Source organism: Streptomyces daghestanicus (genome assembly GCF_020521275.1).
Classification (GTDB): Bacteria; Actinomycetota; Actinomycetes; order Streptomycetales; family Streptomycetaceae; genus Streptomyces; species Streptomyces griseoviridis.
Genome location: NZ_BNDX01000008.1, coordinates 282944 through 398286, shown reverse-complemented (window position 1 = coordinate 398286; position 115343 = coordinate 282944). Strand labels below are relative to the sequence as shown.

97 protein-coding genes, 5 pseudogenes and 1 riboswitch (2 of these 103 running past the window's edge) are annotated in these 115343 nt (G+C 72.3%); of the genes and pseudogenes, 66 read left to right on the top strand and 36 right to left on the bottom strand.

Annotation, left to right across the window (positions count from 1 at the left end):
• A protein-coding gene (locus tag Sdagh_RS11245; protein WP_190011131.1) for a vitamin B12-dependent ribonucleotide reductase crosses the window boundary here: on the top strand, nt 1–1391 show its end. The gene continues 1501 nt to the left of window position 1, outside the view; only the last 1391 of its 2892 coding nucleotides appear in the window; its start codon lies beyond the left edge, outside the window; the stop codon is at nt 1389–1391.
• A 68-nt stretch (nt 1392–1459) separates the two neighbouring features.
• On the opposite strand, the gene Sdagh_RS11240 is transcribed toward Sdagh_RS11245, so the two are convergent.
• Nucleotides 1460–1993, bottom strand: coding sequence for a TerD family protein (locus Sdagh_RS11240; RefSeq protein ID WP_189420906.1), 534 nt, complete (start codon nt 1991–1993; stop codon nt 1460–1462).
• Nucleotides 1994–2149: 156 nt separating this feature from the next.
• Here Sdagh_RS11240 and Sdagh_RS11235 point away from each other — a divergent pair, with 156 nt between their 5' ends.
• From Sdagh_RS11235 to Sdagh_RS11225, 3 genes are all read left to right on the top strand, one after another.
• On the top strand, nt 2150–2755 hold the full coding sequence (locus Sdagh_RS11235; protein WP_189420908.1) for a YdbC family protein: 606 nt from the start codon (nt 2150–2152) through the stop codon (nt 2753–2755).
• A gap of 82 nt (nt 2756–2837) precedes the next feature.
• A complete protein-coding gene (locus tag Sdagh_RS11230; RefSeq protein WP_189420910.1) occupies nt 2838–3485 on the top strand; it encodes a histidine phosphatase family protein in 648 nt (215 codons plus the stop codon).
• 25 nt (nt 3486–3510) lie between these two features.
• Nucleotides 3511–4428, top strand: coding sequence for an ADP-ribosylglycohydrolase family protein (locus tag Sdagh_RS11225; RefSeq protein WP_190077956.1), 918 nt, complete (start codon nt 3511–3513; stop codon nt 4426–4428).
• 292 nt (nt 4429–4720) lie between these two features.
• On the opposite strand, the gene Sdagh_RS11220 is transcribed toward Sdagh_RS11225, so the two are convergent.
• A complete protein-coding gene (locus Sdagh_RS11220) occupies nt 4721–6268 on the bottom strand; it encodes an MFS transporter (RefSeq protein WP_229868288.1) in 1548 nt (515 codons plus the stop codon).
• Nucleotides 6269–6453: 185 nt separating this feature from the next.
• Between Sdagh_RS11220 and Sdagh_RS11215 the strand changes: the two genes are divergently transcribed.
• The 3 genes from Sdagh_RS11215 (at nt 6454) to Sdagh_RS11205 (ending at nt 8619) form a co-directional block, all read left to right on the top strand.
• A complete protein-coding gene (locus Sdagh_RS11215) occupies nt 6454–7074 on the top strand; it encodes a TetR/AcrR family transcriptional regulator (protein WP_190011134.1) in 621 nt (206 codons plus the stop codon).
• Nucleotides 7075–7234: 160 nt separating this feature from the next.
• Nucleotides 7235–7936, top strand: a complete 702-nt coding sequence (gene rnhB, locus Sdagh_RS11210) for a ribonuclease HII (RefSeq protein WP_190077957.1) — start codon at nt 7235–7237, stop codon at nt 7934–7936.
• A 68-nt stretch (nt 7937–8004) separates the two neighbouring features.
• Nucleotides 8005–8619 (top strand): hypothetical protein, encoded by a 615-nt coding sequence (locus tag Sdagh_RS11205; RefSeq protein ID WP_190077958.1) that lies wholly within the window; start codon nt 8005–8007, stop codon nt 8617–8619.
• A gap of 210 nt (nt 8620–8829) precedes the next feature.
• On the opposite strand, the gene Sdagh_RS11200 is transcribed toward Sdagh_RS11205, so the two are convergent.
• Complete coding sequence (locus Sdagh_RS11200) at nt 8830–9441, bottom strand: hypothetical protein (protein WP_189420922.1); 612 nt, start codon at nt 9439–9441, stop codon at nt 8830–8832.
• Between the two features lie 406 nt (nt 9442–9847).
• Here Sdagh_RS11200 and Sdagh_RS11195 point away from each other — a divergent pair, with 406 nt between their 5' ends.
• The 9 genes from Sdagh_RS11195 (at nt 9848) to Sdagh_RS11155 (ending at nt 25177) form a co-directional block, all read left to right on the top strand.
• Entirely contained in the window at nt 9848–12007 is a 2160-nt protein-coding gene (locus Sdagh_RS11195) for a RecQ family ATP-dependent DNA helicase (protein ID WP_189420925.1), read from the top strand.
• A 244-nt stretch (nt 12008–12251) separates the two neighbouring features.
• Complete coding sequence (locus Sdagh_RS11190) at nt 12252–13490, top strand: MFS transporter (RefSeq protein WP_189420927.1); 1239 nt, start codon at nt 12252–12254, stop codon at nt 13488–13490.
• Nucleotides 13491–13723: 233 nt separating this feature from the next.
• On the top strand, nt 13724–15352 hold the full coding sequence (locus Sdagh_RS11185; RefSeq protein WP_190077959.1) for a DUF4192 domain-containing protein: 1629 nt from the start codon (nt 13724–13726) through the stop codon (nt 15350–15352).
• Between the two features lie 838 nt (nt 15353–16190).
• The gene (locus Sdagh_RS11180; protein ID WP_226535322.1) at nt 16191–18110 is read left to right on the top strand and encodes a glycogen debranching N-terminal domain-containing protein; all 1920 of its coding nucleotides are present in this window, start codon (nt 16191–16193) and stop codon (nt 18108–18110) included.
• Nucleotides 18111–18241: 131 nt separating this feature from the next.
• Nucleotides 18242–19000, top strand: coding sequence for an NUDIX hydrolase (locus Sdagh_RS11175; protein ID WP_189420933.1), 759 nt, complete (start codon nt 18242–18244; stop codon nt 18998–19000).
• Nucleotides 19001–19241: 241 nt separating this feature from the next.
• On the top strand, nt 19242–21110 hold the full coding sequence (locus Sdagh_RS11170; protein WP_190077960.1) for an ABC transporter ATP-binding protein: 1869 nt from the start codon (nt 19242–19244) through the stop codon (nt 21108–21110).
• Nucleotides 21111–21271: 161 nt separating this feature from the next.
• Nucleotides 21272–22159, top strand: a complete 888-nt coding sequence (locus Sdagh_RS11165) for a FadR/GntR family transcriptional regulator (RefSeq protein ID WP_189420937.1) — start codon at nt 21272–21274, stop codon at nt 22157–22159.
• Nucleotides 22160–22580: 421 nt separating this feature from the next.
• Complete coding sequence (locus Sdagh_RS11160; protein ID WP_190077961.1) at nt 22581–24110, top strand: RNA polymerase sigma factor; 1530 nt, start codon at nt 22581–22583, stop codon at nt 24108–24110.
• 155 nt (nt 24111–24265) lie between these two features.
• Nucleotides 24266–25177, top strand: a complete 912-nt coding sequence (locus Sdagh_RS11155; protein WP_189420940.1) for a S1 family peptidase — start codon at nt 24266–24268, stop codon at nt 25175–25177.
• 100 nt (nt 25178–25277) lie between these two features.
• Here the strand turns inward: Sdagh_RS11155 and Sdagh_RS11150 are convergent, their stop codons facing one another.
• Nucleotides 25278–25508: a DUF7455 domain-containing protein gene (locus tag Sdagh_RS11150; protein ID WP_189420941.1), complete on the bottom strand. Its 231-nt coding sequence runs from the start codon at nt 25506–25508 to the stop codon at nt 25278–25280.
• A gap of 441 nt (nt 25509–25949) precedes the next feature.
• Here Sdagh_RS11150 and Sdagh_RS11145 point away from each other — a divergent pair, with 441 nt between their 5' ends.
• On the top strand, nt 25950–28073 hold the full coding sequence (locus tag Sdagh_RS11145) for a DNA gyrase/topoisomerase IV subunit B (protein ID WP_189420942.1): 2124 nt from the start codon (nt 25950–25952) through the stop codon (nt 28071–28073).
• 170 nt (nt 28074–28243) lie between these two features.
• Nucleotides 28244–28630, top strand: a pseudogene (locus Sdagh_RS11140) (sodium:solute symporter family transporter); the annotation flags it as partial.
• Nucleotides 28631–28671: 41 nt separating this feature from the next.
• On the opposite strand, the gene Sdagh_RS11135 reads toward Sdagh_RS11140, so the two are convergent.
• From Sdagh_RS11135 to Sdagh_RS11120, 4 genes are all read right to left on the bottom strand, one after another.
• Nucleotides 28672–29352 (bottom strand): response regulator, encoded by a 681-nt coding sequence (locus Sdagh_RS11135; protein WP_189420943.1) that lies wholly within the window; start codon nt 29350–29352, stop codon nt 28672–28674.
• Nucleotides 29349–31124: an ATP-binding protein gene (locus Sdagh_RS11130; RefSeq protein ID WP_190077962.1), complete on the bottom strand. Its 1776-nt coding sequence runs from the start codon at nt 31122–31124 to the stop codon at nt 29349–29351. The genes Sdagh_RS11135 and Sdagh_RS11130 overlap by 4 nt, the downstream gene beginning before the upstream one ends.
• A gap of 113 nt (nt 31125–31237) precedes the next feature.
• Nucleotides 31238–32182 (bottom strand): ferredoxin family protein, encoded by a 945-nt coding sequence (locus Sdagh_RS11125; protein ID WP_189420945.1) that lies wholly within the window; start codon nt 32180–32182, stop codon nt 31238–31240.
• A gap of 121 nt (nt 32183–32303) precedes the next feature.
• A complete protein-coding gene (locus Sdagh_RS11120; RefSeq protein WP_189420946.1) occupies nt 32304–33560 on the bottom strand; it encodes a citrate/2-methylcitrate synthase in 1257 nt (418 codons plus the stop codon).
• 121 nt (nt 33561–33681) lie between these two features.
• Here Sdagh_RS11120 and Sdagh_RS11115 point away from each other — a divergent pair, with 121 nt between their 5' ends.
• Nucleotides 33682–34866, top strand: a complete 1185-nt coding sequence (locus tag Sdagh_RS11115; protein WP_190077979.1) for a citrate synthase — start codon at nt 33682–33684, stop codon at nt 34864–34866.
• Between the two features lie 230 nt (nt 34867–35096).
• Here the strand turns inward: Sdagh_RS11115 and Sdagh_RS36695 are convergent.
• Together Sdagh_RS36695 and Sdagh_RS11110 are read right to left on the bottom strand one after the other, a co-directional pair.
• Nucleotides 35097–35371: pseudogene (locus Sdagh_RS36695) on the bottom strand (hypothetical protein).
• Nucleotides 35346–36035 (bottom strand): annotated as a pseudogene (locus Sdagh_RS11110) (DUF6082 family protein). The pseudogenes Sdagh_RS36695 and Sdagh_RS11110 overlap by 26 nt, the downstream one beginning before the upstream one ends.
• Nucleotides 36036–36302: 267 nt before the next feature.
• Here Sdagh_RS11110 and Sdagh_RS11105 point away from each other — a divergent pair.
• Nucleotides 36303–37493 carry a CobW family GTP-binding protein gene (locus Sdagh_RS11105; protein ID WP_190077964.1) on the top strand — a complete coding sequence of 397 codons (1191 nt, stop codon included), beginning with the start codon at nt 36303–36305 and terminating at the stop codon, nt 37491–37493.
• On the opposite strand, the gene Sdagh_RS11100 is transcribed toward Sdagh_RS11105, so the two are convergent.
• Nucleotides 37490–39946, bottom strand: a complete 2457-nt coding sequence (locus tag Sdagh_RS11100) for a DNA gyrase/topoisomerase IV subunit A (protein WP_189420951.1) — start codon at nt 39944–39946, stop codon at nt 37490–37492. The two genes, Sdagh_RS11105 and Sdagh_RS11100, sit on opposite strands and share 4 nt — an antisense overlap.
• Before the next feature lie 331 nt (nt 39947–40277).
• On the opposite strand from Sdagh_RS11100, the gene Sdagh_RS11095 reads away from it, so the two are divergent.
• The 4 genes from Sdagh_RS11095 to Sdagh_RS11080 all read left to right on the top strand — a co-directional run bounded on the left by Sdagh_RS11095 (nt 40278) and on the right by Sdagh_RS11080 (nt 45172).
• Nucleotides 40278–41627, top strand: coding sequence for a M16 family metallopeptidase (locus tag Sdagh_RS11095; RefSeq protein WP_189421043.1), 1350 nt, complete (start codon nt 40278–40280; stop codon nt 41625–41627).
• Nucleotides 41624–43012, top strand: coding sequence for a M16 family metallopeptidase (locus tag Sdagh_RS11090; RefSeq protein ID WP_189420953.1), 1389 nt, complete (start codon nt 41624–41626; stop codon nt 43010–43012). The genes Sdagh_RS11095 and Sdagh_RS11090 overlap by 4 nt, the downstream gene beginning before the upstream one ends.
• 201 nt (nt 43013–43213) lie before the next feature.
• A riboswitch (cyclic di-AMP (ydaO/yuaA leader) is annotated at nt 43214–43374 on the top strand.
• Between the two features lie 12 nt (nt 43375–43386).
• Nucleotides 43387–44151, top strand: coding sequence for a M23 family metallopeptidase (locus Sdagh_RS11085; RefSeq protein WP_189420955.1), 765 nt, complete (start codon nt 43387–43389; stop codon nt 44149–44151).
• 325 nt (nt 44152–44476) lie between these two features.
• Nucleotides 44477–45172, top strand: a complete 696-nt coding sequence (locus Sdagh_RS11080) for a GntR family transcriptional regulator (RefSeq protein WP_190077965.1) — start codon at nt 44477–44479, stop codon at nt 45170–45172.
• Nucleotides 45173–45406: 234 nt separating this feature from the next.
• Here the strand turns inward: Sdagh_RS11080 and Sdagh_RS11075 are convergent, their stop codons facing one another.
• A complete protein-coding gene (locus Sdagh_RS11075; RefSeq protein ID WP_189420960.1) occupies nt 45407–45688 on the bottom strand; it encodes an HPr family phosphocarrier protein in 282 nt (93 codons plus the stop codon).
• A 117-nt stretch (nt 45689–45805) separates the two neighbouring features.
• Between Sdagh_RS11075 and Sdagh_RS11070 the strand changes: the two genes are divergently transcribed.
• The 4 genes from Sdagh_RS11070 (at nt 45806) to Sdagh_RS11055 (ending at nt 51201) form a co-directional block, all read left to right on the top strand.
• A complete protein-coding gene (locus Sdagh_RS11070; protein ID WP_190077966.1) occupies nt 45806–48643 on the top strand; it encodes a bifunctional acetate--CoA ligase family protein/GNAT family N-acetyltransferase in 2838 nt (945 codons plus the stop codon).
• Nucleotides 48644–48720: 77 nt separating this feature from the next.
• On the top strand, nt 48721–49317 hold the full coding sequence (locus Sdagh_RS11065) for a DUF5998 family protein (RefSeq protein ID WP_189420964.1): 597 nt from the start codon (nt 48721–48723) through the stop codon (nt 49315–49317).
• Nucleotides 49317–50510, top strand: coding sequence for an alkaline phosphatase family protein (locus tag Sdagh_RS11060; protein ID WP_190077967.1), 1194 nt, complete (start codon nt 49317–49319; stop codon nt 50508–50510). Before Sdagh_RS11065 ends, Sdagh_RS11060 begins: the two co-directional genes overlap by 1 nt.
• A gap of 40 nt (nt 50511–50550) precedes the next feature.
• Nucleotides 50551–51201 (top strand): thymidine kinase, encoded by a 651-nt coding sequence (locus Sdagh_RS11055; RefSeq protein ID WP_189420967.1) that lies wholly within the window; start codon nt 50551–50553, stop codon nt 51199–51201.
• Nucleotides 51202–51214: 13 nt separating this feature from the next.
• Here Sdagh_RS11055 and Sdagh_RS11050 read toward each other — a convergent pair whose 3' ends face one another.
• Nucleotides 51215–52027, bottom strand: coding sequence for a VOC family protein (locus Sdagh_RS11050; protein ID WP_190077968.1), 813 nt, complete (start codon nt 52025–52027; stop codon nt 51215–51217).
• A 311-nt stretch (nt 52028–52338) separates the two neighbouring features.
• Between Sdagh_RS11050 and Sdagh_RS11045 the strand changes: the two genes are divergently transcribed.
• On the top strand, nt 52339–53190 hold the full coding sequence (locus Sdagh_RS11045; protein WP_189420969.1) for a sulfurtransferase: 852 nt from the start codon (nt 52339–52341) through the stop codon (nt 53188–53190).
• 65 nt (nt 53191–53255) lie between these two features.
• On the opposite strand, the gene sepH is transcribed toward Sdagh_RS11045, so the two are convergent.
• Nucleotides 53256–54311, bottom strand: coding sequence for a septation protein SepH (gene sepH / locus Sdagh_RS11040; RefSeq protein ID WP_190011149.1), 1056 nt, complete (start codon nt 54309–54311; stop codon nt 53256–53258).
• A 470-nt stretch (nt 54312–54781) separates the two neighbouring features.
• Between sepH and Sdagh_RS11035 the strand changes: the two genes are divergently transcribed.
• Nucleotides 54782–55666 carry a hypothetical protein gene (locus tag Sdagh_RS11035; RefSeq protein WP_372478436.1) on the top strand — a complete coding sequence of 295 codons (885 nt, stop codon included), beginning with the start codon at nt 54782–54784 and terminating at the stop codon, nt 55664–55666.
• Here the strand turns inward: Sdagh_RS11035 and Sdagh_RS11030 are convergent.
• Entirely contained in the window at nt 55590–56915 is a 1326-nt protein-coding gene (locus Sdagh_RS11030) for a D-arabinono-1,4-lactone oxidase (protein ID WP_190077970.1), read from the bottom strand. The genes Sdagh_RS11035 and Sdagh_RS11030 overlap by 77 nt on opposite strands.
• A complete protein-coding gene (locus tag Sdagh_RS11025) occupies nt 56869–58116 on the bottom strand; it encodes an MFS transporter (protein WP_190077971.1) in 1248 nt (415 codons plus the stop codon). Before Sdagh_RS11025 ends, Sdagh_RS11030 begins: the two co-directional genes overlap by 47 nt.
• Before the next feature lie 223 nt (nt 58117–58339).
• Here Sdagh_RS11025 and Sdagh_RS11020 point away from each other — a divergent pair, with 223 nt between their 5' ends.
• Both Sdagh_RS11020 and Sdagh_RS11015 read left to right on the top strand, forming a co-directional pair.
• The gene (locus tag Sdagh_RS11020; RefSeq protein WP_190077972.1) at nt 58340–59467 is read left to right on the top strand and encodes a ferrochelatase; all 1128 of its coding nucleotides are present in this window, start codon (nt 58340–58342) and stop codon (nt 59465–59467) included.
• Between the two features lie 29 nt (nt 59468–59496).
• The gene (locus Sdagh_RS11015) at nt 59497–60312 is read left to right on the top strand and encodes an inositol monophosphatase family protein (protein ID WP_189421045.1); all 816 of its coding nucleotides are present in this window, start codon (nt 59497–59499) and stop codon (nt 60310–60312) included.
• A gap of 84 nt (nt 60313–60396) precedes the next feature.
• Here Sdagh_RS11015 and Sdagh_RS11010 read toward each other — a convergent pair whose 3' ends face one another.
• Entirely contained in the window at nt 60397–60570 is a 174-nt protein-coding gene (locus Sdagh_RS11010) for a hypothetical protein (RefSeq protein ID WP_189420986.1), read from the bottom strand.
• Nucleotides 60571–61003: 433 nt separating this feature from the next.
• Between Sdagh_RS11010 and Sdagh_RS11005 the strand changes: the two genes are divergently transcribed.
• The 4 genes from Sdagh_RS11005 to Sdagh_RS10990 all read left to right on the top strand — a co-directional run bounded on the left by Sdagh_RS11005 (nt 61004) and on the right by Sdagh_RS10990 (nt 64533).
• The gene (locus tag Sdagh_RS11005) at nt 61004–61657 is read left to right on the top strand and encodes a response regulator transcription factor (RefSeq protein ID WP_003993508.1); all 654 of its coding nucleotides are present in this window, start codon (nt 61004–61006) and stop codon (nt 61655–61657) included.
• Between the two features lie 6 nt (nt 61658–61663).
• Complete coding sequence (locus tag Sdagh_RS11000) at nt 61664–62893, top strand: sensor histidine kinase (RefSeq protein WP_189420987.1); 1230 nt, start codon at nt 61664–61666, stop codon at nt 62891–62893.
• Between the two features lie 424 nt (nt 62894–63317).
• Entirely contained in the window at nt 63318–63614 is a 297-nt protein-coding gene (locus Sdagh_RS10995) for a DUF4193 domain-containing protein (protein WP_003993510.1), read from the top strand.
• A gap of 13 nt (nt 63615–63627) precedes the next feature.
• Nucleotides 63628–64533, top strand: coding sequence for a hypothetical protein (locus Sdagh_RS10990; protein ID WP_189420988.1), 906 nt, complete (start codon nt 63628–63630; stop codon nt 64531–64533).
• An 86-nt stretch (nt 64534–64619) separates the two neighbouring features.
• Here Sdagh_RS10990 and Sdagh_RS10985 read toward each other — a convergent pair whose 3' ends face one another.
• On the bottom strand, nt 64620–65087 hold the full coding sequence (locus tag Sdagh_RS10985; protein ID WP_189420989.1) for a DUF3093 domain-containing protein: 468 nt from the start codon (nt 65085–65087) through the stop codon (nt 64620–64622).
• Nucleotides 65088–65153: 66 nt separating this feature from the next.
• On the opposite strand from Sdagh_RS10985, the gene Sdagh_RS10980 reads away from it, so the two are divergent.
• From Sdagh_RS10980 to Sdagh_RS10945, 8 genes are all read left to right on the top strand, one after another.
• A complete protein-coding gene (locus Sdagh_RS10980; protein ID WP_189420991.1) occupies nt 65154–65738 on the top strand; it encodes a PaaI family thioesterase in 585 nt (194 codons plus the stop codon).
• The gene (gene dut, locus Sdagh_RS10975) at nt 65735–66286 is read left to right on the top strand and encodes a dUTP diphosphatase (protein WP_189420992.1); all 552 of its coding nucleotides are present in this window, start codon (nt 65735–65737) and stop codon (nt 66284–66286) included. Before Sdagh_RS10980 ends, dut begins: the two co-directional genes overlap by 4 nt.
• Before the next feature lies 1 nt (nt 66287).
• Entirely contained in the window at nt 66288–67043 is a 756-nt protein-coding gene (locus Sdagh_RS10970; protein WP_189420993.1) for a DUF3710 domain-containing protein, read from the top strand.
• Between the two features lie 173 nt (nt 67044–67216).
• Nucleotides 67217–68383, top strand: coding sequence for an alginate lyase family protein (locus tag Sdagh_RS10965; RefSeq protein WP_190077973.1), 1167 nt, complete (start codon nt 67217–67219; stop codon nt 68381–68383).
• 126 nt (nt 68384–68509) lie between these two features.
• Nucleotides 68510–71068, top strand: a complete 2559-nt coding sequence (locus Sdagh_RS10960) for an ATP-binding protein (protein ID WP_190077974.1) — start codon at nt 68510–68512, stop codon at nt 71066–71068.
• Complete coding sequence (locus Sdagh_RS10955; protein ID WP_189420996.1) at nt 71065–71748, top strand: response regulator; 684 nt, start codon at nt 71065–71067, stop codon at nt 71746–71748. The genes Sdagh_RS10960 and Sdagh_RS10955 overlap by 4 nt, the downstream gene beginning before the upstream one ends.
• Before the next feature lie 61 nt (nt 71749–71809).
• A complete protein-coding gene (locus Sdagh_RS10950) occupies nt 71810–72208 on the top strand; it encodes an OB-fold nucleic acid binding domain-containing protein (protein ID WP_189420998.1) in 399 nt (132 codons plus the stop codon).
• Between the two features lie 3 nt (nt 72209–72211).
• Complete coding sequence (locus Sdagh_RS10945; RefSeq protein ID WP_189421001.1) at nt 72212–72961, top strand: DUF3159 domain-containing protein; 750 nt, start codon at nt 72212–72214, stop codon at nt 72959–72961.
• Nucleotides 72962–73081: 120 nt separating this feature from the next.
• Here Sdagh_RS10945 and Sdagh_RS10940 read toward each other — a convergent pair whose 3' ends face one another.
• Both Sdagh_RS10940 and Sdagh_RS10935 read right to left on the bottom strand, forming a co-directional pair.
• Entirely contained in the window at nt 73082–73762 is a 681-nt protein-coding gene (locus Sdagh_RS10940; RefSeq protein WP_189421003.1) for a potassium channel family protein, read from the bottom strand.
• Nucleotides 73762–74433 carry a potassium channel family protein gene (locus Sdagh_RS10935; protein WP_189421006.1) on the bottom strand — a complete coding sequence of 224 codons (672 nt, stop codon included), beginning with the start codon at nt 74431–74433 and terminating at the stop codon, nt 73762–73764. Before Sdagh_RS10935 ends, Sdagh_RS10940 begins: the two co-directional genes overlap by 1 nt.
• 524 nt (nt 74434–74957) lie before the next feature.
• Between Sdagh_RS10935 and Sdagh_RS10930 the strand changes: the two genes are divergently transcribed.
• The 5 genes from Sdagh_RS10930 (at nt 74958) to Sdagh_RS36960 (ending at nt 82763) form a co-directional block, all read left to right on the top strand.
• A complete protein-coding gene (locus tag Sdagh_RS10930; RefSeq protein WP_189421008.1) occupies nt 74958–77039 on the top strand; it encodes an APC family permease in 2082 nt (693 codons plus the stop codon).
• Between the two features lie 51 nt (nt 77040–77090).
• On the top strand, nt 77091–78419 hold the full coding sequence (locus Sdagh_RS10925) for a class I SAM-dependent RNA methyltransferase (RefSeq protein WP_190077975.1): 1329 nt from the start codon (nt 77091–77093) through the stop codon (nt 78417–78419).
• Between the two features lie 252 nt (nt 78420–78671).
• Nucleotides 78672–79876 (top strand): IS3 family transposase gene (locus tag Sdagh_RS10920; RefSeq protein ID WP_226535024.1). Its coding sequence is split into 2 segments (ribosomal slippage): nt 78672–78963 and nt 78963–79876, totalling 1206 coding nucleotides; the frame shifts between segments, so codons are not numbered across the junction.
• Between the two features lie 1314 nt (nt 79877–81190).
• Nucleotides 81191–81799: a hypothetical protein gene (locus Sdagh_RS10915; protein WP_190078763.1), complete on the top strand. Its 609-nt coding sequence runs from the start codon at nt 81191–81193 to the stop codon at nt 81797–81799.
• A gap of 568 nt (nt 81800–82367) precedes the next feature.
• Nucleotides 82368–82763 carry a carboxypeptidase-like regulatory domain-containing protein gene (locus Sdagh_RS36960; RefSeq protein ID WP_190078762.1) on the top strand — a complete coding sequence of 132 codons (396 nt, stop codon included), beginning with the start codon at nt 82368–82370 and terminating at the stop codon, nt 82761–82763.
• A 183-nt stretch (nt 82764–82946) separates the two neighbouring features.
• Here the strand turns inward: Sdagh_RS36960 and Sdagh_RS10905 are convergent, their stop codons facing one another.
• Together Sdagh_RS10905 and Sdagh_RS10900 are read right to left on the bottom strand one after the other, a co-directional pair.
• Nucleotides 82947–83231 (bottom strand): LysR family transcriptional regulator, encoded by a 285-nt coding sequence (locus Sdagh_RS10905; protein ID WP_190078761.1) that lies wholly within the window; start codon nt 83229–83231, stop codon nt 82947–82949.
• Between the two features lie 7 nt (nt 83232–83238).
• The gene (locus tag Sdagh_RS10900; protein ID WP_189421034.1) at nt 83239–83922 is read right to left on the bottom strand and encodes a GntR family transcriptional regulator; all 684 of its coding nucleotides are present in this window, start codon (nt 83920–83922) and stop codon (nt 83239–83241) included.
• Nucleotides 83923–84030: 108 nt separating this feature from the next.
• Here Sdagh_RS10900 and Sdagh_RS10895 point away from each other — a divergent pair, with 108 nt between their 5' ends.
• The 4 genes from Sdagh_RS10895 to Sdagh_RS10880 all read left to right on the top strand — a co-directional run bounded on the left by Sdagh_RS10895 (nt 84031) and on the right by Sdagh_RS10880 (nt 89173).
• The gene (locus Sdagh_RS10895; RefSeq protein ID WP_189421036.1) at nt 84031–85197 is read left to right on the top strand and encodes a mandelate racemase/muconate lactonizing enzyme family protein; all 1167 of its coding nucleotides are present in this window, start codon (nt 84031–84033) and stop codon (nt 85195–85197) included.
• Nucleotides 85198–85368: 171 nt separating this feature from the next.
• Nucleotides 85369–86742, top strand: a complete 1374-nt coding sequence (locus Sdagh_RS10890; protein WP_190011161.1) for a cation:dicarboxylate symporter family transporter — start codon at nt 85369–85371, stop codon at nt 86740–86742.
• Nucleotides 86743–86841: 99 nt separating this feature from the next.
• Nucleotides 86842–88296: an NAD-dependent malic enzyme gene (locus Sdagh_RS10885; RefSeq protein WP_226535015.1), complete on the top strand. Its 1455-nt coding sequence runs from the start codon at nt 86842–86844 to the stop codon at nt 88294–88296.
• 25 nt (nt 88297–88321) lie between these two features.
• Nucleotides 88322–89173 (top strand): fumarylacetoacetate hydrolase family protein, encoded by an 852-nt coding sequence (locus Sdagh_RS10880; RefSeq protein ID WP_189423744.1) that lies wholly within the window; start codon nt 88322–88324, stop codon nt 89171–89173.
• Between the two features lie 365 nt (nt 89174–89538).
• On the opposite strand, the gene Sdagh_RS10875 is transcribed toward Sdagh_RS10880, so the two are convergent.
• From Sdagh_RS10875 to Sdagh_RS10865, 3 genes are all read right to left on the bottom strand, one after another.
• Entirely contained in the window at nt 89539–90072 is a 534-nt protein-coding gene (locus Sdagh_RS10875) for an alcohol dehydrogenase catalytic domain-containing protein (protein WP_190078291.1), read from the bottom strand.
• A gap of 204 nt (nt 90073–90276) precedes the next feature.
• Nucleotides 90277–91011, bottom strand: coding sequence for an NADPH-dependent F420 reductase (locus Sdagh_RS10870; protein WP_190011950.1), 735 nt, complete (start codon nt 91009–91011; stop codon nt 90277–90279).
• Between the two features lie 115 nt (nt 91012–91126).
• On the bottom strand, nt 91127–91771 hold the full coding sequence (locus tag Sdagh_RS10865; protein WP_189423750.1) for a TetR family transcriptional regulator: 645 nt from the start codon (nt 91769–91771) through the stop codon (nt 91127–91129).
• Between the two features lie 149 nt (nt 91772–91920).
• Between Sdagh_RS10865 and Sdagh_RS10860 the strand changes: the two genes are divergently transcribed.
• The 3 genes from Sdagh_RS10860 to Sdagh_RS10850 all read left to right on the top strand — a co-directional run bounded on the left by Sdagh_RS10860 (nt 91921) and on the right by Sdagh_RS10850 (nt 94329).
• Nucleotides 91921–92940, top strand: coding sequence for an MsnO8 family LLM class oxidoreductase (locus Sdagh_RS10860; protein WP_189423752.1), 1020 nt, complete (start codon nt 91921–91923; stop codon nt 92938–92940).
• A gap of 84 nt (nt 92941–93024) precedes the next feature.
• Complete coding sequence (locus Sdagh_RS10855; RefSeq protein WP_190078292.1) at nt 93025–93741, top strand: NADPH-dependent F420 reductase; 717 nt, start codon at nt 93025–93027, stop codon at nt 93739–93741.
• A 285-nt stretch (nt 93742–94026) separates the two neighbouring features.
• Nucleotides 94027–94329 (top strand): MerR family transcriptional regulator, encoded by a 303-nt coding sequence (locus Sdagh_RS10850; protein WP_229879931.1) that lies wholly within the window; start codon nt 94027–94029, stop codon nt 94327–94329.
• Nucleotides 94330–94739: 410 nt separating this feature from the next.
• Here Sdagh_RS10850 and Sdagh_RS10845 read toward each other — a convergent pair whose 3' ends face one another.
• The 3 genes from Sdagh_RS10845 to Sdagh_RS10835 are packed head-to-tail and all read right to left on the bottom strand — an operon-like array spanning nt 94740 to nt 97341.
• Nucleotides 94740–95444: an N-acetylmannosamine-6-phosphate 2-epimerase gene (locus Sdagh_RS10845; RefSeq protein ID WP_190078294.1), complete on the bottom strand. Its 705-nt coding sequence runs from the start codon at nt 95442–95444 to the stop codon at nt 94740–94742.
• A complete protein-coding gene (locus tag Sdagh_RS10840) occupies nt 95441–96385 on the bottom strand; it encodes an ROK family protein (protein WP_190078295.1) in 945 nt (314 codons plus the stop codon). The genes Sdagh_RS10845 and Sdagh_RS10840 overlap by 4 nt, the downstream gene beginning before the upstream one ends.
• Nucleotides 96382–97341, bottom strand: a complete 960-nt coding sequence (locus tag Sdagh_RS10835) for a dihydrodipicolinate synthase family protein (protein ID WP_190078296.1) — start codon at nt 97339–97341, stop codon at nt 96382–96384. Before Sdagh_RS10835 ends, Sdagh_RS10840 begins: the two co-directional genes overlap by 4 nt.
• 164 nt (nt 97342–97505) lie before the next feature.
• Here Sdagh_RS10835 and Sdagh_RS10830 point away from each other — a divergent pair, with 164 nt between their 5' ends.
• Entirely contained in the window at nt 97506–98210 is a 705-nt protein-coding gene (locus tag Sdagh_RS10830; protein WP_190078297.1) for a FadR/GntR family transcriptional regulator, read from the top strand.
• 106 nt (nt 98211–98316) lie between these two features.
• Here Sdagh_RS10830 and Sdagh_RS10825 read toward each other — a convergent pair whose 3' ends face one another.
• From Sdagh_RS10825 to Sdagh_RS10810, 4 genes are all read right to left on the bottom strand, one after another.
• A complete protein-coding gene (locus Sdagh_RS10825) occupies nt 98317–99774 on the bottom strand; it encodes a sialidase family protein (protein WP_190078298.1) in 1458 nt (485 codons plus the stop codon).
• Nucleotides 99775–99844: 70 nt separating this feature from the next.
• Nucleotides 99845–101149, bottom strand: a complete 1305-nt coding sequence (locus Sdagh_RS10820) for an SGNH/GDSL hydrolase family protein (protein ID WP_226535013.1) — start codon at nt 101147–101149, stop codon at nt 99845–99847.
• 15 nt (nt 101150–101164) lie between these two features.
• Nucleotides 101165–102169 carry an acetylxylan esterase gene (locus Sdagh_RS10815; protein ID WP_189423766.1) on the bottom strand — a complete coding sequence of 335 codons (1005 nt, stop codon included), beginning with the start codon at nt 102167–102169 and terminating at the stop codon, nt 101165–101167.
• A gap of 155 nt (nt 102170–102324) precedes the next feature.
• Nucleotides 102325–103065 (bottom strand): FadR/GntR family transcriptional regulator, encoded by a 741-nt coding sequence (locus Sdagh_RS10810; protein WP_189423769.1) that lies wholly within the window; start codon nt 103063–103065, stop codon nt 102325–102327.
• 158 nt (nt 103066–103223) lie between these two features.
• Between Sdagh_RS10810 and Sdagh_RS10805 the strand changes: the two genes are divergently transcribed.
• The 5 genes from Sdagh_RS10805 (at nt 103224) to Sdagh_RS10785 (ending at nt 109737) form a co-directional block, all read left to right on the top strand.
• Nucleotides 103224–104825: an ABC transporter substrate-binding protein gene (locus tag Sdagh_RS10805; RefSeq protein ID WP_190078299.1), complete on the top strand. Its 1602-nt coding sequence runs from the start codon at nt 103224–103226 to the stop codon at nt 104823–104825.
• 74 nt (nt 104826–104899) lie between these two features.
• Complete coding sequence (locus tag Sdagh_RS10800) at nt 104900–105850, top strand: ABC transporter permease (protein WP_189423773.1); 951 nt, start codon at nt 104900–104902, stop codon at nt 105848–105850.
• Nucleotide 105851: 1 nt separating this feature from the next.
• Nucleotides 105852–107825 carry a dipeptide/oligopeptide/nickel ABC transporter permease/ATP-binding protein gene (locus Sdagh_RS10795; RefSeq protein ID WP_190078300.1) on the top strand — a complete coding sequence of 658 codons (1974 nt, stop codon included), beginning with the start codon at nt 105852–105854 and terminating at the stop codon, nt 107823–107825.
• Nucleotides 107822–108802, top strand: coding sequence for an oligopeptide/dipeptide ABC transporter ATP-binding protein (locus Sdagh_RS10790; protein ID WP_190078301.1), 981 nt, complete (start codon nt 107822–107824; stop codon nt 108800–108802). The genes Sdagh_RS10795 and Sdagh_RS10790 overlap by 4 nt, the downstream gene beginning before the upstream one ends.
• Nucleotides 108799–109737, top strand: coding sequence for a dihydrodipicolinate synthase family protein (locus Sdagh_RS10785; protein WP_190078302.1), 939 nt, complete (start codon nt 108799–108801; stop codon nt 109735–109737). The genes Sdagh_RS10790 and Sdagh_RS10785 overlap by 4 nt, the downstream gene beginning before the upstream one ends.
• 551 nt (nt 109738–110288) lie before the next feature.
• Here Sdagh_RS10785 and Sdagh_RS10780 read toward each other — a convergent pair.
• On the bottom strand, nt 110289–111272 hold the full coding sequence (locus tag Sdagh_RS10780) for an alpha/beta hydrolase family protein (protein WP_226535011.1): 984 nt from the start codon (nt 111270–111272) through the stop codon (nt 110289–110291).
• A 125-nt stretch (nt 111273–111397) separates the two neighbouring features.
• Here Sdagh_RS10780 and Sdagh_RS10775 point away from each other — a divergent pair, with 125 nt between their 5' ends.
• Nucleotides 111398–112336 carry a helix-turn-helix transcriptional regulator gene (locus tag Sdagh_RS10775; RefSeq protein WP_190078303.1) on the top strand — a complete coding sequence of 313 codons (939 nt, stop codon included), beginning with the start codon at nt 111398–111400 and terminating at the stop codon, nt 112334–112336.
• Between the two features lie 137 nt (nt 112337–112473).
• Here the strand turns inward: Sdagh_RS10775 and Sdagh_RS10770 are convergent, their stop codons facing one another.
• Both Sdagh_RS10770 and Sdagh_RS10765 read right to left on the bottom strand, forming a co-directional pair.
• On the bottom strand, nt 112474–112749 hold the full coding sequence (locus Sdagh_RS10770; protein ID WP_189423778.1) for a helix-turn-helix domain-containing protein: 276 nt from the start codon (nt 112747–112749) through the stop codon (nt 112474–112476).
• On the bottom strand, nt 112746–113516 hold the full coding sequence (locus Sdagh_RS10765; RefSeq protein WP_190011935.1) for a hypothetical protein: 771 nt from the start codon (nt 113514–113516) through the stop codon (nt 112746–112748). Before Sdagh_RS10765 ends, Sdagh_RS10770 begins: the two co-directional genes overlap by 4 nt.
• A gap of 232 nt (nt 113517–113748) precedes the next feature.
• On the opposite strand from Sdagh_RS10765, the pseudogene Sdagh_RS10760 reads away from it, so the two are divergent.
• The 3 genes and pseudogenes from Sdagh_RS10760 to Sdagh_RS36955 all read left to right on the top strand — a co-directional run.
• Nucleotides 113749–114117 (top strand): annotated as a pseudogene (locus tag Sdagh_RS10760) (RNaseH domain-containing protein); the annotation flags it as partial.
• Nucleotides 114114–114413 carry a hypothetical protein gene (locus tag Sdagh_RS10755; protein ID WP_190078304.1) on the top strand — a complete coding sequence of 100 codons (300 nt, stop codon included), beginning with the start codon at nt 114114–114116 and terminating at the stop codon, nt 114411–114413. The pseudogene Sdagh_RS10760 and the gene Sdagh_RS10755, both read left to right, overlap by 4 nt.
• Nucleotides 114414–114495: 82 nt before the next feature.
• A pseudogene (locus Sdagh_RS36955) lies at nt 114496–114660 on the top strand (alpha-L-rhamnosidase C-terminal domain-containing protein); the annotation flags it as partial.
• An 80-nt stretch (nt 114661–114740) separates the two neighbouring features.
• Here the strand turns inward: Sdagh_RS36955 and Sdagh_RS10745 are convergent.
• Nucleotides 114741–115343, bottom strand: partial view of an IclR family transcriptional regulator gene (locus tag Sdagh_RS10745; protein ID WP_189423780.1) — the 3' portion only. It continues 165 nt past the right edge of the window; 603 of the gene's 768 nt are visible here — the last part of the coding sequence; its start codon lies beyond the right edge, outside the window — the gene reads right to left on this strand; its stop codon occupies nt 114741–114743.

The window sequence follows — 115343 nt, the reverse complement described above, 5'->3', positions numbered from 1 at the left end:
AGCGCGTCATGAAGCAGCACTCCGACGCCAACGGCACGGCCGTCCGCATGGACGACCTGGACACCCCGGTGTGGGCCGCGGCCACGGAGGCCTGGCAGGACGTCCTGCACCTCGGCGAGAAGAACGGTTTCCGTAACTCCCAGGCGTCCGTCCTCGCCCCGACCGGCACCATCGGCCTGGCGATGTCCTGCGACACCACCGGTGTCGAGCCCGACCTCGCGCTGGTCAAGTTCAAGAAGCTGGTCGGCGGCGGCTCGATGCAGATCGTCAACGGCACGGTGCCGCAGGCCCTGCGCCGCCTGGGCTACCAGGAGGAGCAGATCGAGGCGATCGTCGCCCACATCGCCGAGCACGGCAATGTGATCGACGCCCCCTCCCTCAAGCCCGAGCACTACGAGGTGTTCGACTGCGCCATGGGCGAGCGGGCCATCTCCCCGATGGGCCACGTCCGCATGATGGCCGCGATCCAGCCGTGGATCTCCGGTGCCATCTCCAAGACGGTCAACATGCCGGAGACGGCGACCGTCGAGGAGGTCGAGGAGATCTACTACGAGGCCTGGAAGCTCGGCGTCAAGGCGCTCGCGATCTACCGCGACAACTGCAAGGTGGGCCAGCCGCTCTCCGCCAAGACCAAGGAGGTCAAGGAGGAGAAGGCCGAGGCCCCCGCGGCCGTCGAGCCCGCCAAGGTCGAGAAGGTCGTCGAGTACCGTCCGGTCCGCAAGCGCCTCCCGAAGGGACGTCCCGGCATCACCACGTCCTTCACCGTCGGCGGCGCCGAGGGCTACATGACCGCCAACTCCTACCCGGACGACGGTCTCGGTGAGGTCTTCCTCAAGATGTCCAAGCAGGGCTCGACCCTCGCGGGCATGATGGACGCCTTCTCCATCGCGGTCTCCGTCGGCCTCCAGTACGGCGTGCCGCTGGAGACGTACGTCTCGAAGTTCACCAATATGCGCTTCGAGCCGGCCGGCATGACGGACGACCCGGACGTGCGGATGGCGCAGTCGATCGTCGACTACATCTTCCGCCGCCTGGCGCTGGACTTCCTGCCCTTCGAGACGCGCTCCGCGCTCGGCATCCACTCCGCCGAGGAGCGCCAGCGTCACCTGGAGACCGGTTCGTACGAGCCGTCCGACGACGAGGTCGACGTGGAGGGCCTGGCCCAGTCGGCGCCGCGCGCCCAGGAACTGAAGGCGGTCGCCACGCCGAAGGCCGAGGTCGAGGCGGCCAAGCCCGCCCCGAAGCAGGCGCACACCAGCGCCGAGCTGGTGGAGATGCAGCTGGGCATCCAGGCCGACGCCCCGCTCTGTTTCTCCTGCGGCACGAAGATGCAGCGGGCCGGCTCCTGCTACATCTGCGAGGGCTGCGGTTCGACCAGCGGCTGCAGCTGACGCGTAGGACCCCATGAGCAGGGGGCGACGGCCCTGGCCGTCGCCCCCTGCTCATGCCCGGTGGCCGCTCAGGGGCGGCGCAGCGTGCCCATGACCCGGGTGAAGTCCGCCGGGTCGTCCTCGTAGCCGTGGACACCGGCCCGGAACTCCCACGCCCCGTCCTCGTCCCGGACGAACTCCGCGACCGTGGCCGCCGTCGCCCCCAGGACGTCCCCGAAGTCGGAGGAGGCGAGGTCGGTGTACCCCTCGCGGATGCGCAGTCCCGGGCTGGTCACGCCGGCGAAGGTCCGCCGGCCGGCGCGCTGCTGGATGACGACACCGACCACCACGCGCGCGTACCGCGCGTCGACCCGCTCCAGCTCCAGGGTCATGACCTCGTCGAAGCCGAAGCCCTTGCCGTCCTGGCTGTCCCGGTTGAGATAGATGGTGCCGTCGGGGGAGCGGCTGTCGAAGTGCGTCACATAGGCGGGATCGCCGTACGGCGCCTCCGCCAGGTAGGTCGCGGCCACCACGTCCAGATCGGCGGGGGGCTCGCCCGACGGGTTCGGGTCCCATCTCAGGGCGACCTCGACCTTCCTGATCCCCTTGCTGAGGCCGTTCACTCACTTCCCCTTCCCGGTAGCCCGCCCTGTCCGTCCACCCCAACTGCCGAACAGTGACGGCCGGTTGTCCATCCTGCCACGCATGGGGGAGCGGCGGTGGACGGCGGGAGCACGCAAGGGCGACCGCGCCGCGGGCCCTGGCCTTACCATGGCGCGGTGCTGGTCAAGTGGATTCGCTGCACCGTGGTGGACCGCCGCGGTTTCGAGCGGGGGCAGCGGAAGTGGGCGGGGCTTCCGGGGGAGCCGGGTTTCCGAGGGCAGGGCGGCGGCTGGAGCCGGATACGCCCCGACGTCGCGCACGTCTTCACCTTCTGGGAGAGCCGTACCTTCTACGACTCGTTCATGGCCCGCTCCCACGACCGGCTGGCCGCCGCGCAGTCGGGCACTTTCAAGAACGCCAGGACCCGCCTCTTCGACCACCGCTTCGACGTGAAGACCGGCTTCGAACCCCGCTTCACCGACGCCGACCTGGTGCGGGTCGCCCTCTGCCGGGTGCACGAGGAGCGCGCCGAGCACTTCGCCCTGATGCAGGAGAAGGTCTGGAACCCGGCGATGGCCGGGTCGCCCGGCATGATCCGGGGCCTGTTCGGCGAAGCGCCGGGGAACGAGTACCTGGTGCTGTCGATGTGGCAGGCCGCCGCCGAGCACGGCAAGTACCGCGAGGAGCGGATCGAGCGGCTCGCCCTGCGGGCCCAGACGGAGGCCGATGTCGAGGCCCTGACCGGGGACGTCGTGGAGCTGGAGCCCTCCTGGACCGTGTGAGCCGGAGCGTGCGTGTGTGACCTACGCCGTATGGAGCCCGCCCGGGTGCTCGGCGCCGGCCGGCGCGATCTAGGGTCTTGGCATGGCACGACCACGGCGCATCGTCCTTGTCCGGCACGGCGAGTCGACGGGCAACCTCGACGATTCCGTGTACGAGCGCGAACCCGACCACGCCCTGGGACTGACCGAGCGGGGCCGGCAGGAGGCCCGGGACACCGGGAAGGAGTTGCGCGAGCTGTTCGGCCGGGAGCGGGTCAGCGTGTACGTGTCCCCCTACCGGCGGACCCACGAGACCCTGCGCGCCTTCCACCTCGACAGCGAGCTGATACGGGTGCGCGAGGAGCCCCGGCTGCGGGAGCAGGACTGGGGCAACTGGCAGGACCGCGAGGACGTACGTCGCCAGAAGGCGTACCGGGACGCCTACGGGCACTTCTTCTACCGCTTCGCCCAGGGCGAGTCCGGTGCCGACGTGTACGACCGGGTGGGCGGCTTCCTGGAGAGCCTCTTCCGCAGCTTCGAGGAGCCCGACCACCCGCCGAACGTGCTGCTGGTGACGCACGGCCTGGCCATGCGGCTGTTCTGCATGCGCTGGTTCCACTGGACGGTCGCGGAGTTCGAGTCGCTGTCCAACCCGGGGAACGGCGAGTACCGGATGCTCGTTCTCGGCGAGGACGGCAGATACCGGCTCGACCGCCCCTTCTCCCACTGGCGGGACCCGGAACCGTACTGAATGATCGAATGAGGGTGGCAGCCGGATGACCGCACATACCGCACATACCCCTGCTGAGGAACGCCTGGGCCGGGCGCTGGCCAGTCTGCGCGGACTGGCGGTGGGTGACGCGCTGGGCTCGCAGTACTTCGTGCCCGTCAACCTTCCCCTGCTGAAGCGGCACGAGGTGCCCGCCGGGGACTGGCAGTGGACGGACGACACGGAGATGGCCTGTTCCGTGGTGGCGGTGCTCGCCGCCCACGGGCGTATCGACCAGGAGGCGCTGGCGCGCTCCTTCGCCGTGCGCCATGACGCCGACCGCGGGTACGGGCCGGCCGTCAACCGGCTCCTGCGGCTGGTCCGGGAGGGCGGTGACTGGCGGGAACTCGCGGCCGCCCTCTTCGACGGGCAGGGCTCGTGGGGCAACGGCGCGGCGATGCGGATCGCCCCGCTGGGCGCCTGGTACGGGGACGATCCCGAGCAGGCCACGCACCAAGCGGAGATCTCCGCCTATCCCACGCACCAGCACCGGGAGGCGGTGGTCGGCGCCATGGCCGTGGCCGCCGCCGCCGCGCTGGCCGCGTCGCCCGACGGCCCGCCGGGAGCCGGGGCGCTGATCGACGGGGTGATCGCCCTGGTGCCGGCGAAGAGCGCGGTCGGCGCGGGGCTGCGCCGGGCCCGGGACCTGCTCGACTACGACGACGCGGCCACGGTGGCGGCGGTCCTGGGGTGCGGGCGGCGTACGTCCGCGCACGACACGGTCCCGTTCGCGCTCTGGTCGGCGGCACGGGCCCTCGGCGCGTACGAGCGCGCGTTCTGGACCACGGCCCAGGTCGGCGGCGACGTCGACACCACCTGCGCCATCGTCGGCGGCGTGGTCGCCGCAGGGGAGGCGGGGGCGCCGCCGGTGGCGTGGGTGGAGCGGACCGAGCGGCTGCCGGAGTGGCTGACGGCGGCGCTCTGACCGTCGGCGGAGGGCGGATCAGGGGCCGCTTGACTACTCGCTGTATATCTCGTTGTGCATTCGGGAACTCTCGGTGACCGCTCGGGCGTTGTCATGACGAGTGCCGCGTGAGGCGTCTGCCGTGTGAGCGGCAGGGCGGCAGCGGGTTGTGGGCGTGCGGTGAGTCGTCAGGAGGGGAAGGGGCATGCGGCGGTGGAGCGCGTACGGGCGCGCGGGCGTGGGCCGGCGGGGCGAGGGCCGGCAGGGCGTGGGAAGACCTGCCGACCGCCCGCGGCCGGGCCGCCCCGGCTCCTCACCCGACGCCGGGTCCGGCGGTTCCGGACAGCGCCTCCAGGTCGCTCTTGCGGACCCGGATCACCAGCCAGGCCGTCGCCAGGGCCAGCAGGGCCATCACGGCGGCCGGGACGAAGGCCGCGGAGATGCCCTGGGCCAGCACGTCATGCCCCCAGGGCGCCGGAAGCCGGTGGGTCCGCGCGAACTCCGCCCGCTGCTCGGCAGAGCCGTCGGCGAGGAAGTCCGGCAGTTGCTTCTCCGTCTCGTTCCTGCTCGCCGTGCCGAACACGGTCGTCAGGATGGACAGTCCGAGCGCCCCGCCGACCTGCTGCGCCGTGTTGAGCAGACCGGAGGCCGCGCCCGCCTCGTGCTGGGCGACCCCGGAGACCGCAGTCAGCGTCAGCGTGACGAAGTTCAGCCCCATCCCAAAGCCGAAGACGAGCATGGGGCCCAGTACGCCGCCCGCGTAGGTGCTGTCCGCGCTGATCAGTGCCTGCCAGGCGAGGCCGGCCGTGGCGAGCGCCGTCCCGGTGAGCATGAACGGCTTGGGGCCGAAGACGGGGAGGAACCGCTGCGAGAGACCGGCGCCGAGCGCGATCACCACGGTGACCGGCAGGAAGGCGAGCCCGGCCTGGATGGGGGTGTAGCCCAGCACGTTCTGGACGAAGAGCACGATGTAGAAGAACATCCCGAACATCGCGGCGGCCAGGCTCAGCATGATCACATACGTGCCGGAGCGGTTGCGGTCGGTGAACATCCGCAGCGGCGTGATCGGCTCCCTGGCCCGGGACTCGATCCGCACGAAGGTGAGCAGCAGGACCACGGCGGCGGCGAAGGAGCCGATGGTCAGGCTGTCCCGCCAGCCCTCGTCCGCCGCCCTGATGAAGCCGTACACCAGGGTGGCCATGCCCGCCGTCGAGGTCGCCGCGCCGGCGATGTCGAAGCGGCCGGAGTGCCGCTCGGACTCGTTGATGAACATCGGGGCGAGTACGGTGATCAGCACACCGATCGGCACGTTGACGAAGAGCACCCAGCGCCAGTCGAGCCACTCGGTGAGCATGCCGCCGGCCAGCAGGCCGATGGCGCCGCCGCCCGCGGAGACGGCGGCGAAGACCCCGAAGGCCCGGTTCCGCTCCGGCCCCTCCGGGAACGTCGTGGTGATGAGCGCGAGCGCCGTGGGGGACGCGATCGCGCCGCCCATTCCCTGGAGCACCCGCGCGGCCAGCAACTGCCAGGGCTCCTGGGCGAACCCGCCGAGCAGCGAGGCGAAGGTGAACAGCAGGATGCCGGTCATGAAGACCCGGCGCCGGCCGAGGATGTCCCCGGCCCGCCCGCCGAGGAGCAGCAGACCGCCGAAGGTGAGGGTGTAGGAGCTGACCACCCAGGTGAGGTCGGTGGTGCTGAAGCTGAGGGCGTCTTGAATGTGCGGGAGCGCGATGTTCACAATCGTCGCGTCGAGCACGACCATGAGTTGGCAGGCCGCGATGACGGCGAGTGCGATGCCGGGCCGCTGGTTCCGGCGGACCGGCTCCGGCTTCTGTTCTCGTATCAACGGAGAGGTGGTCACAGTGAATCCCCCACGAAGTCCATAGTGAACGCTGACGTTCACTGTCACGACGACGGTAGTGACTGCCGGACAGTGAACGCAACCGTTCACTGTGCCCGTGTCGTGTGGCCTGTCCCCCTAGCGGCTCCACGGCACCTCCGCCCACCTGCAGGAATCCCGCTTCCTATGCCCCTGGAGGCAGTTGCATGACTACTTCGCCCTGGGAGCCCGTCTCCGCTCGGACGGCCTCTCGCCGACGCGGCGCGGTGCTGGAGCGCGCGATCCTCGACGCCGCGCTGGACCAGCTCGGCACCGTCGGCTGGAACGGGCTGACCATGGAGGGCGTGGCGGCCGCGGCCCAGACCGGCAAGGCCGCCGTCTACCGGCGATGGCCCTCCAAGGAGGACCTCGTCGCGGACGCCCTGCGCTCCGGACTGCCGGCCTTCGACACCGCGCCGGATCTGGGCAGCGTGCGCGAGGACCTGCTCGCGCTGTGCCGGCGGGCCCGCGACGCGATGTTCTCCCGGCCCGGGCTCGCCCTGCGCTCGGTCATTCACGAGTGCGACACCGTGCAGGCGGAGCGCTTCCACGCGGTGATCATGGACGGCGTCGTCGAGCCCACTCTCACACTGTTGCGTGAGGTCATCGAGCGGGGGATCGAACGGAACGAAGTGCGTTCCGACGCGGCGAACGGCTGCGTCTTCGATGCGGTCCCGGCGATGATGATGTACCGGTCGAAGGTGTGCGGCTGCGAATGGTCGGACCCGGAGATAGAGACGATGATCGACCAGTTGATGGTGCCGCTGCTGCGTCCGCACGGCGCCTGACGGCGCCTGGCGACGGCTGGATGGACCGGCGGGCCGGCCGGGGCCACGCCGGCCGCCGAGAGCACCGGCGGCGACCGGTGAGGGGGCGGCCGAGGGGCGGGAGTCACCGGGGGAACCGGGGTGCCGACGGCGGTCGGGCGCGGCGTAGTCTATGAACGCCATGCCGTACGAACCGCCTACCCACACCGTCGAGCGCTCTCTCCGCGCCACGACCGGAGCCAGGATCGTCGCCGGGGTGGACGAGGTGGGGCGCGGCGCGTGGGCGGGTCCCGTCACCGTCTGCGCCGCGGTCACCGGTCTGCGCCGACCGCCGGAGGGCCTCACCGACTCCAAGCTGCTCACCGTCAAGCGGCGGGGCGAGCTGGCCGAGATACTGCGGGCCTGGGTGACGTCGTACGCCCTGGGGCACGCCTCTCCCGAGGAGATCGACGGCCTCGGGATGACGGCCGCGCTGCGACTCGCGGCGGTCCGCGCCCTGGAGGCCCTGCCGGTGCGGCCGGACGCGGTCATCCTCGACGGCAAGCACGACTACCTGGGCAGGCCCTGGCGGGTCCGTACGGTGATCAAGGGCGACCAGTCGTGCGTGGCGGTCGCGGCGGCTTCGGTGATCGCCAAGGTCCAGCGCGACAAAATGATGGCCGAACTGGGTATCGACCATGCAGACTTCGGTTTTGCGGACAACGCCGGGTATCCGTCGCCCGTGCACAAGGCCGCACTGGCGGAGCGGGGCCCCACCCCGTACCACCGGTTGTCGTGGGCGTATCTTGATGCGCTGCCCCAGTGGCGGCACCTCAAGAAGGTCCGCAGTTCGGCGGAGGGAAGCGGTCCGGAGATCGAGGGTCAGCTCGGCTTCGACTTCTGACGCTGCCGTCCGTGCGTCCGTGCCACCCGCTGACGCGAACCGCACCAACGTTTGATAAAAATCAGCTCATGCCTCTCATTCCCGAGGAGCCTCAGATTCACGAGAGTGCCCAGGGTCCCCGCGCCACTCCGGCCAGTGGCCGCACCGCGCCGACCCCCCGCCCCGTACCCGGTCCCCGCCCCGTGGCCCCGCCGCGTCCCGGGCGTCCCGGTCCGCTCCGTCCCACGCCTCCGGTGCAGCGCGCCCCCCGCGACGCGGCTCCGGCCGGGCCCGCCCCCGCGGCGGCCTCGGCCACTCCGCAGATCCAGCTGATCCCGGCCTCGGTCGAAGGCGCCCTCGACGCCGCCGAAGAGGCCGTGGACCTGCTGCTGGACTCGGGCCGCGCCCCAGGTGACGTGCTGGTGCTCACCACCGGCGACCCCCACCCGTGGGCCACCCACGAACTGTCCTTCGGTGAGGCCGCCTACTGGGCCCAGCACGACGCCGGTGACGACGTCTTCTACGCGGACGCCGCCACCGCCGGCCGTGCCACCTCGCGGCCCGTGGTCGTCGTGGCGGTCAACGGCGGTCCCGAAGCGGCGGCCGCCACCGCGCTGTCGCTGGCCCACGAGCGTGCCGGCGCCCTGCTGATCGTCTGCGGCGACCCGCAGCGCATCAACGGGGTGCTGGGCGCGAAGGCCTGAGCCGGTTCCCTCGCGCCGGGTCCGCGCCGGAGTGGCGAAGGAGCCGCCGTACGGCAGCCGTACGGCGGCGGCTTTCGCGTGCTCCGCGCCGGCGTGCCGCGCGAGGCTGGGGCCGGGGCGTCGGGGCAAGTCGTCCTCGCTTCGCCCGCTCGGCCGGACTGCCGGCCGTCGGGACTGCGGCCGCAGGCGTACGGGACCGTGCCGTGACGGTCAGCGAGCCGCCGCCCGGCGCAGCATCTCGGACGCCGCGCCGCCCGTACGGGGCAGCGGGACGGGCGCTTCCGACGTGGCGAACGGCTCCGGCTCGGAAGCGGAGTCGGGGTGGCGCCCACCCCGGCCCTCGCCGAACACCTGCCAGCCGTCGCGGGTCAGCGTGATGTACGCCCCGCAGCGCAGGCCGTGCAGGGTGCAGGCGTCCCGCAGGCCCCACATCCACGCCCCGTCCTCCTCCGTCCAGCGCGCGTCGCCGTCGCGGCAGCGCAGCAGCACCGCGGTGCGTACCGGCGTGCGGCGGCGGAGGTCGTGCGGGATGACCCGGCGGAGCTGCGCGAGCAGGACATTGCGGTACAGCCAGCCGTCGGCGGCCGGCCGGCTGGTGAACGAGGCGCTGGCACGCAGGCGTTCGTCCGGGTCCAGCACGGCCACGATGGTGGTGGCGGGCCTGGGACGATGGCGCGCGTGCAGTCCGCTGACGATCTCCCGGGGGCTGCGCAGCAGCGGGATGCCGGCGGCGGCCCACTCCGCCGGTTCCAGTACACGGGTGGCGGAAACGGTGGACGGCGACAACGACGCGGCCGAGGACGGAGCGAATCCGAAGGTCACGTTCCTCCCTTCGGCTACGCGCCCACATCGCGGGCAGGGGTCGGATTCGGGGGCGCGCACCGCAGTGAAGCCCTGCCGGATCACGGCCGTGCCGTGCGGGGAGCGGAGTCCAATTCTTCCTGTCGAACCTGGTTGCGGCAACGAGCAATTGGAGCCGTCGACCGTTATCGGGTGATGTGTGTTTTATATCCCTACCCATGGCTTCCGCCCGTGACGCATGGTGTCCACGGAATCGGCACGCGCGCGTGCCGCGGAGCCGGGTGCCCGCGGTCCGGGACGGGCCGTACCGCCGCTCCCCGGTCCTCGCCGCACCGTTGCCGCGGGGCGGCCGTCGCCACGGCTGCCACGGGCGAGCGGGCATCCCGCGGATTCGCCGACTGTCAGTGGGATCGGGTTGCATGGGGGCATGGACAATCCGCAGCTCCGTGCCGAAGCCGACGCCGTCCTCGCCGAGCTGGTCGGCAGCCCCGGTGGCGCCGCGCGGCTCAGAGAGGACCAGTGGCAGGCGGTGTCGGCCCTGGTGGAGGAGCACCGGCGCGCGCTGGTGGTGCAGCGGACCGGCTGGGGGAAGTCGGCGGTGTACTTCGTGGCCACCGCCCTGCTGCGCAGGCGGGGCGCCGGCCCGACCGTGATCGTCTCGCCGCTGCTCGCGCTGATGCGCAACCAGGTCGAGGCGGCGGAGCGGGCCGGGATCAGGGCGCGCACGATCAACTCGGCCAATCCGGAGGAGTGGGAAGCGGTCTACGGGGAGGTGGAGCGAGGGGAGACCGATGTGCTGCTCGTCAGCCCCGAACGCCTGAACTCCGTGGACTTCCGTGATCAGGTACTGCCCGAGCTGGCGGCCACCACCGGCCTGCTCGTGGTCGACGAGGCGCACTGCATCTCCGACTGGGGCCATGACTTCCGGCCCGACTACCGCCGGCTGCGCACCATGCTGGCGGAGCTGCCGCAGGGTGTCCCGGTGCTGGCCACGACGGCGACCGCGAACGCGCGGGTGACCGCCGACGTGGCCGAGCAGCTGGGCACGGGGAGCGGCGACGCCCTGGTCCTGCGCGGACCGCTCGACCGCGAGAGCCTGCGGCTGGGCGTGCTGGAACTGCCGGACGCGGCGCACCGGCTGGCGTGGCTGGGGGAGCGGCTCGGGGACCTGCCGGGTTCCGGGATCGTCTACACGCTGACGGTGGCGGCGGCGGAGGAGGTCGCGGCGTTCCTGCGACAGCGCGGGCACGCGGTGGCGTCCTACACGGGGAAGACGGAGAACGCCGACCGGTTGCAGGCGGAGGAGGACCTGCTGGCCAACCGCGTGAAGGCCCTGGTCGCCACGTCCGCGCTCGGGATGGGCTTCGACAAGCCCGACCTGGGCTTCGTGGTCCACCTGGGGTCGCCCTCGTCGCCGATCGCGTACTACCAGCAGGTGGGGCGAGCGGGGCGGGGAGTCGACCACGCGGACGTACTGCTGCTGCCGGGGCGGGAGGACGAGGCGATCTGGGCGTACTTCGCGTCGGTGGGCTTCCCGCCGGAGGAACAGGTGCGGCGCACGCTGGCGGTGCTGCGCGAGGCGGGTCGCCCGCTGTCGCTGCCGGCACTGGAGCCGCTGGTGGATCTGCGGCGCTCCCGGCTGGAGACGATGCTCAAGGTCCTGGACGTGGACGGGGCGGTCAAGCGCGTCAAGGGCGGCTGGACGGCGACCGGGCAGCCGTGGACGTACGACGCGGAGCGGTACGCGTGGGTCGCGCGGCAGCGCGCGGCGGAGCAGCAGGCCATGCGGGACTACGTGGCGGGCACGGGGTGCCGGATGGAGTTCCTCCAGCGGCAGCTCGACGACGAGAAGGCGGCTCCCTGCGGCCGCTGCGACAACTGCGCCGGACCCTGGATCGACCCCGGCGTCTCCGCCGGTGCCCTCGCGGCGGCCACGGGGGAACTGGACCGCCCCGGTGTCGAGCTCGAACCCCGCAAGATGTGGCCGACGGGGCTGGCCGCGGTGGGCCTGGACCTCAAGGGCCGTATCCCCGCGGGGCAGCAGGCGTCGACCGGCCGCGCGCTGGGCAGGCTGTCGGACATCGGCTGGGGCAACCGGCTGCGGCCGATCCTGGCCGCGCAGGCGCCGGACGGGCCGGTCCCGGACGACGTGCTGGCCGCCGTCGTGACCGTGCTGGCGGACTGGGCACGGTCGCCGGGCGGCTGGGCCGAGGGCTCTCCCGGCCGGGTGCCACGGCCCGTGGGTGTCGTCGCCGTGCCCTCCCGCTCCCGGCCCCGCCTGGTCGCCTCCCTGGCCGAAGGGGTAGCCCGGGTCGGCAGGCTCCCGCTGCTGGGCAGCCTGGCCCGCACCGAGCACGCCGACGAGCACGCCGCGCACCGGAGCAACTCCGCCCAGCGGCTGCGCGCCCTGGCCGCCTCGTTCACCGTGCCCGAGGGACTCGCCGCCGCCCTGGCCGCCACGCCCGGTCCGGTCCTGCTGGTCGACGACTACAGCGACACGGGCTGGACGCTGGCCGTCGGCGCGCGCCTCCTGCGCCAGGCCGGGGCCGGGGACGTGCTCCCCCTCGTCCTGGCCCTGGCCGGATAGGCCGTCATCGCCCCTGCCGGGGAGGCCGTACGCCTTCGTCCACACGGCTCGGCGAGCTGATGCCGCGCCCCTGGGGGGGCGGTGCGGCCCGGCGCCGGGCCGCGACGACACGACGGCGACGGCCTCGCGCGAGCGGTCCCGGCAGGGTGCCCCCTTCCTATGATCTCCTCCGGGATGTACGTTCGTACGTACTCGCCCGGGTGACCCGCATCCGTGGTCGTCTCACGTCTGGATCGAACCCGTAGTGACAGACCTGGCCACGCGTCGCCGCCGCACCGCGCTGTTCCTCTTCTTCCTCATGCCCGGCCTGTCGATCTCCTCATGGGTGACGCGCACACCCGACATCAGGGACCGGCTCGGCGCCTCCACCGCGGAGATGGGGATCGTCCTGTTCGGTCTCTCCGTCGGCTCCATGCTCGGCGTCCTCGGCTCCGGCGCGCTGGTGGCCAGGTTCGGGACCCGGCCCGTGATGGGAGGGGGAACCGCCCTCGTCATCCTCGGCATGGGGGTGATCGGCGGGGGAACGCTGTGGTCGTCCGCGCCGGCCGTCGCGGCAGGGCTTTTCCTGTTCGGCGCGGGCATGGGCGGCAGCGAGGTGGCGGTCAACATCGACGGCGCCGAGGTCGAGCGGATCACCGGCCGTACGGTCCTGCCCACGCTGCACGGTTTCTTCAGCCTCGGAACCGTCGTGGGCGCCTCGATCGGCATCCTGTGCACCGCCGTCGGCTTCCCCGCGCACTGGCACCTGGCGGCCGTCGCCGCCGTGACCGTCGCCGTCTTCGCCCACGCCCTGCGGGCCATCCCGCACGGCGTGGGCCGGGCACCCGCCGGCGGACGCGCCGGCGGTCGGGGCAGGTCCCGCCGGCCCGCGGCCTGGAAGGACCGGCGTCTGCTGCTGATCGGCGGCATCGTGCTCACCATGGCCTTGGCGGAGGGGGCGGCCAACGACTGGCTGCCGCTGCTCATGGTCGACGGGCACGGCATGGACCCGGCCCTGGGGTCCGCCGTCTACGCGGGATTCGCCGCCGCGATGACGATCGGCCGCTTCGGCGGCGGACTCTTCATCGACCGCTTCGGCCGTGCGCCCGTCGTCCGTGCCAGCGCGGTCTCCGCCGCCCTGGGCCTCGCCGTGGTCGTCTTCTCCGACAACGCCGTCCTCGCCGGTGTGGCCGTGCTCCTGTGGGGTCTGGGCGCCTCGCTCGGTTTCCCCTTGGCCCTCTCCGCGGCCGGGGACTCCGGCCCGGACTCGGCCGCCCGTGTCAGCCTCGTGGCGATGATCGGCTACGTCGCCTTCCTCGTGGGACCCCCGGGGCTGGGGTTCCTCGGTGACCACTACGGCCTGCGTACCGCGATGACCGTCGTGCTCGCCTTCGTGGCCGTGGCGGTCTTCCTGGCGCCCGCCGTCGGCACCCGCCGCGAGACACGCGCGGCTTCCGCCCCGGACGCCGCCTCTCCCACGGCGTGCGAGCACCCCAGCCGTTGAGGGCGCTGCCGCCTCCCGGCGTCCGTGCCCTTGGGCGGACACCGGCCCGTGGTTCCGGAGCGGTCGCGGGTACCGGTACGCCCTTGCTCGTCTCCATGCGGTGACGGGACGGGCGGCTGCCCGCGGGAGCGGCCGAGCGCCGCCGGCAGCGCGCTTCCCGTTGATGGCATGTCCGCGATGTGAGTTATCCACAGGGCTGAGCGGAGTCCTGCGTTCCGCGAGATCGTCGGGCCATGACGAACCACAACGGACCGACCGGCCCCTCCGAGAACGGCGACATCAGCGGCCGGGAGCGGTCAGACCACAGCGTCCCGCAGCCGCACGACGACGCGTCCCCGATCACCTTGCGCACCCCGGCCGAGTTGGCCGACGCGCTGCCGTACCTCCTCGGCTACCGACCCGAGGACAGCATCGTCCTGGTCGCCCTGACCGAGCGGGACGGGCGGGGCCGGTTCGGCGGCCGGGCGCGGCTGGGCATCCCCCCGCACGAGGACGACTGGGGCGCGGCGGCCAGGCAACTCGTCCACGGCCTCGTGACCGGCAGTACGCGCAGGGGTGCCCGCCCCGGACAGATGGTGGTCTACCTCTGCCAGGAACCCGGCGACGGAGAGACCGGCCGGCAGGTGATGAACAGGCTGCGCGCTCTGGCCCAGCGGGTGCGGGTCGAAAGCGGCGCTCTCGACGTGCCCGTGGTCGAGGCCCTGTGCATCTCGGACGGACGGTTCTGGTCGTACTGCTGCGACCAGCCCTGCTGCCCGGCCGAGGGCACGCCGATGGGCCTGCCCGGCACATCCGTGCTGGCCGCCGCGGCCACCTACGCGGGCATCCAGGTACGGGGCACCCTGCGCGACCTGCACGCCAGGCTGCGCCCCACGGAGGGCTCCACCGCCCGCGCGCAGGAGGCCGCGCTCGACGCGGCCAGCATGACCCTGGTCTCCCGCATCCTCCACGACGGCAGCCGCGCGGAGGTCGCCGAGGAGACGCTCGGACTGGCGGAGCGGATCATGGAGCGGCTGGCGGGCGCCCCGACGGTGACCGGTGTGGTCCGGGCCGACCTGCGCGACGACGAACTGCTGGCCCCTGACGAGGCCGCCCGGCTGATCCTCGGACTGCAGGACCGGACGACCCGCGACCGCGCGGCCGAGTGGATGGAAGGCGACGCGGCACCTCGGGCGCTGCGGCTGTGGCGTGCCCTGGCCCGCCGCTGCACCGGCTCCTACGGCGAGTACGCCGCCGCGCCCCTCACCCTGGCCGGCTGGGTCGCCTGGTCCACCGGTGATGAACTGGAGGCGCGAGAAGCGCTGGCCATGGCCCTGGCCGCGGACCCCGACTACCTCTTCGCCCGACTCCTCCACCAGGCCTGCAACGAAGGCCTCGACCCGGAGACGATCCGCACCTGCCTGCGCGGTGAACGCACGGGCCGTCAGCCCTCGGGGACGACCGGGACGCCGACCGGAGAGGACGCCGGACAAGGGAGCGACCGCACTCCGGTACGACGGGAAGCGGGGACCGGCCCGGCCGGACACGAGGCCGCCGCCGACGAAACCCACAGTCGCGCGCCGGACCCGCTGCCGGACGAGTCCTCCTCCGTCTCCGTGACGTCGACGACGGCCCGCCGGCCGACGCCCGCCTGTACCACCGGCACGCTGAGCGGCACCCGCCGCCGTCCGCGTACGCGAGGCCGGGAGGCGGGCGCCGCCCGGACGCGTCCCCGCACCCCCGGGGCCGGTACACGTCCGGTGCCTGCCTCGTCGGACCGCACGCGGCGCTCACCCCTCGGCCGGCGGGAGACGGGCACCGGGCCGGACCTTCGGACGGGGGAGCGGGACAGCGGAGGGGGAGAGGCCGCGAATGCGGAGTAGCCGGTGCGTGGAACTCCTTCCCGCCAGGCGCGGAGCGGGGGCGGTGGGCGCGGGTCGGCGCGTCGGCGAGCCCGTCCGAGGGAGGGCCTCGTCGATGACCCGGCTGAGAGGAGCCGCTGTCCGCTTGGCCGTGTGGAGCCGTGAGCGTGACCCGGAGGAGGCCGGTTCCGTTCACTCATGTGGCGGCACACCGGGGCGGGCCACGGGGCCATCGGTCCAGGGCCCCGACCGGTTCCGCAGACGGCACCGTTCCCGCCCGAGCCCTGTCGAGCGCAGAGGAAGTCCCCGTATGCATGAGCCGACTCCGCCCGTCGAGGCCGACGCCACCGGTCCGGCTCCTGGCGGTACCGGGGCGCCTCACGGGCGTGAACCGGTGAGGTCCCCCGGAGGGCCTGGGCGGGGGGAGGAGCGGGATGCCGGACGACCGGGGTGTGCGGGGGAGCGGGTCATCCGGCGACCGGGGCGAGTGGAGGAGCGGGGGGCCGGACGACCGAAGCCGGTCGAGAAGAGCGAAGACGACGTGCCGACGAGCGGTTCCGAAGCCACCCCGGCCGTCCCGACTCCCCCTCCTGCGCCGGCCCGCTCCGCTGCCGCCCCCAACTCCTCTCCCACGCCGGCCCGCTCCGCTGCCGCCCCCAACTCCTCTCCCACGCCGACCAGCCACCCTCCCCTTCCCCTGCCGCCTCCCACGCCGGCCCGCCCGGACGGCCGGACGCCACCGCGGGCAGACGCACGGATGCTCCCGGGGGAGCGGCCGCACAGCCGGCCGGCCGCTCGCGGAGGCGCCGTGCCGAGGGGCGGACGACCTTCCGGTGCCCTGCCGCCCGCCCACGACGTCATGATCTGCGTCGCGCTGCCGGGCCTGGCCGTATCCGGTGATCAAGGCCAGTTGACCGGCCGTGGGCTGGAGGGGTTCTACCGGAACGGCAGACGGCTGCTCTCCCGAAGCCGGCTCCTCGTGGCGGGGCGCGAACCGGTCGCCGTGCAGGCGCGCATGACCGCCGCCGACCGTGCCCGCTTCGTCGGGACGGTCGGTGTCTCCTCGCCGCCCACACCCGACCCGGACGTCGTCGTCGAACGGACCCGGCACGCGGACGGCACGGAGCGGATCACCTTGCGCAACACGGCCACCCGCCCCTTGCGCCTCCCCGTCGAGCTGTCCCTCGGCACGGACCTGGCCGACCTCGGGACCATCGCGGCGGGCGCCGCAGGGCCGGACCTGCCCGCCACCGTGCACGACTCGGGCCTGCGCTGGAGATGCCCCGCCGGGACGTCCTCCGTCACGGCCGACCCGCCACCCGCCGACGCGCTCGCCTCGGCGGGAGTGCTGCGCTGGGAGTTCGACCTCCCGCCGGGCGGCAACGCGAGCCTGGAGCTCAAGGTGCGGGCGGATGGCGCGAACCCGGTCCGGGCGGCCGGTCACCTCGCGACCGGTCCGCTCGCCTCCGCCACCGCGCGAGGCGACGACCCGCAGGTGGCCGCGTTCCTCCGGACGAGCGTCGCCGACCTCCGCGCCCTCCTGCTGCGCGACCGGACCCGCCCCGCCGACCTGTATCCGGCGGCCGGAGCACCCTGGCGCTGCGGCCTCGCCCCGGCCGAGGCACTCGCGGCGGCCCGGATGGCGCTCCCCCTCGGCACCCGGCTCGCGGCAGGGACGCTGCGTGTCCTCGCCCGCACCCAGATCCCCGCCGCCACACCGCGCTCCGGCATGATCCCCGGACCCCGACGCGACGCCGGCCCGCATCTGCCGGCGGTGTGCACCGGCACCGAGGCCACCCTGCTCTTCCCCGTGCTCCTCGCGGAGGCCCGTCGCTGGGGCCTCCCCGAAGCGGAGACGGACGAGCTGCTGCCGGCGGCCGAGCACTGCCTGACCTGGCTGCGGAACACCGTAGGAGACGGCACCTACGTCCCCTCCCCCCAGCCCGGCGGACCGGTCCGCTGCGAGACCCAGGCCCACGCCCACCGGGCGGCCCTGCTCGGCGCCGACCTGCTGGACGCCTGCGGCAGACCGGGCGGCACCGGACTGCGGCAGTGGGCGGAGGACCTGCGCGGCGCGTTCCGCCGGGACTTCTGGATCGAGGACCCCGGCGGCGGCCGGCCCGTGGCGGCCCGCATGCCCGACGGCCGCCCCGTACGGCACCTCGGTTCAGGCGCCGCGCACCTCCTCGACACCGGGCTGCTGGGCGGAGGCGTCCACGCACCGGGCCTGCTGGACGGGGCCCGGACCGGTCAGCTCGCCCGGCTGCTGGGCAGCCCCGCCATGGACTCCGGCTGGGGACTGCGCGGACTCGGCACCAAGGAGGCGGGGTACAACCCGTTCGGTCACCGCGCCGGCGCCGTCCGGGTCCATGAGACGGCGGTCGCGGTGGCGGGCCTGGCCGCCGCAGGGCATGAGAAGGAGGCCGGTGCGCTGCTGCGCGGGGTGCTGTCCGCAGCCGCCGCCTTCGGCCACCGGCTGCCCGAGATGTACGCGGGGGAGCAGCGCACGGAGGGAGGCGTTCCCGTACCGCACCCGGCGGCCTGCCGCCCGGCCGCCACGGCGGCGGCAGCGGGCGTCGCGCTGCTCACCACGCTCGTGGGCATCCGCCCCGACGTGCCCGCCGGGACGGTCGCCCTGCATCCCCTGCGCGGGGCGCCCCTGGGGGAGATCGGCCTGTCCGGGCTCCGGGTCGCCGGGGCACCCTTCTCCGTGCGGGTCGGCAGACTGGGCCTGGCCATGGTCGAGGAGGCGGCTGAAGGGCTGCAACTGGGGGTGTGACCGGGTACGAGACCGGACGGTACGACCACCGGGAGCGCAAGGTGGGCCCGATCCCGTACGCTGCTGGACCAGCGGACGGTACAAGCGGTGAACAACGTGTTTATCGTCAGGAAGACGACTATGATCGCGTCATGCCCTACGACCCGTCAGACTTCCCGCCCTTCGCCGTCACAGTGGACCTGGTCGTACTGACCGTGCGTCGCCACTCCCTGTGCTCGCTGGCGGTACGCAGGGGCGAATCACCGTTCAAGGGGCGCTGGGCGCTGCCCGGCGGTTTCGTCCGGCCGGACGAGGACCTGGCGCAGGCGGCGGCGCGCGAACTGGCGGAGGAGACCGGACTGTGCGTCCACGACCCCGCCGCCCCCGCCCAGGACAACGGCGCCCACCTGGAACAGTTGGCGACGTACGGCGACCCCGGGCGCGACCCCCGGATGCGGGTGGTGAGCGTCGCCCACCTCGCCCTCGCGCCCGACCTGCCCGCACCCCGGGCGGGCGGCGACGCCAGCAACGCCCGCTGGGCGCCGGTCGAGGAACTGCTGGGGCAGAACGGCTACGGCCGCGAGGGCGAGCCCGTCGCCCCACTGGCCTTCGACCACGCCCAGATCCTGGCCGACGGGGTGGAGCGGGCCCGCTCCAAGATCGAGTACTCGTCACTGGCCACGGCGTTCTGCCCGCCCGAGTTCACGGTCGGCGAGCTGCGCCGCGTCTACGAGGCGGTCTGGGGAGTGGCCCTGGACCCGCGCAACTTCCACCGCAAGGTCACCGGCACCCCGGGCTTCCTCGTCCCCACGGGCGGCACGACCACCCGCCAGGGCGGCCGCCCGGCCCAGCTCTTCCGGGCCGGCGGCGCGACACTGCTCAACCCGCCCATGCTCCGGCCCGAGGTGTGACGGCCCGGAGGTGAGCGGAGACAGCGCGCTCGCCCGGCCGCCGTACGGTGATCGCCCGTACGGTGATCGCCCGTACGGTGATCCTTGAGCCGTTGAGCCGTTGAGCCGTTGAGCCGTTGAGCCGTCGAGCCGTCGAGCCGTCGAGCCGTCGAGCCGTCGAGCCGTCGAGCCGGGCGGCCGGTGCTGGGGGCGGGCCGTGCGATGCCCGAAAAACCGGACATACCGCGCTATCTTGCTGCGGGTGATCCAGGCCTTCGGACTGACCAGCACACCACGCAAAGAGCTTCCGCCAGCCGTCGACGATGTCTCCTTCGAGGCGCTCGCGGGGCGCGTCACCGCACTGCTCGGGGCACCGGGCGCCGGTAAGACGACGGCGCTGAGACTCATGCTCGAACTGCAACCGGGGCGCGGCATCACGCACTTCAGAGGCCGCCCCCTGCACCGCATCGCCCACCCGGCACGGGAAGTCGGCGTACTGCTGGGCGAAGTGCCCGGCCATCCGGCCCGTACGGCCCGCGGGCATCTGCGCATGCTCTGCGCGGCGGCCGGCGTTCCGGTCCGCCGCGCCGACGAAGTGCTGGAGGCGGTCGGTCTCGTGAGTCTGCGCGACGAACGCCTCGGCACCCTGTCGCGCGGCATGGACCGTCGCCTCGGCCTCGCCTGCGCCCTGCTGGCCGATCCGCACACCCTGGTCCTCGACGGCCCGGCCGAGGGGCTTTCCACGCGGGAGGGGCACTGGCTGCACGGAGCGCTGCGCACCTACGCGGACCAGGGCGGCACGGTCCTGTACACCACGGCCGACCCCAAGGAGGCCGCGCGCACCGCCGACCACGTCGTCACGCTGGACCGGGGCCGGCTCGTAGCCGACCAGTCCGCGGCGGATTTCTCGCGCACCCGCCTGCGCCCCCGCGTCGCCGTCCGCACCCCGTACGCCGCCCGCCTCGCCACGCTCCTCGCCAAGGAGGCGCGCACCGGCCACCGTTCGATCGAGGTGATCCGCGAAGGCGGCAACCGGCTCTCCGTGTACGGCAGTACGTGCGCGGACGTGGGAGAGACCGCCTTCCGGCACGGCGTCCTCGTCCATCGACTGGCCGACGAAGTGGGCGACATGGGCCCCGGCGCGGACTCCGAAGGGGTCGCCGGAGACGACGGACCGGCCGGTGAGCACCTCACCGGGCTCAACGGGCACGACGGACCGGCCGATGACGACCGCACCGCGCCCGCAGGGCAGGAAACGCGGGACAACACCCCCCGAAGGCCCCCGCAGGGCACGTCCCTCGTCCCCGGGCGGACCGGCGCCGGCAGCGCACCGCTCCCGCCCCCCATCTCCGTACGCTCCGCGCCGAGCCCGCTCCGCCCTCTGCGCTACGAGTGCCGCCGCGTCACCGGTGTCGGCACCGGGCTCGTCACCGGGGCCGCCGTGCTCGTCCTGTCCGCCGTGACCGCCGTGGTCCTCGCCCGGATCGGACACACCCCGCAGTCGCGTCTGCTGGCCGCATGGCCGCGCCAGGTGCCGCTGCCGCCGGCCGCGCTCGGAGCGGGACTGCTGGGCGCCCTCGCCTTCGGTGACGAGTTCCGTCACCCCGCCCTGGCGGCGGACCGCGGCACCGTGCCCCGGCGGCTGGGGCTGCTGAGCGCCAAACTCCTCGTCTCCGCGGTGACCGCGCTGCTGCTGGCCGCGCTCACGGTGGCCTGTGACGCGCAGGTGCTCCACGTGTTCTACGGCCGGGAACTCGCGCGAGTTCCTGCGGATTGGCTCTCCTTGAGCGCGGGATGGGCCGGTCTGGTGATCGGCTGCGCCTGGGCCGGGCTGCTGGCCGCGGGTCTCTTCCGGTCCACCACGGCCGGGCTCGCGGCCGTGGTGGCCGTACCCGTGCTCGTCGTCCCGGTCGTGCAGAGGGTCTGGAACGGGCGGTCCGTTCGCAGCGCGGCGGACTTCCCGATGCGGCTGCGCGAGGTTCTGCTGTCGCAGTGGCCCTTCGGCGGGGAGCGTTACGTGGCGGCGGTGCTGCGCGTGCTCGTCCAACCCGTGGGCAGCGCACTGGCGTTGTCGCTGACCACCCTGCTCTGCGCGTATCTGCTCATGACCCTGCGCGGCCGGGTCCGATGACGACCGACTGACCTCTCGATTCCGGGCGTGCTCGCAACTCCCCGAGGAAAGTCCATTTCTTTCCGATAAGGCGTCAATTGCGAAGGGGTGAGCGATCACCCTTTCGTGTGCTTTTCACCAAAGACCTCAAGGGAGTTGGGAACGGCGCCGACAAAGGATGCGTGAGTACCCTTGCGCACACCATGATGACCGCCGCCCGTAACGCCGACTCCGGCCTCGCGAGTGCGGGCGGACTCGACCGCTACCCCTACGCCGAGGCGCCCGCCGTCGACCGCGTCGGAGCACCCGCCTGGGAAGGGGCGGACCCCGAACTGGGCCGGGTGAGCCGGCGCAGCGCGGGCAACCGTGGCCGCGGGCTGCACGGACAACTGGTTCAGCAGCTCGGTCAGATGATCGTTTCCGGAGATCTGGGTGCCGACCGTCCCCTTGTGCCCGAAGAGATCGGCCAGCGCTTCGAGGTGTCCCGCACCGTGGTCCGGGAGTCCCTGCGCGTCCTGGAGGCCAAAGGACTGGTGAGCGCCCGTCCGAACGTCGGTACGCGCGTGCGCCCCGTCAGCGACTGGAACCTGCTCGACCCGGACATCATCGAATGGCGGGCCTTCGGACCCCAGCGCGACGACCAGCGCCGCGAGCTGAACGAGCTGCGCTGGACGATCGAGCCGCTGGCCGCCCGCCTCGCCGCCGGGCACGGCCGGGAGGAAGTGCAGCAGCGCCTCACCGACATGGTCGGCGTCATGGGACACGCCATGGCGCAGGGCGACGCCCTCACCTTCTCCCGTGCCGACGCCGAATTCCACTCCCTGCTCATCCAGGTCGCGGGCAACCGCATGCTGGAGCACCTCTCCGGCATCGTGTCCGCCGCCCTCCAGGTGTCCGGCGGCCCGGTCACGGGCTGTGACAGACCGAACGACGTGTCGCTGGCCCAGCACGCGCGGATCGTCGACGCCCTCGCGGCCGGTGACGGCATGGGCGCCGAGTCGGCCATGCGCCAACTGCTCACGGTCCACCCCGAGGTGGAGCGCGTGGTGCCCGCCCCCCGCGAGCACTGACAGCGCCCCTCCCAGCGGCAACCGGCCGGGCGTGCCATCCCCTCCTGTGGCGGCGCCCGGCCGGTCGCCGCCGCCGCCGACCCCGCAGCGCCTGGACGGCTCTGCGGGGTCGGCGGTGTGAGGTCATGGTTGTGGCGCGTTCGGATCGGACGGGGGCAGTCAGTGATCCCTTCTGGAGTCATCTGACCGAGTTTGCTCTCTTTCGGGGTGTGACTCGGGCCACGCGGATTGGGCGTAACGCTCGTGGGAACAACGCGATGACCTAAGAGGTGACAGCCGCGGAGGGAATACGGACGCCGTTCACGGCGCTGTGCCTCTCCCGGCCCCGCCCGCGCCGTCGGCCCATCCCCAAGCCGGCGGTCGGCTCCCGTCCTCCCCGGACGGGGCCGGAAGCCGTTTTCAACGTTCCGAGAGGTTGTTCGTGTCGGCCAGCACATCCCGTACGCTCCCGCCGGAGATCGCCGAGTCCGTCTCTGTCATGGCGCTCATTGAGCGGGGAAAGGCTGAGGGGCAGATCGCCGGCGACGACGTGCGTCGGGCCTTCGAAGCTGACCAGATTCCGGCCACTCAGTGGAAGAACGTACTGCGCAGCCTCAACCAGATCCTCGAGGAAGAGGGTGTGACGCTGATGGTCAGTGCCGCGGAGCCCAAGCGCACCCGAAAGAGCGTCGCAGCGAAGAGTCCGGCCAAGCGCACCGCCACCAAGACGGTCGCGGCCAAGACGGTGACCAGCAGGAAGGCCGCCGCCAGCCCGGCGCCCCCCGCGGCAGAGCCCGCCGTCGAGGAAGAGGCGCCCGCCAGGAAGGCGGCGGCCAAGAAGACGACCGCCAAGAAGACGGCGGCCAAGAAGACGACCGCCACCGCGAAGAAGACGGCGGCCAAGAAGACCACGGCCAAGAAGGACGACGCCGAGCTCCTCGAGGACGAGGTGCTCGAGGACACCAAGGTCGAGGCCGAGCCCGAGGGCACCGAGAACGCGGGCTTCGTACTGTCCGACGACGACGAGGACGACGCGCCGGCCCAGCAGGTCGCCGCGGCCGGTGCCACCGCCGACCCGGTCAAGGACTACCTCAAGCAGATCGGCAAGGTCCCCCTGCTCAACGCCGAGCAGGAGGTCGAGCTCGCCAAGCGCATCGAGGCCGGTCTGTTCGCCGAGGACAAGCTCGCCAACGCCGACAAGCTCGCCCCGAAGCTCAAGCGCGAGCTGGAGATCATCGCCGAGGACGGCCGCCGCGCCAAGAACCACCTCCTGGAGGCCAACCTCCGTCTGGTGGTCTCCCTGGCCAAGCGGTACACCGGCCGCGGCATGCTCTTCCTGGACCTCATCCAGGAGGGCAACCTCGGTCTGATCCGCGCGGTGGAGAAGTTCGACTACACCAAGGGCTACAAGTTCTCCACGTACGCCACCTGGTGGATCCGTCAGGCGATCACCCGCGCCATGGCCGACCAGGCCCGCACCATCCGTATCCCGGTGCACATGGTCGAGGTCATCAACAAGCTCGCCCGTGTGCAGCGCCAGATGCTCCAGGACCTGGGCCGCGAGCCCACCCCGGAGGAGCTGGCCAAGGAACTCGACATGACCCCGGAGAAGGTCATCGAGGTCCAGAAGTACGGCCGCGAGCCCATCTCGCTGCACACCCCGCTGGGCGAGGACGGCGACAGCGAGTTCGGTGACCTCATCGAGGACTCCGAGGCGGTCGTCCCGGCCGACGCGGTCAGCTTCACGCTTCTGCAGGAGCAACTGCACTCCGTCCTCGACACGCTCTCCGAGCGCGAGGCGGGCGTCGTCTCCATGCGGTTCGGTCTCACCGACGGTCAGCCGAAGACCCTCGACGAGATCGGCAAGGTCTACGGCGTCACGCGTGAGCGCATCCGCCAGATCGAGTCCAAGACCATGTCCAAGCTGCGCCACCCGTCCCGTTCGCAGGTGCTGCGCGACTACCTCGACTAGGTCACACCGCCACGGTCGTCAGGGCCCGGACCCCGCCTCGGGGGCCGGGCCCTTCGCCGTGCCGGGAGGGCGCGGGTCCGTCTTCGTTGGGGTGCGGGGCGACTCCGGGTGGATCACTCTGGGTGTTTCACGACCACATGGAGTGAGGAGTCCGTATGCGTCGCCCTTACGTCCGGGCGCTGGCCCGGCCGCTGGTCCTGGCGGCCGTCTCGATCGCCATATCACTGGCGGTGCCCCCGGGGCCGTCCCTGGGATCACCGCTGCCGGCCGCGCGCCCGGCGGTGGCCGACAGCGTCGTCGTCGGGGGATTCCCGGTGGAGGTGGCCGACAGCCCCTGGACGGTGGCCCTGTCCAGCCGTGACCGGTTCGGGGGGACGCGGGCGGGGCAGTTCTGCGGGGGAGTGGCCGTCGGGCGGACGACCGTGCTCACGGCCGCCCACTGCCTGGGTCGGGAGGTCCTCGGAACACCGCCGGAGCAGCTGCGCGACCTCAAGGTCGTCACGGGGCGTACGGACCTGCTGGCGGACGGGGGAGCGGAGATCCCGGTGCGGGACGTCCGGGTGAACCCGGACTACGACGATGTCAGCAACACCGGCGACTTCGCCGTGCTCACCCTCTCCGAGCCCCTTCCGGCCGGCTCGGTCCTGACGATGGCGGCCGAGGGCGACCCCGCCTACCGGCCCGGCACGGAAGCGGTGGTCTACGGCTGGGGGGACACCTCGGGCGCCGGTGACTACGCGACCAGCCTGCACGGGGCCCGCGTGCGCGTCCTGGCCGACGCGCTGTGCGAGCAGGCGTATCCGGGGAGCGAGGAAGGGCAGTACCGCGCCGAGACGATGGTCTGCGCCGGTGACCAGGACGGCGGCCGGGACGCCTGCCAGGGCGACAGCGGGGGGCCGCTGGTGGCCCGGGGCAAGCTGATCGGGCTGGTGTCCTGGGGAAGCGGCTGCGGTCGGCCGGACAGCCCAGGGGTGTACACGCGCGTCTCCGCCGTCCTGCGGAGCATGGGACGCGAAGCGGGCGGTGCGGCCCCCGAGGGCGGGACCAGGGCGGCCGACGGGGGATGAGAGGTCTTCGCGAAAGAGCGAGAGCGGGCCGCCTCCGGGTTGGGAGGCGGCCCGCCCTCACCGGCCTGTGCCGGTCTCGCTCGTCGTGGGACGCGAAATATCAGCGCTCGTCTTCGGAGTCGCTTGCCGGGACGGAGGTCAGGCGCTCGGTCTCGTCCTGTATCTCAGCGGCGATCTTCTTGAGCTCCGGCTCGAACTTGCGCCCGTGGTGGGCACAGAAGAGCAGTTCCCCGCCGCTCAGCAGGACTACGCGGAGGTAGGCCTGGGCCCCGCAGCGGTCGCAACGGTCGGCGGCCGTCAGCGGGCTCGCGGAAGTCAGAACAGTAGTCACGTCGCCTCTTCTCTAGCTCGACGAGCTGTCGTACCAGGGTCAACATCCAACCAGCCCCAAAACGTTCCCGCTCGTGGCTTTTCCTCGAAAAAAGTTTCCGAGGAGGCTGGCTGTTGCCGGTTGGCGGCGAATGTGCCGTATCGCGTGTCTGTGTGTGGTACGGGTTCGCGCTGTCGGTCAGTGTCGGTCCCCGCCGGCTGGCTTGCCGGTTGTTCATGAGGACGTGCCCGGAGCCTAAATGGTTCATGCCTCGAAGGGAACGTGATGTGTGCTTCACTCCATCGAGGGATCGAACAGGTATGCGACCGTGGACTAGGCTGACTCCGTGACGAGGGTGGCGTTACAACGGCTCTACCAGGGCTCGGTACCCTCTGAGCGGTGAACGACGCCGCGCCCTTACCCAACAGGGCCCCATCTGAAATTCAGCGAGGAGCGAACCGCGTGACCGCCGAGACGTCCGTGCCGTCCACTGCGCTGCTGGCAGGAGCAGACCGGGACGGTTCCAACTACACCGCGCGGCACCTGCTCGTCCTCGAGGGGCTCGAGGCCGTGCGCAAGCGCCCCGGTATGTACATCGGATCGACCGACAGCCGCGGTCTGATGCACTGCCTGTGGGAGATCATCGACAACTCCGTGGACGAGGCCCTGGGCGGCTACTGCGACCACATCGACGTGATCCTCCACGACGACGGCTCGGTGGAGGTGCGGGACAACGGCCGGGGCATCCCGGTCGACGTCGAGCCCAAGACCGGCCTCTCGGGCGTCGAGGTCGTCATGACCAAGCTGCACGCCGGCGGCAAGTTCGGCGGCGGTTCCTACGCCGCGTCCGGCGGTCTGCACGGCGTCGGCGCATCCGTGGTCAACGCGCTGTCCGCGCGCCTGGACGTCGAGGTGGACCGCGGTGGCCACACCCACGCCATCAGCTTCCGGCGCGGTGTCCCCGGCTCCTTCGCCGGCGGCGGCGCGGACGCCCGGTTCGAGGCCGCGAGCGGGCTGCGCAAGGCCAAGAAGATCCCGAAGTCGCGCAGCGGCACGCGCGTGCGGTACTGGGCGGACCGGCAGATCTTCCTCAAGGACGCCAAGCTCTCCCTGGAGAACCTGCACCAGCGGGCCCGCCAGACCGCTTTCCTGGTGCCCGGCCTGACCATCGTCGTCCGGGACGAGTTCGGTCTCGGCGAGGGCGGCAGCAAGGGCGAGGAGTCCTTCCGCTTCGACGGCGGCATCAGCGAGTTCTGCGAGTACCTGGCCAGCGACCGGGGCATCTGCGACGTCCTCCGCTTCACCGGGCAGGGCACCTTCAAGGAGACGGTGCCCGTCCTCGACGAGCACGGGCAGATGACGCCCACCGAGGTCACCCGCGACCTCGGGGTCGACGTGGCGATGCGCTGGGGCACCGGCTACGACACGACGGTCAAGTCGTTCGTCAACATCATCGCCACGCCCAAGGGCGGCACCCACGTCGCCGGCTTCGAGCAGGCCGTCGCCAAGACGATGAACGAGGTGCTGCGCGCCAAGAAGCTGCTCCGCGTCGCCGAGGACGACATCGTCAAGGACGACGCCCTCGAAGGGCTCACGGCGGTCGTCACCGTACGTCTGGCCGAACCCCAGTTCGAGGGGCAGACCAAGGAGGTGCTCGGTACCTCGGCGGCCCGCCGGATCGTGAACAACGTGATCACCAAGGAACTCAAGGCGTTCCTGACCTCGACCAGGCGTGACGCCGCCCAGCAGGCGCGCGTCGTCATGGAGAAGGCGGTCGCGGCTGCCCGCACCCGTATCGCCGCACGCCAGCACAAGGACGCGCAGCGCCGCAAGACGGCCCTGGAGTCCTCCTCGCTGCCCGCCAAGCTGGCCGACTGCCGCAGCGACGACGTCGACCGCAGCGAGCTGTTCATCGTCGAGGGAGACTCCGCGCTCGGCACGGCGAAGCTCGCCCGCAACTCCGAGTTCCAGGCGCTGCTGCCGATCCGGGGCAAGATCCTCAACGTCCAGAAGTCGTCCGTGTCGGACATGCTGAAGAACGCCGAGTGCGGCGCGATCATCCAGGTCATAGGAGCCGGTTCGGGCCGGACCTTCGACATCGACACCGCCCGCTATGGCAAGATCATCATGATGACCGACGCCGACGTCGACGGCTCGCACATCCGCACGCTGCTGCTGACCCTCTTCCACCGCTACATGCGGCCCATGGTCGAGGCGGGCCGGGTCTTCGCCGCGGTGCCGCCGCTGCACCGCATCGAGATCACGCAGCCGAAGAAGGGCCAGGACAAGTACGTCTACACGTACTCGGACCGCGAGCTGCGCGACAAGCTGATGGAGTTCCAGAGCAAGGGCATCCGGTACAAGGACTCCATCCAGCGGTACAAGGGCCTCGGCGAGATGGACGCCGACCAGCTGGCCGAGACGACCATGGACCCGAGGCGGCGGACCCTGCGCCGGATCAACCTCACCGACCTGGAGGCCGCCGAGCAGGTCTTCGACCTGCTGATGGGCAACGACGTCGCTCCCCGCAAGGAGTTCATCTCCAACTCGGCGGCGACGCTCGACCGGTCCCGGATCGACGCGTAGAGGCCCTCTGCCGCGTCTGCCGGGCCTGCGGGAAGGCGGCCGTGCGGGCCCGTCCAGGGCCCTGCTGCCGCAGGGGCCGCCGCCGTGCGGGGCCGTCCCGCCGTCCCGCCCCAGGACTCCACCCACGGGTGGAGTCCTGGCCGTTTCCGGCTCCACCCGTGATCCACCCGGGCTCCGATCTGCTGGCCCGGGACCTCAACGTCGCCTTCCTGGTGGGCCTCGCCTTCGCCGTGGCCGCCTCCGCCAACCTGTCGGCCTTGATGTACTCCCTGTTCTGGCGCCGCTTCACCACGCGGGGGGCGGTGTGGTCGGTCTACGGCGGCCTGGTCCCGGCGGTGTCGCTGGTGCTGGTGTCACCGGTGGTGTCGGGCAGCCCCGGGGCGCTGTTCCCGGGCGTCGACTTCCAGTACTTCCCGTTGCAGAACCCGGGCGTCGTCTCGATCCCGCTGGGATTCCTCGCGGGCTGGCTCGGCACGGTCACCTCCCCGGAGCCGCCGGACCCGGCCAGGCACGCGGAGACCGAGGTGCGGGCGCTGACGGGAGCCGGGGCCGTGTGACGGAGCGGTCCGGCACCTCGTACCGGCCGGGTGTCCCACCCTCACGCGCGGGTCGCCCACACGTAACGGTGTTCCGGGCGGCCCGCGTCGCCGTATCTGAGGGTCAGCCGGGCCCGGCCCGTGCGCTCCAGCAGTTTCAGATAGCGCTGGGCGGTCTGGCGGCTCACCCCGGTCCGCTCGGCGATCTCCTGGGCCGACAACGACCCCTCGGCCCCCATCAGGCACTGGCGCACCAGCTCGGCGGTGGTGGGGGAGTGCCCTTTGGGCAGCCCCGGCTCCGAGGGCGCGGACAGGGCTCCGAACATCCGGTCCACCTCGGCCTGTTCGGCCTCGCCGCCGCCGTCGAGGGTGCGGCGCAGCTCCGCGTACGCCTCCAGTTTGATCCGCAGGCCCGCGAAGGCGAACGGCTTGACCAGGTACTGCAACGCGCCCTGGCGCATCGCCGCCTGCACGGTCGCCACGTCCCGCGCGGCCGTCACCATGATCACGTCGGTCTGGAGGCCCAGCCGCCGCATCTCCTGGACGACCGTCAGACCGGTCCGGTCCGGCAGGTAGTGGTCCATGAGGACGAGGTCGGGCCGGGGCGGTGCGGCCAGTCGCCGCAGTGCCTCGGCCGCGCTGTGCGCCTCGCCGGCCACGTGGAAGCCCGGCACCTTCTCGACGTAGGCGGCGTTCACCCGTGCCACGCGGGGATCGTCGTCCACGATCAGGACCTCGATCACCGTCCCTCCCCCTCCCCGGCGGCACTTCCGGCAGCGGTTCCGGCGGTGTTCCCGGCGGCGTTCCCGGTATCGGCCGGTCCGGACGAAGACCCGGCGAGCGCAGGCGCAGGCGCAGGCGCAGGCGCAGGCGCAGGCGCAGGCGCAGGCGCAGACGCAGGCGCGGGTGCGGCCAGTGCCTCGGGCAGGACGACGGTGAACTCGGCGCCGCCGCCGGGCGCCTCGCCGGCCGTGACGCTGCCGCCCTGGCGCTCGGCGAACGTACGGACCAGGGAGAGCCCGATGCCGCGCCGCCGGTGGGCCGGCGGCTCCTTGGTGGACCAGCCCTCCGTGAACACCACCTCCCGCCGGTCGGCCGGGATGCCCGGCCCGGTGTCGCGGACCCGCAGCACCGCCGTACGCCCCTCGCCCCGCAGTTCGACCTCCACGCGCGCGTGCCGGGTGCCCGCCGCGGCGTCCACGGCGTTGTCGACCAGGTTCCCGACGACCGTGACCAGTCCCCCCGGGTCGATCAGCCGGCCCGGCAGCCGGGTCCGGTCCGACACCCACAGGGTCACCCCGCGCTCGGCCGCGACCGTCGCCTTGCCGACCAGCAGCGCCGCCAGCAGCGGGTCGGTGACGCGCTCGGTGATCTGCTCGGCGGTGGCCCGCTGGTCACCGACGACCTCGCCGATGAACTCCGCGGCGTCGTCGTACATCTCCAGCTCCAGCAGGCCCAGCAGGGTGTGCATGCGGTTGGCGTGTTCGTGGTCCTGGGCGCGCAGGGCGTCGATCAGGCCGCGGGTGGAGTCCAGTTCCCGGCCGAGCTGCTCCAGTTCGGTGCGGTCGCGCAGGGTGGCCACGGCGCCGCCGTCGTCGGTGGGCATCCGGTTGGCGACCAGGACACGCGGGCCGCGGACGGTGAGCAGGTCGGTGCCGGTGACCCGGCCGGCCAGCACCTCGGCCGTACGGCCCGCGCCGAGCGCCTCGTCGGGGGAGCGGCCCAGGGCCTCGTCGCCGATGTCCAGCAGGCGCCGCGCCTCGTCGTTGAGGAGGCGGACGCGGCCCTCCCGGTCCAGGGCGACGACCCCCTCCCGGATGCCGTGCAGCATCGCCTCGCGCTCCGCGAGCAGCGCCGCGATGTCGGAGAAGGCCAGGTCACGGGTCTGCCGCTGGACCCGGCGCGCGATCAGCCAGGCGGCCAGCGCGCCGACCGCCAGCGCGCCCCCGGCGTACGCGAGGAGACCGGGCACGGCGTGCAGCAGACGGGCCCGGACGCTGTCGTAGGCGATGCCCACGGACACCGCCCCGACGATCTCGCCGGAGCCGTCGCGCAGCGGTACCTTGCCGCGCGCCGAGCGGCCCAGGGTGCCCTCGTCGATCTCCATGACCTCGTGCCCGGCCAGGGCCTCGCCGGGGTCGGTCGACACGGCCGCGCCGATCCGGGCCGGGTCGGTGTGCGACCAGCGCACGCCGCGCCGGTCCATGACCACGACGTACTCGGCCCCGGTGGCCTCGCGGACCAGTTCCGCCTCCCGCTGCACCGGGCCGTCCGCCGTCGCGGGCGTGCTCCGCAGATCCGCCGCGAGTTGCGGCTGCTGCGCGGTGGTCTGCGCGATGGCCAGCGCCCGGCGCATCGCCTGGTCGTCCAGCTGATCGCCGAGCGGCGCCAGGAACAGCCCGGTGGCCAGCACCGCGACCCCCGCGGCGATCGCCACCTGCATCAGCAGCACCTGGGAGAAGACCCGGCGCGGCAGGCCGAGGCGCAGACGGCGCGGGGCGGAAGTGGAGCTCATGGCCCTTGACGGTACGTGGTGCGCGCGGCGGACCGAAGCGGGGCGGGAGGCGGATCTTCCCCGCCCCGGCGCTGCGGCCCCCGCGCGCGGGCGCCCCGGCGCCGGAGCGCGGGTCAGCTCGCGAGGGCCGACGCCAGCGTCAGTTCCCGGACGCCGGTGATCTCCATCCGCGCCGGTGAGCCGAGGACGGAGGCTCCGCAGCTCTCCGGGCGCGGCGGCTGGGACGCGCCCTGGGCCACCGTGACCCGCCAGTGCCGTCCGTCCGTGTGGGCCACGGTCACCTCCCAGTGCGGTGCCGCACCGTCGGTCCGCACCACGTCCAGCACCCCGGCGGCGTCCTCGCCTGCCGCCGCGCGGACGGCCAGCTCGGCGGCCTGTCCGGGCCGTTCCCAGGCCGAGCTGCCACGGCAGCCCGCCGGCACGATCCGCCCCTCCCGCACACCGCGCAGGATCTCCCGGACGGCCCCCGCGTCGACCCGGCCGTAGGCGTACCCGTACGGCAGGACGAGGACGGTGGGGGAGAACCGGTGGCCCCCGAGATGGGTGACCTCCCAGACGCCGTCGGTCCCGGCGGCGGCCAGTTCGGCGGCCAGCGGCCGGCCGAGCAGAGCGCAGCACCGGTCGCGCTTGCCGTTGGTGCAGACGAGGACGAGCGGGTCGCCGGTGTGCGGCGTGCCGGCGAGCACGTCGTCGAAGCCGCGGTGGTCGCCCCGGCCGAGCGCGGCGAAGTCCAGGCCGAGCAGGCGGGCGGGGTCGGTGAGCGCGGCGGTGTGCAGCCAGGTGCTCCTCGGGGCGGTGTGGGCCACGTAGACGCGGCGCTCGGCGGACGTCCCCGCGTCCGCGTGGCGCCCGGGTCGGCGGATCAGCGCGATCCGTACGCCGGTGCCCCGGGCCGCCTTCTCCAGGGCGCGCCCCACCGCGGGGTCCAGGTGGCTGGAGGTGAGCGCCTTGGCGCCCCACGGGCCGGGCTGTTCCAGCAGCAGCCAGGTCCGGGCGGTCGCCGCGGTCCCCGAAACGGGCTCGGCGAGGTCCTGAGAGACGATTGAGCACTGACTCACAGAGGTGAGCCTAACCTGAGTTGGAGGTCCCGGCCTCTCGCCGCACTCGGTCGGCCGCCGGCGGAGTGAACGCCCCGCCCGTCGGCGCCCCCCGCCTGCCGGTGGCGCCGCGCGCGCCCGGTCACTCGGAGAGGGGCACCGGCACCGGCGGCCGGGGGCCGACGTACACGCCGCTCGGCCGCATCCGCAGGGGCCGTTCCGCGTACTCCTCCAGGGCGTGCGCGATCCAGCCCGCCGTACGCGCCACCGCGAAGATCGTCTCGCCGGCGGAGGCGGGCATGCCGCAGGAGACGGTCAGCACCGCGAGCGCCAGGTCGACGTTGGCGTGCAGCGGGGTGCTGCGGGCGGCGGTGGCGGCGACCTCACGGGCCGCCGCCAGCACGGGCGCGGCCCGGGGAATCTCCGCCAGGAGTGCGAACAGCGCCCGCGCGCGCGGGTCCTCGCCGGGGTAGAGACGGTGGCCGAGCCCCGGAACCCGGCGGCCCGCCCGCAGTTCCTCCGCGACCACGGGGGCCGCGCCCCGGTCGAGCACGTCCAGCAGCATCCGGTGGGCGAGGCCGCTGGCCGCGCCGTGCAGCGGACCCTCGATCACGCCCAGCCCCGCGGACACGGCGGCGTACGCGTGCGCGCGGGCCGACGCGGCGACGCGTACGGCCAGCGTCGAGGCGGCCAGGTCGTGGTCGGCGAGCAGGGCGAGGGCCGTCTCCAGCGTCCGCAGCGATCCCCGGTCGGCGGGGAGCCCGGTGAGCCGTGCCCAGAGCCGGCGGGCGAGCGGGCCGTCGCCGCCCTGGTCCTGGCCCACCGGCGGCAGGGCCGCGACCAGGGTGGGGATGAGGACCCGGGCGGTGCCGAGCACGGCCTCCTCGGACAGGTCGAACCGGAGCGGGTCGGCGGTGGCGGCGGCGATCGTGGCGACCCGCAGCCGGTCGGCCGGGCCGGCGTGCTCGGGCAGCGCGCCGACCGCCCGGCGGGCCACGGCGACGGAGGCCTCGGGCGCCGTGAAGACGGCGCCGGGATGCGGCCGTCCCGTCCAGAGCCACTCGGCGACCTCCTCGTAGGAGCACCGCCCGGCCAGTTCCACCGCGTCGACGCCCCGGAAGTAGTACCGGTCGCGGTCGATGAGGGTGAGGCGGGTGCGCACCGCCGGTTCGCCGCCGGGGGAGGCGGTGGAGCCGCCCTCGCGCCGGTTGCGCCGGGCCAGGGCCCGCACCTCCTTGGCGTCGAAGGTGCTCCCGCGTCCGCCCGGGGTGCGCCGGCTGTCGAGCAGGCCCCTGCTGACGTACGCGTACACGGTCTCCGGTTTCACGCCGAGCAGCTCGGCGGCCTCTCTGGTGCTCAGCCGCTCGCCGTCGGCGGGACCGGGCTCTTGATCGCGCATGGACGTCACCGTATCCACCCTCGGTTGCCGCCTGATACATATTGACTGGATCAATATTGACACAGCACTAATCAAGTATGGACAGTCTCATCAATACATGGGGAGTTCCGAGGAGGAGATCATGTCCGTCAACAGGACCGCCCACCGAGCCGCCACCGACCGGGCCGCGGCCGCGCCGGTCGACGTCCCGCGCGGGCTCGCGGGCGTCGTCGTGACCGACACCGAGATCGGCGAGGTACGCGGGGCCGAGGGCTTCTACCACTACCGGCAGTACCCGGCCGTCCAGCTCGCCGAGACCCGCCGCTTCGAGGAGGTCTGGCACCTGCTCGTCGACGGCGAACTGCCGGACGCGCGGCGGGCCGCCGCGTTCACCGCCGAGACCGCCGCCCTGCGCGGGCTCCCCGACGAGGTGAGGTCGGCGCTGCCCGCCGTAGCCGCGGCCGGCGCGCGGTCCGGTCCACTGGCCGGCCTGCGCACGGCCCTCTCCCTGCTGGGCGCGGCGCGCGGCTTCCGCCCGGTCTACGACCTCGACGCCGGCCGCCGCCGCGAGGACACCCTCGCCGCCGTCGCCGCCGTCCCCACGCTGCTCACCGCGCTGTACCGGCTGGGCCAAGGACTGGAGCCCGTCGAGCCGCGCGAGGACCTGCCCTACGCGGCCAACTACCTGTACATGCTCACCGGCACCGTGCCGGACGCGCGGCGGACCCGGGCGGTCGAGCAGTACCTGATCTCCACCGTCGACCACGGCTTCAACGCGTCGACCTTCACCGCCCGGGTCATCGCCTCCACCGGCGCGGACGTCGCGGCCTGCCTCGCCGGAGCGGTGGCCGCGCTGTCCGGGCCGCTGCACGGCGGGGCGCCGAGCCGGGCCCTGGACACGCTGGACGCCATCGGCACGCCCGACCGCATCGACCCCTGGATCCGCGAGCGGGTGCTGGCGGGCGAGCGCATCATGGGCTTCGGTCACGCCGTCTACCGCACCGAGGACCCGCGCTCCCGGATGCTGCGCGAGGTGGCCCGGGGCTTCGGCGGCCCGCGTGTCGAGTTCGCGGTCGAGGTGGAGCGCCGGGTCGAGGCCATCCTCGCGGAGCTGAAACCGGGCCGGGAACTGCACACCAACGTGGAGTTCTACGCGGGAGTGGTCATGGAACTGTGCGGTCTGCCGCGGGAGATGTTCACCCCGACCTTCGCCGCCGGACGGGTCGTGGGCTGGAGCGCGCACATCCTGGAACAGGCCCGGGACTCGAAGATCATCAGGCCGGCGGCGCGGTACACGGGGCCGGAGCCGGTGACGGCCGCCCGGTAGCGGGCCGTGCGGGGGCGTCGTCGTCAGGCCCGGGAACCGGTCGGGTGCCCTGAGGAAACGTGCAGCCGAGCGGCGACCGGGTGTGCTGCTGGGTCGGTCCGGTCCCGGCCCGCAGGCGGCGGGGAACGGGGCGGAAGCGGGGGCCGGACGGAGGAAGGGGTACGGCTCGGGAGCCGGGGGTGTCCGCCTCGGCGCGGCTCGGGAGCCGGGGGTGTCCGCCTCGGCGCGGGTCAGGAGTCGGGGATGTCCGCCTCGGCGCGGATCAGCGTCTCGCGGCCGACGACGACGACGCGTGCGTCGTCCCCGCGGGAGGCGTCGGCCGGCAGCTCGCGCTCCAGCGGTTCGGTGGCTTCGGTGCCGATGACGGCGAAGTCGCCGTCGCTCAGCTCGAAGAGGTCTGGGCAGTCGGCTCCGGAGCTGGAGCCTCGGGCGCCCGGGGCACACCGATGCGGCGCGCGATCTTCGAAGGGACCGGTCCTTCACGTGAGGGGCTTCGTGCTGGCAGAACGGTACGGGTTCCCGCTCAGGCCGGGCCGCCCGTACGGGCGCGGACACCCGCCCGTGTCGGCACGGGCGGGCGGGGGGACGGGAATCGGACGAGGGCCAGGCGGGCGGCGGGGTGCCCACCACCCACCACTCGTCCGTGTCGGCCTCTCCAGCTCCTTGACGAGGGCGTCGGCCATCCGCCCGGTCATCGCCTCCTCGGAGGTCTGCTGCAGCGTCGCCCGTTGCGCCCGGGACGCGTCCCAGTACTCGCGGAAGAGCGGGCTCTGGAAGAACTCGCGCAGATACGTGTACGACTCCTCGCGGGTCAGCAGCCCCGCCAGATACACGCGGAAGAGGTACGCGTACCAGGCGTTGGTGTAGAGGAACGGACGGCGCTTCTCCGCCGGAACGGCCTTGTCTTAGGTGTCGATCACCGCGGCGAGGGACGGATCGTCGATCGACCGGGCCGGCAGGTCCCCGTGCATGCGCCGCTGATGCGCGAGCGCGCTGCGCCGTCCCGCGAGTTCCTCCAGCTCCAGACGTCTCTCCTGGAGCCGTACGGCGTGGCCGCGGCGTCGCAGGGCGGTCAGCGTCAGGGTGGCGACGACTCCCAGACCGAACGCGGCGGCGCCCCCCCTTCCCGGTGCCCGACCTCTTCGTGACCATGTGAACCCCCGATTCACGCGACCGTCGCCGGTCGTCGCGTGCGGGGCGGGTGACCGGGACCGGCGAGCGATGTGCGGCGCTTGCCACCTCCGGAGTGCCGAGCGGCTCTGACCGGCGGGGAGGCGGAGAGGAGGCGCACAGAGGGAAGCGAGGGCCGCCCGCACTGGCGCCTTCCCCGACGTCGGCCCCGCGGATCCTGGTGACGACCGTTCGTTTCGCGGTGATCGCGTGACTCGTATCCTGGGGCGGCACACGCTCCCCGCGGTACGAGAGAGGCAAGCACATTGGGGCAGAGCCCGAGCCCGCAGGTTCCGACGCCGCAGGTCCCGGCCGCGCGGGGCCCGGTCCCGCAGATCCCGGTGGTCATCCTCGCCGGATTCCTCGGTTCCGGTAAGACGACGCTGCTCAACCACCTGCTCCACCGCTCCGGCGGCAGCCGTATCGGCGCGATCGTCAACGACTTCGGCGCCATCGAGATCGACGCCATGGCGGTGGCCGGCGCGCTCGGCGACTCCACCGTCTCCCTCGGCAACGGCTGTCTGTGCTGTGCCGTCGACCCCGGTGAACTCGACGTCTATCTGGCCCGGCTGGCCCGGCCCGAGACCGGGACCGACGTCATCGTCATCGAGGCCAGTGGCCTCGCCGAGCCCCAGGAACTGGTGCGCATGCTGCTCGCCAGCGACCTCACGGGGATCGTGTACGGCGGACTGGTCGAGGTGGTCGACGCCGCCGAGTTCGACGCGACCCGGGCCCGGCACCCCGAGATCGACCGGCACCTCGGCCTGGCCGACCTGGTGGTGGTCAACAAGCTCGACCGGGCGGACGACGCCGAGCGGGTGCTCGCGCTCGTCGGCTCCCTCACCGACCGCGCCGCCGTCGTCCCCGCCACCTACGGCCGCGTCGACCCCGCCTTCCTCTTCGACTGCCGGCCCGCCGAGGAGCGGATCGGGCAGCTCTCCTTCGACGACCTGCACGACCACACGGACGACGGCGGCCCCGACGACACGGACGGCGCCGGTCCTCACGACGGAGGCGGCGCGCACGGCCACGGCCACCCCGGCCATCTGCACGCCGCCTACGACAGCCTGTCCTACGTCTCCGACGTGCCGCTCGACCCCCGGCGCCTGATGCGCTTCCTCGACAGCCGCCCCGAGGGCCTGTACCGGATCAAGGGCTACGTCGACTTCGGCCCGTACGACCCGCGCAACCGCTACCTCGTGCACGCCGTGGGACGCTTCCTGCGCTTCTACCCGGAGCCCTGGCCGCCCGGCGCCGACCGGCTCACCCAACTGGTGCTGATCGGCACGGGCATCGACACCCCCGCCCTCACCGGGGAACTGCGGGAGTGCGCGCACCACGCCCCGCACGCCGACGAGCACGGCATGTGGGGCGTCCTGCGCTACGTGCAGGACCCGGACGAGCCGGACCCCGGCACCGAGACGGCGGAAACCGAGACGGCGGAACCGGAGGCCTAGGCGGGCCCCGCCACCACCGCCACCGTCTTCGGCAGGGACACGCCCGAGCCGTCGCGGCGCGGGTCGATGTCGGGGAGCTGGGCGGGCGTGCCGTTCTTCTGGGCCGCGAGGGCCGGCGCGGTGCCCGCCCAGGCCAGGGCCAGGCAGTCCTCGCCCTTCAGGAACCGCTGGCAGCGCACGCCGCCCGTGGCCCGGCCCTTGCGCGGGTACTGGTCGAACGGCGTCAGCTTGGCCGTGGTCTGCACCGAGTCGTCCAGCGTCCCGCGCGAGCCGGCCACGGTGAAGACCACCGCGTCCCCCGCCGGGTCGACCGCCGTGAAGGAGATGACCTTCGCGCCCTCGGCCAGCTTGATGCCCGTCACCCCGCCCGCCGGACGGCCCTGCGGACGGACCTGCGCCGCCTGGTACCGCAGCAGCTGGGCGTCGTCGGTGATGAAGACCAGGTCCTCCTCACCGGTGCGCAGCTCGACCGCGCCGACGATCCGGTCGCCCTCCCTGAGGGTGATGACCTCCAGCTCGTCCTTGTTGCCCGGGTAGTCCGGCACCACGCGCTTGACGATGCCCTGCGCCGTGCCGAGAGCGAGCCCCGGCGAGGACTCGTCCAGCGTGGTCAGGCAGACCACCGTCTCGTCGTCGTCCAGGGAGACGAACTCGGCGAGCGGAGCGCCGCCCGCCAGGTTCGGGGTGGTCATCTCCTCCGGCAGCTGCGGCAGATCGACCACGTTGATCCGCAGCAGGCGTCCGGCGGACGTCACCACGCCCACCTCGCCGCGCGCCGTGGCGGGCACCGCAGAGACGATCACGTCGTGCTTGACGCGCCTGCCGCCGCCGTCCGAGGCCAACGGCTCGCCGTTCGCCGTACGGGCCAGCAGCCCCGTGGAGGAGAGCAGCACCCGGCACGGGTCGTCCGCCACCTGGAGCGGCACCGCGGCCACCGGGGTCGCCGCCGACTCCAGCAGCACCGTACGGCGGTCGGTGCCGAACTTCTTGGCCACCGCCGCCAGTTCCGCGGAGACCAGCTTGCGCAGCTCCTGGTCGGAGTCGAGGATGCGGGTCAGCTCCTCGATCTCCGCGTTGAGCCGGTCCTTCTCGGCCTCCAGTTCGATGCGGTCGAACTTGGTGAGCCGGCGCAGCGGCGTGTCCAGGATGTACTGCGTCTGCACGTCGCTCAGGCCGAAGCGCTCGATCAGGCGCTCCTTGGCCTGCGCGGAGTTCTCGCTGGAGCGGATGAGGCGGATCACCTCGTCGATGTCGATCAGCGCGGTGAGCAGGCCCTCGACCAGGTGGAGGCGGTCGCGCCGCTTGCCCCGGCGGAACTCGCTGCGCCGCCGCACCACGGTGAACCGGTGGTCGAGGTAGACCTCCAGCAGCTCCTTCAGGCCCAGGGTGAGGGGCTGGCCGTCCACCAGGGCGACGTTGTTGATACCGAAGGACTCCTCCATCGGTGTCAGCTTGTACAGCTGTTCCAGGACCGCCTCCGGCACGAAGCCGTTCTTGATCTCGATGACCAGGCGCAGCCCGTGCTCACGATCGGTGAGGTCCTTGACGTCCGCGATGCCCTGGAGCTTCTTCGCGCCGACCAGGTCCTTGATCTTGGCGATCACCTTCTCCGGGCCGACCGCGAACGGCAGCTCGGTGACGACCAGGCCCTTGCGGCGGGCCGTCACCGTCTCCACGGTCACCGAGGCGCGGATCCTGAAGGTGCCGCGGCCGGTCGCGTACGCGTCGCGGATGCCCGGCAGCCCGACGATCACGCCGCCGGTGGGCAGGTCGGGCCCGGGGACGTGCTTCATCAGGGCTTCGAGATCGGCGTTCGGATACCGGATCAGGTGCCGGGCGGCGGCGATGACCTCGCGCAGATTGTGCGGCGGCATGTTGGTGGCCATGCCGACGGCGATCCCGGAGGCCCCGTTGACCAGCAGGTTGGGGAAGGCGGCGGGCAGCGCCTCGGGTTCCTGCTCCTGGCCGTCGTAGTTGGGGGCGAAGTCGACGGTGTCCTCCTCGATGGACTCCGTCATCAGCCCGGCCGCCTCGGCCATCCGGCACTCGGTGTACCGCATGGCGGCGGGCGGGTCGTCGTTGCCCAGCGAGCCGAAGTTGCCGTGGCCGTCGACCAGGGGGACGCGCATCGAGAACGGCTGGGCCATGCGGACCAGGGCGTCGTAGATCGACGCGTCGCCGTGCGGGTGCAGCTTGCCCATCACCTCGCCGACGACCCGGGCGCACTTCACGTAGCCGCGCTCGGGCCTGAGCCCCATCTCGTTCATCTGGTAGACGATGCGGCGGTGCACCGGCTTCAGTCCGTCGCGCGCGTCCGGCAGGGCACGGGAGTAGATGACCGAGTACGCGTACTCAAGGAATGAGCCCTGCATCTCGTCGACGACGTCGATGTCGAGGATCTTCTCCTCGTACGGGTCGTCGGGCGGCGGGGTCTTCGTACTACGGCGGGCCATCGCTGCCGGCTCCTCGCTGAAGCGTGAACGGTGATCTGACGCGTCCCATTGTGGACCGCGGCACTGACAGCGGCCGACCAGGACCTCCGACGGGCGCCGCGGCCCGCTGCCGCCCGCAGGGTACGCCCTGCCGGGGAGGGCCCCTCGCCGCGTCCGGCGCGTGCTCGCTCTCGGCGTAGCGGAGCCGGGAACTCCACCGGAGGTCCGCACGCTTGCATACAGTGGCAGGATCGGTAGGAATTCCGCAGTTCCGACCAGTGATCCGGTGCGGACCGGTGATGCGGTCCGGTCCGTGATCCCGCCCAAGTTCTCCGCGATCGAAGGGACGTACATGCCCATGGGTCACACGGCCACAGCCGAGGCAGGCTCCGGCGGCCTGACAGCGACCGAGCACCGCCTGGCCAACGGTCTGCGCGTGGTGCTCTCCGAGGACCACCTGACCCCGGTCGCGGCGGTGTGCCTCTGGTACGACGTCGGCTCCCGCCACGAGGTCAAGGGACGTACCGGTCTGGCTCACCTTTTCGAGCACTTGATGTTCCAGGGCTCCGCCCAGGTCAAGGGCAACGGCCACTTCGAACTGGTGCAGGGCGCCGGCGGTTCCCTCAACGGCACCACCAGCTTCGAGCGCACCAATTACTTCGAGACCATGCCCGCCCACCAACTGGAGCTGGCGCTCTGGCTGGAGGCCGACCGCATGGGCTCCCTGCTCGCCGCCCTGGACGACGAGTCGATGGAGAACCAGCGCGACGTCGTCAAGAACGAACGCCGCCAGCGCTACGACAACGTGCCCTACGGCACCGCCTTCGAGAAGCTGACCGCCCTCGCCTACCCGGAGGGCCACCCCTACCACCACACGCCGATCGGCTCCATGGCCGACCTGGACGCGGCCACCCTGGAGGACGCCCGCGCGTTCTTCCGCACCTATTACGCGCCGAACAACGCGGTGCTGTCGGTGGTCGGCGACATCGACCCCGAGCAGACGCTCGCCTGGATCGAGAAGTACTTCGGCTCCATCGCCTCCCACGACGGCAAGCCCGCCCCCCGGGACGGCTCGCTGCCCGAGGTCATGGGCGAGCAGGTGCGCGAGGTCGTCGAGGAGGAGGTACCGGCCCGCGCCCTGATGGCCGCCTACCGCCTGCCGCACGACGGCACCCGCGCGTGCGACGCGGCCGACCTGGCGCTCACCGTCCTCGGCGGCGGCGAGTCCTCCCGCCTCTACAACCGCCTGGTGCGCCGCGACCGCACGGCCGTGGCGGCCGGCTTCGGCCTGCTGCGCCTGGCGGGCGCCCCGTCCCTCGGCTGGCTGGACGTGAAGACCTCCGGCGACGTCGAGGTGCCGGTCATCGAGGCCGCCATCGACGAGGAGCTGGCCCGGTTCGCCGAGGAGGGCCCCACCGCCGAGGAGATGGAGCGCGCCCAGGCCCAGCTGGAGCGCGAGTGGCTGGACCGGCTCGGCACGGTCGCCGGCCGCGCCGACGAACTGTGCCGGTACGCGGTCCTGTTCGGCGACCCGCAGCTCGCCCTCACCGCCGTGCAGCGCGTCCTGGAGGTGACCGCCGAGGAGGTCCAGGAGGTCGCCAAGGCCCGACTGCGCCCCGACAACCGCGCGGTGCTCGTCTACGAGCCCACCGCCCCCGCGGCCGACGACGCCACCGACGAGAACGAGGAGGCGGCCAAGTGACCGAGCTGGCCACCATGGAATTCCACCCTCAGCCGCAGGCGGGCGAGCCCAGGCCCTGGGCCTTCCCCGCCCCGGAGCGCGGCGCGCTCGGCAACGGCCTGACCGTCCTGCGCTGCGACCGCCCCGGCCAGCAGGTCGTCGCCGTCGAGCTGTTCCTGCGGGCGCCCCTGGACGCCGAGCCGGCCGGCCTGGACGGCGTCGCCACCATCATGGCCCGCGCCTTCTCCGAGGGCACCGACAAGCACTCCGCCGAGGAGTTCGCCGCCGAGCTGGAGCGCTGCGGCGCCACCCTGGACGCGCACGCCGACCACCCCGGTGTCCGCCTCAGCCTCGAAGTGCCCGCCTCCCGTCTCGCCAAGGCGCTCGGCCTGGTCGCCGACGCCCTCAGGGCGCCCGCCTTCGCGGACAGCGAGATCGAACGCCTGGTGCGCAACCGGCTCGACGAGATCCCGCACGAGCTGGCCAACCCCTCGCGCCGGGCCGCCAAGGAGCTGTCCAGGGAGCTGTTCCCGGCGGACTCCCGGATGTCCCGCCCGCGCCAGGGCACCGAGGAGACCGTCGCCGGCATCGACTCCGCCGCCGTCCGCGCCTTCTACGAGAAGCACGTGCGGCCCGCCACCGCCACCGCCGTGGTCGTCGGCGACTTCACCGGCGTCGACCTCGACGCCCTGCTCGACGACACCCTCGGCTCGTGGACGGGCTCGGCCGCCGAGCCGCGCCCCGTGCCGCCGGTGACCTCCGACGACACCGGCCGGGTCGTCATCGTGGACCGCCCCGGATCGGTCCAGACGCAGCTGCTGATCGGCCGCACCGGACCCGACCGGCACGACAGCGTCTGGCCCGCCCAGGTGCTCGGCACGTACTGCCTGGGCGGCACCTTGACCTCCCGCCTGGACCGCGTCCTGCGCGAGGAGAAGGGCTACACCTACGGCGTGCGGGCCTTCGGCCAGGTGCTGCGCTCCGCGCCCGACGGCACCGGCGCCGCGATGCTCGCCATCAGCGGCTCCGTCGACACCCCGAACACCGGACCGGCCCTCGACGACCTGTGGAAGGTGCTGCGCACCCTCGCCGAGGGCGGGCTCACCGACGCCGAACGCGACGTCGCCGTGCAGAACCTGGTGGGTGTGGCGCCGCTGAAGTACGAGACCGCGGCGGCCGTCGCGAGCACGCTGGCGGACCAGGTCGAGCAGTACCTGCCCGACGACTACCAGGCGACCCTCTACCAGCGGCTCGTCACCACGGGCACGGTCGAGGCCACCGCGGCGGTCGTGAACGCCTTCCCGGTGGACCGGCTGGTGACCGTCCTGGTGGGTGACGCCGCGCAGATCAAGGGGCCCGTCGAGGCCCTGGGCATCGGCGAAGTCACCGTGGTGAGCGCCGAGTAGCGGCGCACGCGTGGGGGTGGCCCCGGTGACGGTTCTGTCACCGGGGCCGCCCTATGTCCGAATGGGGCGGATTGGCATAGAGGTTGCCTGTCTGCGCTGTGGGATGAGCAACAAAAACCCGGTTCTGTTTGAGTCTTGAACGGGCGCCCGCTTAGCGTCTCCCAGGCTGTTCGTCAGGCAGTGCGCCGCACCCGCGGCACCGGACAGTCATCGCCGAGTCCCCGTACGGCGCGAGCCAGGGGAGCCGGGGACCCATCGTCCCTGGGGTGAATCGGACGCCCGCGCGTGAGCGAGGGGGTCCGTAGGAGACCTTCCTGCTCCGAACCCGTCAGCTAACCCGGTAGGCGAGAGGGAAGGAAAGGACCAGCCCCCACATGGCGTTCACGCGCGCCACCGGCAAGCACCGCCGACCCGGCCGGATGCACCGCACCACCGTCCGCGCGGCGGGTGTCGCGACCCTCACCACCACCGGCGTCCTCGGCACCCTGGCCGCCCCGGCGCTCGCCGCCGAACCGGCCGCCGAGCAGACCGGCCTCACCCCGGTCGTCACCCTCGGCGACTCGGTGGCCGAGGAGGTCGACGCCCAGGCCGCCGCCCAGCGGCAGGCCGCCGAGTTCGCCGCCGCCCGGGAGCAGGCCGAGCGGGCCGCCCGCGAGCGGGCCGCCGAGGCCGCCCAGCAGGCCCGTGAGGACCAGGAGCGCGCCGCCCGCGAGGCCGAGCGCAAGCGCCTGAACACCTACGTGTCGCCCATCAGCGGCTCGTACGTGTCCACCGCCTACCAGGCCAGCAGCGGCCTGTGGTCCTCCGGCACGCACACCGGCATCGACTTCCACGCCGCCTCCGGCACCCCCGTCCACGCCGTGGGCGCCGGCACCGTGGTCGAGGCCGGCTGGGGCGGTGCGTACGGCAACCAGGTCGTGATCAGGATGCACGACGGGACGTACACGCAGTACGGCCACCTGTCGTCCATCGGCGTCTCGGTGGGCCAGGCGGTCACCCCGGGCCAGACGATCGGCCACTCCGGGGCGACCGGCAACACCACCGGGGCGCACCTGCACTTCGAGGCCCGCACCACCGCCGAGTACGGCTCGGACATCGACCCCGTGGCCTACCTCCGCTCCCACGGCGTCACCGTCTGACCCTTCCGCCGCACTCCTGGAAAGCCCCGGCTCACGAGCCGGGGCTTTTCCACGTCGGGGGCGCGCCGAGGGCTCGTCGCAGGCGCCTGGGGCCTCGTTCGGATCACGCCGCGGACGCGGGGCCTGGCACGCGCACCGGCGCGGGGAAGGCGCAGCCGATTCCCCGCGACCTGATCCGAACGACAGGCCCTAGGAGCTGACCAAAAACAACCCAAAATCCGTCCGGTAAAGCGGACCCCCGTCGGAAAGCGCGCCGCATTGCAATAGAGTCACTGAACACGCGTCAATCGTCGACGTTTCACGGGGATTAAGGCGGAGGTCGGTCATGCGTATTCCGGCGCACTCGGTGTGCACGGCGATCAGGGACGACATCGTCGCCGGTGTCCTCGAACGCGGCAGCCGGCTCACCGAGGAACTCCTCGCCCGCCGCTACGGCGTCTCCCGCGTCCCCGTGCGCGAGGCCCTGCGGACCCTGGAGGCCGAGGGCTTCGTGGTGACCCGGCGCCACGCGGGCGCGTGCGTGGCCGAACCGACCGAGCAGGAGGCCGCCGACCTGCTGGAGATGCGGCTGCTGCTGGAGCCGCTCGGCGCCGCGCGGGCCGCCCAGCGGCGCACCGAGGCCCACCTCAAGGTGCTGCGCGGCCTGGTGCGGCTCGGCCAGGAGCGGGCCAGACGGGGCAACAGCGAGGACCTGCGCTCCCTGGGCGGCTGGTTCCACGAGACGCTCGCCCAGGCGGCGGGCAGCGCGGCGCTCACCTCGACGCTGACCCAGCTGCGGCACCGGATCGCCTGGATGTACGCCGTGGAGGCGCCGGCCAGCCCCGTGGACACCTGGGCGGAGCACGGCGCCATCGTCGACGCGGTGGCCCGGGGCGACAGCGAGCGGGCGCGCTCGCTGACCGCGCTGCACACCGAGCGGTCGACCGCCGCGCATCGCCTGCGGCCGGCCCCGGGCGCAGGCCGCGCGGAGCGTGTGAGGAATTCGCAACATGCCGTAAACATGCCGAGCCTGCGGCATTAACACGGCCACCGTATACAAAGAGAAGTTATTCGGCCGATCCTCCGGTCGGGGTCTATTTCCGCTGCCCTTTTTATTGTCGTGCTCCATGTCTCCCCGGCGGACGAGAAATCATCGCGGTGCCGCCCCCGCAAAAACGAGAGTCCGCACCCCGGACCAAGCGGTCGTCCCCGGAAATAGCGGAAGCCGTGCCGGTCCCGAAGGCCCGGCACGGCTCCGCCGTACGCGCACGGTGGTTCAGACGGTCTCCGGGAGCTCCTCCAGCCCCTCGGCGACCAGCTTCGCCAGCCGGTCCAGGGCGGCGTCCGCGCCCTCGGCGTCCGAGGCGAGCACGACCTCCTCGCCACCCTGGGCGCCCAGACCCAGGACGGCCAGCATGGAGGCCGCGTTGACAGGGTCGCCGTCGGCCTTGGCGATCGTCACCGGGACCCCGGTGGCCGTGGCGGCTCGGACGAAGATGGAGGCGGGGCGGGCGTGGAGGCCCTCGGCCCAGCCGACGTTGACGCGGCGCTCAGCCATGTGGTGCTGCCCTTCAGGTGTGCAGAGTTGTCTAGACCAGTCTTCCATACGGTGCGCCCCCGGACTGCCCCACTCGGCCCCGCGCCGTTGTCGTACCCGGGCCGTACTCTGGGCCGCATGGAGAGCGCGTCGGACCGGCACGAGTACCCCGCCCACTGGGAGGCGGACGTGGTGCTGCGCGACGGCGGCACCGCGCGTGTGCGCCCCATCACCGAGGACGACGCCGAGCGCCTGGTCAGCTTCTACGAGCAGGTCTCGGACGAGTCGAAGTACTACCGCTTCTTCGCGCCCTACCCCCGGCTGTCCGCCAAGGACGTCCGCCGCTTCACCCACCACGACTTCGTCGACCGCGTCGGCCTCGCGGCCACGGTGGGCGGCGAGTTCATCGCCACGGTCCGCTACGACCGGATCGCCGCCGACGGCACCCCCGCGCACGCCCCGGCCGACGAGGCCGAGGTCGCCTTCCTCGTCCAGGACGCCCACCAGGGGCGCGGCGTCGCCTCCGCGCTCCTGGAGCACATCGCCGCGGTCGCCCGGGAGCGCGGCATCCGCCGGTTCGCCGCCGAGGTGCTCCCCGCCAACACCAAGATGATCAAGGTGTTCACGGACGCCGGGTACACCCAGAGACGCAGTTTCGAGGACGGCGTCGTCCGCCTGGAGTTCGGCCTCGCGCCCACCGACCGCTCCCTCGCCGTGCAGTACGCGCGCGAGCAGCGCGCCGAGGGCCGCTCGGTACGCCGGCTCCTGGTGCCCGGGTCCGTCGCCGTCATCGGCGCCGGCCGCACCCCCGGCGGCGTCGGCCGCCGCATCCTCGGCAACCTGCGCGACGCCGGCTTCACCGGCCGCCTGTACGCCGTGAACCACGCCTTCGAGCCGGACCGGACCGAACTGGACGGCGTACCGGCCCACCGCTTGGTCGCCGAGATCGACGGTCCCGTCGACCTCGCGGTCGTCGCCGTCCCCGCCGAGCGGGTCACCGACGTCGTCACCCAGTGCGGCCGGCACGGCGTGCAGGGCCTGGTCGTCGTCTCCGCCGGGTACGCCGAGAGCGGCCCCGAGGGACGCGCGCGCCAGCGCGCCCTCGTCCGGCACGCGCGCGCGTACGGCATGCGGCTCGTCGGACCCAACGCCTTCGGAATCGTCAACACCGCGCCCGAGGTCCGGCTCAACGCCTCCCTCGCCCCCGAGATGCCGCGCCCCGGCCGGATCGGCCTCTTCGCCCAGTCCGGCGCCATCGGCGTCGCCCTGCTCTCCCGGCTGCACCGGCGCGGCGGCGGCGTCACGGGCGTGACCGGCGTCTCCACGTTCGTCTCGTCCGGCAACCGGGCCGACGTCTCCGGCAACGACGTCCTGCAGTTCTGGTACGACGACCCCGGCACCGACGTGGTCCTGATGTACCTGGAGTCCATCGGCAACCCGCGCAAGTTCACCCGTCTGGCGCGGCGCACCGCCGCCGTCAAGCCGCTGGTCGTCGTACAGGGCGCCCGGCACGGCGGCGCCGCCCCCCAGGGTCACGCGGTCCGCGCCACCCGCCTGCCGCACGCCACGGTCTCCGCCCTGCTGCGGCAGGCCGGCGTCATCCGCGTCGACACCATCACCGAACTGGTCGACGCGGGCCTGCTGCTCGCCCGCCAGCCCCTGCCCGCCGGCCCCCGGGTGGCGATCCTCGGCAACTCCGAGTCCCTGGGCCTGCTCACCTACGACGCCTGCCTCTCCGAGGGACTGCGCCCGCTGCCCCCGCTGGACCTGACCACCGCCGCCACCCCCGCCGACTTCCGGGCCGCCCTCTCCCGGGCCCTGGCCGACGACGCCTGCGACGCCGTGGTCGTGACCGCCATACCGGCGCTCGGCGAGGGCGCCGAGGGGGACGCGGCGCTCGCCGGGGCCCTCCGCGCGGCCACCGCCGCGGCCCCCGCCAAGCCCGTCCTCGTCGTCCACGTCGAACTGGGCGGCCTCGCCGAGGCCCTCTCGGCCGCGGCCGGCACGGCACCGCCGCCGGACACCGCCTCCGTCACCCCGCCCCCGCCGCCGGACACCGCCTCCCTCATCCCGCCCCCGCCGCCCCCCGCCCCCGAGCAGCCCTCCGAGGACACCCGCCTCATCCCCGCCTACCCGGCCGCCGAACGCGCGGTGCGCGCCCTCGCCCAGGCCGTCGCCTACGCCCAGTGGCGCCACGACACCGCCGAACCGGGCAAGGTGCCGGAGTACCCCGACATCGACGAGAAGGGCGCCGCCGAGCTGATCGACGGCCTTCTCGCACGCGGCGAGGGCCTCACCCTCGGCGACCGGGACGCGTGCGCGCTGCTCGGCCGCTACGGCATCCACGTCCACCGCGCCCTGCCCGCCCCCACCCCCGAGGACGCCGTCGCCGCCGCCCGCCGCCTCGGCGGACCCGTCGCCCTGAAGGCCACCGCCCCCCACCTGCGCCACCGCGCCGACCTCGGCGGCGTCCGCCTCGACCTCGTCGACGAGGAGCAGCTGCGCCGCGCCTACGAGGAGCTGACCGGGCTGTTCGGCACCCCGGCCGAGCTGCGCCCGGTGGTGCAGGCGATGGCCCCGCGCGGCGTCGACACCGTCGTACGCGCCGTCATCGACCCGGCGGCCGGCGCCGTGCTCTCCTTCGGGCTGGCCGGGGCCGCCACCCAGCTGCTCGGCGACACCGCGCACCGGCTGATACCGGTCACCGACCGGGACGCGGCCGCCCTCGTCCGGTCCGTGCGCACCGCCCCGCTGCTCTTCGGCTGGCGCGGCTCGGACCCGGTCGACACCGCCGCCCTGGAGGAGCTGCTCCAGCGCGTCTCCCGCCTCGTCGACGACCACCCGGAGGTCGTCGCCGTCACCCTCGAACCGGTCGTCGTCGCCCCGCGCGGCCTCAGCGTCCTCGGCGCCTCCGTCCGCCTCGCGCCGCCCCCCGCCCGCGACGACCTCGGCCCGCGCACCCTCCCGGCGTACTGAGCCAGGTCCCGGGCGGGGGACCACTGACCGCCCCGGACCTCCCTGGCCGTCCCGGGCAGTCAGTGGTCCCCCGTAGGATGGACGGCATGGCCAAGACCAGTACGACGACCCAGGGGCTGCGTGCGGCGATCGAGCGCAGCGGCTACTACCCGGCCCTCGTGGCCGAGGCGGTGGAGGCCGCCGTGGGCGGCGAGCCCGTGCGGTCGTACCTGGTCCACCAGGAGACCACGTTCGACCAGAACGAGGTGCGGCGGCACGTGACCGTGCTCGTCCTCACCGACAACCGCTTCATCGTCAGCCACACCGACGAGCAGGCCGCGGACGACACCTCCCCGTCGCCCTACGCCACGACGTCCACGGAGTCCGTCAAGATCGGCCGGATCTCCTCCATCGTCGTCAGCCGCGTCGTCGCCGACCCCGAGAAGTACAAGCCGGGCACCCTGCCCCGCGAGATCGTGCTGACCATCGGCTGGGGCGCCGTCTCCCGCATCGACCTGGAGCCCGCCGCCTGCGGCGACCCCAACTGCGAGGCCGACCACGGCTACACGGGCAGCTCCACCGCCGACGACCTCAGCCTGCGCGTCAGCGAGGCCGGCGACGGCCCGGAGACCGTGCGGCAGGCCCTCGCCTTCGCCCAGGCCCTCTCCGAGGCCACCGCGGACAGCGCCCGCTGATGCACCCGTCCACCGCCTGGGACCTCCACCCCGAGCCCCTCCCCGTCGCCTCCGCGCCCGTCCCCGAGTACGGCAGCGGCTCCCTCGCCGACCTGCTGCCCACCCTCGCCGCCGGCATGGAGGTCCCCGGCACCACCGCCACGATCGGAGAACTCGCCCCGGCCGACCGGAACTGCGTCTTCCTGATCGACGGCCTCGGCTGGGAGCAGCTCCGCGCCCACCCCGAGTACGCCCCCTTCCTGACCTCGCTCCTCGGCAGCTCGCGCGGCGGCACCGGGCGCCCGGTCACCGCCGGGTTCCCGGCGACCACCGCGACCTCCCTCGCCTCGGTCGGCACCGGACTGCCGCCCGGCGCCCACGGCCTGCCCGGCTACACCGTCCGCGACCCGGCCACCGGCGCGCTGATGAACCAGCTCCGCTGGCAGCCCTGGACCGACCCGCACGTCTGGCAGCCCCGCCCCACCGTCTTCCAGCTCGCCCACGCGGCGGGCGTGCACGCCGCGCAGGTCTCCGCCCCCACCTTCCAGAACACCCCGCTGACCAAGGTCGCGCTCAGCGGCGGCACCTTCCTCGGCCGCGAGTCCGGCGAGGACCGCATGGACCTGGCGGCCGGGCAGCTCGCCGCCGCCGACCGCGCGCTCGTGTACACGTACTACTCGGAGGTCGACGGCGCCGGACACCGCTTCGGCGTCGACTCCGACGAGTGGCGCGGCCGGCTCTCCCACGTCGACCGGCTCGTCCAGCGCCTCGCCGAGCAACTCCCGCCGCGCACCGTCCTCTACGTCACCGCCGACCACGGCATGGTCGACATCCCCTTCGACGAGGACCACCGCGTCGACTTCGACGCGGACTGGGAGCTGCGGGCCGGTGTCGCCCTGCTCGGCGGCGAGGGCCGCGCCCGGCACGTCTACGCGGTGCCGGGCGCCCAGGACGATGTCCTCGCCTGCTGGCGCGAGGTGCTCGGCGAGCAGTTCTGGGTGGCGTCCCGGGACGAGGCGATCGAGGCCGGCTGGTTCGGTCCGCGGGTGGAGGAGCGGGTGTACGACCGCATCGGCGACGTCCTCGCCGCCGCCCGGGACGACGTCCTGCTCATCGCCTCCGAGCGGGAGCCGAAGGAGTCGGCGATGGTCGGCAACCACGGTTCGATGACCCCCGCCGAGCAGCTCGTCCCCCTCCTCGAAGTACGCTCCTGAACCGTCCCGCAAGCCCTCGCCGAAAGGTGTCAGCCCCACCATGCCCGAGCTGGTCTTCTTCTCCGGAACGATGGACTGCGGGAAGTCGACCCTGGCTCTCCAGATGGAGCACAACCGCTCCGCGCGCGGTCTGACCGGCATGATCTTCACCCGGGACGACCGCGCGGGCGAGGGCAAGCTCTCCTCCCGGCTCGGCCTGGTCACCGACGCGGTCGAGGTCGAGGACGGCACCGACCTCTACGCCTACCTCGTCGACCACCTCTCGCAGGGCGGCCGCGCGGACTACGTGATCGCGGACGAGGCCCAGTTCCTCGCCCCGGACCAGATCGACCAGCTCGCCCGCGTCGTGGACGACCTCGGCCTGGACGTCTACGCCTTCGGCATCACCACCGACTTCCGCTCCAAGCTGTTCCCCGGCTCCCAGCGCCTGGTCGAACTGGCCGACCGGGTCGAGGTGCTCCAGGTCGAGGCCCTGTGCTGGTGCGGGGCCCGCGCCACGCACAACGCCCGCACGGTCGGCGGTGTCATGGTCGTCGAGGGCGCCCAGGTGGTCGTCGGTGACGTGAACCAGTCCCCGGACGAGGTCGGCTACGAGGTGCTGTGCCGGCGCCACCACCGCCGCCGCACCACCGCGGCCACGGCCCGCGCGGCGGCCCTGTCACCGGACGTGCTGCCGGTGGCGGGCCCCTGACCCGGCCCCCGGCTCACCCGGTCGCGCCCCGCACCAGCGCGAACCGCGCCCCCTCCGGATCGGCCACCACCGCCATCCGCCCCCGCTCGCTCTCCCGGGCCGGCTCCAGGACGCGCCCGCCCAGCCCGGCGACCCGCTCCACCGCTGCGTCCACGTCCGCCGTCCCGAAGTACGTCACCCAGTGCGGTCCCCGGTCACGGGGCAGGGCGTCGCCCAGACCGCGCAGGCCCGCCACGGGCCGGCCGTCGATGTGCAGGGTCACCCGGTCGGTGCCGGCGTCGGGCACCGCCTTCGGGGTGTGGCCGAACGCGGTCTCGTAGAAGGCGGCGACGCCGGTCGCGTCGTAGGTGAGCAGCTCGTTCCAGACGGGGGCGCCCGGCGCGCCGCTGAGGGCCGTGCCGAGATGGGCCGACGCCTGCCAGATGCCGAAGACGGCACCGGCCGGGTCGGACGCGATCGCCATCCGCCCGGCCTCGGCCGCGTCCAGCGGCCCCACCCCGACCGTGCCGCCGCACAGCCGGACGGCCTCGGCGGTCCGGTCCACGTCGTCCGAGGCGAAGTACGGCGTCCAGGCCACCGGCAGATGCCGGTCCTGCGGCAGCTGCCCGATGCCCGCCACCTCCCGTCCGCCGAGCAGGGCCCGGACATAGGGGCCGAGCTGCTGCGGGCCCGGCCGGAACTCCCAGCCGAACAGTGCCCCGTAGAACTCCTGGGTCGCCGTCAGGTCGTGCACCATCGCGCTCACCCAGCAGGGCGTGCCGGGCACGCGCAGGGTGGTCCGATCGCCGCCGTGGTCGCCGTCGGTCCGTCCCCGTGATCCGGTCATCGTCGCTCTCTTCTCGGCCCCTCGCGGTGGCCGGGTCGCTTCTCTGCGGACGGACCGCCTGCCGCACCGGTGCCCGCCCCGTCACCCCGTACTCCGGGTCCGCCCCGCGGACGGCTCCCCGCTCGTGAACGGCCGTCGTCGCGCTGCCGTTCCCTGCCCGTTTCCGTGTGCCGATCGGCACATCGCTCGACAGAAATCGATCGGCTGTACAGTCTGTGCCCGAATCCGTACACCTCGTGATCGAGGCTGCCCGGCGGGCAGGTTAACCCGGCGGGGACGCGACGGCCAGCCAGTGCGTCAGGATGGGGACCATGAACGCCATCATCTCCGCACCCGACCTGGCGAGCGCGCTCGCGGGCGGTGACCCGCCGGTCCTGCTCGACATCCGCTGGCAGCTCAGCGCGGCCAAGGCGGCCGGCGCGCCCCCGTTCGACGGCCGGGCGGCGTACGCGGCCGGTCATCTGCCCGGCGCGGTCTATGTCGACCTGGACCGGGAATTGGCCGCCCCGCCCGGGACCGGCGGCCGTCATCCGCTGCCCGATCCGGAGGAGTTCGGCGCGGTGATGCGCCGCGCGGGCGTGTCGGCCGGGCGGCCGGTCGTCGTGTACGACGGCGGGCAGGGCTGGGCGGCGGCCCGCGCCTGGTGGCTGCTGCGCTGGACGGGCCACCCGGACGTGCGGGTCCTCGACGGCGGACTGCCGGCCTGGCAGGGGCCGCTGTCGGCCGACGAACCGCGGCCCGCGCCCGGCGATTTCGCACCGGCACCGGCCGCCGACGGGCTGCTGGACGCGGACGGCGCCGCCGCGCTGGCCCGCTCCGGGCTGCTGCTGGACGCCCGCGCGGGGGAGCGCTACCGGGGCGAGGTCGAGCCGATCGACCCGGTCGGCGGCCACATCCCGGGCGCGGTGTCGGCCCCGACGTCCGAGAACGTCACGGCGGACGGCCGGTTCCGGCCCGCCGCCGAACTCCGCGCCCGCTTCGCCGGACTGGGCGCCACCGGGGACACCGAGGTCGGTGTGTACTGCGGTTCGGGCGTCTCCGCCGCCCACGAGGTACTGGCCCTGGCGGTCGCGGGCATCCCGGCCGCGCTGTACGTGGGCTCCTGGTCGCAGTGGTCGGCGGACCCGGAGCGGCCGGTCGCCGTCGGCCCCGACCCGCGCTGAGGGCACAAGTGAGGGCCGCCCTCCAGGAGGGCGGCCCTCACCGCGATCTCTGGGACGCCGGGGCGCTACTCCTGCTTCTTGCGCCGCGTCCCGAACACGATCTCGTCCCAGCTGGGGACCGCCGCCCGCCGCCCGGGACGGACCCCGTCCGCCTCGGCCTGGCGGTCGGTGGAGCCGACCAGCCGGTCACGGTGGCTGCCCACCGACCGCGGCATGAGCACGTCGGCGTACGCGGAGCCCGCGCCGGCGGACGCGGCGGGGGCCGGCGGCTCCTCGGCCTCCGGGTCCCCCACCGGCTCCTCGCCGGGTTCCGGCGCGACGGCCGGACGCTCGGGCACGACCAGGTCGCCCCGGAAACTGGGCACCGCCTCCAGCAGACTGGTCAGCGAGTCCCGCTCGCTCACGCTCTCCTCGGCGGCGGGCTCGGGCGGCTGCGCCGGCAGGCCCGGCCGCTCGCGCTCCCGGTCGCCGGGCCGGTCCAGCGGCCGGTCGCGCGGCAGCCGGGCGATGCGCGGCACGAAGGGGAAGCTCGGCTCCGGGGCGGCGAGGTCGTCGGACTCGCCGATCAGCGCGCGGGCCTCGTCGTCGACGGCCTGGACGAGCCGCCGGGGCGGGTCGTACGTCCAGCTCGCCGAGTGCGGTTCACCCGCGACCAGATAGACCAGCAGCACTTCCCAGGTGCCGTCGTCGCGGCGCCAGGAGTCCCACTGGACGGTGTCCTTGTCGGCGCCGCGCAGCAGCAGCCGCTCCTGGACGGCCTCGCCCAGTGGCGGGCCGGAGTTCTCGCCGGGGCGGCGGACGGGGGTCTTGCGGGCGCGTTCGGCCATGAAGGCGCGTTCGGCGAGGACGGGGCCCTCGAAGCGGCGGACCCGGTCGACGGGGATGCCGGCCATCTGGGCGACCTCTTCCGCGGTCGCGCCGGCTCGTATACGCGCCTGGATGTCGCGGGGGCGGAGATGGCTCTCCACCTCGATCTCGATCTGGCCGAGGCGGGGCCGGTCACCGCGGACGGCGGCCCGGAGGCGCTCGTCGATCGGAAGCGTGTACTCCGTCGCGTCGGCAGCCTTCAGCACCAGCCGTGTGCCGTCATTCGAGACGGCCACGACACGCAGTTCGGGCATGGGGACCTCCCGGGTGGTGCCTGCCGACGTCACGTGCGTCGCTGCTTCCGCTCTGTCGAGTGTGGCCTGCCCGGGTGCAGCCTGCCACAACCTTGCCGAGTTGCCCGGCGTGTCGGGCGAGGGCCCTGAATCGCCGTTATGGCACGGTTACCTATTCGCAACGCTGAGTGACCGAATCGGTCACCCAGTGCAACTAGCCCCCTCCCGGCGGTCCTTGCGAGCCCTGCGTCCCCTGGGCGGAGACCGGACCCAGGGCTCGCAACAGTACTCCATTCGGGCCACGTGCGTGGATCGGCGCGCCGCCCGACTTCCACCAGGAAGAGTCACCCGGCACCTTCCCGTCCGGTGCCGTGATCATGCACGTGGCCTACTTCACGCAACCGCCAGAAACGGAACTAAAGGTTTCGTCCGTACGTCCCCTTCTCGTGCAGTTGTAGGTTCACGCGAGGAAAGACAGGCAAGGTCCGGTGATGCGGGAAAGGTCCGTTGACGACACGACGGGGAGCGGGCGGGGCGAGGAGGACGCGAAGGGTACGGAAGGCGCGCGGGGCACACGGATCGATCTGAACGTGCCCCAGGTCGCGGGCGGTGCCCTGGCGGCCGTGATCGCGGCCAAGCTCGCCTCCTCGTTCGGCGTGTACGGCACGATCCTCGGCGCCGGGGTGGTCAGCGTCGTCGCCACCTGTGGCGGCACGCTCTTCCAGCACTTCTTCCGGCGCACCGGCGAGCAGTTGAAGGTGCGGCGCACCGCCGAGGAGCCCCGGCCGGCCGAGGTGCCCGCCGCCGCCGGCCCCTCGCTGCCGGGGGAGTTCACCGAGGGCACGGTCTACCGCGCGCGGGTCAGGAGCTGGAAGCGTCCGGTGCTCGCCGCGGCCCTGGTCTTCGGCGTCACCATGGGCGGTATCACCGCTTACGAGCTGATCTCGGGCCACAACCTGAGCGGCGGGAGCAGTACGACCGTGAGCGACGCCGTCTCCGGACACGGCGGCTCCTCCTCGGACTCCGGGGACGACGGCTCCGAGGACCCGGGCGACGACGGCACGGCCACCCCGTCGACCGGCCCGGGACGCTCCGCGGACTCCGGCACGGGCTCCGGATCCACCGGCACCCCGTCGGCCACCCCCTCCGGAACGGCGGGTTCCGCGGACGGCGGCGCCTCCTCCGGCGAGGGCTCCGCGCGGGACGACGGGACGGCCTCCGACCCGACGCCCACGCCGAGCGCCACCGGTGACGGACAGGGCGCGGACGGCACCGCCACCGAGGACCCCGGGGCGTCGGCTACGGCCCCAGCACCCTCCGCAAGTAGTCGTTCCGGAACCGGCGATCAGGATCAAGACGGTCCCGCAGCGCCGTGAACTCGCCGAAGCGGGGATACACCCGGGACAGGTACTCCGCGTCCCGGGTGTGCAGCTTCCCCCAGTGCGGCCGGCCCTCGTGCGCCGTGAAGATCCGCTCGGCGGCGGTGAAGTACGACCGGTAGGGCGTGCCCCGGAACATGTGGACGGCGAGGTAGGCGCTGTCCCGGCCGGAGGCGGTGGAGAGGGTGAGGTCGTCGGCCGGGGCGGTGCGCACCTCCACGGGGAAGCTGATCCGCAGCCGGGAGCGGTCCACCATCGCCTTCAGCTCGCGCACCGTCTCGACCAGGGCCGCGCGCGGAACGGCGTACTCCATCTCCACGAAGCGGACCCGGCGCGGCGAGGTGAAGACCTTGTACGGGATGTCCGTGTAGGTGCGCGCGGACAGCGCCCTGCTGGAGACGCGGGCGATCGCCGGGACGGTGGCCGGGACGGCGCGGCCGATCTCGTTGGCGGCGCGGAAGACGCCGTTGGAGAGGAACTCGTCCTCGTACAGGGCGCGCAGGCGTCCCACCGGGCGGGCCGGGCCCGCGCTGCGGTTGTTGCGCTTGGTGCTGGTGTTGCCGGTGTGCGGGAACCAGTAGAACTCGAAGTGCTCGTTCTCCGTCCACAGTTCCTCGAAGCGGGACAGCACCTCGTCGAGCGGCATCGGCTCCTCGCGCGCGGTGAGCAGGAAGACCGGTTCGATCGCGAAGGTCACGGCGGTGACGACGCCGAGCGCGCCGAGGCCGACGCGGGCGGCGGCGAAGATCTCCGGGTTCCGCTGCGCGGAGCAGGTGAGCAGGGAGCCGTCGGCGGTGACCAGCTCCAGGGCGCGGATCTGCGCGGCGAGCGAACCGGAGTCGCGGCCGGTGCCGTGGGTGCCGGTGGAGGTCGCCCCGGCGACCGTCTGCTCCATGATGTCGCCCATGTTGGCCAGCGACAGGCCCTCGCGCGCGAGGGCCACGTTGAGCCTCTTGAGCGGGGTGCCGGCCTCCACGGTCACGGTCATCGCCTGCCGGTCGATGTGCCGGATTCCGGTCAGCAGGTCGGGACGTATCAGCACCCCGTCGGTGGCCGCTATGGACGTGAACGAGTGCCCGGTGCCCGCCGCCTTGACCGGCAGCCCCTCCTCGGCGGCCCGGCGGACCACGTCGGCCAGCTCGTCGGCCGAGGCCGGGGTCACCTCCCGCGCGGGGCGGAACGTGACGCTGCCGCCCCAGTTACGCCATGTGCCGTTCCTGCCGCTCCCGCTCGCTGTGCTGCTCAACGACGCCTCCCCGCCCCACCGCCGGCCGCTTGAGCCGGCGGAACCCGAGGAAACCGACCGTGACCGCGACGGCCCCGGCCACCGCCGGAACCCCGTACCCGGCGCCCGCCCCCGCCGCGTCGATCACCCAGCCGCCGGCGGCGGAGCCGAGCGCGACGCCGACCGCGAGGCCGGTGCTCACCCAGGTCATCCCCTCGGTGAGCTGTGCGCGTGGTACGTGCTCTTCGATGAGGGACATCGTCGTGATCATCGTCGGAGCGATGGACAGACCCGCCACGAACAGCGCCACGGCCAGAGACGGCAGGTTTCCGACCAGTAGGGGAGGGATCATACTCACGGCCATCGCGCAGACGCCCAGCAGCCAGCGGCGCTCGGGCGCCCCCGCGAAGCGCAGCAGGCCGAAGACCATGCCCGCCACGCACGAGCCGGCCGCGTAGACGGCGAGGACCAGGCTGGCGGCGGACTTGTGGCCCTGTTCCTCGGCGAAGGCCACGGTGACGACGTCGACCGATCCGAAGATCGCGCCGGTGGCGACGAAGGTGCCGACGAAGACCTGGAGACCCTTGGCGCGCAGCGCGCTGCCGCCGCCGCTGCCGCGCTGCCGGGGGTGCGGCACCGGCTCGGTGGCGCGCTGCGAAGTCAGCCAGAAGACGCCGACCGCCAGGAAGCCGGCGGCCAGCAGGGGACCGGCCTCCGGGAACCAGGCGGTGGACAGGCCGATGGAGATGATCGGCCCGAAGATGAAGCAGACCTCGTCGACCACGGACTCGAAGCTGTACGCGGTGTGCAGCTTCGGCGTGCCCCGGTACAGGGCCGCCCAGCGGGCCCGCACCATGGCACCGAGACTGGGCACGCAGCCGATGCCGACGCACCACACGAACAGCAGCCACTCGGGCCACCGGAAGTGCGCGGTCAGCAGCAGTCCGGCCGCCGCCGCCAGCGAGACCAGCGTGGCGGGCCGCAGCACCCGCCGCTGCCCGTACTGGTCGACCAGCCGGGAGACCTGGGGACCGCAGACCGCTGCGGCCAGCGCGATGGTGGCGGAGAGCGCCCCGGCCAGCCCGTACCGCCCGGTCAGCTGCGACACCATGGTCACCACGCCGATGCCCATCATCGACAGCGGCATCCGGCCGAGGAAGCCCGCGGCGGAGAAGCCCCTGGAGCCGGGGGCGGCGAACAGGTCGCGGTAGGGGCTGGGCAACGGGATCTCCGGTACGGCTCGGCCCGGTGGTGACGGGTGCGGTGGCTCGGTGGGGTGCGAGGCGGGGCGCGGTGCGGCCGCGCCGGGTGCGCGGTAAGGCGTGTACGCCGTCGGTACAGCTTACCGGCGGTCCGTGATCCCGTGCACCCGTCCGGACCAGCCGGGAGCCCGGGGACGCACCCGCCGTGTCCCCGCTGTCGGTGGGGGGTGGCAGGATCGACCCATGCCAGACGTGCTCGATGCCACCCCCTACGACGCCCTGCTCCTGCTCTCCTTCGGCGGCCCGGAAGGCCCCGACGACGTCGTCCCGTTCCTGGAGAACGTGACGCGCGGCCGGGGCATCCCCAAGGAACGCCTGAAGGAGGTGGGGCAGCACTACTTCCTGTTCGGCGGGGTCAGCCCCATCAACGACCAGAACCGCGCCCTGCTGGACGCCCTGCGCGCGGACTTCGCCGAGCACGGCCTGGAGCTGCCCGTCTACTGGGGCAACCGCAACTGGGCGCCCTACCTGACCGACACCCTGCGCGAGATGGTCCGCGACGGGCGGCGCCGCGTCCTGGTCCTCGCCACCAGCGCCTACGCCTCCTACTCGGGCTGCCGGCAGTACCGCGAGAACCTGGCCGACGCCCTGGCCACCCTGGAGCGGGAGGGCCTGGAGCCGCCGAAGATCGACAAGCTGCGGCACTACTTCAACCACCCGGGCTTCATCGAGCCCATGGTCGACGGCCTGGTCCGGTCGATCGAGGACCTGCCCGAAGAGGTCCGCGACGGCGCCCACATCGCCTTCACCACCCACTCCATCCCGACCTCCGCCGCCGACACCTCCGGCCCCGTGGAGGACCAGGGCGACGGCGGCGCCTACGTCCGTCAGCACCTGGACGTCGCCGGGGTGATCGCCGGCGCCGTCCGCGAGCGCACCGGCGTCGACCGGCCCTGGCAGCTCGTCTACCAGTCGCGCTCGGGCGCCCCGCACATCCCGTGGCTGGAGCCCGACATCTGCGACCACCTGGAGGAGCGGCACGCGGCCGGCGTCCCGGCCGTCGTCATGGCCCCCATCGGCTTCGTCTCCGACCACATGGAGGTCCTCTACGACCTCGACACGGAGGCCACCGCCAAGGCCGCGGAGCTGGGACTGCCGGTGCGCCGCTCGGCCACCGTCGGCGCCGACCCCCGCTTCGCCGCCGCCGTCCGGGACCTGATCCTGGAGCGCGCCGCCGCCGAGAGCGGGCGGAGCGTCGCACCGTGCGCCCTGGGCGCCCTCGGCCCGAGCCACAACGTCTGCCCGGTGGGCTGCTGCCCCGCCCGCACCCCCCGTCCCGCCGCCGCGGGCGCCGACAGCCCCTACGCGTGAGGAGCCCCGTGACCAGCCCCGTCACCGACGTGACCGACCCCCTCCACGCCGAACTGCTGGAGATCGCCCGGGAGGCCGCCCGCCGCGCCGGTGAGCTGCTGCGGGACGGACGCCCCGCCGACCTCGCGGTCGCCGCGACCAAGTCCAGCCCGATCGACGTGGTCACCGAGATGGACATCGCGGCGGAGAAGCTGATCACCACCTGCATCGCCGACCGCCGCCCGGACGACGGCTTCCTCGGCGAGGAGGGCGCCGCCAGCCCGGGCACCAGCGGCGTCCGCTGGGTGATCGACCCCCTCGACGGCACGGTGAACTACCTCTACGGGCTGCCGACCTGGTCCGTCTCCATCGCCGCCGAGCAGGACGGCGAGACGGTCGTCGGCGTGGTCGCGGTGCCGATGCGCGGGGAGACCTTCCACGCGGTGCGCGGCGGCGGCGCCCACGCGACCGGTGCCTGGCCGGGCGAGCGCCGGCTGGCCTGCCGGCCCGCGCCCCCGCTGGACCAGGCCCTGGTCTCCACGGGGTTCAACTACGTCACCGCGGTCCGCACCCACCAGGCCGAGGTCGCCCGGCAGCTGATCCCCCGGCTGCGGGACGTCCGGCGCGGCGGTTCGGCCGCCATCGACCTGTGCGACCTCGCGGCCGGCCGCCTCGACGGCTACTACGAGCGGGGCCTGCACCCCTGGGACCGCGCCGCCGGCGACCTCATCGCCCGGGAGGCGGGCGCGCTGACCGGTGGACGCCCCGGTGAGCGCCCGACGGACGACCTGACGGTCGCCGCCACCCCCGGCGTCTTCGAACCCCTCCAGCGGCTCCTGGAGGAGCTGGGCGCCTGGCACGACTGAGTCCCGGCACGGCACGGCACTCACCCCCGGCGCTGGATTCGCCGGGGGTGAGTGCCGTACGCGCGGTAGGGGCTCGCGGGGTGGTCAGCCGCTGATCGCGGTGACCTCCACGCCGTGCTCGGCGGCGAGGCGGCGGAGGTCGTCCAGCTCGCCGAGTTCCACCTCGACGAGGAAGTCGTCCCCCTCGTCACGGGCCCGCGAGAGGTCGGACTCGGTCGCCTTTATGCGCTGCAGAAGTCCTGTGGTGAAAGCGTCCATGCTGCGCCCCCTCGTCCTGGGTCGTGGGTCGATGGCACGGGGGTGTGCCGTACGGAAGGGACGATCACGTCTCTGACAGGTGCCCAGCGCCGCGCGGCCGGGCGGCGACGATGCCGGACACCCACGCCCGCCCTGCGGCGAACGGTCGCTGCGCACCGCTGGACGAGCGGTACAGGCAGAGCGTGATCGCGGGGTGTAAAGCCGTCCTCCCCCCGCTCACTTCCGCGGAAACCTGAACCGTCCGAGAAAATCTCGCATTCCCGTTCGGAACCGCTTTCTCCCCCGCACCTCGGTCCCCGTACGCCGGGCGCTCTCCCGCCTTACCGCCGACTTATGGCCGAAAAGGGCAGGATGGAGGTCAACACACCCACCAGACCCCTGCCCGCGCGCGTCCGCCAGGCGCTGCCGGGCGGACACAGGAAGGACAAGCGACGTGCGCGTACTCGTCGTCGAGGACGAGCAGCTGCTCGCCGATGCGGTGGCCACCGGACTGCGCCGGGAGGCCATGGCCGTCGACGTCGTGTACGACGGGGCGGCCGCCCTGGAGCGCATCGGCGTCAACGACTACGACGTGGTCGTGCTCGACCGCGACCTCCCCCTCGTCCACGGCGACGACGTCTGCCGCAAGATCGTCGAGCTGGGCATGCCCACCCGCGTGCTCATGCTCACGGCCTCCGGCGACGTCAGCGACCGCGTCGAGGGGCTGGAGATCGGCGCCGACGACTATCTGCCCAAGCCCTTCGCGTTCAGCGAGCTGATCGCCCGCGTCCGCGCCCTGGGCCGGCGGACGAGCGTGCCGCTGCCGCCGGTGCTGGAGCGCGCCGGCATCAAGCTCGACCCCAACCGCCGGGAGGTCTTCCGGGACGGCAAGGAGGTGCAGCTCGCGCCCAAGGAGTTCGCGGTCCTGGAGGTCCTCATGCGCAGCGAGGGCGCGGTGGTCTCCGCCGAGCAGCTCCTGGAGAAGGCCTGGGACGAGAACACGGACCCGTTCACCAACGTCGTCCGGGTGACCGTCATGACCCTGCGCCGCAAGCTCGGCGAACCCCCGGTGATCGTCACCGTCCCCGGCTCCGGCTACCGGATCTGATCGCCCGTGGCAGCGTCCCCCGCACCCCCTCAGGCGCCCCCGAAGCCCACCTGGGACCCCCCGTCGGTCACGCCCTTCCCGTGGCTGCGCCCGACCATCCGGATACGGCTCACCCTGCTGTACGGCGGCATGTTCCTGATCGCCGGCATCCTGCTGCTGTCGATCATCTACCTGCTGGCGGCCCAGGCGCTCAACGTCGGCAGCGACCTCCCGTTCAAGATCACCTCGGGCAGTGTCGCCAGCGACACGTGCAATCTGCCCGCCAAGGCGTCGGCCGACGTCGTCAACTCGGCGATGAACGACTGTGTCAACGAACAGCGCCAGCACGCCCTGGACAGCCTCCTCAGCCGCTCCCTGCTGGCCCTGCTCGGCCTCGCCGTGATCGCCTTCGCCTTCGGTTACGCCATGGCCGGCCGTGTCCTCTCCCCGCTGGGCCGGATCACCCGCACCGCCCGCGCGGTGGCCGGCTCCGACCTCTCCCGGCGGATCGAGCTGGACGGCCCCGACGACGAGCTGAAGGAGCTGGCCGACACCTTCGACGACATGCTGGAGCGCCTCCAGCGGGCCTTCACCGCCCAGCAGCGCTTCGTCGGCAACGCCTCGCACGAGCTGCGCACTCCACTCGCGATCAACCGCACCCTGCTGGAGGTCCACCTGTCGGACCCCGGGGCTCCGGTGGAGCTGCAGCAGCTCGGCAAGACCCTGCTGGCCACCAACGAGCGCAGCGAGCAGCTCGTGGAGGGCCTGCTGCTGCTCGCCCGCAGCGACAACCAGATCGTGGAGCGCAAGCCCGTCGACCTCGCCGAGGTGGCCGGCCAGGCCGTCGACCAGGTGCACGCCGAGGCCGAGGCCAAGGGCGTGGAGCTGCGCGGCCGGCGCGCCCCCGCGGTCGTCCAGGGCAACGGCGTCCTGCTGGAGCGCATCGCCCTGAACCTCGTGCAGAACGCGGTGCGGTACAACGTCGCGGAGGGCGGCTGGGTCGAGGTCACCACCGAGGTGGAGCACGGCCAGGCGGTCCTGGTGGTCACCAACACCGGCCCGGTGGTGCCGGCGTACGAGATCGACAACATCTTCGAGCCGTTCCGGCGGCTGCGCACCGAGCGGACCGGCAGTGACAAGGGCGTCGGCCTCGGGCTCTCCATCGTCCGCTCCGTGGCGCGGGCGCACGGCGGCCACATCTACGCCCAGCCGCGCGAGGGGGGTGGACTCGTGATGAGGGTGACCCTGCCGGTCTGAGGCGGCCCGCGGATCTGAGATCATGGCGCCGACCGCCGCCCCGAGGGTCCGGGCTTGTTCGCTTTGAGCGAAATTTCCGGGCCACCGTTCCGGTGTTCGCGTGTGTGATCGATCACAGCGGCGCCTTTCCGGCCACCTACTCTCCGTGATCAAGAAATCCGTCGGAAAGCCGGGAAAATCCGGGTTTTCCAGGGTCTTGATCACGGGAAGTACACGGTGAGACGCCTTTGGCGTGCACTATTCGGACCGTGTACGGTCCCCTTCGCCATCCAAGCCGATCACCCAAGCGGAGGCCGGTTGGGTGTCGATTGAGTAACAGACCTTGATGTGAGGCAAAATCTCCGCCTCGGGTCGGGCACAAGTCCGGCCTCTCACGCGTTACGTGCGCTGGAGACACCGCAGACACCCAGAGGGGGAGAGCGACATGGCAACCGATTACGACACTCCACGCAAGACCGACGACGACGTCGACTCGGACAGCCTCGAAGAGCTGAAGGCTCGCCGGAACGACAAGTCGGCTTCCGCCGTGGACGTCGACGAATTCGAGGCCGCGGAAGGCCTCGAGCTTCCCGGAGCCGACCTCTCGAACGAGGAGCTGGCAGTCCGAGTACTGCCCAAGCAGCAGGACGAGTTCACTTGCATGAGCTGCTTCCTGGTGCACCACCGCAGCCAGCTGGCCCGGGAGAAGAACGGCCAGCCGATCTGCCGCGACTGCGACTGAGGCGGGGTCGGCCGTGACTGGCTCGACCCCTCCCTGGAAGCGCCGCTTCTCCAAGCGGGGAGCGGACCAAGGGCCGTCCGACGGCCCCTACCGCGCGCGTGACGACGAGCGGGGCCCGACCCTCCCGGGGACGGCCTCGCTCGAACCGGCTGCCGACCGGGCCGACCACCCGGTGCCGGAGCCGGCCCCCGCGCCCGCTGCCCGACGCCGGGCGGCGGTGCTGCGGGACAGAGCGACCGAAGGCGTCCGCAAGGGCGGCGACCGCGCCAGGTCCGCCCTGGCGCACCTCGCCGACCACGTCATCGACATCGCCCCGCGGGTCCCCGTCCGGGACCTGGCTGCGCTCCGGCGGCAGTTCCCCGGCCTCGGGCCCGAGGAGCTGGCCGACCGGCTGGTGGCCGGTGCCACCCGGGCCACGGCGACCGTGGGCGCCGGGGTCGGCGCCGCGGCGATGCTGCCGGTGCCGCCCGCCATGCCCACCGAGCTGGCCGCCGAGGTGACCGGCGTCGCCGCGATCGAGCTGAAGCTGATCGCCGAACTCCACGAGGTCTACGGCGTACGCCCGCCCGGCGGCCTCGGCCGGCGCAGCACCGCGTATCTCAACTCCTGGTCGGACGAGCGCGGCATCGACGTGACCGAGCCGTCGACCTTCGGCACCGCCCTCAACGGCCACATGAAGCGCCAGCTGCGCCAGCAGATCATGAAGCGGATGGTGCGCAATCTGCCCAACCTGATGCCGTTCATGGTGGGAGCCGCCGTCGGCGCGGTCATGAACCGCCGCGACACCCGCAAGCTCGCCGAGCGCATCCGGGCCGATCTGCGCAGGATCCAGGTCCCCTGGGAGGCGCTGCCCGAGCTGCCCGCCCTGGAGGCCCCGGAGGACGCGCTGGAGCTGGAGACGGGCGAGGACGGGCGCTGACGGCCCCCTCACCGGCCCGCCGCCGGACCCGGGGCTCGGCCCGCGGCGGCGGCGCGGCGGTCGCCGGTCCGGCGGCCCCGCCCCGGTTACGCCGCCGCGGACCGCTTCGCCGTCTCGATCGCCTCGGCGAGGCGCTCCGGCTCCCGGGTCGACAGGTACAGGTACGGCGTCGGGTCCTCGGGGTCGGTGACCTCCACCCGCAGCGCCGTCGGGATGTAGGCGCGCAGCAGCAGGAAGGCGCGGGTGTCGGCCTTGTACGTCCGCCAGGCGCGGGCCTCCTCCGCGTCCATCACGACCGCCTCGCCCAGCGCCGCCACCGGCACCTTCGCCTCGCCCGCGATCAGCGAGTCGCCCACGACCCGGATGCGGACCGCACCGTACGAGCTGGTCACGACCGCCGCCGCGGCGGTGCCGCAGGCCAGGCCGCCGAGGATCGGGAGCGTGCCGAAGGGCACCAGGACGATGGCGATCGCGAGCCCCACCAGGAAGCAGAGCAGCCACGACGAGCGGGGCGCGGTGAGGCGTTCTTCGTAAGGGGCGGCGGAGAGCTGCATGGAGCCAAGCTTGGCACGGGATCGCGGCGGGTCCGCAGCCAGGGCGGAGCGGTAAGGTCTCCGCCTGTGAGTGGTACTTCCCCGGCCCTTCAGCCCCCCGCCGACGCCGTGAAACCCGTACGGCACCCCGATGCCCCCGCGCCCGGCGAACCGCTCGGCGCGCACTACGGGCAGTGCTTCGGCTGCGGCGGCGACCAGCCCCACGGACTGCACCTGGTGGCACGGGCCGGCGACGGTGTGACGGTCACCGCCGAGTTCACCGTGCAGCCCGCCCACCAGGGCGCCCCCGGACTCGCCCACGGCGGGGTCCTGGCCAGCGCGCTGGACGAGACGCTCGGCTCGCTCGGCTGGCTGCTGCGCACCATCGCGGTGACCGGCCGGCTGGAGACCGACTTCCTGCTGCCCGTGCCGGTCGGCACCACCCTGTACCTGGAGGCCGAGGTCACGGCGGTGGCCGGCCGCAAGATCTACTCCACCGCCACGGGCCGGGTCGGCGGACCCGACGGACCCGTCGCCGTCCGCGCGGACGCCCTCTTCGTCGAGGTCAAGGTCGAACACTTCACCGACCACGGCCGCCCCGAGGAGATCCGGGCCGCGCTGGACGACCCGGACCAGGTGCGCCGGGCGCGCGCCTTCGAGGTGAACCCGTGAGCCGCGCCCCGCTGGAGGTCCTGCTCCGGCGCGTGGACCCGGACGTACCGCTTCCGGCGTACGCGCATCCCGGGGACGCGGGCGCCGATCTGCGGACGACCGTGGCCCGCGAACTGGCCCCCGGTGAGCGGGCCGTCCTGCCCACCGGGGTGTCTGTGGCGCTCCCCGAGGGGTACGCGGCCTTCGTGCACCCCCGTTCCGGCCTCGCGGCCCGCTGCGGTGTCGCCCTCGTGAATGCCCCGGGGACGATTGATGCCGGGTACCGTGGGGAGATCAAGGTGATCGTGGTGAATCTCGACCCGCGCGAGGCCGTGCGGTTCGAGCGCTTCGACCGGATTGCCCAACTGGTCGTCCAGCAGGTCGAGAGGGTCCGCTTCCGCCAGGTCGCGGAGCTTCCCGATACGGCACGGGCCGAGGGGGGCTTCGGGTCCACCGGCGGGCACGCCGGCGCGGGCCTGGCAAGCGGCACAAGCGGTCAGGTCGCCGAGGGCGGCCCGACGGGTGGGAATCGATACGCTTCGGTCGTATCCGACCGGGAAGGACAGTGACGTGTTCGGACGTCGCAAGAAGAAGGGTGCCGCCGGGGACGCGGCCGGCGAGGCCGAGCAGGTCGTCGACAGCGTCGACACCGAGGCGGACGAGGCGCGCGAGCGCGTACGGCTGGAGCCGGAGCCGCGGCCCGACGGACCCTGGGACAGCACCGAGGTCCGCGACCCGGCCGAGGGCCGGGTGGACCTGGGCGGCCTGTTCGTGCCCGGGGTCGACGGCATGGAACTGCGGGTCGAGGTCGCGGGCGACGCGATCGTCGCCGCCACCGTCGTGCTGCGCGACAGCGCCATCCAGCTCCAGGCCTTCGCCGCCCCCAAGCGCGAGGGCATCTGGGGCGAGGTCCGTGAGGAGATCGCCTCCGGCATCACCCAGCAGGGCGGCATCATCGACGAGGTCGAGGGCCCGCTCGGCTGGGAGCTGCGGGCCCAGGTGCCGGTGCAGCTGCCGGACGGGACCAGCGGCTTCCAGGTCGTGCGGTTCGTCGGCGTGGACGGGCCCCGCTGGTTCCTGCGCGGGGTGATCTCCGGCCAGGGCGCGGTGCAGCCGCAGGCCGCCGGTCTGCTGGAGCAGATCTTCCGGGACACGGTCGTGGTCCGCGGCGAGGGTCCGATGGCCCCGCGCGACCCCATCGTCCTGAAGCTGCCGAACGACGCGCAGATGGTCCCCGAGGGCGTCCAGCAGGAAGAGGGCGGCTCCCGTTTCGCCGGCGGCATGGGCCAGCTCCAGCGCGGCCCGGAGATCACCGAGGTGCGCTGAGCAGGACAGGACACCAGGGCCGTATCCCTCAGGGGATGCGGCCCTTTTCGTCGTGGCCCCGCTTCTCGCGCGTGAACCCTTGACGCCGTAATGGTCCGTACCTACGGTCTCGGCTCAGCGCGTTCGTTCACGCAGACGCTTTTCGTTCACATACGAGAACGGAGTCTCCGCTCATGCGCAGAACCGCACTCCTCACGGCCGCCGCCGCCCTCCTCGCCGGCACCCTCGCCTGGCCCGCCGACGCCGCGCCCACCGCCTTCGCCCACCCCGGAGTCACCGTCTCCCGGGCCCAGCTCGACTTCACCCGCGCCAAGACCGACGCCGGCGCCCAGCCCTGGAAGGGCGCCCTCGACCAGATGCTGGCGAGCAGGTACGCGGACCTCAACCGCACCCCCAAGCCCCGCGCGGTCGTCGAGTGCGGCTCGTACTCGAACCCGAACAACGGCTGCACCGACGAGCGCGAGGACGCGATCGCCGCCTACACCGACGCCCTCGCCTGGTACCTCACCCGCGACGAGCGGTACGCGAAGAAGGCGATCCAGCTCATGGACGCCTGGTCGGCGGTGATCACCGACCACACCAACAGCAACGCGCCGCTGCAGACCGGCTGGGCCGGCTCCTCCTGGCCGAAGGCCGCCGAGATCATCAAGTACACGTACACCGGCACCTGGGCCAACTCCGGCCGCTTCGCGGCCATGCTGCGCGACGTCTACCTCCCCGAGGTGATCAACGGCTCGAACTCCAACGGCAACTGGGAGCTGTCCATGATGGAGGCCGCCGTCGGCATCTCCGTCTTCCTGGAGGACAGGGCGTCGTACGACAAGGCCATGGCGAAGTTCCGCACCCGCACCGCCGCCTACGTCTACCTCGCCTCCGACGGCGACCTGCCGAAGACCGTGCCGAGCCAGAACCTGAACACCCGCGACAAGATCGTCACCTACTGGCAGGGCCAGACCACCTTCGTCACCGGTCTCACCCAGGAGACCTGCCGCGACCTCACCCACACCGGCTACGGCATCTCCGCGATCTCGCACGTCGCCGAGACCAGCCGCATCCAGGGCACCGACCTGTACGGCACCGACGTGGGCGAACGGCTGCGGCAGGCCCTCGGCTTCCAGTCCACGTACGAGCTGGGCGCGGCCGTGCCGGGCTGGCTCTGCGGCGGCTCCCTCCACCTCGGGCTCGGACCGGTCACCGAGGTCGGGTACAACGCGCTGCACAACCGGCGCGGCGTCGCCATGACCAACACCCAGGCGCTCACCGAGCGCAGCCGCCCGGCCGGCACCAACAACCTCTTCACGGCCTGGGAGACCCTCACCCACGGCGACAATCCGAACTGAGCCCGCCCCGCGCGTCAGGGTTGTGTCAAGGACGCCCCGGACCAGGGCTCCGCGTCCCGTGTGCCGTGCCTTCCGGCCGTAAGGTCGACGCAGTGCGGTCGGCGTGCACCGGAAGACGATGAGGACATGGGACGCGGGAAGCTTCGGATCTATCTCGGCGCGGCGCCGGGCGTCGGCAAGACCTACGCCATGCTGTCCGAGGCGCACCGGCGGGTGGAGCGCGGCACCGACTGCGCCGTCGCCTTCGTCGAGCACCACGGCCGGCCCCGCACCGAGGTGATGCTGCGCGGCCTGGAGCAGGTGCCCCGCCGGGAGCTGGAGTACCGCGGCACGGTCTTCGAGGAGATGGACCTGGACGCGGTCCTCGCCCGCCGCCCCCGGGTGGCCCTGGTGGACGAGCTGGCCCACACCAACGTGCCCGGCTCGCGCAACGCCAAGCGCTGGCAGGACGTCGAGGAACTCCTCGCCGCCGGCATCGACGTGATCTCCACCGTCAACATCCAGCACCTGGAGTCACTCGGCGACGTCGTCGAGTCGATCACCGGGGTGCGCCAGCAGGAGACCGTGCCGGACGAGGTGGTGCGCCGCGCCGACCAGATCGAGCTGGTCGACATGTCGCCCGAGGCACTGCGCCGCCGCATGGCACACGGCAACATCTACCTCCCCGACAAGGTCGACGCGGCCCTGTCCAACTACTTCCGTCCCGGCAACCTCACCGCCCTGCGCGAGCTGGCCCTGCTGTGGGTGGCGGACCGGGTGGACGCCTACCTCCAGCAGTACCGCAGTGAGCACCGGGTGTCGAAGATCTGGGGCTCGCGGGAGCGGATCGTGGTCGGCCTGACCGGCGGACCCGAGGGGCGGACGCTGATACGACGGGCCGCGCGCCTGGCCGAGAAGGGCGCCGGCGGTGAGGTGCTCGCCGTCTACATAGCCCGCAGCGACGGCCTGACCTCCGCCTCCCCGAAGGAACTGGCGGTGCAGCGCACCCTGGTCGAGGACCTCGGCGGCACCTTCCACCACGTCGTCGGCGACGACATACCGGCCGCCCTGCTGGACTTCGCGCGCGGTGTCAACGCCACCCAGATCGTGCTGGGCTCCTCCCGCCGCAAGACCTGGCAGTACGTCCTCGGCCCCGGCGTCGGCACCACCGTCGCCCGCGAGTCCGGCCCCGACCTGGACGTGCACATCGTCACCCACGAGGAGGTCGCCAAGGGCCGCGGACTGCCGGTGGCCCGGGGCGCGCGGCTCGGCCGGTCCCGGATCGTCTGGGGCTGGCTCGCGGGCATCGGCGGCCCGCTGCTGCTGACGCCGGTCCTGGAGAGCGTCCACCTCGGCCTCGCCAACGACGTGCTGCTCTACCTGGCGCTCACCGTCGCCGCCGCGCTGCTCGGCGGGCTCTACCCGGCGCTCGCCTCGGCCGCGGTCGGCTCGCTGCTGCTGAACTGGTTCTTCACCCCGCCGGTCAGCCGGATCACCATCTCCGACCCCAAGAACATCATCGCGCTGGCCATATTCGTCGGCGTCGCGGTCTCCGTGGCCTCCGTCGTCGACGTCGCCGCCCGCCGCACCCACCAGGCGGCCCGGCTGCGCGCCGAGTCGGAGATACTCTCCTTCCTCGCCGGTGACGTACTGCGCGGCGAGACCAGCCTGGAGGCCCTGCTGGAACGGGTCCGGGAGACCTTCGGCATGGAGTCGGCCGCGCTGCTGGAACGCGAGAACGACGTGGCGCCCTGGACCTGCGCGGGCCGGGCCGGCCAGGGACCGCCCGTCGAACGCCCCGAGGAAGCGGACGTGGACATGCCGGTCGGCGACCACATGGCGCTGGCGCTCACCGGCCGGGTGCTGCCCGCCGAGGACCGCCGGGTGCTCGCCGCCTTCGCCGCCCAGGCCGCCGTCGTACTGGACCGGCGGCGGCTGCGCGAGGAGGCCGACCAGGCCCGCACGCTGGCCGAGGGCAACCGCATCCGCACCGCCCTGCTCGCCGCCGTCAGCCACGACCTGCGCACCCCGCTCGCCGGGATCAAGGCGGCCGTCTCCAGCCTCCGCTCCGACGACGTGGCCTGGTCCGAGGAGGACCAGGCCGAACTGCTGGAGGGCATCGAGGAGGGCGCGGACCGCCTCGACCATCTGGTCGGCAACCTGCTCGACATGTCCCGCCTGCAGACCGGCACGGTCACTCCGCTGATCCGGGAGATCGACGTCGACGAGGTGGTGCCCATGGCGCTGGTCGGGGTCGCCGACGCGGAGATCGAGCTGGACATCCCCGAGACGCTGCCCATGGTCGCCGTCGACCCCGGCCTGCTGGAGCGGTCGGTGGCCAACCTGGTGGAGAACGCCGTCAAGTACAGCCCGCCCGGCGGCTCCGTCCTGGTCGCCGCCAGCGCCCTCGGGGACCGGGTCGAGGTACGGATCGTCGACCGGGGGCCCGGTGTCCCGGACGAGGCCAAGGAGCGCATCTTCGAACCCTTCCAGCGGTACGGGGACGCCCCGCGCGGCGCCGGGGTCGGGCTCGGCCTGGCCGTGGCCCGGGGCTTCGCCGAGGCCATGGGCGGCACCCTGAACGCCGAGGACACCCCCGGCGGCGGCCTCACCATGGTCCTCACCGTCCGCGCGGCGGGACCGGCCACCCGACCCCGCGGTGCCCTCACCGCGGAAAGCCCCGCAGAAAGGCAGGCTGCCCGATGACCCGGGTGCTCGTGATCGACGACGAGCCGCAGATCGTGCGGGCCCTCGTGATCAATCTCAAGGCGCGCCACTACGAGGTCGACGCCGCGCACGACGGGGCCACCGCCCTGGAACTGGCCGCCGGCCGCCACCCCGACGTGATCGTCCTCGACCTGGGCCTGCCCGACATGGACGGCGTCGACGTGATCAAGGGGCTGCGCGGCTGGACCCGGGTGCCGATCCTGGTGCTGTCCGCCCGGCACTCCTCCGACGAGAAGGTCGAGGCGCTGGACGCGGGCGCCGACGACTACGTCACCAAGCCCTTCGGCATGGACGAGCTGCTGGCCCGGCTGCGCGCCGCCGTCCGCCGCGCCGAACCGGTCCCCGGCGGCACCGACGACGTGATCGTCGAGACCCCCGGCTTCACCGTCGACCTCGCCGCGAAGAAGGTCGTCCGGGGCGGGAAGGACGTACGGCTGACCCCCACCGAGTGGCATCTGCTGGAGGTGCTGGTCCGTAACACCGGCCGTCTGGTCAGCCAGAAGCAGCTGCTCCAGGAGGTGTGGGGGCCGTCGTACGGGACGGAGACGAACTACCTGCGGGTGTACATGGCGCAGCTGCGGCGCAAACTGGAGGCGGACCCCGCGCACCCGCGGCACTTCATCACCGAGCCCGGCATGGGCTACCGCTTCGAGAGGTGAGCGTCCCGGCCCCGCCGGACGGGTTTGCATGGCTGTCGGCGTGTCCCGGTACGCTTCAGATATGAGTGCTGTTCCGCGTTCCGACAAGCCGGCGGGCCGGTTCCGGCGCATGTTCGACCGGCTCTCCTCCTCGCAGGAGGACCTGGAGTCGGAAGAGCTGCGGGAGGACACCAAGACCACCGGCTGCACCCGCATCGGCGACTGCCGGGACCGGCAGATCGTCACGGTCACTGGTACCTTGCGCACGGTCACGCTGCGGCCGCGGGCCGGCGTCCCGGCCCTGGAGGCCGAGCTGTTCGACGGCTCCGCGGCACTCGACGTGGTGTGGCTGGGCAGGCGTTCCATCACGGGCATAGAGCCGGGGCGCAAGCTCATCGCATCGGGCCGGATCTCGCTGAGCCGGGGCCGCCGGGTGCTGTTCAACCCCAAATACGAACTGCGACCCCTCGGACGGGAGTAGCCGGTGACGTCCCTCGACAAGCCGACCGATGACAGGGAAGGCACGGCAGCGGACGACGCGCGGGCGGTGACGGAGGCCGCCCTCTTCGAGGCCTTCGGCGGCGTGCGGGGCATGATCGAGACGGTCCTGCCGGGCCTGCTCTTCGTCACGATCTACACGATCAACAAGGACCTGCACCTCTCCGCGATCGCGGCGCTGGCCGTGTCGCTGGTGCTGGTCGTCGTCCGCCTGGTGATGAAGGACACCGTCAAGCACGCCTTCAGCGGCGTCTTCGGCGTCGCCTTCGGTGTCGTCTTCGCGATGATGACGGGCAACGCCAAGGACTTCTACCTCCCCGGCATGCTCTACACCTGCGGGCTCGGGCTGGCGTACATCATCACGACGCTGGCCGGGGTGCCGCTGATCGGTCTGATCCTCGGCCCGGTCTTCAAGGAGAACCTCTCCTGGCGCACCCGCAACCCCGGCCGCAAGAAGGCGTACGCCAAGGCCAGTTACGCGTGGGGCGTCATCCTGCTCGCCAAGTGCGCGATCCTCTTCCCGCTGTACTGGTGGGCGGACACCACCCAGCTCGGCTGGGTGCTGGTCGCCCTGAAGATCCCGCCCTTCCTGCTCGCCGTCTGGTTGACCTGGGTCTTCCTGGCGAAGGCGCCCGCGCCGATCGATGTGTTCGCGGAGATGGAGGCGGCGGAGAAGGCGGAGAATGCGGCGGCCGGTGACTCCGAGGCCGTGAACGGGCGGCATCGCAAGGGGTGACGGGGCCGGTGGTCGCGGCCCGGGTGCGGGCCGGCAGGGGCTGGTCGTGCCGTTCCCCGCGCCCCTGAGACCGAAGGGGGCGCCCGGAGATCACCGGGCGCCCCCTTTCTCCGTGGCCCGTCAGCCGGCCGTGCTGCCACCGCGGCGGGCCGACAGCAGGTCCTCCAGCTGTCCCTCCCGGTCCTGCGCCGCGACGAACAGCAGCTCGTCGCCCGCCTCCAGGGAGTCCTCCTGCGAGGGGGCGAGCACGCGGGTGCCGCGGATGATGGTGACCAGGGACGTGTCCTCGGGCCACTGCACATCACCGACCCGCGTGCCGTCCAGGGCCGACTCCTCCGGCAGCGTCAGCTCCACGAGGTTGGCGTCGCCGTGGCTGAAGCGCAGCAGCCGGACCAGATCGCCGACGCTCACCGCCTCCTCCACCAGGGCCGACATCAGACGCGGGGTGGAGACGGCGACGTCCACGCCCCACGCCTCGTTGAACAGCCACTCGTTCTTGGGGTTGTTCACCCGGGCGACGACCCGCGGGACGCCGTACTCGGTCTTGGCCAGCAGCGAGACGACCAGGTTGACCTTGTCGTCGCCGGTCGCGGCGATGACGACGTTGCAGCGCTGGAGCGCCGCCTCGTCCAGGGACGTGATCTCGCAGGCGTCGGCGAGCAGCCACTCCGCCATCGGGACGCGCTCGACCGAGATGGCGGTCGGCGCCTTGTCGATGAGCAGGACCTCGTGCCCGTTCTCCAGCAGCTCGCCCGCGATCGAACGGCCGACCGCACCGGCTCCGGCAATGGCGACCCTCATCAGTGACCGCCCTCCTCTTCGGGACCCTTGGCGAACGCCGCCTCGACCTTGTCGACCTCGTCGGTGCGCATCATCACGTGCACCAGGTCGCCCTCCTGCAGCACCGTCTGGGAGCTGGGCAGGATCGCCTCCCCGAGCCGGGTGAGGAACGCCACGCGCACCCCGGTCTCGTCCTGGAGCCGGCTGACCTTGTGGCCGACCCAGGAGGCGGCCGTATGCACCTCGGCGAGCTGGACACCGCCGGTGGGGTCGCGCCACAGCGGTTCGGCGCCCGAGGGCAGCAGACGGCGCAGCATCTGGTCGGCCGTCCAGCGGACGGTCGCCACGGTGGGGATGCCCAGGCGCTGGTAGACCTCGGCGCGACGGGGGTCGTAGATCCGTGCGGCGACGTGCTCGACGTCGAACATCTCGCGGGCCACCCGGGCGGCGATGATGTTCGAGTTGTCCCCGCTGGAGACGGCGGCGAAGGCCCCGGCCTCCTCGATGCCCGCCTCGCGCAGGGTGTCCTGGTCGAAGCCGACGCCGGTGACCCGGCGGCCGCCGAAGGAGGAGCCCAGCCGGCGGAAGGCGGTGGGGTCCTGGTCGATCACGGCGACCGTGTGCCCCTGCTGTTCCAGGGCGTGGGCGAGCGCGGAACCCACCCGCCCGCAGCCCATGATGACAATATGCATCGCGTCACACCGTGCTTCCTGCAGGCCCTCTGAGCTTTGTGGATGTCGTGCGCATGTCTCTCTTTCGGCTCACCTGGCGGCTCTCTCGCGGCCAGTGCGCGGGCCGCGGGGGACCATCATGCCGGTGACCACCGGCCCTGACCCCGCCAGGGGGCCGGGACGCCGGGTTCCCCCGTGCGGGGCCGGCGTACCCACGGGGAGGGGGTTCAGCTCCCGGCCGAGGAGCGGCGGCGGCCGATGCTGCGGACGCTGGCAAGAGTGAGGATTCCGAGGCCGACGAGTGCGGCGATCGCACCGATCAGCTCCGCGACGGCGGGCATGGGACCTCCTGGGGCGCGGCGAACCGCAATGAAGTGGCGCATTTCGCACAGGGGAAACGAGTTTTGTCATATAGGCATGCCAAGCCCGTCACCTGCGGAATCCGCAGCCGCGCGGCCCGGTGATTTCACCCGGAGGGCAGAGGACGGCCGCGCCGGGGGTGGCGGGTGGGCGACCCCCCGTTCGAACGCTTACGATCCTCTGTTGTGTCCAAACTGACCGACGTGCCCAAGCGGATTCTGATCGGGCGCGCACTGCGCAGCGACCGGCTGGGGGAAACGCTCCTGCCGAAGCGCGTCGCCCTGCCCGTCTTCGCTTCCGACCCGTTGTCCTCCGTGGCGTACGCCCCCGGCGAGGTGCTGCTGGTCCTGTCCATCGCGGGCGTGTCGGCGTACCACTTCAGCCCCTGGATCGCCGTCGCGGTCGTGGTGCTGATGTTCACCGTGGTCGCCTCCTACCGGCAGAACGTCCACGCCTACCCCAGCGGCGGCGGCGACTACGAGGTGGCCACGACCAACCTCGGCCCCCGGGCCGGTCTGACCGTGGCCAGCGCGCTGCTGGTCGACTACGTCCTCACGGTCGCCGTCTCCATCGCCTCCGGCATCGAGAACCTGGGCTCCGCGGTCCCGTTCGTCGTCGAGCACAAGGTCTTCTGCGCCATCGCGGTGATCGTGCTGCTCACGCTGATGAACCTGCGCGGGGTGAAGGAGTCCGGCAAGCTCTTCGCGATCCCGACGTACGTCTTCGTCGCGGGCGTCTTCATCATGATCGCCTGGGGCGCGTTCCGCGGGCTCGTCCTCGGTGACGCGATGCACGCGCCGACCGCCGACTACCAGATCAAGCCCGAGCACCAGGGCCTGGCCGGCTTCGCCCTGGTCTTCCTCCTGCTGCGGGCGTTCTCCTCGGGCTGTGCGGCGCTCACCGGCGTCGAGGCCATCTCCAACGGTGTCCCGGCCTTCCGCAAGCCCAAGTCGAAGAACGCGGCGACCACTCTCGCGATGATGGGCCTGCTCGCCGTCACCATGTTCTGCGGCATCATCGTCCTGGCGATGACGACCAAGGTCCGGATGGCCGAGAACCCGGCCGTCGACCTGATCCACAACGGCGTCGCGGTCGGCGCGGACTACGTCCAGAACCCGGTGATCTCCCAGGTCGCCGAGGCCGTCTTCGGCAAGGGCAGCTTCCTCTTCGTCGTCCTGGCCGCCGCGACCGCGCTGGTCCTCTTCCTCGCCGCGAACACCGCGTACAACGGCTTCCCGCTGCTCGGCTCGATCCTCGCCCAGGACCGCTACCTGCCCCGCCAGCTCCACACCCGCGGCGACCGCCTCGCCTTCTCCAACGGCATCGTGCTGCTGGCCGGCGCGGCCATGCTGCTGGTCTGGATCTACGGCGCCGACTCCACGCGTCTGATCCAGCTCTACATCGTCGGCGTCTTCGTCTCCTTCACGCTGAGCCAGATCGGCATGGTCCGGCACTGGAACCGCCACCTGGCCACCGAGAAGGACCAGGCCACCCGGCGCCACATGGTCCGCTCCCGCGCGATCAACGCCTTCGGCGCCACCTTCACCGGGCTGGTCCTGGTCGTCGTCCTGGTCACCAAGTTCACCCACGGTGCCTGGGTCGCGCTGCTCGGCATGTGCATCTTCTACGCCACGATGACCGCCATCCGCCGGCACTACGACCGGGTGGCCGAGGAGATCGCGCCGCCCGACGGCCCCGACACCGACGACGTGGTGCGGCCCTCCCGCGTCCACTCCGTCGTCCTCGTCTCCAAGATCCACCGCCCGGCGCTGCGCGCCCTGTCCTACGCCAAGCTGCTGCGCTCGGGCAGCCTGGAGGCGCTCAGCGTCAACGTGGACCCGGCCGAGACGAAGACGCTGCGCGACGAATGGGAACGGCGCGGGATCGACGTACCGCTGAAGGTGCTGGACTCGCCGTACCGGGAGGTGACCCGCCCGGTGATCGAGTACGTCAAGAGCCTGCGCAAGGAGTCGCCGCGCGACGCGGTGTCGGTGATCATCCCGGAGTATGTGGTCGGCCACTGGTACGAGCACCTGCTGCACAACCAGAGCGCCCTGCGCCTCAAGGGCCGGCTCCTGTTCACCCCCGGCGTGATGGTGACCTCCGTCCCCTACCAGCTGGAGTCCTCCGAGGCCGCCAAGCGGCGGGCCCGCAGGCGCCAGGACTGGAACGCGCCCGGCGCGGTCCGGCGCGGCCCGGCCCACCACCACGACCGGTCGAAGGAGTCCGCCAAGGACTCGGCGAAGGAGTCCTCGCCGTCGTCGTAGACTGGTGGGCTGTTGTCGTACATCGCCCCCTCTCACTGGAGTCACCCCGCCATGCAGGCAGAAGAGAACACGTCGCTGGTCGGGGAGGAGTACGAGGTCGAGGTCGGCCCCGTCGCCCACGGCGGCCACTGCGTCGCCCGTACGTCGGAGGGGCAGGTCCTCTTCGTGCGGCACGCGCTGCCCGGTGAGCGGGTCGTCGCCCGGGTCACCGAGGGCGAGGAGGGCGCCCGCTTCCTGCGCGCGGACGCGGTGCGGATCGTCGAGGCGTCCAAGGACCGCATCGAGGCGCCCTGCCCCTACGCCGGCCCCGGCCGCTGCGGCGGCTGTGACTGGCAGCACGCCAAGCCGGGCGCCCAGCGCCGCCTCAAGGGCGAGGTCGTCGCCGAGCAGCTGAAGCGGCTCGCCGGCCTCACCCCGGAGGATGCCGGCTGGGACGGCACGGTGATGCCGGCCGAGGGCGACAAGGTCCCGGCCGGGGAGGTCCCCGCCTGGCGCACGCGCGTCCAGTACGCCGTCGACGCCGACGGCAACGCGGGCCTGCGCCGGCACCGCTCCCACGAGGTCGAGCCGATCGACCACTGCATGATCGCGGCGCCGGGCGTCTCCGAGCTGGGCATCGAGAAGCGGGACTGGGCGGGCATGGAGTCGGTGGAGGCCATCGCGGCCTCCGGCTCCCAGGACCGCCAGGTCATCCTGACGCCGCGGCCGGGCGCGCGGCTGCCGCTGGTCGAGCTGGACCGGCCGGTGTCGGTGCTGCGGGTCGAGGAGAAGGACGGCGGCGTCCACCGCGTCCACGGCCGCCCCTTCGTCCGCGAGCGCGCCGACGGCCGCACCTACCGCGTCGGCAACGGCGGCTTCTGGCAGGTCCACCCGAAGGCCGCGGACACCCTGGTGACGGCCGTCATGCAGGGCCTCCTGCCCCGCAAGGGCGACATGGCGCTGGACCTGTACTGCGGCGTCGGCCTCTTCGCGGGCGCGCTGGCCGACCGGGTCGGCGACACCGGCGCGGTCCTCGGCATCGAGTCCGGCAAGCGGGCGGTGGAGGACGCGCGGCACAACCTGTCCGGCTTCGACCGGGTCCGCATCGAACAGGGCAAGGTGGAAGCGGTGCTTCCGCGCACCGGGATCACCGAGGTGGACCTCGTCGTCCTGGACCCGCCGCGAGCGGGCGCCGGCAAGAAGACGGTCGAGCACCTCGCTTCACTGGGGGCGCGGAGGATCGCGTACGTGGCGTGCGATCCGGCGGCGTTGGCCCGGGACCTGGGGTACTTCCGGGGTGGGGGGTATCGGGTGCGGATGTTGCGGGTGTTCGATCTGTTTCCGATGACGCATCATGTGGAGTGCGTCGCGATCCTTGAGCCGGCCGCGAAGGGCTCCTGACCTGCGGTTTTGTGCGTGCGCATTATGTGCGTTGTGGGCGTTACGGGCGATATCTTGACGCTGAAATGACGCTCGTGACGCTCATTTGACGCTCGTTCTGATGGGGTGTCAGGCCCGTTGTGTCGCTGCTCAGGCGCTCTGATGGTCCTTCTGTGAAGCAGGTTGGCCAATGGGTCTGATCGACAGGGGCCTTGACCCCTGATGTTGAACACACGAGACACTGGATCCTGCGGATCTGAGGGCGGACATCTCGTGGTCATGAAGAACTACCCGCCGCAGTTCAAGGCGGGCGCGGTCGCGCTGTACGAGTCGCGGCCGGAAGCGACGATCAGGTCGGTCGCCGCCGATCTGGGGATCAACCCGGAGACCCTGCGGAACTGGGTTCGGGCAGCCGGGGTGAGCCGTCCCCGGGGGAGGCGGACGCGGGAACTCTCTCAGCCGCCGGCGCCGCTGGAGGCGGAGAACGCCGCTTTGCGGAAGAAGGTCCGTGAGCTGGAGGAGGAACGCGAGATCCTGCGCAGAGCGGCGAAGTATTCCGCCGGCCAGACGCGCTGGTGAACCGCTTCCAGTGCGTCGCCGACCTCCAGCGCCGTCACGGCGTGAAGCGGCTGTGCAGCATCCTCGGCGTCAGCCGCTCGGGCTTCTGCTACTGGCGCCGGACAGCCGCCGACCGGGCCGCCCGGCAGGCGGCCGACGCCCGCCTGGCGGCCCGGATACGGGCGGTGCACCAGGAATCGGACGGCACTTACGGAGCCCCGAGGATCACCGCCGAGTTCCGCGAGACGAGCGGTGAGGCGGTCAACCACAAGCGGGTCGCCAGGATCATGCGGGCGTCGGGGATCGAGGGGGTCCGGTTGCGTCGCCGGCACCGCACCACCGTCCCCGACCCGGCCGCGGCCAAGGCACCGGACCTGATCGGCCGCGACTTCACCGCGGACAAGCCGAACACGAAGTACGTCGGCGACATCACCTGCCTGCCCGTCGAGGGCGGGAAGTTCTGCTGCCTGGCGACCGTCATCGACCTCGCCTCGCGCCGTCTGGCCGGCTGGGCGATCGCCGGCCACATGCGCGCGGACCTGGTGACCGACGCCCTGGCCGCGGCGATCCGCACCCGCGGCAGCCTCGCCGGATCGATCACGCACACCGACCACGGAGCCCAGTACACGAGCAGGGCATTCGGCCAAGCCTGCGAGTCAGCAGGGGTTCGGCGCAACATGAGCGCGGTCGGGTCCAGCGCGGACAACGCACTCGCCGAGTCCTTCAACGCGACCTTCGAACGCGAGACCCTGCAAGGACGAAAAAGCTGGCCGACCGAGCGCGAGGCCCGACTCGACGCCTTCCGATGGCTCCACCGCTACAACACCCGACGCCGACATTCCCACCTCGGACAACGATCACCCATCGCCTTCGAAAACGCCTTCCACCTCACACCAACTACGCTGGCCCAAGCCGCATAACCCGTGTTCAGGATTCAGGGTCAAGGCCCGTTCCGGCAGCCCCCTTCGATGTCGTCCAGGACGCGCGTTCCGTCCTGCTGCGGTTCAGGGTGTCAGAGGCTCAGAGGACGACGTGGAAATCTCCGTAGTGACAGCGGTCCGGCAGCTCGCCCTTGTTGCGGTCCACGCACCGGGCCACGATGGAGACGCGTGAACCGCTCCAGCCATGAAGCAGACGGTTGGAAGCGGAGGGGGTCAAACGGGAGAAATGCCGCGAAACCTTCCGGAGGGGGATGCGCCGAAATGTCGCTTGGTTCGAAGACTCTACGGGCAAGGATGCGAACTCGTCCGATGGGGAGCAAATGGGACTATTAGGTGTCTTGTTGTTCTTTGTGGGAGGAATGATCTCTGAATCACCCGATGGTGCTTCGAATGGTGAATTTCTCCATTCTCTTGGCATTGTGCTCATAGTGGTTTCCGTGGTGGCAAACCTGTCGAAGGCGAGGCGTAGATCGGAAGACGCGCAGGGGTACCGCAGTGCTGGGTGGGCGCGATGCTGGCACTGTGGAGGCAGCGGGGAGGTCTTTGAGAGCGACCACTGGCAGGACTGCCGTTCCTGCTCCGGCCGGGGCTGGCTCCCACCCAACTGATGTCGGCTCGCGAAGTGATCGGGGATCTGCAGCTCACACGGTGACGCCGAGCAGCACCTCCGTACACTGCTCCGCCGTATCCGGCCGGCCGCAGCTCCGAGCCCGCTCCGCCATGAACTCGCGCCGTTTAGCCGAGGCCAGGACCGGGGCCACCGTCACACGCAGGCCCTTCGCCGTACCACCTCCGCACCATCGCCACCGCAGTCCCGCCTTCCGCAGGTGCAGGGGGCGTTGTGCGTCTGCTCGTTGCCGGTCGACGTCGCCGGCGGGATGAGCACCGACCGCTTGCCCAGGGCACCGCCCCGACCGTCCCACCGCTGCTTGTTTTCGGTCAGGCAGTGGCCCGGATCTTGTAGTGCTGATCTTGGCCGTGGTGAATGAGCCGCCGCGTCCGGGGGATCGACCGGTCCTGCCGGTGGCGGTTTCAGGACGGCGGGGGAGTGCCGTCGTCGGGGGAGGGGTCTCGTCCTGCCGAGATGCGGCCGTCAGTGATGCCGTGACGGGTGAGGGCGAGGCGTAGTCGGTCTCTCGGGGCGGTGTGCCCCCGTCTGTCGCCCTATCCGACTGAAGGACGCTCCCATTGAAGGACGCTCCCATGCGGTTCAGACGCCGCTGCAGATCACCTGACGGCTCGTCCGGCAGATCATCGCAGCGCACCCGATCCTGTATGCGTTCCCGGCGGCTCATGTCGGGTTCGCTCCTACCTCTGCTGGCCGTCGGCGCGGTGCTCGCAGGTCTGCTCGGCGAGTCCCCGGCCGAGGAACGGCTGCCCGACAGCAGCCTGGTCGCTGGCAGTTACGACGGTTTCGACGCCGAGGCCGCCGAGCAGCTGCGGCTGGACCAGTGCCTGATGGCGGACGCGCTGCGGGTCGGCGGTTCCGGGACGAGCAGTCTCGGGCAAGCCGGTCTGAACCAGAGCCCCGAGCACCTCCGTGTCACGGCGGACCGTGAGTACTGGAACGACACTCCGCTCGCTGACGCGTTCATCAAGGACCGGGAACTGATCGACCAGGAGATGGCCACGCTCGATCCGCGGCTGGACGCATGGGAGGACGCGTTCTCCGGTTTGTCCGCGCCCGGCGGATTCAGTTACGTCGACTTCTACTGGCCCCCCCGGCAGGTCCGACGACGGCCCGACCTACTTCGGGCAGGTCGGCCTCGTACGGGTGGGCAACCCCGGGACCGGCTGGCTACCGCCCCCCCACCTCGTCGACCGCCCGCAACACGCCGCCGAGATGACTGGCGGTCGTCGCCGAGTCGATCACCAAATTCGCCGACAAGGACCGGCCGCTGACCTAACCGGCCCGACATATCGGTCGTCACCGGCGCTCCCGGTTTCGCCCGCGAGGTTCAGCTCGGACTGGCTCCCTGGCACGGAAGGCTCCTGGTGCTGGAGCACGACGGCAACCAGGTCCTCCACCGGACACGGCTCCCCGCTGCCCGCTCTGATCCACGGCGGCTCGGGGCGGGCCGACGGCAGTGAGGCGATGGGCGGCATCCGCGGCGTCGTGCATCACATGCAGCGATCTGCTCTCCTCCGGACGAGGGAGCGCAGCTCCCTGATCAGAGCCGCGTGCTCAAAGGCTGAGCCCAGACGGACGGAGTAGTCGATGGCGAGATGTGGCATGGAGTCCTTTTGATCTATCTCTTCAGGACAACCGTGTGCGGTGCGGCATCCGTATTGGTCGCCGGCCTTCGAGGACGTACCGGTACGCGGAAGCAGCAGCGGGGGGCCATGCGTCGGCTCGTGGGCCGGGTCGGCTCCCGGCAGCGCGGTCCGGCCCTTCCGTCATGTTGGCGAGCAGGGTCGTCCGCTGCTCGGCGGACAGCCGGTCGAGCAGCATCGCGCGGAAGGCACGCCCATGGGCTTCGAAAGCGCCCAGCAGGTGCTGATGCCCCTCTTCGGTGAGCCGCACGACCCGCGCCCGTCCCTGGCCGGAGTCCTCACTCTGGCGACCGTACACAGCCGACGCGGCGCCACCGTTCCGCCCGCTCCCGGCGAGCCCGCAGCCTCGACGCGCCTCCACGGGACGGTTGCGTCCCTGTCCGACGCGCCCGTGCCTCGCGCGGCGGTCTGGGTTCTCAGCGAGGTCGACGACTCGGTGCGGCGGACCACGGCCGACGCCATGGGCCGTTACGCGCTCGATGACGTACCCGAGGGTACGCACCAATCCCGCGGGCGACCTCGTCGCCGAGACTGCCGGAGAGGAGCAGCCCTAGACTTGGTACGCGGTCGGGTGACGGGTTCGGTCACGTAGCCCAGAGACAGGTGCGGTTAAGACGGCCTCCCGTTCGACGGGGTCAGTGGACCAACCGGTCGTTGTGCCCCGGAGCGAAACGGTGACGATCTCGGGTTCGGCGTGCCGAGCGGTGACCAGAACGTCCCATTGCTGCAGGGCGAAGTCGTGCGCGAATTCCCGGGACGCGCGTCCGGATCGCCATCATCGCGTCGGCCCGACCGGTTCCAGGTTGTCCGGCGACGGCCGGAGCCAGCCGACGAGCATGCCGGGGAGGATGGTGGCGGTGTGACCGATCGACGCCCCGCCCACCTCGGTGAACACAACACGCCCGCCGATTTGGAGGAGCGGTTCGGAGCCGAGGTTGCGTTCCAGCGTCCGGACCCGCCTGGACATGGACGACCGCGACACGTACGGCGCGGTGGCGGCCCGGTTCTGACCGCCGGAGTCGACGACCGCCAGGAAGCACTCCGGCTGCGGGATGTCCATCGGCGCCTCAGCCCGTACGGACGCCTTCACGGTCCTCCAGGGCGCTGATGGCGGTGGCGGTCAGGCTGTGGGTGATGTGGTCGCGCATCAGCTGAGCGGCCTCGGTGGCCCGTCCGTCCTCGACGAGGTCGACGAGCCGGTGGTGTTCCTCGAGGTCGCGGGTGCGGGGCTCGTCGCCGGGCGGCAGTTCGAGGCCGAGGCGCCGGTAGCGGTCGGACTTGTCCCACAGGTCGTCCAGGAGGCGGATGAGGACGTCGTTGTGCGAGGCCCGGTAGAGCGCCTGGTGGAAGGCGCGGTGGGCGGTGAGCGCCTCTTCGCCCCACTGGCGGGTGACGGGCAGCAGCCTGGTGACGGCGGATCGCATGACGGCGACATCCTCGCCGGTGCGGCGCCGGGCGGCGAGTTCCGCGGCCGTGGGATCCAGGGACAGGCGTACCTCGAACAGTTGCCGGGCCTCGTCGGAGCTCATGGTGGACACCCGGACGTCGCGGTGGGTCTCGACGGTGACCAGACCTTCGCTGCTGAGGCGGCGGATCGCCTCGCGCAGCGGCGTAATGCTCATGTTCAGCGACTCCGCGAGGTCGTACTGCGCGAGCCGCGCCCCGGCGGGAAGCGTCCCCGACAGGATCTGTCCGCGCAGCTCCGCGTAGGCGTAGTCGCTCTTGCTGACGAAGAGATTCGTGTCGGCCATCGCCCCCCGAAAATCCTTCCCGGGTGCTCGCACCCCTCTTGACAGTTCCCATCGCGTCACCTCAGCCTAACACCGACGCAACTTATAAGATATGAGAAGGGTGCTGTCGTGAAGATCACCAATGTGTACGAGGGCGTCGTCCCGATCAGCTCTTCGATCCGCAACGCCTGGATCGACTTCAGCTCCATGGACTGCTCGATCGTGGCGATCGAGAGCGACGTCATCCGTGACGGCAAGCCCGTCGTCGGTTACGGCTTCAACTCCAACGGCCGCTACAGCGCCGGCGAGATCCTGCGCCGCCGCATCCTGCCCCGCCTGACCGCCGCCGAGCCCGGCAGCCTCCTGGACGAGCAGGGCCGCTTCGACCACGCCAAGGCGTGGGACGTCATGATGAACAACGAGAAGCCCGGCGGCCACGGCGAGCGCTCGGTCGCCGTCGGCGTCGTAGACATGGCCCTGTTCGACCTCGCTTCCAAGATCGAGGGCAAGCCGCTGTACCGGTACCTGTCCGAGCGCTATGGCGACGGGCAGCCCGACGACTCCGTCTTCGTCTACGCCGCCGGCGGCTACTACGCCCCCGGCAAGAGCCTCACCGACCTCCAGGACGAGATGCGCGGCTTCCTCGACCTGGGCTATGACGTCGTCAAGATGAAGATCGGCGGCGCCGACCTGGCCGAGGACCTGCGCCGTATCGAGGCCGTCATCGATGTCCTCGGCGGCGACGGCTCCCGCCTCGCCGTCGACGTCAACGGCCGCTTCGACCTGAACACCGCCCTGGAGTACGGGCGAGCCATCGAGCCCTACGGCCTCTTCTGGTACGAGGAGATCGGCGACCCTCTCGACTACCACCTCAACGCCACCGTCGCCGAGCACTACACCGGCGCCATAGCCACCGGCGAGAACCTCTTCTCCCTCCAGGACGCCCGCAACCTCATCCGCTACGGCGGCCTGCGCCCCGACCGCGACACCATCCAGGTCGACCCCGCGCTCTCCTACGGCCTGGTCGAGTACCTGCGCATCCAGGACATGCTCAAGCAGCACGGCTGGTCGTCACGGCGCTGCATCCCGCACGGCGGGCACCAGTTCTCCCTGCACATCGCAGCCGCCCTCAAGCTCGGCGGCAACGAGTCCTACCCGGGCGAGTTCCAGCCCACCGGCGGTTTCGCCGACGACGCCGTCGTCGAGAAGAGCCGCGTCGGCCTGACCGACACCCCCGGCATCGGCTTCGAGAGCAAGGCCGCCTTCTACAAGGTGCTGCGCGCCCTGCACAGCTGACCGGCACCGCGGCAGCACGACTCGCTCCGGACGCTTCACGCGGCGATCGTCACCGCGGCCGGAACCGAGTACCACGAACGACCACGGGGGACGCGAGCCGCACCGCGTCCCCCTCGCACACCCCCCACGGGACAGGGCAACACACGATCGTCGTGCAAGGGAGCACCTTCGATGACAAGCACCACCCCTACCGACGCCGGCCGCCCACAACGGTCACGGCCGAACCGTCTGATACGTGAGCTGTGGTTCCAGGTCGTGCTGGGCGCGGTCCTCGGTATCGCCGTCGGCATCCTCGCCCCCGGTCTCGGCGAGGATCTGAAGCCGCTCAACGACTGGTTCATCGACTTGGTCAAGATGATCGTGGTCCCGGTCGTCTTCTGCGTGGTCACGACCGGCATCGCCTCCATGGACAACCTGCGCAAGGCGGGCCGGATCGGTGTGAAGGCGATCGGCTACTTCCTGGTGCTGTCCCTGGTGTCCATGCTGATCGGTCTGGTGGTCGCCAACATCTTCCAGCCCGGCGCCGGCCTGCACGTCGACCCCTCGTCCCTGAACGCCGACGACGTGCCGGAGACCGCCACCGAGCACGCCACCTTCACCGGTTTCATCTCCTCCCTGATCCCCACCTCCCTGCTTGGCGCGATCACTGGTGACGCCATCCTGGCCGCGCTCATGGTCTCCATCGTTTTCGGCGTCGCCCTGAACATGGCCGGTGAGGACGGCGCGCCGCTGACCCGCGGCATCAAGGCGCTCTCCGACGTCGTCTTCCGCATCGTGGGCTGGGTGATGCGGCTGGCGCCGCTGGGCACCTTCGGCGCTCTGGCCACCGTGGTCGCCACCTACGGCGCCGAAAGCCTCAAACAGCTCGGCTACCTCATCATCCTGTTCACCGCGACCTGCATCGTCTACGTCCTGGTCGTCCTCGGCGCCATCATGCGGGCCTGCCGCCTGAGCCTGTTCGGCCTCATGCGCTTCCTCAAGGCCGAACTGCTCGTCGCCCTGAGCACCTGTTCCAGCGAGGCAGTCCTGCCGCAGCTCGTGCGCAAGCTGGAGACCCTGGGCGTCGGCCGGCCGGTCGTCGGCATCGTCATCCCCTCCGGGTTCTCCTTCAACCTGGACGGCTCCGCCGTCTACCTCACGATGGCCTCCCTCTTCCTGGCACAGGCCATGGGCATCGACCTGTCCTGGCAGCAGCAGCTGATCATGGTCGGGGTCATGATGCTCACCAGCAAGGGCACTGCCGGGATCGCGGGCGGCGCGTTCATCGTCCTGGCCAGCACCGTCACCGCGGTCGGCCACATCCCGCTCGCCGCCCTCTCCCTCATCGTCGGCATCGACCGCATCCTCAACGAGGGCCGCGTCTTCATCAACGTGCTCGGCAACGCCGTGGCCACCATCGTGATCGGCAAGTGGGAGAACGACATCGACACGGAACGTGCCCGCAAGATCCTGAAGTCCGGCGACGCCACCCCGCCGCCAGCCGCCGAGACCACCGACGGGACCGTGTCCGAGACCGACACCGCCAAGACTCACGCAGGTAAGTGAGCGGGGCCGCCGAGCGCGGACACCCCGTACGTCGTACCCATGACCCACACGGCAGCTCCCCCACGCCGCCGCGTGTCAGGACAGATGAGGACCCATCCCATGAGCACGCCCAGCGTCTCCTACTCGATGACCATCCGGCTGGAGGTTCCTGCGGCCGGCAACGCCGTCTCGCGGCTCACCGCCGCCATGGAGGCGCTGGGCGGCTCGGTGACCGCTCTGGACGTCATCTCCTCCGACACCGACCGTCTCGGCATCGACGTCACCATCGCCGCCGGCTCCACCTCCCACGCCGACGAGATCGTGCAGGAACTGCGCGGCATCGAGGGCGTCACGCTCGGCAAGGTCTCCGACCGTACGTTCCTGATGCACCTCGGCGGCAAGATCGAGATGCAGTCCAAGCACCCCATCCGCAACCGTGACGACCTCTCCATGATCTACACCCCGGGCGTCGCCCGCGTGTGCATGGCGATCGCGGAGAACCCCGAGGACGCCCGCCGCCTGACCATCAAGCGCAACTCCGTCGCGGTCGTGACGGACGGCTCGGCGGTGCTGGGCCTGGGCAACATCGGCCCGAAGGCCGCGCTCCCCGTCATGGAGGGCAAGGCGGCCCTGTTCAAGCGGTTCGCCGGGATCGACGCCTGGCCGATCTGCCTGGACACCCAGGACACCGACGCGATCGTGGAGATCGTCAAGGCGATCGCCCCGGGCTTCGCCGGCATCAACCTGGAGGACATCTCCGCGCCCCGCTGCTTCGAGATCGAGGCCCGGCTGCGCGAGGCCCTGGACATCCCCGTCTTCCACGACGACCAGCACGGCACCGCCATCGTCGTCCTCGCCGCCCTCACCAACGCCCTGCGCGTGGTCGACAAGGGCATCGAGAGCGTGCGGGTGGTCATGTCCGGCGCGGGCGCGGCCGGTACGGCGATCCTGAAGCTGCTGCTGGCCGCCGGGGTGAAGAACGCCGTCGTCGCCGACATCCACGGTGTGGTCCACGCCGGCCGCGAGGACCTCGTCGACGCCGCCCCCGGGTCGGCGCTGCGCTGGATCGCGGACAACACCAACCCCGAGGGCCTCACCGGCACCCTCAAGGAGGCCGTGCGCGGCGCCGACGTCTTCATCGGCGTCTCCGCCCCGAACGTGCTGGACGGCGACGACGTGGCCGCCATGGCGGACGGCGCGATCGTCTTCGCCCTCGCCAACCCCGACCCCGAGGTCGACCCCGCCGTCGCCCGCCGGACGGCCGCCGTGGTCGCCACCGGCCGCAGCGACTTCCCGAACCAGATCAACAACGTGCTGGTCTTCCCGGGCGTCTTCCGCGGCCTGCTGGACGCCCAGTCCCGCACCGTCAACACCGAGATGATGCTCGCCGCCGCGCAGGCCCTGGCGGGCGTCGTCACCGAGGACGAGCTGAACCCCAACTACATCGTGCCCTCGGTCTTCAACGACAAGGTCGCCGGCGCCGTCGCCGGCGCCGTACGTGACGCCGCCGAGGCCGCAGGCGTCACGGCACACACCCACACCGAAACCACACCGCGCTCCACCACCGCGCTCTGACCCGTGACCTACTGAAAGACCCCTCATGTACCTGATGCGCATCGGGCCAGCCGGCTCCGAGCGGCCCGTCGTCCGGATCGACCAGCACACCTACATCGATGTCACCGACCTGGTCAGGGACTACGACGAGGCGTTCTTCGCCGCCGGCGGCCCTCGTCTCCTGCACGACGCCGTCACGGAACGCCTCGCCGCTGGTGCCGTCAACCGCTTCGCCGGGGAACGGATCGGCGCTCCCATCGCCCGGCCCCACCAGATCCTCGGCGTGGGCGCCAACTACCGCGTCCCCGGCGCCGACGCCTTCCCCGCCGATCCACTCGTCTTCTCGAAGGCACCCAACTCCCTCTGCGGCCCGTACGACCCCGTCCTCATCCCACGGGGCTCGGTACACACTGACTGGGAGGTGGAACTGGGCGTCGTCATCGGCACGCGCAGCCACTACCTGGCCGACGACGACGCCGCCACCGCCGCCATTGCCGGATACGTCCTCGTCAACGACCTCAGCGAGCGGGCGTGGCAGAAGGGCCGCGGCGGACAGTGGATCATGGGGAAGTCCGCGCCCACCTTCAACCCGTGCGGCCCCTGGCTGGCCACCCCCGACGCTGTCGGCGACCCCGCACGGCTGCGCCTGTGGCTGGACCACAACGGCACACGCCGTCAGGACGGCACCACGGCGGACATGCTCTGTGACATCCCCCGCATCATCCGCCACCTCAGCCAGTTCGTCGTCCTGGAACCGGGGGATCTCATCAACACCGGCACCCCCTTCGGCGCGGGCAAGGACCTCGACCCGCCGCGCTACCTTTCCCCCGGTGACACGCTCACCTGCGGCGGCGACGGACTGGGCAACCAGCACCAAGCGGTCATGGCTGCGTCCTGACCGCTTCGGCCGTTGCGAACACCAGTTGGCAGCCACGTCGTTCAGGCCGTCGATGAGTGCCTGGGTGACGTCCTAGGTGGAGGCGGTCACGTCGACGTCGAGGGTGAGGTGAAGGTGAGGGTGTCGGTTCCAGTCACGGTCTCGATCGCCGCGTTCGGCCTACTGCTGCTCGTTTCTGGTCACCGCCGCTGGCGTGCAGACTCCACCGCCGGGATGCCTCTGATCAAGCGGGCACCCCGAGAGCACCGGCGACTGCGGAAGATCTGAGTCGACGGCTGCGACTATCGGCAACACCTGGATGAGCGGGCCGTCCGGCTGGGCATCGACCTGGCCTCTGGCCCCGTGGCTTCAGGCGTTCGAAGCCGTCACCGGCCGGGGGCTTTAGCGGGGGTTTCCACGGCCTGGGCGGTGGTGCCGCCCCGGCCGATCACTCCGACGCGCATGCCGTTGGTCAGGCCGCCGGCGGTGACCATGGCGTGGTAGGAGGTGATGCCTGAGTCGGTGGCCGTCGCGCCCATCTCGAAGGACAGCTCGTCGGGCAGCCGTACGAGGTTGACGTTGGTGGCGCGGATCTTGGGCCCGTAGCCGCCGTCCCAGGCGCCGTAGCCGATGGCGTCGCCGTCGGGCATCACCGGCGTCAGTCCGATACGGTCGCCGACCTTCCACTCGTCCATGCCGGGACCGACCTCGCTGATCACCCCGGCGTTCTCGTGGCCGAGTGTCATCGGAATGCGCGGGAAGGACTGCATCCACTTCGGGTCATCGAGGGCGCCGACGTCGGAGTGGCACAGGCCGGCGGCCTTGACAGCGATGACGACCTCGCCCGGGCCCGCGTGCGGTTCGGGTACTTCTTCGCGGGTCGGCGGTCGGCCGGTGCCGTGGAATCGCCACGATTGCATGTGTCTCACCTGTCTTGTGTTCACGGCGGACACGCGGGGGCGGTGCAATCGCCGACGTGTGTGCCGCACCGGATGTGCCTGCGGTGTTCGTAGGGGATCAGGGTGCTGCCGTGGTGGCTGCCCGCTCGCGGCGGGCCCGTGGGGCCGGGCCCGCCGTCGCACTACCGGCGCGGCTGGCGCACGGGTTGAGCGGGGTGATGCTGGTCAGCGGTGGGCGGCGCGGTTCATCTCGACGACGTCCTCCCGGGTGGGCGTCTCACCGAGGGTGGCGAAGCGCTCCAGCATGCTGTCGCGCACGCGCGCGTCCTTCTCTCGGTCGGCGGCGGCGAGCGCCGCGGGCAGCTCGTCCAGGGTCAGCTCGGTGCAGTAGGCCGGGCCCATGGGCTGCTGGCGCCAGGAGTCGGCGAGCACGCCGGCGTCGTAGGGGTCGAACCCGGTGTCGTCGACGAGCTGCATGGCCACCCGCCGGGCCTCAGGGGAGTCGGCGGCGACCGGGAGAGCGATACGGCCCTCGGTGCCCGCGGGCATGCCCATGGTGCGCTGGGTCTCCGCCAGGGCGGCGTTCCACGCCTTGACGACCGGACGGCCCAAAAGCTCGGCGTTGCGCACGCTCTCCACCTGGCCGTTCTCGACGGCCTCGATGCGGCCGCTGAGGTGGGGGTAGTAGTTGGTGGTGTCGATGACCACCGTCTCCTCGTCGGCGTGGGCGAGCGGGCCGGCGAGTTCCGGGACCCGGTCGAAGGGGATGGACATGATGATCACGTCCCTGGCCCGCACGGCGGCGTCCAGGGCCACGGCGCGGGCGCCGTCCTCCAGCACATGGGCCGGCACGGCCTCGGGGCCCCGGGCATCGGCGACCTGCACGTCGTGACCGGCCGCGCTGAGCTTGCGGGCCAGATTCCCGCCGATCGCACCAGCGCCAATAACGGTGATTTTCATGATTTGTCCTATCTGTGGGTGCACTGCTCCTAAGGGCAGCACGGGGTGATGGCGGGGCGAGCATGCCCGCGCCGGGGTCATGGGCGTCGATGGCGGGCGCGGGCGCCCGGTACGGCTATTCGGGCGTGTGGCCCGTTTCGTGCAGGCATCCCATCGCCTGGTCCGCCAGGTCGGACAGGGACGCGGTCCCGCCGGTGGCGATCCATGCGTCGGTGGCCGCATCCAGGCAGGAGATCGCCGCTGCGGTGAGCGCGTTCGCCCGCATGTCGGTGACCGGACCGGCAGATTCGCCGAGGCGGCGGGCGACCTCCGGGGCGATCATGCTGTGCCAGCCCTGGGTCTTCTCCCAGTGCCGCGTCATGAGTACGCACGCCTGGCTGAGCAGCCGCACCATGTCCGCGGGCGATCCGGGCCTGCCGGGCCCGGCCTCGGTGATCACGTCGAAGGCGCGGCGCAGCGCGTACCAGGGGCTCTCGTCAGCGGGACGGGCGGCGAGAGCGTCGGCGACCTGGCGGCCGTACTCGCCCACCCGGCCGAGCACGACTTCCTCCTTGGTGCCGAAGTACCGGAAGAACGTGGTGCGCGACAGGCCGGCCGCGGCGGCGATCTGCTCCACGGTCGTGTTCTCGAAGCCCTGCTCGGCGAAGAGCCGGAAGGCGACGTCGCTGACCTCCGCGCGCATCGCGGCACGCGTCCGCTCACGCAGCGAGGCGCGCTTGGGCGGCGCGGGGGTGGAGGGGGTCTTCGTGGGGTCGGCCATGCCACCGAGTGTACACAGACCCAAAGTGGAACGGAGTACCAAATTGGGTTACGGTTGCAGCTACCGACTCCGTACCACAAGCGGAAGCGGCACTCCCATCGCCCCGAGACATCAGCCCTGAATCGGGCGGTAGCAAGGAACGGCAGACCGTGAAGCTCTCCCTCGTCGAACTGGCCACCGTCGCCCCCGGCACCGACAAGCCGCAGGCCCTGAACGACGTCCTCGACGCCGCCCGGCAGGCCGAAGACCTCGGCTACCACCGCATCTGGTACGCCGAGCACCACGACACCGCCGGCTTCGCCGCCCAGGCCCCGGAGATCCTCATCGCCCTGGCCGCCCGCGCCACCTCACGCATCCGGGTCGGCTCCGGCGCGGTCCTCCTCAACCACTACAGCCCCTACAAGGTCGCCGAGACCTTCCTGCAGCTCGAAGCCCTCGCCCCCGGCCGCATCGACCTCGGCCTCGGCCGCGCCACCGCCGGCCCCCTCGTCGACCTCGCCCTGCGCCGCGACCGCCACACCCCGCCCGCCGACGACTACAACCAGCAGATCGAAGAGGTCCTCGCCCACCTCGGCCTGCACCCCGACCACGGCAGCGCCTTCGCCCGGCTGGACCCGCCCGCCGGCATCCCCACCCGGCCCCAGGTGTGGATCCTGGGTTCCTCCGGCACCAGCGCACAGACGGCCGCGGAACTCGGCCTCGGCTACGCCTTCGCGGGCTTCATCAACCCCGACGCCGCCCCCCGCGCCCTGCTCCGCCACGGCGCGTACGCGCACGCGGTCACCGGACCCGCCGACCGGCGCGCCCTCCTGGCCGTCAGCGCCGTGGTCGCCGACACCGACGCCGAGGCCCGGCGCCTCAGCTGGACCAGGACCGCGCTGCTGGCCCGCACCATCCGCACCGGCACCTCCACCCCCGTGCCCACCGTCGAGGAAGCCGCCGCCGAGCTCAGCGACGCCGAGAAGAACGCGCCCACCGTCATCACCGACGGACGCTGGCCCCGCCAGATCGCCGGCAGCCCCGCCACAGTCCGCGACCAGATCGAGCAGATGACCAAGGCCACCGGCGTCGACGAAGTCATGATCCAGGACATCGTCGCCGACCCCGAGGCCCGCGCCCACTCCCGGACCCTGCTCGCCCAAGCCCTCGGCATCTCCCCCGGTGCCTGACCTGCACCACATCCCACATCCCACCACCGGACGCGCCCCGGGCCCACCCGGGGCGTCCCCCTCACGAAAGAAGGCTGAACAGCAATGACGACGCTGGGCATCATCGGAAGCGGCAACATCGGCAGCGCCGTCGCACGGCTGGCCATCGCCGCAGGCATCGACGTGGTGATCGCCAACTCCCGCGGTCCCCAGACCCTGACAGAACTCATTGAGGAACTCGGACCGCGCGCCACCGCCGGCACCGTCGAACAGGCCGGTAGAGCCGGGGAGACGACCCTGCTCAGCATCCCGCTCACCGCTTACACGCAGCTGCCCGCCGGGCTGCTGCGCGACCGCCTCGTCCTCGACACCGGCAACTACTACCCCTACCGTGACGGCCGGATCGCCGAACTCGACTCCGGCGACCTGACCACCACCGAACTCGCCCAGCGGTGGCTGCCCGGCGCCCGACTGGTGAAAGCCTTCAACAACATCCTCGCCCACCACATCCCCCAGCTCGCCCGACCCGACGCAGCCCCCGACCGCACCGCCCTGCCCATCGCCGGCGACGACCCCGCCGCCAAGACCCAGGCCGCACAACTGATCCACCGCCTTGGCTACGACACCGTCGACGCCGGATCCCTCGCCGAAAGCTGGCGCTTCGAACCCGAATCCGGCGCCTACACCCCCATCTACCTCGCCGACTCCAACACGGCCCCGCAGAACATGCTCCAGGCCCCCGCCGCACCCTTGCCCGCCGACACACTGCGCGCCACGCTGCAGACCAGCAAGCGGGCCAAGGTTGCCGAACGCACCTTCTGAAGATCTTTCAGCCCCCTCGGGCGGTGCGAAGACGACGCCTTCCTTGAGGCCACCCGCCGCCGAACCGCCCGAGCCGTGCAAGGCCGATCTTTCGCACAAACGACGGCGAACTCAAGCGGTCAACTCACCGCTCTTCAGGAGGCCACGACAGACTTCCGTGTGAGTGCGCAAGCCCATGCGTCTTGCATGGACGATCGTTGCGTGCGTGGGTGCTGGCATCCAGGTCGGCCCGGCGGAACGTGCGAAGGCTGCGAGCTGTCCAAGAAGACCGGAGTCCCCACCCGGATGCTCCGGTACTACGAAGAGCAGGGACTCATCACACCGCGCCGTCTCGACAACGGGTACCGCGAGTACGACGAGTACCTCATCGACCGCGTACACAAGATCCGTGGACTGCTCGACGCGGGCGTCCCCACGCGCATCATCGGCGACATGCTGCCCTGTCTCGACCAGGGCCCGGAGATCGTGGTGACAGATCCGGACCCAGAGCTGCGCGAGATGCTGCTCGCGCAGCGCGAAAAGATGACTGAGCGGATCGCTTTCCTGGAGCAGAACCGCGACGCACTGACCCGTTATATCGGCTGGTGAGCCGGGCCCGGGAACCAGCGGGCAAGCGCATCGAGAAGGTTCCGTACGGTGGGCCCGGGCCGGAGTTGTTCGGCCCAGGCGGTCCGTGTCGACCTTGCGCCGGTACAGGGGGCTGCGGCGCACAACGCCATCTTGTACTCGGCGTACAACTGGTCGGCGTCCAGCCCTGTGAGCTGGGCTTCGTAGGCTGGGTGGAGGCTCTGCCAGCGCCGGGGACTCCCTCGGGACGTTCTGCCCCGCATGACACGCGCCACGTGTCCATCGCGGCCAGTCCGCGTCCGGCTTGAAGCGGGCGCAGCAGGCGGGCGTGAACCGCCGGGTCGCGGGCCGCGACGCCATGTGCCTCCGGGACCAGCCGTCCCCGGGCGCGCGGCGATCTCCGCGGTTCCTCCGGTCAGCCTCGTACCAGATCAGAGATCATCTTCCTGGCCGCCTCCCGCCCGCACCAGTGCGCCGACGAATCTCGCAGTCAGAGCGGTCGGCGCGGTGATGGCCGTGCCGACCACGACGCTGTGGGCGCCGCAGGCGAGTGCCTCCGCAGCCTCCTCGGGGGAGCTGATCCGTCCTTCGGCGACGACCGGTATGGAGATCGCTGCCGCGAGCGACGACACGAGAGCCAGATCCGGGCCGGTTCGCCTCGGCGTCCCGGGAACGTAGCCGGAGAGAGTGGTCGAGACGAAGTCGGCCCTCTGCGCGGCGGCGGTGACGCCCTCGGCGAGCGTGGCGACGTCGGCCATGACCAGGGCTCCCGCCGCGTGTACGGCGTTGACCAGCTCGGCGAAGGTGGAGCCGTCCGGGCGCGGCCGGTCGGTGGCGTCGGCGGCGACCACGGTCGCGCCGGCCTCGGCGACGGCCAGGGCGTGCCGGACGGTCGGGGTGATGTACACGCCGGTGTCGCCGTCCTTCCACAGGCCGATCACCGGCAGGTCCACGGCCGCCACGATCGCGGCGACGACCTCGGGCTCGTCGGCGCGGATCGCGGAGCCGCCGCCGGCGGCGGCCGAGCGGGCCAGACGCACCAGGGTGGCGGTCTCCCGCATGGGGTCGCCGGGGGGCGCCTGGCAGGAGACGATCAGCCGGCCCCGGAGCGCTTCGGCCAGGTGCTGTGCGGTCATCGGTGTACTCCCGGGTGGTGGAGGGGGAGGGTGGTGGTGAGGGCCGCGGCGCCCCGGACGGCGGCGTCCTTGCCGTGGAGCGGAGGCGCGGGGGCGAGCCCGCGCAGGGGTGGCATCAGCTCGGCGGCGAAGGCGGCGGCCAGTGCGTCCCGGTACAGCCCGCCGATGCGGGGCACCCCGCCTCCGACGACGACCCGATCGGGCCCGAGCGTGTTGGCGAGGCCCCCCAGGGCCCGGCCCATGGCCGCCGCGCCGGTGGTGATGGCCTGTACGGCTGCCTGGTCGCCCCCGGTGGCGAGGGCGGCGACCGTTTCGAGGCGGTCCGCCGCCCTGCCGGAGAGCCGCTCGTAGTGGGCGGTGATGCCGGGACCGGAGGCGATGACCTCCAGGTGTCCGACGGCACCGCAGGTGCACGGCAGCCCGGCCGCCTCCGCGCTGGGCAGATGGCCGAGGTGCCCGGCGATCCCGGCCGCGCCGTGCAGCATTCGTCCGTCGACGGCGAGGGCGCCGCCGACCCCCGTGCCCACGGCCGCGAACAGCAGCGAGCCGCGGCTGCCCGGCAGAGCGGCGAGCTCCGGCCCGGCGGTGGCGCGGACGTCGTTGTCGCAGGCCACCGGCAGGCCCGTACGGTCCGCGAGGCCGGTGCCGAGCGCGGTGCCGGCCCACCCCCGGATGGAGTCGGTGGCGCTGGTGACCCTTCCGCTGAGGGGGTCGACGACCCCGGCGGCAGCGACGCCGACAACCGTGGCCCGAGCGCCCGGGTCCACCGCGGCGGCGGCCTCGGCGAGGGCGTCGAGCACCGCCGTCGCGCCCTCCCGGGCGGGGGTGGGCCGGGTGTGCCGGGCCAGCACCCCGCCGTCGGGTGCGAAGAGCGCGGCCGCGATCTTCGTGCCCCCGAGGTCGAGGCCGGTGACCACGGCCCCGGTCGTCCGCGCGGTCATCGGACCGGCGGCAGTCCGGCGCCGCGCAGCCGCTCCGCCACGAAGGCGACGGATCCGGCGGAGAGCGGGAGCTGCGGGAAGACGGTGGCGCCGTGGTCGACGACGCCGAGCAGCCGCAGCGCCTCCTTGAAGGAGCCGAGCGCCGAGGAGCTGCGGCCCATCTCGTGCTCGGGGCCGGCGTCGACCATGGCGAACAGCTCGATGAGCCGTTCCTGCTCACGGGCGGCGAGCGTCCAGTCCCCGGCGCGCGCGGCGTCGTACAGCCGCACATAGCCGGCCGGGTCCACGTTGCCGAGGCCGGGCACGACCCCGTCGGCACCGGCCAGCAGGGCGGCGTCCACGGTGAGCTCGGAGCCCGTCAGCACGCTGAAGTGCGGCACGGGGCCCCGGGCCCGCCCCTCCCGCCCGCCGAGCTCGACGACGAGCCTGCGCAGCCCGCCCTCGTCACCGCTGCTGTCCTTGAGACCGGCCAGGGTGCCGTCCTCGGCGAGTTCGCGGACCAGCGCGGCCGAGAGCTTGGCGTGCACGGCGACCGGAATGTCGTAGGCGAACAGCGGCAGGTCGACGTCGGCCCGCAGCCGGCGGAAGTGCCCGGCGATCTCCTTGGGGTGCGTGCGGGTGTAGAAGGGCGCCGTGGCGACGAGCGCGTCGGCACCCAGTTCGCTGGCGATACGGGCGTGCTGGACGACCCGGGGGGTCGTCGTGTCGATGACCCCGGCGAGGACCGGGACCCGGCCCGCGGTCGCGGTGACGACGGTCTCCAGGGCGAGGGCGCGCTGGGCGTCGGTCAGGTAGACGGCCTCGCTGGTCGAACCGAGGGCGAAGAGCCCGTGCACGCCACCGTCGACGAGGTGTCCGACGAGCCGGGTGAGGGAGGCCGTGTCGACCTCCCCGCGAGCGTCGAGCGGCGTACAGACCGGCGGGACGACGCCGTGCAGCGGTGCGGTCAAGGACATGGTGAGGGAGCTCCAGCTCGTTCGGGGCGCCGGTCTGTGGCGCGAAAGGCCCACGCGACCAGGACATGAGACGTAAGATGTCTTATGTCTCGGCTCACCTTAAGCCGATGCCCCGGCGGCCGGTCAAGAGGCGGCGGGCCGACGACACATGCAGGAGGACGGTTGTGGCCCGCACCACCATGGCTCAGGACATCGAGCGAAGGATCAAGGAACTGATCCTCGACCGGGCTCTTGGCCCCGGCGATCCGCTGCCCACCGAGACCGAACTGATGGAGCTGTTCTCCTCCGGGCGGGTCTCGGTCCGCGAGGCGCTCAAGGCGCTGCAGGCCGTGAACGTCGTAGAGATCCGGCGGGGCTTCGGGACGTTCGTCGGCTCGCTCTCCCTGACGCCCTTCGCCGAGGGCCTGGCCTTCCGGGCGGTCGTGCGGCAGGGCCGGGGCGAGCCGGGGCTCCTGGAGCTGATGAGGGTGCGGGAGGCGCTGGAGACCGGACTGGTCGGCACCGTCACCGCCGGCGTCCCCGCGGAGGACCTGGCGGTCCTGAGGGCTCTGGCCGCCGCGATGGAGACCGAGGCCGCCCGGGAGGGCAGGGTCGCCCGCGCCACCGACCGGGCCTTCCACCTCGCGCTGTACGCCTCGCTCGAGAACCACCTCCTCAGCGAGGTGCTGGACGCCTTCTGGACGGCCATGGACCGGGTGCGCGCGAGCGTGGACGACGGCCGTCAGGACCCCGCCGTCACCTGCGCCCAGCACCACGAGATCGTCGCCGCGGTGGCGGCCCGTGACGGTGCTCGCGCGGTGCGGGCCATGCGCGCCCACTTCGATGGCATCCGCTCGCGTCTGGAGTCCGCCGCGGCCGTGCCCACGTAGGTGGGGCCGGGCGGCGCGGGCCCTTGCGCCCGTGAGGGGACATGGCGCCGCCCCCACCGTCGCGGCCGGGGCGACGACGGGGGCGGCGGCTGCCGCGGGCCGGCGGTTACGGAGTCACCGTCACCGTCCGGCTGCCGGATGCCTGCTTGCCGTCGGCCTTGTAGGTCACGGTCAGCTCCGCGTTTCCGGAGGCGCCTGCCGGAATGGTGACCGGGACCTCGACGTTCGCGCCCTCGCCCGGACGTGTCGCCGGGAACGCCACCTGCCGGGTTGTCCAGCCGGCGGGGACCGTCAGGTCGAGCGTGCCTGCGCTGCGGGTGACGTCCATCCGGTTGACGACCCGGACGGTCACCTCGGTGGTCGTCCCGGCCCTCATCGTCGCAGGGGGTGTGATGGTGATGTCCGCGCAGGTGCCGCCGAGCCACCGCAGGTCGAATGAGGAGTAGGTGATGTGCCGGTAGTTGTCGCGCTCGTACAGGAGGCCGAGCCGGCCGTCCGGCAGGCGTGTCAGGGTCGAGTAGGCGGCGCTGTTCGGGTTGACGACCTTGCGGATCGGCCAGGTCTTCCCGTTGTCGCAGGACATCTTCACGGTGAGGTTGTTCCGCGAGGTGCTCTCCGTGTTGCTGAACAGCAGCCATGACGCCTGGGGGTGTGAGGCTGCGACGTCCGGGGCGTACCGGATGATCGAGCCGTTGTTCGCCGGGTCGGGCAGGCGGGTGTCCTGGGTGAACGGCGTGTAGTTGACGCCGCCATCGGTGGAGTAGGCGATGGTGCGGTAGGGCGCGGAGCGGTTGTTGAGCATGATCCGGCCGTCGCTGAGTTCGACGGTCTTGTTCTCGTCGCCGCCCGGGCCGACCGGGTTGCCCGTCTTCCAGGTCTCGCCGTGGTCGTCGCTGTAGGCGCTGACGGCGTAGTTGGCCCCGTTGTTGCGGATGGCGTACTGCTGGATCAGCCTGCCCTTGTACGCGCCGTTGCGGACCTGGATGCCTTCTCCGGAGGCCGCGAACATTCCGGCCCAGGCGGGGTTCTTGACCTGCTTCGTGATGCGGCGGTGGGTCCATGTGAGGCCGTCGTCGTCGGAGTAGCTGTAGTCGGCCTGGAGGATGTCGGGGTCGTTCTCGTCGTTGCCTGTGCCCGAGCCGAAGAAGCCCTGGTTCACGGAGCCCGCGTAGAAGACGAAGATGCGGCCCGTCCCGCGGTCCACCAGCAGGCTGGGGTCGCCGAAGCCCTTGGGCGCGGCCTCCTTGCGGACGACCTGCTGGCTGTGCCAGGTGGTTCCGCCGTCGGTGCTGCGCCGCAGGACCACGCCGAGGTTGCCGGGCAGGTCACCGAGGGTGGGGCGGGCGTCGTAGGCGGCGAGCAGCGTGCCCTTGACGGAGGTGGTCAGCGCGGGAATACGGTAGTAGGGAGATCCGACGCCCTGGGTCGCGATGTCCTGGGAGGTCAGCGTGCCGGGGGCGGCCGCGGTGATGGCTGCGGCGGGGGGAGACGCGTGGGCTGTGCCGACCGCGGTGACCACCATGACGGTGGCGGACAGCATGGCGACGGATACTCTGCGCTGCATGGACGATCTCTCTTCCGGTGAGGGGGAGATGTGCGGAGGGAGCGGAGCGGCGGCTGCGTGAACCGACGCGTCAGGGAATGGAGAGGGCGCAGACCCGGCTGCCCGTGTCGAAGATCTGGAGATCCCTGATCATCTTCAGTGCGATCCGGTGGTGACCCCGCTCGTTCGGGTGCGGCCCGTCGTCGAGCAGGGACAGGGGCACCTGGCCGCCGTTGCCGGTCAGCCAGTCGTCGTGGTGATCGACGAAGACGGCCTCCTGCCGCGCGGCCACCTCGCCCATGACCCGCGCGTACGCCGAGAGCCCGGTGCGGCCGGGCCAGCGGGCCGGATCGACCGGGTTCGGCGCCTGGAGGACCGGCAGGGGCGAACCGGGCAGCGCGCGGACCGAGCGGACCAGGGAGACGAGGTTGGCACGGTACTGCTCCAGGCCGAGGCCCGAGGCCGCGATGTCGTTCGTGCCGATCATGATCGAGACGACTTTCGGCGAGAAGGCGGTGACGCGCTCGTCGAAGAACGAGACGAGGTCGGCGCTCGTGGCCCCGCTCACTCCCGAATCGACCACGAAGTCACGGTTCTCGGGCTTGCCCAGTTCCCAGCGGACGCGCTCGGTCCAGTGTTCCGGGTAGCTGCGCCACCCGTTGGTGTGCAGGGCGCCGTGAGTGATGCTGTCCCCGGTGAAGACCCAGGTGGCGGGCGTGTCGCTGTTGAGGATCGTCGAGATCCGGCCGTGATCGGCGACGACGGGGAGCGGGCACTGCTCGACCAGTTCGGCCGGGTCGAGGACCCGGTTCCACACCGCGGCCCGCTCGATGGTGCCGGTGAAGAACCACTCGCCGGTGCGGTGGTCGCTGTCGAGGTTGGCGCCGAGCGTCAGCGCGGTCAGCCCTGACACGCTGCCGAAGAACGGGCGCTCGGCCGTGTCGAACACGGCTCGGCCGCCCGCGTGGAGACGGGTGCCGGTGCTGTCGACGGTCACGGCGACCGTGTGCTGCCGGCCGTCGTCGTAGCGGGTCCTGGTGGTGAAGTCGACCAGGACACCGCCCTGCTGCCGCACCGAGAACTGCAGTGCCCCGCCCTGAAGGGCCAAGGTGAGGTCGGAGGAGGGGACCGCGGGGTCGGAGGCGCTGATCAGCGTCATCGCCGCGTTGTGGCTCGTGGTGCGGAAGGTGGCGAGGATGGTGCCCGTGGTGAGAGGGGCCACCGCCCCGGCCCAGGACGACAGGTCGACGTGCTGGGCACCGTTCAGGGCGGTGACGGTGCGGTGATCTACCAGGGGGCCGCTGGGGGAAGCCGCGGCGGCGCCCCCGGCCAGGGGGCCGGCCAGCGCCGCGGCGCCCGCGGCGCCCGCGGCGAGAAGCATGCAACGTCTGCGCACGGAACGTCCTCGCTGTCAGGGATGGACGGCCCGCCCGGTCGGGAGGCCGGCGAACAGGGAGCGGACCCAGGCGAGTTGTTCGGCCCGGTGGTACTCGGCGCCGCCTTCGTGGCCGTTGAACTCGTAGACCCGCACGTCCTTGGGGCCCGCGTAGCGGTTATAGGCCGTGAAGCACGTGGAAGGCGGACAGACCTCGTCCATCATCGCGATCGAGAACAGTGCCGGCGCGGTCGCCCGGGTGGCGTGCTGGGCGGCGTCGAAGTACGACAGCGTGCGGAAGACCGACGCGGTGCGGTCGCGGTAGAGCTGGAGGTAGGAAGCGACCTCGGTGTACGGCGGCGCGGCGGCGATGCGTGCCGCCCGGGGGATGTTGCACAGGAACGGCACGTCCGGCATCACCCCGGCCAGCCCCGGCACGAGCCCTGCCACAGCCAGCGCGATGCCGCCGCCCTGGCTCACACCGGTCACCACGATGCGGGAGGGATCGACCTCGGGGTGGGCCCGCACCGCCTCCACACATCGGACCGCGTCGGTGAACACCCGGCGGTAATAGTGCGTCGCGGGGTCCTCGATGCCCCGGGTCAGAAAGCCCGGGACGGTCCCGGCCGAGCCGGGGTGGGTGTCCGGGGTGTCTCCGGTCGCCGCCGACCAGCCCTGGCCGCGGGTGTCCATGACGAGGTGCGCATATCCCGCACAGGCCCACATCAGCTGCTCGTGCGCCAGGCCCCGGCCGCGTCCGTACCCGAGGAACTCCACGACGCAGCCGAGCGGTCCGGTGGACTCGGCGGGCATCCGCAGCCATCCCCGTACGGGCCGGCCGTCGTACCCCGGGACGCTCACGTCGTACGTGCGCACCTGAACCAGGCCGTTGTCGACCCGTTCGAACCGGGGCCGGTCCGGGGAGCCCCCGTGCGGCGCCCCGCCCAGGGTCTTTGCCCAGAACTCGTCGAACCCGTCGGGAAGGGGGAGCTCGGGCCGGTAGGCGCGGCACTCCGCGAGGGTGAGATCGGCCGACGGCATGGCGGTGCCCTCCTGGGGACGTGGAAAGCGAATGGACAGAAGACGTCAGATGTCCTGTGGGCGAACCAGACCGTAGGGAGCCGCGGTGCCGCGCGTCAAGGGTCAGAGCCGTCGCGCTCCGCGTCCACGGGCCGGTGGGAGCGCGACGGCGGGAATCAGCCCCGGCTGCGCGCCCTGGCCTCGGCGATCCGCAGCCTGACCGGCGCGTAGTGCTCTTCGAGGGCCTTCAGGAAGGCGGTGGTGTCGCCGGCGCGCGCGGCGTCCACGATGTTCTGGTGCGCGGCGACCGTCGCGGCCTCGTCGGCGTGGGTGAAGCCCCGCAGGTGCGGCGCGACGATCGTGTAGACGTCCCAGAAGGCCATCGAGAGCTGGCCGATCAGGTCGTTGCGCAGGGGGGCGACGAGCAGGGCGTGGAACGCCCGGTCGGCCGCCACGAAACCGTGTCCGTCGCCCGCCCCGGTCTCGCGCATGGTCACCACCAGGCCGTCCAGCGTGTCGAGCTGTTCGGCGCTGAGCGAGGAGACGATCCGGTCGGCCATCCCCCGCTCGAAGAGCTCCCGCACGTCGACCAGGTCGGCCATCACCCGGAAGTCGTCGTCCGGGGAGAGCAGGCCGCGGAAGGTGAGGCTCTCCACCAGCGCCGACAGGCTGAGCCGGCCGACGTACGTACCGTGGCCGTGGCGCACCTCGACGATGTCGAGGGCGTCGAGGATCTTCACGGCCTCCCGGACGCTGGAACGGCTGGCTCCGAGGGCTTCGCAGAGGGCCGGCTCCGTGGGCAGCGGGTCGCCGGGACGGAGCCTCTCGTCGAGGATGTAGCGCTTGATGCCCTCGACGACCTCCTGTCTCAGCAGGGTGCGACCGGGGCGCGTGCCGGACTTGGGTGAACTCCCCACCTCTTGACCCCTCTCGATTGTCAAGCTACGTTCCCACGCTATCAAGGCATCGGACATCTGACGTCTGATGCTTGGGCTCGTCGGGGGCCCGTCAGCCTTCCCAAGTCGTTCTCCACCCCTTTCCGCCCCTTTCCACCCCAACGTCCCTTGGAGGACCCGTGCCCGAGCTGAGGCCAGCCGGCATCGAGCGCCGCACTTTCCTGCGTTGCACCAGCGCCCTGGGCGCGGCCGTCGCCGTCACCGCCGGCCTCTCCGCCTGTGGCGGGCCCTCCTCGACCGCCGACCAGGCGGACGAGGGCGGCGGCAGCGAGGGCAACGGCACCATCGAGGCCGGCCTGTCGTATCCCCTGTCGACCGGGTTCGACCCGGTGATCACGTCGGGCGCCACGCCGTACGCCGCCAACATGCACATCTTCGAGGGGCTCGTCGACCTCGACCCGGTGACGCTCATGGCACGCCCCACGCTCGCCACCGGGATGCCGCAGAAGATCAACGCCACCACCTACCGTGCCACGCTCCGTGACGGTGCGACCTTCCACGACGGCTCACCGGTCACCGCCGAGGACGTCGTGTTCAGTTTCGAGCGCATCCTGGACGAGAAGAACGCGTCGCTGATGGCGCAGTTCGTGCCCTTCATCGACACGGTCACCGCGGTCGACCCCAAGACGGTCGAGTTCAAGCTCAAGTACGCCTTCGCGCTCTTCCCCTCGCGCATCGCCGTGGCGCGGATCGTGCCGAAGAAGATCGTCGAGGCGGACGCCAAGGGTTTCGACGCCAAGCCCGTCGGCTCGGGGCCGTACAAGTTCATCGAGGCGACCCGTGAGGACAAGATCGTCTTCGAGCGCTTCGACGAGTACAACGGCCCCCACCCGGCCAAGGCCAGGAAAATGGTCTGGCGCCTGATGTCGGACCAGTCGGCCCGCGTCAGTGCCATGGAGTCCGGCCGCGTCCAGGCCATCGAGGACGTCCCGTACATCGACGTCAAGCGGCTCTCCGCCACCACGAAGACCGAGTCCGTGCAGTCCTTCGGCCTGCTCTTCCTGATGTTCAACACCGCGGACAGGCGGTTCGCCGACAAGCGGGTCCGCCAGGCCCTGCACTACGCGCTGGACACCGAGAAGATCATCACCACCGCGATGGTCGGCAACGCGACCGCCGCGAGCGGGTACCTGCCCTCGACGCACCCCGACTTCCACCGGGCCGCCACCGTCTACACCCACGACGTGGCCAGGGCGAGGAAGCTGCTCACCGCCGCGGGCGTGGGCAAGCTCAAGTTCACCGTCCTGACCACCGACACCGGCTGGGTCAAGGACATCGCCCCGCTGCTGAAGGAGAGCTGGGCCGAGGCCGGCGTCGAGGCCACCCTCAGCATCGCCCAGTCCGCGGCCCAGTACGCCAAGGTCGACGGCGGTGACTTCGAGGTGGTGGTGGCGCCGGGCGACCCCTCGGTCTTCGGCAACGACGTGGACCTGCTGATGCGCTGGTTCTACTACGGCTTCTGGCCGGAGAAGCGCTACGGCTGGTCCAGGACCGCCGAATACAAGCAGGTCAAGCAGCTCCTCGACAAGGCCGCCCAAGCAGCGGACGAGGAGACGCGCAAGCAGGTGTGGGGCCGGATCACCGACCTCGTCGCCGACGAGGCCGCGCTCTACCCCATCCTTCACCGCAAGCTGCCGACCGCATGGAACGAGAAGGCCCTGTCCGGCTTCAAGCCGCTGCCGACGACGGGCCTGTCCTTCGTGGACGTCGGCCGCGCCTGACGTCCACCCGGTGCGGGCCGGCGCCTCCCCGCCGGCCCGCGCCCGCTGTCCGCCCAATCGCAAGGAACCCGACGATGGTTGCTTTTCTCCGGCTCGCGCTGCGCCGCGTCGCGATGATGCCGGTGATGATCCTCGGCATCGCGCTGCTGGTCTTCGTGGTGCTGCAGTTCTCGCCGGCCGACCCGGCCTACAACGCGCTTGGAGAGAGCGCCGGCCCCGAAGCCAGGGAAGCCTTCGCCGAGGCCAACGGGCTCAACGACCCGCTGCCGATCCGCTACGTCGACTTCCTCGGCCGACTGCTCCACTTCGACCTCGGTATGACCGTCCCGCCGAGCCAGCCCGTGATCGACCGGATCACCGCGGCGTTTCCGCTCACCCTGCAGCTGACCTTCCTCGGGCTTCTCCTCGCGGTGGCCCTCGCCGTCGTCGGCGGTGTGCTGGGCGCGATGTACCGCGACCGCTGGCCCGACCAGCTCTTCCGCGTGCTGTCCATGGCCGGGGTCGCCATCCCGTCCTTCTGGCTCGGCGTCCTGCTCATCCAGCAGTTCGCGCTGAACACCCGGATCTTCCCGACCGGCGGATACACCAACCCCGCCGACTCGTTCAGCGGCTGGCTCACCACCATGGCCCTGCCCGCCGTCTCGCTCGCCGTGCCCGTCGCCGCCTCGCTCGCCCGCCTGGTGCGCACCTCGATGGTCGCCGAACTCGACCGCGACTACGTCCGTACCGCCCAGGGCAACGGCCTGCCGGTGTTCCTGGTGATCCGCTCGGTGCTGCGCAACGCGCTCGTCACCCCGCTCACCGTGCTGGGCGTCAAGGTCGGCTACCTGCTCAGCGGAGCCGTCGTCATCGAAGCGATCTTCGACCTGCCCGGCATGGGAAAGCTCATCCTCGAAGGTGTCACCGGCGGCGACGTCGCCCTGGTCCAAGGCACCGTACTGACCATCGCCATCGCCTTCCTGGTGGTCAACGTCATCGTCGACCTGCTCTACCTGCTGGTCAACCCGCGCATCAGGACGGTGTGACATGTTCACCACGGGCCGGCTGGCCAAGAAGCTCTCCCGACCGGGCATCGCGCTCCGCTCGCTCCCGACGACCTCCCGCATCGCCCTCGGCGTCCTGGTCGTCGTCGTCCTCGGCGCCGTACTCGCTCCCCTCCTCACCCAGGACCCCCTGACCACCGGCGTCCCGGTCCAGGCCCCCGGCGGCGACCACTGGTTCGGCACCGACCGGGCCGGCCGCGACGTCTTCGCCCGCGTGGTGCACGGATCGCGCTACTCCCTGGTCATCGGCCTCGGCGCGACCGCCGTCGCCCTGATCGCCGGAGCCCTCCTCGGCGCGCTCGCCGCCACCTCGCGCAAGCTCGGCGACGAGTCCGTCATGCGCACCCTCGACGTCGTCATGTCGTTCCCGCCGATCGCCCTCGCGGCCGTCCTGGTCGCCGTCTTCGGCACCAGCATCCCGGTGATCATCTTCACCGTCGCCTTCGTCTACACCCCCTCGCTCGCCCGCGTCGTCCGCGCCAACGTGCTCGCGCAGTACGGCGAGGACTACGTCGCGGCCGAGAAGGTCATCGGCGCCCGCCGCGGCTACATCGTGCTGCGTCACGTCGCCGTCAACTGCATGGCGCCGGTCATGGTGTTCGCCACCGTCATGGTCGCCGAGGCGATCATCTTCGAGGCCAGCCTCTCCTTCATCGGAGCCGGTGTGCAGGACCCCGACCCCAGCTGGGGCAGCGTCCTGGCCTACGGCCGGCAGATCCTCCTCGCCGGCGGCTGGTGGGCCACCTTCTTCCCCGGACTCGCCCTCCTGATCACCGTCCTCGCGCTCAACATCCTCTCCGAAGGGCTCACCGACGCCTCCGCCGCGCCCAGGAGCGCCCGCGCCGCCGTCCCCGCCACCGCCACCACGGCTCCCGACCCGGTCGAGGCCGCCGCCACCGTCGACATCGACGCCGCCCTCGCCAGGCTCGCCCGGCACCTCGACGCCACCGAGCCGACCATCACCCCGGTGCGCGAGGACGCCGACGCACTCCTCGTCGTCCGCGACCTGGCCATCCGCTTCCCCGACCGCTACGGCGAGACCGCCGTCGTCGACCGGCTCAACCTCACCGTCCACGAGGGCGAAACCCTCGGCCTGGTCGGCGAGTCCGGCTGCGGCAAGTCCATCACCAGCCTCGCCGTCATGGGTCTCCTCGCCCGCAACGCCCAGGTCAGCGGCGAGATCCTCTACCGTGGCCGGGACCTTCTGAAGCTCCCGCCCAAGGAGCGCCGCGCCCTGATGGGCCCCGAGATCGCCATGGTCTACCAGGACGCGCTCTCCTCGCTGAACCCCTCCGTGCTCGTCGGCACCCAGCTGAAGCAGCTGACCTCGCGCGGCGGTACGAAGACCCCCGCCGAGCTGCTCGAACTCGTCGGCCTCTCGCCCGAGCGCACCCTGCGCAGCTACCCGCACGAGCTCTCCGGCGGACAGCGCCAGCGTGTTCTCATCGCCATGGCCCTCTCCCGCAGCCCACGCCTGCTCATCGCGGACGAGCCGACCACCGCCCTCGACGTCACCGTCCAGGCCCAGGTCGTCGAACTCCTCATCAAGCTCCGCGACGAACTCGGCTTCGCCATGGTGCTGGTCAGCCACGACCTCGCCCTGGTCGGCGACCTCTCGCACCGGGTCGCCGTCATGTACGCGGGCCGGCTCGCCGAGGTCGGCGACATCCGCTCCGTCCTCACCGACCCCGCCCACCACTACAGCCGCGGCCTCCTCGGTTCTGTGGTCTCCCTCGAAGCCGGCGCCGACCGGCTCCACCAGATCCGCGGGGTGGTCCCCCCGCCCCAGGGCTTCGGCGAGGGGTGCCGATTCGCCGGCCGGTGCGGCGCCGCCACGGAGATCTGCCGCACCACCACCCCCGTCATCACCCTGCGCGGCACAGCGGAGGAACACGGCTTCGCCTGCCACCACCCGGCCGGCACGGCCGCCAAGAAGCTGGAAGGGAGTGCCCTGTGATAGGGCTCCACGGCGTCCACGTACGCCACAAGGCACGCAGCGGCGGCATATTCAGCCGCGACGCCGTACACGCCCTCACCGACGCCACCCTGGAGGTCGAGCGCGGGGAGATCGTGGGACTGGTGGGGGAGTCCGGTTGCGGCAAGTCCACGCTCGCCCGCGTGCTGACGGGACTGCAGAAGCCCACCGAGGGCGAGGTCCTCTTCCACGGGCGCGACCTGTGGAAGATGACCGGTGCCGAGCGGCGCGACGGCTTCGGCTCCGCCGTCGGCGTCGTCTTCCAGGATCCCGCCACCGCACTCAACCCCCGCCTCACCGTCCGGCAGATCCTCCGCGACCCGCTGGACGTGCACCGGCGCGGCACGCGGGAGGCGCGCGAAGCCCGGGTGGAGGAGCTGCTCGACCTGGTCGGACTGCCCGGCCACACCCTCGCCGCCCTGCCCGGGCAGCTCTCCGGCGGCCAGCGCCAGCGCGTCGCCATCGCCCGCGCCCTGGCCCTGGAACCGGAACTGATCGTCGCCGACGAACCGACCTCCGCGCTCGATGTCTCCGTACGGGCCCAGGTACTCAACCTCCTGGTCGACCTGCGCGAACGCCTCGGCCTCGGCATGGTGTTCATCTCCCACGACATCCAGACCGTGCGTTACCTCGCCGACCGCGTCGCCGTCCTCTACCTCGGCCGCATCGTCGAGGAAGGCCGGGCCTCCGACGTGGCGGGAACCCCCGCCCACCCCTACACCGAGGCACTGCTCTCCGCCACCCCCAGCCTGCTGGAGACGACGGAACGCATCGTGCTCACCGGCCCCGTGCCCTCCGCCACCAACCCGCCGACCGGCTGCCCGTTCCGGACCCGCTGCTGGAAGGCGGACGACGAATGCGCGGGCGTCTTCCCCGTGGAAACCCTCGGGCCGCGCGAACGCCGCTGGCACTGCATCCACCCCGGAACCTCCGTCACGCCCGCGAGGAGCACCGCATGACCACCCCCGCCCGGCTCTGCTCCGGGGTGATCCCGCCCGTCGTGACCCCGCTCACCGCCGACGGCGAACTCGACCGCTCCTCGCTGGAACGGGTCGTCGGACATCTCCTCGACGGTGGCGTCGACGGCCTCTTCGCTCTCGGCAGCTCGGGCGAGACCGCCTACCTGACGCCCGCCCGGCAGGACGAGGTCGTCAAGGTGATCACCTCGACGGTGGCGGGCCAGGTCCCGGTCCTCGTCGGGGCCATCGAGACCACCACCGACCGGGCCGCCGAGCGGGCCCGTGCGGCGGCCGCCCTGGGCGCCGACGCGGTCGTGGCCACCGCGCCCTTCTACACGCGCACCCACGTCACCGAGATCGACCGCCACTTCCGGGACCTGGCGACCGCCGTCGACCTGCCGCTCCTGGCGTACGACGTGCCGGTCTGCGTCCACAGCAAGCTGGACCCCGAACTCCTGCTGCCGCTCGCGGCGGACGGGGTGCTCGCCGGGGTGAAGGACTCCAGCGGCGACGACGGATCCTTGCGACGCCTGGTCATCGGAGCGCGCGATCTCCCGGAGTTCTCCATCCTCACCGGTCATGAACTGGTGGTCGACGCCATGATGCTGAGCGGCGCCCACGGCTGCGTGCCCGGTCTGGGCAACGTCGACCCGCACGGTTACGTCCGGCTGCACGAGGCGGCGGTGCGAGGCGACTGGGCCGCGGCCAAGGCCGAGCAGGACCGGCTCGTCGGCCTGTTCGACATCGTCCGGGCGGCCCGCCCCGGCACGGCCTCGGCGACGGCCGCAGGTCTGGGCGCGTTCAAGACGGCCCTGATGCTGCTCGGCATCATCGCCACCAACGCGGTGAGCCCGCCCATGCGCCGTCTGGACGAGGCGGAGACGGCCTCCGTCGGCGCCTGTCTCGCACTCGCCGGCCTGTCCCGAGCGCGGTAGTGTCCCGCCGCACAGGTCTCCGGACCGCGTCGTCTCCCGGCCGGCCGGGGGCGCCGTCAGCGATGGACGCCGCTGTCAGCGGCAGTCCGCCGGACCGGGCGCCGAGGGCGTGGCCGCTGCCCTTCGATGCGGCGATCCCGTACGGGTCGGGCGCGCCGCGGCATGCTCCGCTCCGACACGTTCGTCGAGCGGCAACCGGCTGAAGGACAGCACCGTCGCCGTGGGCGTCGTGAGGATCGGCCCGTTTCCCGGAGGCCGGGCCACGTGGGCCGTGCGCTGTCGACGTCTCCATGGCAGCGGACGGTCGCCGTGCGGGACGCCACGTCACGTGCCGGGCGTCTCCTTGCGGCGAGCGGCGGCGTTGTCGGCGATGCCGTCCGCCACGGGGCGGGCGACACAGGGGAGACACGTCGGTTCGTGCGAGGCACTCCGCGGGCGCCGGGTCCCCCGAGAAGCGGTCCCGCGCGTCACGCGGTGAGCGGTACGCGCCGGCCGCCGGGTGACCGGGCCCTCGGGGGCCGCTCCGGCCGGGCCGCCGTCGTGCGCGTCGGCTACCTCGACTCGACGCGTCCGACCGGCGTGGCGCTGTCGGCGAGTACCGCGGTGGCCCGGGGCCAGGCCGGGTCCCGCGGGTACAGCTCGCTGCGCAGATAGGCCCAGACGAGGGCTCGTACGGCGGCGACGCGGTCGGGGTTCTCGTCGGTGGTCTCGGCCGCGTCGAAGGCCGAGATGCCGCCCAGCCCGTGCTCCGCGTCGAAGATCTCCAGCATGGTCTTCGGCACGGGAGCCGCCGTGTAGGCGTCGCTCCGCCAGTCCTGCCGGCCGGAGAAGAAGGGGTTCTGGTCCTTCGTGCCCACGACGACGAGGACCTTCGGGGTCATCCCGTCGAAGGCGGTCGTGGTGAGCGGCGCGTAGGGCTGGGCCGCCGGGCCGTCCAGGTCCTCGCCCCGGCCGGGTGCGGCGATCATGACGCGGGCGCCGAAGCGCTCGTCGACGGCTCCCACCGTCGAACCGTCGCTCGCGTCGGTGATGGTCTGGCCCGAGACCAGGCCGACCGTGTGGCCGCCTGCCGAGTGGCCGACGGCGGCGATCCGGCCGGTGTCCACACGTCCCGCCAGTCCCGGAACGGCGCGTTCGATGTCGCCGAGGCCGTCCACGATCCGGCGGAGGTCGTCGGCCCGCGACTTCAGGTACAGCGGCGCGTCCGGGTCGTCGGCCTCGCGCAGACCGAGGAAGGTGGCGTCGAGGTGCGTGGGCTGCAACACGACGAAGCCGTGCGCGGCCCAGAAGTCGACCAGAGGACCGTAACCGTGGAACGAGGGGACGAACGTCGACGGGCCGTGCCCGTGCGAGAAGACGATGACCGGCAGTTCCGTGCCCGTCGCCGGGGCCGTCACGCGGACCGCCAGCGGGACCGGGCGCCCCGGGACATCGATCAGTACGGGGTAGTGGGAGGAGACGGGGGTGGGGGCCGGTACCGGGAAGCCGGCGGCGTACGTCGACGGGTCCTTCGTCACGGGAACGGTTTCCTGCACGGTGTGCTCCTTCTCGGGGACTTTGCCGGAAGGGGGTGATCCCGCCGACCGTGGCTCCAGTCTCCGAGGTTCCCGTCGAACCCGGAATGCTTGACGGGACGGTTTTCTTTCGCGAGAGTTCGGCGATGGACGACGATCAGCTGTCGGAGGTGTTCGACCTCGTCGAGGTCCGCGGCCAGCTCTCCGGCGCGTTCGCGGTGCGCGGGCGCTGGATCACGCGGTCCGCGATCACGAGTCCCGTGAAGCTGTCGGTGATGGTCCGCGGCCGGTGCCGGCTGTGGGCCGACGGGCTCGACACCCCGATCGACATGGAGGCCGGTGACGTCGCGGTGCTGACCGGCCGTTCGTGGCTGCGCGCCGAGGGCGGCACCGGGGACGGTCCCGCCGTGGAGTTCGCGCCCGAGCCGGGGAGGTACGCCCTGAGCGTCGGCGGCGCCGACTTCGCCGTGGACGACGTCATCCTCGGCGGTCACGTCGGGCTGAACCCGGCCGGTGCGGCGCTGTTGGCGCAGGCGCTGCCGCCCGTGGCGCACATCCGGGCGTCCGACGCCGCGGCGCCCGCCCTGCGCGCCTGCGCCGACCGGCTGGTCGAGGAGGTGACGGGCGAGCGGCTGGGTGCCGCCTTCGCGGTGCGCCAGCACGCCCAGCTGCTGCTCCTGGAGGTGCTCCGGGCCTACGTCGGCCAGGCCGAACTGCCGCCGGGATGGCTGAAGGCGCTGACCGACGAACGGCTCCGTCCCGTGCTGACCCTCATGCACCGCGAACCCGGGCGGCCCTGGCGGCTGGAGGAGCTGGCCCGTGCGGCGGCGATGTCGCGGACGTCGTTCGCCGTACGGTTCCGCGCGGTGGCGGGTGTGCCCCCGCTGACCTACCTCAACTCCTGGCGGATGCTGCTGGCCCGGCGGGCCCTGCGGGACGGCGACGTCCGGATCGGGGCCCTCGCCGGGCAGCTGGGCTACACCTCGGAGAGCGCCTTCAGCACCGCGTTCAAACGGGAGGTGGGGGAGGCACCGCTGCGGTACCGGCACCGGTTGCGGCGGTCGGGGATGAGCGCCTCGTCATGACGTGCTGGTGCGGCTCGTCGACCGGCACGTCCGAGGGTGACAGGCGCCGGTCGCATGACCGGGGGCCGTGCGGCCCGTGGCCGGCGCCACGGAGCCGCACGGTGGTGGGAGCGCCTGGCGCTCCTTCTTCCTTCCTGTCAGACGCCGGCGTTCGGACCGTCCGTGTCCCCTTCCGGGTCCACGCTGTACAGCGGACGGTCCTCGATCCCCAGGGCGCGCATCAGCTCGCTGGTCGGAATCCGGTACCTGCGTCCGATGCGGAGCACGGAGCAGGGGAACTCGTCCTCGCGGATCAACCGGTACGCGGTGGTCGAGGCGATGCCGAGCGCTCGGGCCGCCGTGCGCAGGTCCACTGCGACGGGCAGGTCGAACATCTCCGTGAAGCTGAGTCGGCCCTCTGCCGGGTCCTTCATGCCCGCCTCCCCGCGGGGCGGACCGGCGGCGTGCCCGCGCGGCGCCCGGGCCGTCGCCTCTTCCCGGGGCTGTGGCCCGCCGGACGGTCCTGCGACCCGTCGCCGGTGTCGACGAAGATCCCCTGGCGGCGCAGATGCTCCGGGCGTACCCGGAAGCGCAGCGGTGCACACAGCCCGTCCGGGCCGTCCGGACGGTCGACCCGCACGTCCAGGCTCTCCTCCGCCGGAGCGTCCGCCTCCCCGCCGGACGCGGTGAGAGCCTGATCCTGGGCGATGCGCTCGATCTGGGTGGAGGGAAGCTCCCGCAGACCTTCCCGGGCGAGATGCCACGCCCTGGCGCGCGCCGCGTGCATCAGACCGGAGCCGGAGAGACGGCTCGCGCCGTCGCGGTCCGCCAGCTTCTCCAGGAGAGCCAGGACCATCTCGGCCTCCACGTCCGACCGATCGGCCCGCAGACGCGCGCAGACCCGGTGGACCGTCCCGGTCAACCGGGGCAGGGCGAGCCAGATCGCCAGGAGCTTCCCGGTGCCGTGCGGAGACAGGTCGCTCTGCGCGGTGCGGATGACTTCCCGCCAGACCGCGGCGGTGAACTGCGGGTCGGAGCCGGGACCGTACAGGGCCTGGTGCGTCTCGGCGGCGGTCAGCCGGGCCGGCTCGGCCCCGTGGGCGTCCGGCGGGACGATCACGAGAACCGCGTCACTGATCCGGGGATCGTCGAAGTGCCGCCTCACCGAGGCGAACGCGCTGCTGTGCGGTGGATACATCATGAAATGTCCTCTGTTGTGGCTGAGGGAATCCGGGTCCGGCGGTGCTGGAGGTGTCGAGACGCTGGACGGAGAGGCTTCTGCGGTGGGGCCTGTCGCCTCATATCCGCGTCAAGCGGAGTCGAGCCCCACCGGCCTCACTTTGATGCGTGAGCATGCGGTAGTGGTCTTCTCGACCAGGTAACGCCGCCTTTGGCCACGGGCGTGCAACAGGTGCGGCGCGGTCGGCCTCGCCGAGGGTGTGTGGGGGACGGCGGACCCAGAGGGCCGTGTCTTCGCGAGTACGGCGTCGAAACCGCACACGGTGGCGGAACTGCCCAAGGGGCTCATGAAGCTGGTGCCCACGGCGCGGGGCCGGACAGCACCCGGGAAGACCGCGTGGAACCCCGGGCAACTGGAGATCACCGTGCTCGGCTGTCTGTCCGGGAAGGCGCTGGCGGACTCGGGGCGGGCAGACGACCCGCCCGACCGGCCGGCGGAGTGGGCGACGCTCGCGCACCAGCTCCGCCACCACGACGACTACCCACCGCTCGCCCGGCCCCTTCCGCTGCACCTGGCGCGGCTCGCCGGCGAGTACGTGCTTCCGGTTGCCGGGCCCTCATGAGCGAGGGGCCGCCTGCGCAGGGCACCTGGGTCGACCTGGTGGCCCGGCCGGCCCGGACCGGCCGGGGGACACCGGCCACCAACGGGGCGGCCGGGCCGGCCCCGCCGGACGGCCCGGCCGCCTCCCGCACCGACCGTCGTCCGGCGGCCACCGCCTGCTTCGCCCGGTCCGCCCGGCACATGGCGTGGTCGGCGCGCGAGCTGGGCCGCACCGGACCGGCCGAGCGGTACGGGCGCCTCGCCGACGAGGTCGCCGAGGCCGTCCGGAACGCCTGCGGGGCCCGGACGGCCGCATGACCAGCGACACCCCCACCGCCTACTCCCTCGCCCGTGCTGCGGACTCCTCCGCGACGACCGGCGCGGGCATGCCGGCGACCGGGCCCGGCGCTTCCGCCTCCGTCCGGGCGGCGGCATCACCTGGGCGAAGGCCCGCCACGAGAGCCCCTGCGGGACGGCCGCGACGGGCTGGGAACAGACTCCGGACGGGCTGACCGCGCGGATCACCGTGCCCGGCTGCGAGGCGGTCGTGGAACTGCCGGGCTGCCCCGGTGACCGCGGGTCCCGGGGAGCACCGCCTCGACACGGGCGGTCCCGGCACCGGCCGGGAGGGGGAGCCCGCCGGCGTCACCCCGGCGTGACACCGCCCACCCGGCGGGTCAGCTCCCGCGCCGTCTGCGCCACCTGGCCCGCGATCCGGTCGCGTTCGGCCGCGTCGGCCGCGTCGCCGGGGAAGGTGACGGAGACACCGGCGATCGGGTGGGCGTGGTGGTCCAGCACGGGCGCGGCCACGGAGGAGAGGCCGGGGGTGATCTCGCCCTCCTCCGTCGCACAGCCCCGGCGCCGCGCCTCGGCCAGCAGCCCGCGCAGCGCGGTCAGCGACGCGGGACCGACGCCGTGCCGCAGCACGAACGCCGACCGGTCCGGGAAGATCGCCCGTACCTGCGCGGCGGGCAGCAGCGCCAGCACCGCCCGGCCGCTGGCGGTCAGGTGGGCCGGCAGCCGCACCCCGACCTCGCTGACGAGCGGCGCCCGGCCGGGGGCCCGCTCCTCGATGACGTAGATGACCTCGCGGCCGTGCAGCACGGCGAGGTTCGCGTTGTACCCGGTGCGGTCGACGAGCGCGGCCAGCGGTGCCCGCGCCAGCCGCTGGAGGGGGGCCTGGCGCTGGTAGCCGGAGGCGAGTTCGAAGGCGCTGACGCCGAGGCCGTAACGCCGCTCCTCCGGCAG

Excerpts from the sequence above, each read along its gene's own strand:
- Sdagh_RS10955 (WP_189420996.1), top strand. The coding sequence starts at position 71,065 with ATGACCCGGGTGCTCGTGATCGACGACGAGCCGCAGATCGTGCGGGCC.
- Sdagh_RS10870 (WP_190011950.1), bottom strand. The coding sequence starts at position 91,011 with ATGAAAATCACCGTTATTGGCGCTGGTGCGATCGGCGGGAATCTGGCC.
- Sdagh_RS11085 (WP_189420955.1), top strand. The coding sequence starts at position 43,387 with ATGGCGTTCACGCGCGCCACCGGCAAGCACCGCCGACCCGGCCGGATG.
- Sdagh_RS11055 (WP_189420967.1), top strand. The coding sequence starts at position 50,551 with ATGCCCGAGCTGGTCTTCTTCTCCGGAACGATGGACTGCGGGAAGTCG.
- Sdagh_RS10795 (WP_190078300.1), top strand. The coding sequence starts at position 105,852 with ATGTTCACCACGGGCCGGCTGGCCAAGAAGCTCTCCCGACCGGGCATC.
- Sdagh_RS10900 (WP_189421034.1), bottom strand. The coding sequence starts at position 83,922 with ATGGCCGACACGAATCTCTTCGTCAGCAAGAGCGACTACGCCTACGCG.
- Sdagh_RS10850 (WP_229879931.1), top strand. The coding sequence starts at position 94,027 with ATGCTCCGGTACTACGAAGAGCAGGGACTCATCACACCGCGCCGTCTC.
- Sdagh_RS10840 (WP_190078295.1), bottom strand. The coding sequence starts at position 96,385 with ATGACCGCGCGGACGACCGGGGCCGTGGTCACCGGCCTCGACCTCGGG.
- rnhB (WP_190077957.1), top strand. The coding sequence starts at position 7,235 with ATGCCGTACGAACCGCCTACCCACACCGTCGAGCGCTCTCTCCGCGCC.
- Sdagh_RS11070 (WP_190077966.1), top strand. The coding sequence starts at position 45,806 with ATGGAGAGCGCGTCGGACCGGCACGAGTACCCCGCCCACTGGGAGGCG.
- Sdagh_RS11120 (WP_189420946.1), bottom strand. The coding sequence starts at position 33,560 with ATGCGCGATCAAGAGCCCGGTCCCGCCGACGGCGAGCGGCTGAGCACC.
- Sdagh_RS11035 (WP_372478436.1), top strand. The coding sequence starts at position 54,782 with ATGCGGGAAAGGTCCGTTGACGACACGACGGGGAGCGGGCGGGGCGAG.
- sepH (WP_190011149.1), bottom strand. The coding sequence starts at position 54,311 with ATGCCCGAACTGCGTGTCGTGGCCGTCTCGAATGACGGCACACGGCTG.
- Sdagh_RS11080 (WP_190077965.1), top strand. The coding sequence starts at position 44,477 with ATGCGTATTCCGGCGCACTCGGTGTGCACGGCGATCAGGGACGACATC.
- Sdagh_RS11010 (WP_189420986.1), bottom strand. The coding sequence starts at position 60,570 with ATGGACGCTTTCACCACAGGACTTCTGCAGCGCATAAAGGCGACCGAG.
- Sdagh_RS10815 (WP_189423766.1), bottom strand. The coding sequence starts at position 102,169 with ATGCCGTCGGCCGATCTCACCCTCGCGGAGTGCCGCGCCTACCGGCCC.
- Sdagh_RS10985 (WP_189420989.1), bottom strand. The coding sequence starts at position 65,087 with ATGCAGCTCTCCGCCGCCCCTTACGAAGAACGCCTCACCGCGCCCCGC.
- Sdagh_RS11175 (WP_189420933.1), top strand. The coding sequence starts at position 18,242 with ATGCCCTACGACCCGTCAGACTTCCCGCCCTTCGCCGTCACAGTGGAC.
- Sdagh_RS11020 (WP_190077972.1), top strand. The coding sequence starts at position 58,340 with ATGCCAGACGTGCTCGATGCCACCCCCTACGACGCCCTGCTCCTGCTC.
- Sdagh_RS10755 (WP_190078304.1), top strand. The coding sequence starts at position 114,114 with ATGAGCGAGGGGCCGCCTGCGCAGGGCACCTGGGTCGACCTGGTGGCC.
- Sdagh_RS11075 (WP_189420960.1), bottom strand. The coding sequence starts at position 45,688 with ATGGCTGAGCGCCGCGTCAACGTCGGCTGGGCCGAGGGCCTCCACGCC.
- Sdagh_RS10825 (WP_190078298.1), bottom strand. The coding sequence starts at position 99,774 with ATGCAGCGCAGAGTATCCGTCGCCATGCTGTCCGCCACCGTCATGGTG.
- Sdagh_RS10880 (WP_189423744.1), top strand. The coding sequence starts at position 88,322 with ATGTACCTGATGCGCATCGGGCCAGCCGGCTCCGAGCGGCCCGTCGTC.
- Sdagh_RS10995 (WP_003993510.1), top strand. The coding sequence starts at position 63,318 with ATGGCAACCGATTACGACACTCCACGCAAGACCGACGACGACGTCGAC.
- Sdagh_RS10865 (WP_189423750.1), bottom strand. The coding sequence starts at position 91,771 with ATGGCCGACCCCACGAAGACCCCCTCCACCCCCGCGCCGCCCAAGCGC.
- Sdagh_RS11115 (WP_190077979.1), top strand. The coding sequence starts at position 33,682 with ATGTCCGTCAACAGGACCGCCCACCGAGCCGCCACCGACCGGGCCGCG.
- Sdagh_RS10890 (WP_190011161.1), top strand. The coding sequence starts at position 85,369 with ATGACAAGCACCACCCCTACCGACGCCGGCCGCCCACAACGGTCACGG.
- Sdagh_RS10935 (WP_189421006.1), bottom strand. The coding sequence starts at position 74,433 with ATGCATATTGTCATCATGGGCTGCGGGCGGGTGGGTTCCGCGCTCGCC.
- Sdagh_RS10835 (WP_190078296.1), bottom strand. The coding sequence starts at position 97,341 with ATGTCCTTGACCGCACCGCTGCACGGCGTCGTCCCGCCGGTCTGTACG.
- Sdagh_RS10965 (WP_190077973.1), top strand. The coding sequence starts at position 67,217 with ATGCGCAGAACCGCACTCCTCACGGCCGCCGCCGCCCTCCTCGCCGGC.
- Sdagh_RS10765 (WP_190011935.1), bottom strand. The coding sequence starts at position 113,516 with ATGATGTATCCACCGCACAGCAGCGCGTTCGCCTCGGTGAGGCGGCAC.
- Sdagh_RS11215 (WP_190011134.1), top strand. The coding sequence starts at position 6,454 with ATGACTACTTCGCCCTGGGAGCCCGTCTCCGCTCGGACGGCCTCTCGC.
- Sdagh_RS10885 (WP_226535015.1), top strand. The coding sequence starts at position 86,842 with ATGAGCACGCCCAGCGTCTCCTACTCGATGACCATCCGGCTGGAGGTT.
- Sdagh_RS10875 (WP_190078291.1), bottom strand. The coding sequence starts at position 90,072 with ATGCAATCGTGGCGATTCCACGGCACCGGCCGACCGCCGACCCGCGAA.
- Sdagh_RS11060 (WP_190077967.1), top strand. The coding sequence starts at position 49,317 with ATGCACCCGTCCACCGCCTGGGACCTCCACCCCGAGCCCCTCCCCGTC.
- Sdagh_RS10800 (WP_189423773.1), top strand. The coding sequence starts at position 104,900 with ATGGTTGCTTTTCTCCGGCTCGCGCTGCGCCGCGTCGCGATGATGCCG.
- Sdagh_RS11050 (WP_190077968.1), bottom strand. The coding sequence starts at position 52,027 with ATGACCGGATCACGGGGACGGACCGACGGCGACCACGGCGGCGATCGG.
- Sdagh_RS36960 (WP_190078762.1), top strand. The coding sequence starts at position 82,368 with ATGGGCTTCGAAAGCGCCCAGCAGGTGCTGATGCCCCTCTTCGGTGAG.
- Sdagh_RS10960 (WP_190077974.1), top strand. The coding sequence starts at position 68,510 with ATGGGACGCGGGAAGCTTCGGATCTATCTCGGCGCGGCGCCGGGCGTC.
- Sdagh_RS11155 (WP_189420940.1), top strand. The coding sequence starts at position 24,266 with ATGCGTCGCCCTTACGTCCGGGCGCTGGCCCGGCCGCTGGTCCTGGCG.
- Sdagh_RS10940 (WP_189421003.1), bottom strand. The coding sequence starts at position 73,762 with ATGAGGGTCGCCATTGCCGGAGCCGGTGCGGTCGGCCGTTCGATCGCG.
- Sdagh_RS10775 (WP_190078303.1), top strand. The coding sequence starts at position 111,398 with ATGGACGACGATCAGCTGTCGGAGGTGTTCGACCTCGTCGAGGTCCGC.
- Sdagh_RS11095 (WP_189421043.1), top strand. The coding sequence starts at position 40,278 with ATGCCCATGGGTCACACGGCCACAGCCGAGGCAGGCTCCGGCGGCCTG.
- Sdagh_RS11065 (WP_189420964.1), top strand. The coding sequence starts at position 48,721 with ATGGACGGCATGGCCAAGACCAGTACGACGACCCAGGGGCTGCGTGCG.
- Sdagh_RS10770 (WP_189423778.1), bottom strand. The coding sequence starts at position 112,749 with ATGAAGGACCCGGCAGAGGGCCGACTCAGCTTCACGGAGATGTTCGAC.
- Sdagh_RS11185 (WP_190077959.1), top strand. The coding sequence starts at position 13,724 with ATGACGAACCACAACGGACCGACCGGCCCCTCCGAGAACGGCGACATC.
- Sdagh_RS11205 (WP_190077958.1), top strand. The coding sequence starts at position 8,005 with ATGCCTCTCATTCCCGAGGAGCCTCAGATTCACGAGAGTGCCCAGGGT.
- Sdagh_RS11195 (WP_189420925.1), top strand. The coding sequence starts at position 9,848 with ATGGACAATCCGCAGCTCCGTGCCGAAGCCGACGCCGTCCTCGCCGAG.
- Sdagh_RS11180 (WP_226535322.1), top strand. The coding sequence starts at position 16,191 with ATGATCTGCGTCGCGCTGCCGGGCCTGGCCGTATCCGGTGATCAAGGC.
- Sdagh_RS10845 (WP_190078294.1), bottom strand. The coding sequence starts at position 95,444 with ATGACCGCACAGCACCTGGCCGAAGCGCTCCGGGGCCGGCTGATCGTC.
- Sdagh_RS10905 (WP_190078761.1), bottom strand. The coding sequence starts at position 83,231 with ATGGACATCCCGCAGCCGGAGTGCTTCCTGGCGGTCGTCGACTCCGGC.
- Sdagh_RS11100 (WP_189420951.1), bottom strand. The coding sequence starts at position 39,946 with ATGGCCCGCCGTAGTACGAAGACCCCGCCGCCCGACGACCCGTACGAG.
- Sdagh_RS10925 (WP_190077975.1), top strand. The coding sequence starts at position 77,091 with ATGCAGGCAGAAGAGAACACGTCGCTGGTCGGGGAGGAGTACGAGGTC.
- Sdagh_RS11130 (WP_190077962.1), bottom strand. The coding sequence starts at position 31,124 with ATGAGCTCCACTTCCGCCCCGCGCCGTCTGCGCCTCGGCCTGCCGCGC.
- Sdagh_RS10950 (WP_189420998.1), top strand. The coding sequence starts at position 71,810 with ATGAGTGCTGTTCCGCGTTCCGACAAGCCGGCGGGCCGGTTCCGGCGC.
- Sdagh_RS10785 (WP_190078302.1), top strand. The coding sequence starts at position 108,799 with ATGACCACCCCCGCCCGGCTCTGCTCCGGGGTGATCCCGCCCGTCGTG.
- Sdagh_RS10915 (WP_190078763.1), top strand. The coding sequence starts at position 81,191 with ATGTCGGGTTCGCTCCTACCTCTGCTGGCCGTCGGCGCGGTGCTCGCA.
- Sdagh_RS11230 (WP_189420910.1), top strand. The coding sequence starts at position 2,838 with ATGGCACGACCACGGCGCATCGTCCTTGTCCGGCACGGCGAGTCGACG.
- Sdagh_RS10855 (WP_190078292.1), top strand. The coding sequence starts at position 93,025 with ATGACGACGCTGGGCATCATCGGAAGCGGCAACATCGGCAGCGCCGTC.
- Sdagh_RS11225 (WP_190077956.1), top strand. The coding sequence starts at position 3,511 with ATGACCGCACATACCGCACATACCCCTGCTGAGGAACGCCTGGGCCGG.
- Sdagh_RS11045 (WP_189420969.1), top strand. The coding sequence starts at position 52,339 with ATGAACGCCATCATCTCCGCACCCGACCTGGCGAGCGCGCTCGCGGGC.